General features: G+C 34.9%; 107 protein-coding genes and 1 tRNA gene (2 of these 108 only partly in view). 94 read left to right on the top strand and 14 right to left on the bottom strand.

Annotation, left to right across the window (positions count from 1 at the left end):
- Positions 1-535, top strand: the final stretch of a protein-coding gene (gene recN, locus ACVWNY_RS08700; protein ID WP_454071239.1) for a DNA repair protein RecN. The gene continues 1,136 nt to the left of window position 1, outside the view; 535 of the gene's 1,671 nt are visible here — the last part of the coding sequence; the start codon falls outside the window, past its left edge; its stop codon occupies positions 533-535.
- 42 nt (positions 536-577) lie between these two features.
- On the opposite strand, the gene ACVWNY_RS08695 is transcribed toward recN, so the two are convergent.
- Positions 578-697, bottom strand: coding sequence for a DUF4044 domain-containing protein (locus ACVWNY_RS08695; protein ID WP_218324877.1), 120 nt, complete (start codon positions 695-697; stop codon positions 578-580).
- 224 nt (positions 698-921) lie between these two features.
- Between ACVWNY_RS08695 and ACVWNY_RS08690 the strand changes: the two genes are divergently transcribed.
- The 19 genes from ACVWNY_RS08690 (at position 922) to ACVWNY_RS08600 (ending at position 20,657) form a co-directional block, all read left to right on the top strand.
- Positions 922-1,302 carry a DUF3397 domain-containing protein gene (locus ACVWNY_RS08690; RefSeq protein WP_425514594.1) on the top strand — a complete coding sequence of 127 codons (381 nt, stop codon included), beginning with the start codon at positions 922-924 and terminating at the stop codon, positions 1,300-1,302.
- A gap of 162 nt (positions 1,303-1,464) precedes the next feature.
- Entirely contained in the window at positions 1,465-1,896 is a 432-nt protein-coding gene (gene mraZ / locus ACVWNY_RS08685; protein WP_218324879.1) for a division/cell wall cluster transcriptional repressor MraZ, read from the top strand.
- A gap of 15 nt (positions 1,897-1,911) precedes the next feature.
- Complete coding sequence (gene rsmH, locus ACVWNY_RS08680) at positions 1,912-2,865, top strand: 16S rRNA (cytosine(1402)-N(4))-methyltransferase RsmH (protein ID WP_454071238.1); 954 nt, start codon at positions 1,912-1,914, stop codon at positions 2,863-2,865.
- Between the two features lie 6 nt (positions 2,866-2,871).
- Entirely contained in the window at positions 2,872-3,246 is a 375-nt protein-coding gene (ftsL, locus tag ACVWNY_RS08675; protein ID WP_218324881.1) for a cell division protein FtsL, read from the top strand.
- Positions 3,247-5,445, top strand: a complete 2,199-nt coding sequence (locus ACVWNY_RS08670; RefSeq protein WP_218324882.1) for a penicillin-binding protein — start codon at positions 3,247-3,249, stop codon at positions 5,443-5,445. It begins immediately after the preceding gene.
- A 16-nt stretch (positions 5,446-5,461) separates the two neighbouring features.
- Entirely contained in the window at positions 5,462-6,427 is a 966-nt protein-coding gene (gene mraY / locus ACVWNY_RS08665) for a phospho-N-acetylmuramoyl-pentapeptide-transferase (protein WP_218324883.1), read from the top strand.
- Between the two features lie 12 nt (positions 6,428-6,439).
- Positions 6,440-7,804 carry a UDP-N-acetylmuramoyl-L-alanine--D-glutamate ligase gene (murD, locus tag ACVWNY_RS08660; protein WP_218324884.1) on the top strand — a complete coding sequence of 455 codons (1,365 nt, stop codon included), beginning with the start codon at positions 6,440-6,442 and terminating at the stop codon, positions 7,802-7,804.
- 8 nt (positions 7,805-7,812) lie between these two features.
- Complete coding sequence (gene murG / locus ACVWNY_RS08655) at positions 7,813-8,904, top strand: undecaprenyldiphospho-muramoylpentapeptide beta-N-acetylglucosaminyltransferase (RefSeq protein WP_218324885.1); 1,092 nt, start codon at positions 7,813-7,815, stop codon at positions 8,902-8,904.
- A gap of 3 nt (positions 8,905-8,907) precedes the next feature.
- Positions 8,908-10,107 carry a cell division protein FtsQ/DivIB gene (locus ACVWNY_RS08650; protein ID WP_454071237.1) on the top strand — a complete coding sequence of 400 codons (1,200 nt, stop codon included), beginning with the start codon at positions 8,908-8,910 and terminating at the stop codon, positions 10,105-10,107.
- A gap of 154 nt (positions 10,108-10,261) precedes the next feature.
- Positions 10,262-11,596, top strand: a complete 1,335-nt coding sequence (ftsA, locus tag ACVWNY_RS08645; protein ID WP_218324886.1) for a cell division protein FtsA — start codon at positions 10,262-10,264, stop codon at positions 11,594-11,596.
- A 20-nt stretch (positions 11,597-11,616) separates the two neighbouring features.
- Entirely contained in the window at positions 11,617-12,849 is a 1,233-nt protein-coding gene (gene ftsZ / locus ACVWNY_RS08640) for a cell division protein FtsZ (protein ID WP_218324887.1), read from the top strand.
- Between the two features lie 11 nt (positions 12,850-12,860).
- Positions 12,861-13,538 carry a YggS family pyridoxal phosphate-dependent enzyme gene (locus tag ACVWNY_RS08635; protein ID WP_454071236.1) on the top strand — a complete coding sequence of 226 codons (678 nt, stop codon included), beginning with the start codon at positions 12,861-12,863 and terminating at the stop codon, positions 13,536-13,538.
- A gap of 3 nt (positions 13,539-13,541) precedes the next feature.
- Positions 13,542-14,165, top strand: a complete 624-nt coding sequence (locus ACVWNY_RS08630; RefSeq protein WP_218324889.1) for a cell division protein SepF — start codon at positions 13,542-13,544, stop codon at positions 14,163-14,165.
- A 20-nt stretch (positions 14,166-14,185) separates the two neighbouring features.
- Positions 14,186-14,455, top strand: a complete 270-nt coding sequence (locus tag ACVWNY_RS08625; protein ID WP_343214708.1) for a YggT family protein — start codon at positions 14,186-14,188, stop codon at positions 14,453-14,455.
- Positions 14,456-14,469: 14 nt separating this feature from the next.
- Positions 14,470-15,252 carry a YlmH family RNA-binding protein gene (locus ACVWNY_RS08620; RefSeq protein ID WP_218324891.1) on the top strand — a complete coding sequence of 261 codons (783 nt, stop codon included), beginning with the start codon at positions 14,470-14,472 and terminating at the stop codon, positions 15,250-15,252.
- A gap of 18 nt (positions 15,253-15,270) precedes the next feature.
- Positions 15,271-15,996: a DivIVA domain-containing protein gene (locus tag ACVWNY_RS08615; RefSeq protein ID WP_218324892.1), complete on the top strand. Its 726-nt coding sequence runs from the start codon at positions 15,271-15,273 to the stop codon at positions 15,994-15,996.
- Between the two features lie 239 nt (positions 15,997-16,235).
- Positions 16,236-19,025, top strand: coding sequence for an isoleucine--tRNA ligase (gene ileS / locus ACVWNY_RS08610; protein WP_454071235.1), 2,790 nt, complete (start codon positions 16,236-16,238; stop codon positions 19,023-19,025).
- Positions 19,026-19,122: 97 nt separating this feature from the next.
- Entirely contained in the window at positions 19,123-19,659 is a 537-nt protein-coding gene (locus ACVWNY_RS08605) for a 5-bromo-4-chloroindolyl phosphate hydrolysis family protein (protein ID WP_218324894.1), read from the top strand.
- A gap of 89 nt (positions 19,660-19,748) precedes the next feature.
- Positions 19,749-20,657 (top strand): hypothetical protein, encoded by a 909-nt coding sequence (locus ACVWNY_RS08600; protein ID WP_218324895.1) that lies wholly within the window; start codon positions 19,749-19,751, stop codon positions 20,655-20,657.
- Positions 20,658-20,733: 76 nt separating this feature from the next.
- Here the strand turns inward: ACVWNY_RS08600 and zwf are convergent, their stop codons facing one another.
- Together zwf and ACVWNY_RS08590 are read right to left on the bottom strand one after the other, a co-directional pair.
- Positions 20,734-22,254, bottom strand: coding sequence for a glucose-6-phosphate dehydrogenase (gene zwf, locus ACVWNY_RS08595; protein ID WP_438719758.1), 1,521 nt, complete (start codon positions 22,252-22,254; stop codon positions 20,734-20,736).
- A gap of 13 nt (positions 22,255-22,267) precedes the next feature.
- Positions 22,268-22,915, bottom strand: a complete 648-nt coding sequence (locus tag ACVWNY_RS08590) for a metal-dependent transcriptional regulator (RefSeq protein ID WP_218324897.1) — start codon at positions 22,913-22,915, stop codon at positions 22,268-22,270.
- 206 nt (positions 22,916-23,121) lie between these two features.
- Here ACVWNY_RS08590 and gltB point away from each other — a divergent pair, with 206 nt between their 5' ends.
- Entirely contained in the window at positions 23,122-27,606 is a 4,485-nt protein-coding gene (gene gltB, locus ACVWNY_RS08585; RefSeq protein WP_454071234.1) for a glutamate synthase large subunit, read from the top strand.
- Between the two features lie 2 nt (positions 27,607-27,608).
- A complete protein-coding gene (locus ACVWNY_RS08580) occupies positions 27,609-29,048 on the top strand; it encodes a glutamate synthase subunit beta (RefSeq protein WP_454071233.1) in 1,440 nt (479 codons plus the stop codon).
- Between the two features lie 47 nt (positions 29,049-29,095).
- Here the strand turns inward: ACVWNY_RS08580 and ACVWNY_RS08575 are convergent, their stop codons facing one another.
- Positions 29,096-29,467, bottom strand: coding sequence for a DUF4828 domain-containing protein (locus ACVWNY_RS08575; RefSeq protein ID WP_438719760.1), 372 nt, complete (start codon positions 29,465-29,467; stop codon positions 29,096-29,098).
- A 103-nt stretch (positions 29,468-29,570) separates the two neighbouring features.
- Here ACVWNY_RS08575 and sfsA point away from each other — a divergent pair, with 103 nt between their 5' ends.
- From sfsA to ACVWNY_RS08555, 4 genes are all read left to right on the top strand, one after another.
- Positions 29,571-30,299, top strand: a complete 729-nt coding sequence (gene sfsA, locus ACVWNY_RS08570) for a DNA/RNA nuclease SfsA (protein ID WP_454071232.1) — start codon at positions 29,571-29,573, stop codon at positions 30,297-30,299.
- Positions 30,300-30,315: 16 nt separating this feature from the next.
- The gene (locus tag ACVWNY_RS08565) at positions 30,316-31,314 is read left to right on the top strand and encodes a Gfo/Idh/MocA family protein (RefSeq protein WP_454071231.1); all 999 of its coding nucleotides are present in this window, start codon (positions 30,316-30,318) and stop codon (positions 31,312-31,314) included.
- Between the two features lie 8 nt (positions 31,315-31,322).
- Positions 31,323-32,474 carry a DEAD/DEAH box helicase gene (locus ACVWNY_RS08560; RefSeq protein WP_454071230.1) on the top strand — a complete coding sequence of 384 codons (1,152 nt, stop codon included), beginning with the start codon at positions 31,323-31,325 and terminating at the stop codon, positions 32,472-32,474.
- Positions 32,475-32,526: 52 nt separating this feature from the next.
- A tRNA-Arg gene (locus tag ACVWNY_RS08555) sits at positions 32,527-32,600 on the top strand.
- A 44-nt stretch (positions 32,601-32,644) separates the two neighbouring features.
- Here ACVWNY_RS08555 and ACVWNY_RS08550 read toward each other — a convergent pair.
- Complete coding sequence (locus ACVWNY_RS08550) at positions 32,645-33,187, bottom strand: DUF3267 domain-containing protein (RefSeq protein ID WP_454071229.1); 543 nt, start codon at positions 33,185-33,187, stop codon at positions 32,645-32,647.
- Positions 33,188-33,327: 140 nt separating this feature from the next.
- Between ACVWNY_RS08550 and ACVWNY_RS08545 the strand changes: the two genes are divergently transcribed.
- Entirely contained in the window at positions 33,328-33,699 is a 372-nt protein-coding gene (locus tag ACVWNY_RS08545; RefSeq protein ID WP_454071228.1) for a YxeA family protein, read from the top strand.
- 104 nt (positions 33,700-33,803) lie between these two features.
- Here ACVWNY_RS08545 and ACVWNY_RS08540 read toward each other — a convergent pair whose 3' ends face one another.
- Both ACVWNY_RS08540 and ACVWNY_RS08535 read right to left on the bottom strand, forming a co-directional pair.
- Positions 33,804-35,039, bottom strand: a complete 1,236-nt coding sequence (locus ACVWNY_RS08540; RefSeq protein WP_454071227.1) for an aminopeptidase — start codon at positions 35,037-35,039, stop codon at positions 33,804-33,806.
- A gap of 24 nt (positions 35,040-35,063) precedes the next feature.
- Complete coding sequence (locus tag ACVWNY_RS08535; protein ID WP_438719763.1) at positions 35,064-35,507, bottom strand: flavodoxin; 444 nt, start codon at positions 35,505-35,507, stop codon at positions 35,064-35,066.
- 158 nt (positions 35,508-35,665) lie between these two features.
- Here ACVWNY_RS08535 and map point away from each other — a divergent pair, with 158 nt between their 5' ends.
- The 12 genes from map (at position 35,666) to ACVWNY_RS08475 (ending at position 47,741) form a co-directional block, all read left to right on the top strand.
- Positions 35,666-36,430 carry a type I methionyl aminopeptidase gene (map, locus tag ACVWNY_RS08530; protein ID WP_218324908.1) on the top strand — a complete coding sequence of 255 codons (765 nt, stop codon included), beginning with the start codon at positions 35,666-35,668 and terminating at the stop codon, positions 36,428-36,430.
- A gap of 18 nt (positions 36,431-36,448) precedes the next feature.
- A complete protein-coding gene (locus tag ACVWNY_RS08525) occupies positions 36,449-37,357 on the top strand; it encodes a YihY/virulence factor BrkB family protein (RefSeq protein WP_218324909.1) in 909 nt (302 codons plus the stop codon).
- A gap of 68 nt (positions 37,358-37,425) precedes the next feature.
- Complete coding sequence (locus tag ACVWNY_RS08520) at positions 37,426-38,544, top strand: glycosyltransferase family 4 protein (RefSeq protein ID WP_438719764.1); 1,119 nt, start codon at positions 37,426-37,428, stop codon at positions 38,542-38,544.
- A gap of 14 nt (positions 38,545-38,558) precedes the next feature.
- Positions 38,559-39,353: a glycosyltransferase family protein gene (locus ACVWNY_RS08515; protein WP_218324911.1), complete on the top strand. Its 795-nt coding sequence runs from the start codon at positions 38,559-38,561 to the stop codon at positions 39,351-39,353.
- 12 nt (positions 39,354-39,365) lie between these two features.
- Positions 39,366-40,106, top strand: coding sequence for a glycosyltransferase (locus ACVWNY_RS08510; protein WP_438719765.1), 741 nt, complete (start codon positions 39,366-39,368; stop codon positions 40,104-40,106).
- Between the two features lie 73 nt (positions 40,107-40,179).
- A complete protein-coding gene (rfbA, locus tag ACVWNY_RS08505) occupies positions 40,180-41,049 on the top strand; it encodes a glucose-1-phosphate thymidylyltransferase RfbA (protein ID WP_454071226.1) in 870 nt (289 codons plus the stop codon).
- An 11-nt stretch (positions 41,050-41,060) separates the two neighbouring features.
- A complete protein-coding gene (gene rfbC / locus ACVWNY_RS08500) occupies positions 41,061-41,633 on the top strand; it encodes a dTDP-4-dehydrorhamnose 3,5-epimerase (protein ID WP_218325433.1) in 573 nt (190 codons plus the stop codon).
- A gap of 10 nt (positions 41,634-41,643) precedes the next feature.
- Positions 41,644-42,672, top strand: a complete 1,029-nt coding sequence (rfbB, locus tag ACVWNY_RS08495; protein ID WP_454071225.1) for a dTDP-glucose 4,6-dehydratase — start codon at positions 41,644-41,646, stop codon at positions 42,670-42,672.
- A gap of 59 nt (positions 42,673-42,731) precedes the next feature.
- Positions 42,732-43,580: a dTDP-4-dehydrorhamnose reductase gene (gene rfbD, locus ACVWNY_RS08490; RefSeq protein ID WP_454071224.1), complete on the top strand. Its 849-nt coding sequence runs from the start codon at positions 42,732-42,734 to the stop codon at positions 43,578-43,580.
- 15 nt (positions 43,581-43,595) lie between these two features.
- Positions 43,596-44,480 carry a glycosyltransferase gene (locus ACVWNY_RS08485; RefSeq protein ID WP_218324916.1) on the top strand — a complete coding sequence of 295 codons (885 nt, stop codon included), beginning with the start codon at positions 43,596-43,598 and terminating at the stop codon, positions 44,478-44,480.
- Positions 44,428-46,512 carry a DUF7657 domain-containing protein gene (locus ACVWNY_RS08480; protein ID WP_218324917.1) on the top strand — a complete coding sequence of 695 codons (2,085 nt, stop codon included), beginning with the start codon at positions 44,428-44,430 and terminating at the stop codon, positions 46,510-46,512. Before ACVWNY_RS08485 ends, ACVWNY_RS08480 begins: the two co-directional genes overlap by 53 nt.
- A 14-nt stretch (positions 46,513-46,526) precedes the next feature.
- Positions 46,527-47,741 carry an EpaQ family protein gene (locus ACVWNY_RS08475; protein WP_438719769.1) on the top strand — a complete coding sequence of 405 codons (1,215 nt, stop codon included), beginning with the start codon at positions 46,527-46,529 and terminating at the stop codon, positions 47,739-47,741.
- 40 nt (positions 47,742-47,781) lie between these two features.
- On the opposite strand, the gene ACVWNY_RS08470 is transcribed toward ACVWNY_RS08475, so the two are convergent.
- The gene (locus ACVWNY_RS08470) at positions 47,782-49,140 is read right to left on the bottom strand and encodes a DUF6056 family protein (RefSeq protein ID WP_454071223.1); all 1,359 of its coding nucleotides are present in this window, start codon (positions 49,138-49,140) and stop codon (positions 47,782-47,784) included.
- A 198-nt stretch (positions 49,141-49,338) separates the two neighbouring features.
- Here ACVWNY_RS08470 and ACVWNY_RS08465 point away from each other — a divergent pair, with 198 nt between their 5' ends.
- The 12 genes from ACVWNY_RS08465 to ACVWNY_RS08410 all read left to right on the top strand — a co-directional run bounded on the left by ACVWNY_RS08465 (position 49,339) and on the right by ACVWNY_RS08410 (position 65,408).
- Positions 49,339-50,148, top strand: coding sequence for an ABC transporter permease (locus tag ACVWNY_RS08465; RefSeq protein WP_218324920.1), 810 nt, complete (start codon positions 49,339-49,341; stop codon positions 50,146-50,148).
- Positions 50,149-50,159: 11 nt separating this feature from the next.
- Complete coding sequence (locus ACVWNY_RS08460) at positions 50,160-51,365, top strand: ABC transporter ATP-binding protein (protein WP_218324921.1); 1,206 nt, start codon at positions 50,160-50,162, stop codon at positions 51,363-51,365.
- Complete coding sequence (locus ACVWNY_RS08455) at positions 51,366-54,569, top strand: glycosyltransferase (protein WP_246601394.1); 3,204 nt, start codon at positions 51,366-51,368, stop codon at positions 54,567-54,569.
- Between the two features lie 4 nt (positions 54,570-54,573).
- Positions 54,574-56,718, top strand: a complete 2,145-nt coding sequence (locus ACVWNY_RS08450) for a glycosyltransferase family 2 protein (protein WP_218324922.1) — start codon at positions 54,574-54,576, stop codon at positions 56,716-56,718.
- Positions 56,719-56,854: 136 nt separating this feature from the next.
- Entirely contained in the window at positions 56,855-58,243 is a 1,389-nt protein-coding gene (locus ACVWNY_RS08445; RefSeq protein ID WP_218324923.1) for a sugar transferase, read from the top strand.
- Between the two features lie 13 nt (positions 58,244-58,256).
- Positions 58,257-59,102 carry a glycosyltransferase gene (locus ACVWNY_RS08440; protein ID WP_218324924.1) on the top strand — a complete coding sequence of 282 codons (846 nt, stop codon included), beginning with the start codon at positions 58,257-58,259 and terminating at the stop codon, positions 59,100-59,102.
- Positions 59,092-59,685 (top strand): YveK family protein, encoded by a 594-nt coding sequence (locus ACVWNY_RS08435; RefSeq protein ID WP_454071222.1) that lies wholly within the window; start codon positions 59,092-59,094, stop codon positions 59,683-59,685. Before ACVWNY_RS08440 ends, ACVWNY_RS08435 begins: the two co-directional genes overlap by 11 nt.
- An 8-nt stretch (positions 59,686-59,693) precedes the next feature.
- Positions 59,694-60,911: an EpsG family protein gene (locus ACVWNY_RS08430; protein WP_218324926.1), complete on the top strand. Its 1,218-nt coding sequence runs from the start codon at positions 59,694-59,696 to the stop codon at positions 60,909-60,911.
- Between the two features lie 44 nt (positions 60,912-60,955).
- On the top strand, positions 60,956-61,954 hold the full coding sequence (locus tag ACVWNY_RS08425; RefSeq protein ID WP_218324927.1) for a glycosyltransferase family 2 protein: 999 nt from the start codon (positions 60,956-60,958) through the stop codon (positions 61,952-61,954).
- A gap of 2 nt (positions 61,955-61,956) precedes the next feature.
- Positions 61,957-63,096: a CDP-glycerol glycerophosphotransferase family protein gene (locus tag ACVWNY_RS08420; protein WP_218324928.1), complete on the top strand. Its 1,140-nt coding sequence runs from the start codon at positions 61,957-61,959 to the stop codon at positions 63,094-63,096.
- Between the two features lies 1 nt (position 63,097).
- The gene (locus tag ACVWNY_RS08415) at positions 63,098-64,531 is read left to right on the top strand and encodes an oligosaccharide flippase family protein (protein ID WP_218324929.1); all 1,434 of its coding nucleotides are present in this window, start codon (positions 63,098-63,100) and stop codon (positions 64,529-64,531) included.
- 4 nt (positions 64,532-64,535) lie between these two features.
- Positions 64,536-65,408 carry a beta-1,6-N-acetylglucosaminyltransferase gene (locus ACVWNY_RS08410; protein WP_246601395.1) on the top strand — a complete coding sequence of 291 codons (873 nt, stop codon included), beginning with the start codon at positions 64,536-64,538 and terminating at the stop codon, positions 65,406-65,408.
- Between the two features lie 94 nt (positions 65,409-65,502).
- Here ACVWNY_RS08410 and tagD read toward each other — a convergent pair whose 3' ends face one another.
- Positions 65,503-65,898: a glycerol-3-phosphate cytidylyltransferase gene (gene tagD / locus ACVWNY_RS08405; RefSeq protein ID WP_218324930.1), complete on the bottom strand. Its 396-nt coding sequence runs from the start codon at positions 65,896-65,898 to the stop codon at positions 65,503-65,505.
- A gap of 268 nt (positions 65,899-66,166) precedes the next feature.
- On the opposite strand from tagD, the gene ACVWNY_RS08400 reads away from it, so the two are divergent.
- The 12 genes from ACVWNY_RS08400 to ACVWNY_RS08345 all read left to right on the top strand — a co-directional run bounded on the left by ACVWNY_RS08400 (position 66,167) and on the right by ACVWNY_RS08345 (position 79,406).
- Complete coding sequence (locus tag ACVWNY_RS08400) at positions 66,167-67,120, top strand: NAD-dependent epimerase/dehydratase family protein (RefSeq protein ID WP_246601396.1); 954 nt, start codon at positions 66,167-66,169, stop codon at positions 67,118-67,120.
- A gap of 93 nt (positions 67,121-67,213) precedes the next feature.
- Positions 67,214-68,161 carry a glycosyltransferase family 2 protein gene (locus tag ACVWNY_RS08395; RefSeq protein ID WP_218324931.1) on the top strand — a complete coding sequence of 316 codons (948 nt, stop codon included), beginning with the start codon at positions 67,214-67,216 and terminating at the stop codon, positions 68,159-68,161.
- Positions 68,148-69,332 carry a hypothetical protein gene (locus ACVWNY_RS08390; protein ID WP_218324932.1) on the top strand — a complete coding sequence of 395 codons (1,185 nt, stop codon included), beginning with the start codon at positions 68,148-68,150 and terminating at the stop codon, positions 69,330-69,332. Before ACVWNY_RS08395 ends, ACVWNY_RS08390 begins: the two co-directional genes overlap by 14 nt.
- 402 nt (positions 69,333-69,734) lie before the next feature.
- Positions 69,735-70,982, top strand: a complete 1,248-nt coding sequence (mltG, locus tag ACVWNY_RS08385; RefSeq protein ID WP_425514600.1) for an endolytic transglycosylase MltG — start codon at positions 69,735-69,737, stop codon at positions 70,980-70,982.
- Between the two features lie 98 nt (positions 70,983-71,080).
- Complete coding sequence (gene greA / locus ACVWNY_RS08380; protein WP_218324933.1) at positions 71,081-71,560, top strand: transcription elongation factor GreA; 480 nt, start codon at positions 71,081-71,083, stop codon at positions 71,558-71,560.
- A 115-nt stretch (positions 71,561-71,675) separates the two neighbouring features.
- A complete protein-coding gene (gene liaF / locus ACVWNY_RS08375) occupies positions 71,676-72,398 on the top strand; it encodes a cell wall-active antibiotics response protein LiaF (protein ID WP_218324934.1) in 723 nt (240 codons plus the stop codon).
- A complete protein-coding gene (locus ACVWNY_RS08370; RefSeq protein ID WP_218324935.1) occupies positions 72,395-73,480 on the top strand; it encodes a sensor histidine kinase in 1,086 nt (361 codons plus the stop codon). Before liaF ends, ACVWNY_RS08370 begins: the two co-directional genes overlap by 4 nt.
- Positions 73,455-74,087 (top strand): response regulator transcription factor, encoded by a 633-nt coding sequence (locus ACVWNY_RS08365; protein WP_218324936.1) that lies wholly within the window; start codon positions 73,455-73,457, stop codon positions 74,085-74,087. Before ACVWNY_RS08370 ends, ACVWNY_RS08365 begins: the two co-directional genes overlap by 26 nt.
- A gap of 68 nt (positions 74,088-74,155) precedes the next feature.
- Positions 74,156-74,824 (top strand): potassium channel family protein, encoded by a 669-nt coding sequence (locus tag ACVWNY_RS08360; protein ID WP_218324937.1) that lies wholly within the window; start codon positions 74,156-74,158, stop codon positions 74,822-74,824.
- A gap of 12 nt (positions 74,825-74,836) precedes the next feature.
- Positions 74,837-75,130 (top strand): HesB/YadR/YfhF family protein, encoded by a 294-nt coding sequence (locus ACVWNY_RS08355; protein WP_218324938.1) that lies wholly within the window; start codon positions 74,837-74,839, stop codon positions 75,128-75,130.
- An 11-nt stretch (positions 75,131-75,141) separates the two neighbouring features.
- Positions 75,142-76,071 (top strand): glycosyltransferase family 2 protein, encoded by a 930-nt coding sequence (locus ACVWNY_RS08350; RefSeq protein ID WP_218324939.1) that lies wholly within the window; start codon positions 75,142-75,144, stop codon positions 76,069-76,071.
- A gap of 320 nt (positions 76,072-76,391) precedes the next feature.
- Positions 76,392-79,406: an LTA synthase family protein gene (locus ACVWNY_RS08345; RefSeq protein ID WP_218324940.1), complete on the top strand. Its 3,015-nt coding sequence runs from the start codon at positions 76,392-76,394 to the stop codon at positions 79,404-79,406.
- Between the two features lie 35 nt (positions 79,407-79,441).
- On the opposite strand, the gene ACVWNY_RS08340 is transcribed toward ACVWNY_RS08345, so the two are convergent.
- Together ACVWNY_RS08340 and ACVWNY_RS08335 are read right to left on the bottom strand one after the other, a co-directional pair.
- On the bottom strand, positions 79,442-80,389 hold the full coding sequence (locus ACVWNY_RS08340; protein ID WP_218324941.1) for a phosphoglycerate dehydrogenase: 948 nt from the start codon (positions 80,387-80,389) through the stop codon (positions 79,442-79,444).
- Between the two features lie 69 nt (positions 80,390-80,458).
- Complete coding sequence (locus ACVWNY_RS08335) at positions 80,459-81,277, bottom strand: DUF1189 domain-containing protein (protein ID WP_454071220.1); 819 nt, start codon at positions 81,275-81,277, stop codon at positions 80,459-80,461.
- Positions 81,278-81,425: 148 nt separating this feature from the next.
- On the opposite strand from ACVWNY_RS08335, the gene ACVWNY_RS08330 reads away from it, so the two are divergent.
- The 3 genes from ACVWNY_RS08330 (at position 81,426) to ACVWNY_RS08320 (ending at position 83,876) form a co-directional block, all read left to right on the top strand.
- Positions 81,426-81,893 carry a GtrA family protein gene (locus tag ACVWNY_RS08330; protein ID WP_218324943.1) on the top strand — a complete coding sequence of 156 codons (468 nt, stop codon included), beginning with the start codon at positions 81,426-81,428 and terminating at the stop codon, positions 81,891-81,893.
- Positions 81,894-81,966: 73 nt separating this feature from the next.
- On the top strand, positions 81,967-82,572 hold the full coding sequence (locus tag ACVWNY_RS08325; protein WP_218324944.1) for a superoxide dismutase: 606 nt from the start codon (positions 81,967-81,969) through the stop codon (positions 82,570-82,572).
- Positions 82,573-82,772: 200 nt separating this feature from the next.
- The gene (locus ACVWNY_RS08320) at positions 82,773-83,876 is read left to right on the top strand and encodes an LCP family glycopolymer transferase (protein ID WP_454071219.1); all 1,104 of its coding nucleotides are present in this window, start codon (positions 82,773-82,775) and stop codon (positions 83,874-83,876) included.
- Positions 83,877-83,943: 67 nt separating this feature from the next.
- On the opposite strand, the gene rlmD is transcribed toward ACVWNY_RS08320, so the two are convergent.
- Positions 83,944-85,317, bottom strand: coding sequence for a 23S rRNA (uracil(1939)-C(5))-methyltransferase RlmD (gene rlmD, locus ACVWNY_RS08315; protein ID WP_218324946.1), 1,374 nt, complete (start codon positions 85,315-85,317; stop codon positions 83,944-83,946).
- Positions 85,318-85,405: 88 nt separating this feature from the next.
- Between rlmD and recX the strand changes: the two genes are divergently transcribed.
- From recX to ntdP, 3 genes are all read left to right on the top strand, one after another.
- Positions 85,406-86,209, top strand: a complete 804-nt coding sequence (recX, locus tag ACVWNY_RS08310) for a recombination regulator RecX (protein ID WP_218324947.1) — start codon at positions 85,406-85,408, stop codon at positions 86,207-86,209.
- On the top strand, positions 86,202-87,335 hold the full coding sequence (gene mutY, locus ACVWNY_RS08305; protein ID WP_218324948.1) for an A/G-specific adenine glycosylase: 1,134 nt from the start codon (positions 86,202-86,204) through the stop codon (positions 87,333-87,335). The genes recX and mutY overlap by 8 nt, the downstream gene beginning before the upstream one ends.
- A 96-nt stretch (positions 87,336-87,431) precedes the next feature.
- Positions 87,432-87,965, top strand: a complete 534-nt coding sequence (gene ntdP, locus ACVWNY_RS08300) for a nucleoside tri-diphosphate phosphatase (RefSeq protein WP_218324949.1) — start codon at positions 87,432-87,434, stop codon at positions 87,963-87,965.
- Between the two features lie 36 nt (positions 87,966-88,001).
- Here ntdP and ACVWNY_RS08295 read toward each other — a convergent pair whose 3' ends face one another.
- Positions 88,002-88,436 carry a GNAT family N-acetyltransferase gene (locus tag ACVWNY_RS08295; protein ID WP_218324950.1) on the bottom strand — a complete coding sequence of 145 codons (435 nt, stop codon included), beginning with the start codon at positions 88,434-88,436 and terminating at the stop codon, positions 88,002-88,004.
- A gap of 87 nt (positions 88,437-88,523) precedes the next feature.
- Between ACVWNY_RS08295 and ACVWNY_RS08290 the strand changes: the two genes are divergently transcribed.
- The 4 genes from ACVWNY_RS08290 to ACVWNY_RS08275 all read left to right on the top strand — a co-directional run bounded on the left by ACVWNY_RS08290 (position 88,524) and on the right by ACVWNY_RS08275 (position 94,547).
- Complete coding sequence (locus ACVWNY_RS08290; RefSeq protein WP_218324951.1) at positions 88,524-89,651, top strand: AI-2E family transporter; 1,128 nt, start codon at positions 88,524-88,526, stop codon at positions 89,649-89,651.
- Between the two features lie 97 nt (positions 89,652-89,748).
- The gene (locus ACVWNY_RS08285) at positions 89,749-91,122 is read left to right on the top strand and encodes a hemolysin family protein (protein WP_218324952.1); all 1,374 of its coding nucleotides are present in this window, start codon (positions 89,749-89,751) and stop codon (positions 91,120-91,122) included.
- A gap of 140 nt (positions 91,123-91,262) precedes the next feature.
- Positions 91,263-92,840 carry a peptide chain release factor 3 gene (locus tag ACVWNY_RS08280; protein WP_218324953.1) on the top strand — a complete coding sequence of 526 codons (1,578 nt, stop codon included), beginning with the start codon at positions 91,263-91,265 and terminating at the stop codon, positions 92,838-92,840.
- A 75-nt stretch (positions 92,841-92,915) separates the two neighbouring features.
- Positions 92,916-94,547: a glycosyltransferase family protein gene (locus ACVWNY_RS08275; RefSeq protein ID WP_218324954.1), complete on the top strand. Its 1,632-nt coding sequence runs from the start codon at positions 92,916-92,918 to the stop codon at positions 94,545-94,547.
- A 17-nt stretch (positions 94,548-94,564) separates the two neighbouring features.
- Here the strand turns inward: ACVWNY_RS08275 and ACVWNY_RS08270 are convergent, their stop codons facing one another.
- On the bottom strand, positions 94,565-96,802 hold the full coding sequence (locus ACVWNY_RS08270) for an ATP-dependent Clp protease ATP-binding subunit (RefSeq protein WP_454071854.1): 2,238 nt from the start codon (positions 96,800-96,802) through the stop codon (positions 94,565-94,567).
- A 410-nt stretch (positions 96,803-97,212) separates the two neighbouring features.
- On the opposite strand from ACVWNY_RS08270, the gene ACVWNY_RS08265 reads away from it, so the two are divergent.
- The 21 genes from ACVWNY_RS08265 to ACVWNY_RS08165 all read left to right on the top strand — a co-directional run.
- Positions 97,213-97,479: a phosphocarrier protein HPr gene (locus tag ACVWNY_RS08265; RefSeq protein WP_218324955.1), complete on the top strand. Its 267-nt coding sequence runs from the start codon at positions 97,213-97,215 to the stop codon at positions 97,477-97,479.
- Positions 97,479-99,206, top strand: coding sequence for a phosphoenolpyruvate--protein phosphotransferase (gene ptsP, locus ACVWNY_RS08260; RefSeq protein WP_438719792.1), 1,728 nt, complete (start codon positions 97,479-97,481; stop codon positions 99,204-99,206). The genes ACVWNY_RS08265 and ptsP overlap by 1 nt, the downstream gene beginning before the upstream one ends.
- Before the next feature lie 117 nt (positions 99,207-99,323).
- A complete protein-coding gene (locus tag ACVWNY_RS08255) occupies positions 99,324-100,364 on the top strand; it encodes an LTA glycolipid anchor biosynthesis glycosyltransferase, IagA/BgsA family (protein ID WP_218324957.1) in 1,041 nt (346 codons plus the stop codon).
- Between the two features lie 18 nt (positions 100,365-100,382).
- Positions 100,383-101,612, top strand: coding sequence for a glycosyltransferase family 4 protein (locus ACVWNY_RS08250; protein ID WP_454071218.1), 1,230 nt, complete (start codon positions 100,383-100,385; stop codon positions 101,610-101,612).
- Positions 101,613-101,640: 28 nt separating this feature from the next.
- Complete coding sequence (locus ACVWNY_RS08245) at positions 101,641-102,504, top strand: NAD(P)-dependent oxidoreductase (protein ID WP_218324959.1); 864 nt, start codon at positions 101,641-101,643, stop codon at positions 102,502-102,504.
- Positions 102,505-102,597: 93 nt separating this feature from the next.
- The gene (locus tag ACVWNY_RS08240; RefSeq protein WP_218324960.1) at positions 102,598-102,828 is read left to right on the top strand and encodes a YkuJ family protein; all 231 of its coding nucleotides are present in this window, start codon (positions 102,598-102,600) and stop codon (positions 102,826-102,828) included.
- A gap of 123 nt (positions 102,829-102,951) precedes the next feature.
- Positions 102,952-104,115 (top strand): SAM-dependent methyltransferase, encoded by a 1,164-nt coding sequence (locus ACVWNY_RS08235; protein ID WP_218324961.1) that lies wholly within the window; start codon positions 102,952-102,954, stop codon positions 104,113-104,115.
- 221 nt (positions 104,116-104,336) lie between these two features.
- On the top strand, positions 104,337-104,777 hold the full coding sequence (fabT, locus tag ACVWNY_RS08230) for a fatty acid biosynthesis transcriptional regulator FabT (protein WP_218324962.1): 441 nt from the start codon (positions 104,337-104,339) through the stop codon (positions 104,775-104,777).
- A gap of 2 nt (positions 104,778-104,779) precedes the next feature.
- Positions 104,780-105,739, top strand: coding sequence for a beta-ketoacyl-ACP synthase III (locus ACVWNY_RS08225; protein ID WP_218325439.1), 960 nt, complete (start codon positions 104,780-104,782; stop codon positions 105,737-105,739).
- A gap of 45 nt (positions 105,740-105,784) precedes the next feature.
- The gene (locus ACVWNY_RS08220) at positions 105,785-106,012 is read left to right on the top strand and encodes an acyl carrier protein (protein ID WP_218324963.1); all 228 of its coding nucleotides are present in this window, start codon (positions 105,785-105,787) and stop codon (positions 106,010-106,012) included.
- Positions 106,013-106,066: 54 nt separating this feature from the next.
- Positions 106,067-107,011 (top strand): ACP S-malonyltransferase, encoded by a 945-nt coding sequence (gene fabD / locus ACVWNY_RS08215; protein WP_218324964.1) that lies wholly within the window; start codon positions 106,067-106,069, stop codon positions 107,009-107,011.
- Positions 106,995-107,726: a 3-oxoacyl-[acyl-carrier-protein] reductase gene (gene fabG / locus ACVWNY_RS08210; protein ID WP_454071217.1), complete on the top strand. Its 732-nt coding sequence runs from the start codon at positions 106,995-106,997 to the stop codon at positions 107,724-107,726. Before fabD ends, fabG begins: the two co-directional genes overlap by 17 nt.
- A gap of 16 nt (positions 107,727-107,742) precedes the next feature.
- Positions 107,743-108,969, top strand: coding sequence for a beta-ketoacyl-ACP synthase II (fabF, locus tag ACVWNY_RS08205; protein ID WP_218324966.1), 1,227 nt, complete (start codon positions 107,743-107,745; stop codon positions 108,967-108,969).
- 6 nt (positions 108,970-108,975) lie between these two features.
- Positions 108,976-109,443 carry an acetyl-CoA carboxylase biotin carboxyl carrier protein gene (gene accB / locus ACVWNY_RS08200; protein ID WP_218324967.1) on the top strand — a complete coding sequence of 156 codons (468 nt, stop codon included), beginning with the start codon at positions 108,976-108,978 and terminating at the stop codon, positions 109,441-109,443.
- Between the two features lie 9 nt (positions 109,444-109,452).
- Positions 109,453-109,875: a 3-hydroxyacyl-ACP dehydratase FabZ gene (fabZ, locus tag ACVWNY_RS08195; RefSeq protein WP_218324968.1), complete on the top strand. Its 423-nt coding sequence runs from the start codon at positions 109,453-109,455 to the stop codon at positions 109,873-109,875.
- 6 nt (positions 109,876-109,881) lie between these two features.
- Positions 109,882-111,246: an acetyl-CoA carboxylase biotin carboxylase subunit gene (locus ACVWNY_RS08190; protein ID WP_218324969.1), complete on the top strand. Its 1,365-nt coding sequence runs from the start codon at positions 109,882-109,884 to the stop codon at positions 111,244-111,246.
- 11 nt (positions 111,247-111,257) lie between these two features.
- Positions 111,258-112,136 carry an acetyl-CoA carboxylase, carboxyltransferase subunit beta gene (accD, locus tag ACVWNY_RS08185; protein WP_218324970.1) on the top strand — a complete coding sequence of 293 codons (879 nt, stop codon included), beginning with the start codon at positions 111,258-111,260 and terminating at the stop codon, positions 112,134-112,136.
- Positions 112,129-112,914 carry an acetyl-CoA carboxylase carboxyl transferase subunit alpha gene (locus ACVWNY_RS08180; RefSeq protein ID WP_218324971.1) on the top strand — a complete coding sequence of 262 codons (786 nt, stop codon included), beginning with the start codon at positions 112,129-112,131 and terminating at the stop codon, positions 112,912-112,914. Before accD ends, ACVWNY_RS08180 begins: the two co-directional genes overlap by 8 nt.
- A gap of 142 nt (positions 112,915-113,056) precedes the next feature.
- Positions 113,057-113,878 (top strand): transporter substrate-binding domain-containing protein, encoded by an 822-nt coding sequence (locus ACVWNY_RS08175; RefSeq protein WP_218324972.1) that lies wholly within the window; start codon positions 113,057-113,059, stop codon positions 113,876-113,878.
- Positions 113,879-114,035: 157 nt separating this feature from the next.
- Complete coding sequence (locus ACVWNY_RS08170; protein ID WP_218324973.1) at positions 114,036-114,881, top strand: transporter substrate-binding domain-containing protein; 846 nt, start codon at positions 114,036-114,038, stop codon at positions 114,879-114,881.
- Between the two features lie 11 nt (positions 114,882-114,892).
- Positions 114,893-115,343, top strand: partial view of an amino acid ABC transporter permease gene (locus ACVWNY_RS08165; protein ID WP_218324974.1) — the 5' portion only. The gene runs 239 nt beyond the window's last position; only the first 451 of its 690 coding nucleotides appear in the window; it begins with the start codon at positions 114,893-114,895; its stop codon lies beyond the right edge, outside the window.

The following is a 115,343-nucleotide window of genomic DNA, read 5'->3' as shown; positions in this document are numbered from 1 at the left end:
GGAGATTCAACAGGAATTACAGCAATTGTATATGGAAAATGCTCGATTTAGTGTAGTTTTCTCAACCATCGATTTTCAACAAACTGGTATTGATGCCGTTGAGTTTTACATTACAACTAATTTAGGAGAACCATTAAAGCCTTTAGTAAAAGTTGCATCTGGTGGGGAAATTTCTCGAATTATGTTAGCTTTAAAAACGATCTTCTCAAAAACGCAAGGCTTAACTAGTATTGTATTTGATGAAGTTGATACCGGCGTTTCTGGACGAGTAGGACAAGCTATCGCCGATAAAATTTATCAAATTGGAGAAAATTCGCAAGTACTCTGTATTACTCATCTACCACAAGTGGCTGCACGTGCGGATCAACAATTATTTATTGTAAAAGAAGTTTCTGATGGTCGGACCATTACAAAAGTCGGAGAATTAACAGAGTCTGAAAGAATTGATGAGATTGCTCGAATGTTAGCTGGAACGGAGATTACTGAGTTAGCTTTAGAACATGCGAGAGAATTGTTACAATTAGCAAAAAAATAAAAAAATGGACTGAAAGTCTCTGGAGATTTTCAGTCCATTTTTTTAATTCATTACACTAATTAAACTTCCTAAAACAAGTGAGCCGATCGTGAAGATCAACATCGTCCACACGACAATCTTTGTCACTTTAGAAAATGTACTGGTGGGTTTCTTTGCGTTCACCGTTGTCACCATCCTTATAGTATCTCAACAACATCATACTTGATTATTTTTCAAGATGCAATCGCTCATTTTTGAATAAAACGAATAATAAGAAAATTTTATCCTTTTCAAAGCAAAAAAGGTTTGTTAAATGTTCTTTAAACTAGTATATTTTTATAGAGATGAAACAAATTTGTAATAATTTTAAAGTATAGTGTCAAAGGATGATACTTTTTATAGAAAGGATGTCGTTTGTGAATTCATTTTCACCTATGCTACTTTTGTGGTATATTTTTCCAGTTATTGTTTTTTTTGCTTCAAATTATCTTTATACGACGTTACATTTAAGGGATCGTTTTAATATAAGAATTCCAGATATTACTGTTCCTTTTTTAATTATTGGGATGCACGAAATATCTAAACTGACTTATGGATTATCGATCTTACCATATATTTTATTAACGATTTTATGTATAGGTATTGCGGTGGTGATTTTTCAAGCAATTCGCTATCGAGAAATTTTGTATCGTCGCTTTTTTAAAATGTTTTGGCGCTTAGCATTTTTGGTTTCTTTTTTGATGTATTTTGTGGTGATTATCGCCAGTATCGTTAGTTTTTTTATCTAAAAAGTTTTTAAGAAAACTTTTTATTTTAACTGTTTTTACCTTAACACCAGTTTGGTTAGAAAAGATCAGACAAGTAGAAGTTGATATTTTAGAAAATGTGGTAGATTGTGGGGGATTGTGGTAGACTAAATTCAGATAGTGAGAGATAGAGGAGGAATCCTGATGTTTATGGGGGAATTCCAACACAATATAGATGCTAAAGGACGATTAATTGTCCCTTCAAAACTTCGTGAGCAACTGGGAGAAAAGTTTGTTGTGACTCGGGGAATGGACGGATGTTTATTTGGCTATCCTCTGGCTGAGTGGTCTCAATTAGAAGAAAAACTATCTTCTATGCCGTTATCTAAAAAAGATACACGCTCATTTGTTCGGTTTTTTTATTCCGCTGCTACCGAGTGTGAAATCGATAAACAAGGTCGGATAAATATTCCTACCACTTTAAGAGATCATGCAGAACTTGTAAAAGCCTGTGTGGTTATTGGTGTCGCTAACCGAATAGAAATTTGGAGCGAAGAGAAATGGCGGGAATTTACCGCTGAAACTGAAGAAAATTTTGATGAAATAGCCGAAACAATGATTGATTTTGGTTTTTAGAAAAGAGGCGCGACCATGACAGAATTTCAACATACGACTGTTTTACTACATGAAACAGTGGATGGTTTGGAAATTAAACCAGATGGTATATATGTTGATTGTACTTTGGGAGGCGCTGGACATAGCGAGTACTTGCTAGGCCAACTAGGTCATCAAGGACATTTATACGCTTTTGACCAAGACCAAATTGCAATTGACCATGCAAAGGGTTATTTAGCAAAATACGTTGAGAAAAATCAAGTAACATTTATTAAAGCAAACTTTCGAAATATAATGGAAGAATTAAATAATATCGGTATTATGAAAGTTGACGGCATCTTATATGATTTAGGTGTTTCGTCTCCACAATTAGATGAAGCAGTACGTGGTTTCAGCTATCATCAAGATGCACCTTTGGACATGCGGATGGATCAATCTGCTAGCTTTAGTGCTTATAATGTTGTGAATGAATATTCTTTTCAAGAATTAACAAAAATCTTCTATCGTTACGGGGAAGAAAAATTTTCAAAACAAATTGCTCGATTGATAGAAAAAAAACGAGCGGACGCACCGATTGAAACAACCGGTGAATTAGTTGAGATTATTAAAGAAGCTATTCCAGCGCCAGCTAGAAGAAAAGGCGGTCACCCAGCAAAAAGAGTCTTCCAAGCGATTCGCATTGCAGTGAACGACGAACTAGGGGCTATTGAAGACTCTTTAGAGCAAGCAGTTCAATTAATTAAGGTCGGTGGAAGAGTGAGTGTCATTACTTTTCACTCATTAGAAGATCGAATTGTAAAATCCATCTTCAAAGAATACAGTTCACCTAAAGACTTGCCACCTGGATTGCCAATTGTACCAGATGAATTTCAACCGATATTAAAACTAGTAAATAAAAAACCAATCATCGCATCTGATGAAGAATTAACTGATAATAATCGTGCCAGAAGTGCGAAATTACGGATTGCGGAGAGAATGAGGGAAGGATAAAAGAGGATGGCTGAACCAAAAAAAGCTGAACAACCATTGATTGATAATCTCGAACAAACCAATCAAACACCAGATTCTTTTAAGGTCTTTGTCTCCCCTCTTGATCGTTTAAAAAGAACTAGCCGTTTTGAAAAAATAGCGGCAGTAGGTTTAATTACTTTATTAATCGTTCTTTCTATTGTAATGGTCAATTTAAGAAATGATATCAGCAAGATTCAAAATGATATTACTGAAACGCAAACAGAAATTGACAGCAAACAAAAAACTGCAAACCAATTGGAACAAGAAAAAAATGAACTCTCAAAATCTGATCGTTTAAAGAAAGCTGCTGAAGATGCAGGTTTAACTATTAATGACGATAATTTAAGGAAAGTGAAATAAATGAGCTTTAAACAATTAAAGCGCAAGATCCGCAAAAAGAATTTAACGCCAATGAACAACCGCAAGAAAGTAGGCATTATCTTATTTGCTACGAGTATTGTGTTGTTCTTTTTATTTGCCGTGCGATTGATCTATGTCGTGGCTGGTGGACATGTTGCTGGGACTTCGCTTGAAGAAAAAACCAACGAATTATATAACGGTGAAGAAACTGTGAAAGCAAAACGAGGAACGATTTATGACCGAAATGGTGTGGCGATTGCAGAAGATGCCACATCTTATTCTGTTTATGCGGTTCTTTCTGAAAGCTATGTTTCTAACAATAAAAAGCTTTACGCTCAAGAAAAGAATTTTAACAAATTAGCAACTATCTTACATAATAACTTGGACATAAAAAAGAAAACGGCTGTGGATACACTAGAAAGTGGAATGAACAGTGATGGTTCCAGCAAGTATTACCAAGTTGAATTTGGTTCTAAAGGAAAAAATATTTCAGAAGAACAGAAACAAAATATTGAAGATGCAATGAAAAAAGCTAAAGTCAAAGGCTTGTACTTTTCTGAACATACAGATCGGATGTATCCTAATGGTTCTTTTGCCTCTTATTTTGTTGGCTATGCTTCAACGAATAAAAATGAAAAACTGGTTGGACGTATGGGATTAGAATCTGCTTATAACGATGTCTTAAGTGGAACTGATGGAAAAATCGTCTACGAAAAAGACAGTGCTCAAAGAGCAATTCCTGGTACAGTGGCTGATAAAAAAGAAGCAATTAATGGAGAAGATATTTATACGACGCTGGATGCTGGTTTACAAAGCTATTTAGAAACTTTAATGGATAAAGTCGATAGTGAAACGAATCCGTCTGAAATGTCAGCGATGTTGATGCAAGCAAAAACGGGAGATATCCTGGCGATGTCACAACGACCAACTTTCAATCCAGAAACAAAAGAAGGCTTAGATGACGAAGGAGCATGGCGAAACTTTTTAGTTCAAGATAATTTTGAACCAGGTTCTACCATGAAAATCTTTACTACGGCTGCAGCAGTCAACGAAGGGATTTTTGATCCTGATGAAACCTACACTTCAGGAAAGATTACTATTGGAGATACAACCATCAATGATCACGATTTTGGTGCCAAAGGTGTTTTAACTATGAGACAAGCTTTGTCTTGGTCAAGTAATGTCGGAATGGTTATGCAAGAGCAACGATTAGGAAGTACTTGGATTGATTATCTGAAACAATTTGGCTTTGGTCGTAGTACCTATTCAGGTTTACCAGGTGAAGTCTCAGGCTCTTTACCAACAAGTAATGTGGTCGATCGTGCCATGAGCTCATATGGACAAGCGATTGGCGTAACGAACTTTCAAATGATGCGCGGTTTTACAGCCATTGCAAATGATGGTAAAATGTTACAGCCTCACTACATTTCAAAAGTAGTGAATCCAAATAACAATACAGAAGTAACAACTGAACCAGAAGTAGTTGGGGAACCAATTACTGCAGAAACTGCTCAAACTGTCAGAACATATATGCGAGATGTAATTGAGAGTGAAAATTATGGTTCAGCCTATGGACAATACGAAGTGGGCGATTATAATATTTCTGGTAAAACTGGTACAGCACAAATCGCTGGTAGCAATGGCTATTTAACAGGTACAACGAATTATATTTATTCTATTGCTTTAATGTTGCCTTCTGAGGACCCTGAATACATTTTATATTTAACTATTAAACAACCAGAAAGTTATCCAGCTGATACATTGGGTCAAATAGCAAATCCATTATTAACAAGAGCAATGGATTTCGAGTCAACTGAAAGTTCAGAAACAACTGATGAAAGTGGAAATGAAAGTTCAAAAATAGCGGTTAAAGATTATCGGAATGTTGATCGTGATACAGCTGCTAGTGATGTAAACAAAGCTGGCTTAACAGCAGTAGTGGTTGGAACAGGAGATACGATTAAAAAACAATCTGCTAAAGCTGGAACCAAAATGATGTCAAATGGGCGCTTAATTTTAGCGACGAATGGAAAATTAACCATGCCAGACATTCGTGGATGGTCCAAATCAGATGTGAATAAGCTAGCCAATATTTTAGATATTGATGTAACCTTCAATGGTGAAGGTACCGTAACCAAGCAAAACATTGATCCTTATGAAACAATTGGAAAGAAAAAATTAAGAGTTACTTTAGGATAAGACGGGAGAGAAAAGAATGGATGCCCCACGTTTGTTTATAGTTTTTGTCAGTAGTTTTGCGATTACTGTCGCATGGATGCCCTTGTTGATTGGATATTTTAGAATGAAAAAACAAGGTCAAGAAATCCGTGAAGAAGGCCCTAAATGGCACAATACTAAAGCTGGTACACCTACAATGGGTGGTTTAGGATTTCTGACAGCTGCAGTCATTACTGGCGTGTGGGTGGGGATTTGGCAGGGGATGTTTTCTTCAGCCAATCTCTTCATTCTGTTGTTTGTTTTGTTAGTCTATGGAATCATTGGATTTTTAGATGATTATCTTAAATTAGTTAGAAAACAAAATGAAGGATTAACATCTCGTCAAAAATTTATTGGTCAAGTTGTTGGTGCATTAGTTTTTTACATCGTATATTTGATGGAAGGCTATCCTAATGTATTAAACTTATTTGGGATACAAGTTCCATTAAGTTTATTCTATGGCTTGTTTGTCATTATTTGGCTAGTAGGTTTTTCTAATGCTGTGAATTTAACTGACGGTATCGATGGGCTTGTTTCAGGTCTAGGAACTATTTCCTTTGCTACGTATGCATTAATTGCATGGAAGCAACAGCAGTATGAAGTATTAGTGATGTGTTTAAGTGTGATTGGTGGATTGGTTGGTTTCTTTCCTTATAATAAAAAACCAGCAAAAATCTTTATGGGAGATGTTGGTTCACTAGCTTTAGGTGGGTTATTAGCGGCAATTTCCATTATGCTCCATCAAGAATGGACACTCTTATTCGTAGGAATCATCTATGTTTTTGAGACGGCTAGTGTAATGTTACAAGTGACCTCTTTTAAATTAACCGGGAAACGAATATTTAAAATGTCCCCTTTGCACCATCATTTTGAGATGAGTGGTTGGTCAGAATGGAAAATTGATACTATTTTTTGGATTATCCAATTCATTGCTGCCGCTATCGTATTAGCAATCGTATTGTAGGAGAGGATTAGCATGAAAGAAATTACCAACTATCAAAATCAAAAAGTATTGGTTTTAGGATTAGCTAAAAGTGGACTTAGTGCGGCCAAGTTGTTACATCACTTGGGCGCGCTTGTTACTGTAAATGATGGTAAGCCATTTGAAAGTAATCCGGCTGCGCAAGAATTATTGGAAAATGGCATTCGAGTAATTACAGGTAGCCACCCAATTGAACTGTTGGATGAAGATTTTGCGTTGATGGTCAAAAATCCAGGGATACCTTATAGTAATCCGTTAGTTGAAAAAGCCCAGAGTTTGAATATTCCGATTGTGACTGAAGTTGAATTGGCTTATCAAATTTCGGAGGCTCCAATTATTGGCGTTACTGGTACAAATGGTAAGACAACAACTACTACTATGATTGGTCTATTGTTAAATCAAGATCGAAATAAAGGTAAAGCTTATCTGGCAGGGAATATTGGTTTTCCGGCAAGTGAGGTAGCCCAAAAAGTAGTTGCAAACGATGATATGGTAGTGGAATTATCTAGTTTCCAATTAATGGGGACCCAAGAGTTTAAACCGCACATTGCTGTGATTACAAATATCTATGAAGCTCATTTGGATTATCACGGTACTCGTGAAGAGTACGTTGAAGCAAAATGGAAAATTCAACAGAATATGGGCAGTGAGGACTATCTAGTCATTAACTGGCATACTGAAGAGTTACGCCAGTTGGCTTCAACTACCCAAGCATCGGTTATTCCTTTTTCCGTTGAAGAAAAACTAGAAAATGGCGCTTATTTTGAGGATGGTAAACTATTCTTTTTAGATGAAGAAATTATGTCGGCTGATGAATTAGGTGTACCGGGCCTACACAATATTGAAAATGCTTTGGCTGCAATAGCAGTGGCAAAAATAAAAGGTGTATCAACGGTCAGCATCCAGCAAGCCTTAAGTCATTTTAATGGCGTTCCTCACCGCACGCAGTTTGTTGGGAATATTGCTGGTAGAAAATTTTATAATGATTCGAAAGCAACCAATATTTTAGCGACAGAGATGGCATTAAGTGGTTTTGAAAATCAAAAAGTTGTTTTACTTGCTGGTGGGCTAGATCGCGGTAATAGCTTTGATGAATTAGTTCCAGCATTAAGCAATTTAAAAGCAGTTGTATTATTTGGCGAAACCAAAGACAAAATAGCTGAAGCAGCTAAAAAAGCAAATGTTAAGACAATTATTTTGACGGATAATGTTGAGACTGCAGTTCCACTTGCTTTTGCTGAAAGTTCGGAAGATGATAATATTTTATTGTCACCAGCAAATGCTAGTTGGGACCAATACTCAAGTTTTGAAATTCGTGGCGATAAATTTATGCAGGCTGTCAAACAGTTAGAAAAGTAGGGAAATATATGAGAATACTTGTTACTGGCGGAGGAACTGGTGGTCATATTTATCCGGCCCTGGCCTTTATCAGATACGTTCAAAAGATCCAACCGAATTCTGAATTTTTATATGTCGGTACGCATCAAGGATTGGAAAATAAAATAGTCCCTGAGACAGGGATTTCCTTTAAAACAATTAAAATTCAGGGATTCAAGCGTAGCTTATCGAAGGAGAATTTTAAGACGATCCGTTTGTTTATTGAAAGTATCAAACGATCGAAGGAGATCATTCGCGATTTCCGACCGGACGTAGTAATCGGCACTGGCGGATACGTTTCAGGCTCAGTTGTTTATGCTGCAGCGAGGATGAAAATTCCAACAATTGTGCATGAACAAAATAGTGTACCTGGGATGACAAACAAATTTTTGAGTCGTTTTGCTGATAAAATTGGGATTAGTTTTCCCGACGCAGCCCAGTACTTCCCAAAAGATAAAACAGTCTTAGTGGGAAATCCCCGCGCTCAAGAAGTTGCAACTAGTGGAAAGTCAGAGGCTTTGTCACAGTATGGTTTAATTAGTGACCAACCGACGGTATTAGTATTTGGAGGTAGTCAAGGCGCCCTTAAAATTAATCAAGCAATGATTAGTGCTTTACCGCAATTCGCTACGAAAAATTATCAAGTATTGTATGCATCAGGTGACCGATATTTCGAAGAATTAAGTGAAAAATTTGATCTTAAAACTTTAAACAAGAATGTTTCTTTACAACCTTATATTAAGAACATGACAGATGTGATGGCGAATGTCGATTTGTTAGTGGGAAGAGCAGGTGCGACATCAATTGCTGAGTTTACAGCTTTGGGATTGCCAGCAATTTTAATTCCAAGTCCTTATGTTACAAACGATCATCAAACAAAGAATGCACAAAGTTTAGTGAACGTGGGCGCAGTGAAGATGATCACAGATTCTGAGTTAACTGGCGCCAGTTTATTAACATCAATTGATGAAATCATGGACAATCCAGAAATTAAGAAAAATATGGCAGCTGCCTCTCGAAAAGAAGGTATTCCCGATGCAGCCGAAAGACTATGGCGTTTGGTAAATGAAATCGTAAGATAGGAGGTGAGTATCATCAGTCGAAAGAAAAAAAATGAACAAGAAAATTCTACTGAAGAAGTGAACCCTGAGGAATCTGTGGAAGAAGAAATTAAGACACCCCAATATCCACCTCTGACTCCTTGGCAACAAGCCAATTTAGAATATCTAAAACAAAAAGCGATAGAAGATGGCGTTCCTTTCGTAGATCCTTATGCTATTAAAGAAGAGGAAAATACAGAAGAGGATGAGGCAACAACAGAAACAGAAAAGGATTCTAAAGATTTAGAAGCGGCTGATGATACAACAACTTCAACCGATGATGAACCAGAGGCCACTGATACAGAAATAGTAGACGAAGAACAAGAATCTGATAATGATCAAGATGTCGAAGAAGAAATCCTTGAAAAAGGTCCAGCTAATGGTTCATTTCTAGATCGTTTACCTAATCTTAAACAAATGCGACAGTCTAGATTATATCGTCGTTCTACTCTATTGATCACGATTTTTATGATACCAACTCTCTTTTTATTATATTATATTTCACCACTGAGTTCACTTTCAGGGATTAGTGTGACAGGAAATGAACACATTCCGTCTGAAAAAGTCTTAAGCGACATGAATTTTTCAGTCGGTCAAAATTTGTGGAACCAGTTTTTTAATCGAGATCAATACATAAAACGGTTAAAAAACAACGAAGAGCGAGTACAAAGTGCGAGCGTTTCTTTTAATGGTGTCAATCATTTTAAGGTTCAAGTAAAAGAATTTGAAGAGGTTGCTTACTTAGAAAGAGACAGTCAGTATTTTCCAATCATCAGCAATGGAAAAATTATCGATGATGCTAATGCAAGGGCAGCAGATACCCTCCCTATTTTGAAAAACTTTAAAAGTTCCAAAAGAATTTTAAAAGTGTTAAAACAATATGATGAATTAAACGCTGAGGTTCGAACAGGAATATCGCAAATTGATTACGCACCAAAAAAAGACAATAGTCAATTGTTAGAAATTTACATGAATGACGGCAATAAAGTCATGGTAAATATTCCTCAGATGCAAAATCGGATGCAATACTATCCTCAAATTGCCTCAGATATGGCTGAAGCAGGTATTACAGGAATTGTTGATATGGAAGCTGGGGTTTACGCTTATGCGCCATCAGAGTCCTCAGATGAAAATCCAACTGGAACAACAACGACTGAATCTGCAAATTCAATGGAAAATGAATAAAAATTTCATCAAAATGGTGGAATCTTCTTTTTCATTCCTCTAAAAGTATGTTAAAATTGGTGGCAGTGAATATATTTTCAAATTAGGCGTAGTTTGTCTAAATAAATACTCGAAATTAATAGATGAAAAAATTAAATAGGAGGGAATCCCATTCATGGCAAAAGCAGGAATGTATGTAGGCCTTGATATCGGGACGACATCTGTCAAAGTTGTTGTTGCCGAATACATCGACAGCCAAATGAATATCATTGGTGTAGGAAATGCAAAATCAGAGGGAATTAGTCGTGGAATCATTGTGGATATTGATAAAACAGTCCGCGCAATCCAACGAGCAGTAAAACAGGCCGAGGAAAAAGCCGGGATTCAAATTAAAAGTGTAAGTGTAGGATTACCTGCCAATCTTTTGGAAGTAGAACCTTGCCAAGGGATGATTGCTGTTAATAATGAATCTAAAGAAATCTCAGATGAAGATGTTAGAAATGTTGCGTCAGCTGCGATGGTTCGTTCAATTCCACCGGAAAGACAGATTGTTGCATTGTTACCGCAAGAATTCACAGTAGATGGTTTTGAAGGCATCAAAGATCCTCGAGGGATGATTGGTGTACGTCTGGAAATGTTTGGTTTAGTTTTCACTGGACCAAAAACGATTATTCATAATATAAAAAAATGTGTCGAAAAAGCTGGTTTAATTGTTGCTGAAACGGTTATCACTGCACTAGCTTTAACAGAATCTATTTTATCTGATGGTGAAAAAGATTTTGGTACAATTGTTATCGACATGGGCGGCGGTCAAACAACAACTGCTGTCATGCATGACAAACAACTTAAATATACCCATGTTGATCAAGAAGGTGGCGAATTTGTCACTAAGGATGTTTCTATTGTTTTAAATACATCCTTTAATAATGCCGAAGCATTAAAAATTAATTATGGTGATGCTTACCCAGGTCGCACATCTGAAGACGAAGAATTTCCAGTTGATGTGATTGGCAAAACAGAACCGATCAAAGTTGATGAACGTTACTTATCTGAAGTAATCGAAGCACGAGTGGAACAAATTTTCCGCAAAGCTAAAGATGCATTAGATGAGATTGAAGCATTAGAGTTACCTGGAGGAATTATTCTAACTGGTGGCGCTGCTAGTCTTCCTGGCATTGTCGATTTGGCTGAAGATATTTTTGGTACAAGTGTAAAATTACATGTACCTAATCAAATGGGCTTAAGAAATCCAGTCTTTACAAATGTAATTAGCATTGTAAATTATTCGGCTGAGTTAAATGATGTTTATCATTTAGCAAAACTAGCTGTGACAGGTGAAAGAGTAAATGTAGCACCCCAGCAAGTAACTACTGTTGCTGCTCAAGCACCGGTTTACGATGATTATGAAGTAGCTGATGAGTACCCAGAAGAACCAAAACAACCCAAAAAGAAAAACGATGAAAAAGTGACCGGGAAGATCAAAGATTTCTTCTCAAATATCTTTGATTAATTCGTAGGAGGAATAATAAAATGGAATTCTCTTTAGATAACAATATTAACGAAGGCGCAGTTATTAAAGTTATCGGTGTCGGCGGCGGCGGTGGCAATGCCATCAACCGTATGATCGAAGAAAACGTCAAAGGCGTTGAATTCATCGCGGCAAACACTGATGTTCAAGCTTTAAGAAACTCTAAAGCTGAAACAGTTATTCAATTAGGCCCTAAATACACTCGTGGATTGGGTGCAGGTTCTCAACCAGAAGTAGGACAAAAAGCTGCAGAAGAAAGTGAACAATTAATTTCTGATGCTTTAGAAGGCTCTGATATGGTCTTCATCACCGCTGGTATGGGTGGTGGAACAGGTACTGGAGCGGCACCAATCGTTGCGAGAATTGCTCGTGAACTTGGCGCACTAACAGTCGGTGTAGTCACTCGTCCATTTAGTTTTGAAGGACCAAAACGCGGTCGTTTTGCAGCGGAAGGAATTGCTGCCTTAAAAGAACATGTTGACACATTATTAATCATTTCAAACAATCGCTTACTAGAAGTTGTAGATAAGAAAACTCCAATGTTGGAAGCTTTCCGTGAAGCAGATAATGTTTTACGCCAAGGAGTGCAAGGGATTTCTGATCTAATCACAGCTCCTGGTTATGTTAACTTGGATTTTGCAGATGTGAAAACAATCATGGAAAATCAAGGAACTGCATTAATGGGTATCGGTGTTGCCTCTGGTGAAGAAAGAGTCATTGAAGCGACAAAACGTGCTATTTCTTCTCCATTATTGGAAACATCAATTGATGGAGCTGAACAAGTACTATTGAATATCACTGGTGGTTTGGACATGACTTTATTTGAAGCGCAAGATGCTTCTGATATTGTGACAAGTGCTGCTACTGGCGATGTAAATATTATTTTAGGTACATCAATCAATGAAGATATGGGCGATGAAATCCGAGTAACTGTGATTGCAACAGGCATTGATCCAACAAAAAAAGAACGTAAGACTAGTCGTAGTAACCAACGACCTAGTCAAGTTCAAGCTACATCACAACAAAAAAATGACTTAGATCGTGCTTCCGATAACCAATCAGCTTTCGGTGAATGGGATATCCGAAAAGATGAAACGAATATTCGGCAAAATGTTGCAGATTCACAATTCGATAATGTTGAAAAGAAAGAGTTTGAAACATTTAATCGTGAAGAAGCAAAACCAGAAAAAGACGAAGAATTAGACACACCACCGTTCTTTCGCCGTAGAAAATAGGGGGAGGGCGCATGATCGCTGAAAACTTGCAAAAGATAAAGCAAGAAATTCGTGAGTCGTGTGCTCTTGTTTCTCGTTCGCCAGAAGAAGTCAAGTTGGTGGCAGTGACAAAGAGCGTAGGCTCTGAAGAAGCAGCTGAATTAGTAGATTTAGGTGTATATGATTTAGCTGAAAATCGTGTAGATAAACTATTAGAGAAAAAAGCTGCGTTAGGAGATAACGCAAATATAAAATGGCACCTAATCGGCAATCTTCAAAGACGTAAAGTAAAAAATATAATTAATGAGATTGATTACTTTCACGCTTTAGAGAATGAAAAACTAGCAGAAGAAATAAATAAACGTGCAGAGAAAGTAGTAAAATGTTTCATAGAAATAAATATTTCTGGTGAAGAATCAAAACATGGAATTAAAGCAGAAAATTTGGTCGAATTTGTTGCATTATTAGCTAACTATGAGAAAATTGAAGTAGTTGGGTTAATGACCATGGCTCCACTAGAATCAAGCGAAATTGAAGTTCGCGAAATATTTAGCAAATTAAAAAAATTACAAGAAAAAATTGAACAACAAGAAATCCCTTATGCACCTTGTCATGAATTAAGTATGGGGATGAGCCAAGATTTCCAAATTGCAATTGAATCAGGGACAACTTTTGTCCGAATTGGAACGGCCTTGTTTAGAAAGGATTAGTCGATGGCACTTAGTTTAGCGAGAATTACTGACTTTTTTGGTCTATCAGATGATGAAGAACTTTATGATGAACCAGTCAATCAACCTCAAGCTCCAGTTATGAATCAAAAACCAGTCGTTAATGAAACGCCTCAACCAGTTGAGAATAGACGGGTGGAACCAACTAAACCAGTCGAACAGGCTATGGCAAATAAAGAAAGAATTTCATCAGCAACTAACCAAACAAGAAATAATCAATCAAGAATCAATCGTCCAGCAGCTGTTCAACGACCTGTTGAAAAAGTTGTTGCGATGCCAACAACTAATCAGACTGCGGCAATCAGACGCCGTGAAGAAAGTAATCCAAAAAATAGAATCTCTGTCGTTGAGCCTCGAGCATATTCTGAAGCAATCACGATTGCTAAAAGAATTAGTGGAGGAGAAACGGTCTTGATTAATTTCCAATCTTTGGATGAAGCAAGAGCGCGCCGAGTGGTTGATTTCTTAACTGGCGCTGTTTTCATGATTGATGGTGATATTAAGCGTGTGGGTAATGAAATGTTTTTATGTACACCACAAAATGTTGAAATCGAAAACTCATCGTTGAGTTCAATCGCAAATGATGATATTTTCGGTTTAGAAATGTAGTAGAGGAGTTTTAAATAATGATAATTTTTCTACTAACTATATTGATTCGTTTGGTAGAAGTTTATACCATATTATTAGTAGTATATGCATTAATGTCTTGGTTCCCCGGAGCATACAACACTGGGCTAGGACGATTTTTATCAAGGATTTGTGAACCGTTTTTAAATTTATTTAGAAGGTTACCTTTACAATTTGGAGGAATCGATTTTTCAATTATGGCGGCAGTTATCGTATTAAACTTTGCCGTTAGAATTATCGTTCGAATTGCTAATCAATTATTGTTTTATTAAGGGAGTGAATGGCAGTGAATACAAATGTGTATCAACATTTTAGGCCAGAAGAACGCCCATTTATTGATGAAGTTGGTGATTGGTTGGAACAAGTAGAAAGCCAATATGCGCCATACTTAACCAGTTTTTTAGATCCGCGACAAACATATATTTTAGAAACTTTAATTAAAGAAAATAGTGAATTAAAATATTCATTTTATGGTGGCTATGAAACGGCAGAACGTTTAAGAGCCATGATTTACCCTGAATATTATGAACCAACAATAGATGATTTTGAAATAATGATGGTAGAAGTAAAATATCCAGTGAAATTTACCCAATTATCTCATGGTAAGATTTTGGGGACTTTAATGAGTAGCGGTATTAAACGTGATTATTTTGGTGATATCATTTCCGATGGTGAGCGTTGGCAAGTTTTCTTATCAAAAGAAACAGCTAATTATGTCGAAACCCAAGTTACTAAAATTGGTAAAGTGACTGTTCACTTGGAAGAACGCCCGTACACAGATATTATCTTACCAAAAGATAGTTGGACAGAAGAAACTGATACAACTTCGTCTTTAAGACTTGATACAATCATCTCAACTGTTTATAATATTTCTCGACAACGTTCTAAGCAATTAGTTGAAAGTGGTAAAGTAAAAGTAAACTGGACGGTGAATGAACGACCAGATTATGTATTAGACTTGTTGGATGTTATTTCAGTTCGTGGCTTTGGACGTATTCAAATTCAAGGACTGGAAGGTAAAACTAAAAAAGAAAAAATCCGTTTGCGCTTAGGTGTCTTACGAAAATAAACTGATGAGGTGAAACAGATGGCATTAACACCATTAGATATTCAAAATAAGAGTTTTTCTACTAAAATGCGTGGATATAACCAAGATGAAGTAGATGATTTCTTAGACATGGTGGTTCGCGACTATGAAGAAAGTATCAACAAAAATCGTGAATTGGAAAAGGCATTAAAACATGCTGAAGAAAAACTAGAATACTTTAACGAACTAAAAGAAGCGTTGAATCAAAGTATTGTTGTGGCACAAGATACTGCTGATAAAGTAAAATCATCTGCTAGTAAAGAATCTGAAGTAATGATTACTTCAGCTCAAAACCGTTCAGATGAGTTGTTAGCTAATGCTGAGAAAAAAGCACATCTATTAACAACTACAGCAGAAGAAAAAGCCAAAGAAATTTTATCTGATGCAACCAATCAAGCAAGACAATTGGCTGCTGAAACAAATGATTTGAAAAAAAGCACACGAACTTTCCATCAGCAACTATTATTATTATTGGAAACACAATTGGATCAAGCCAAAAGTGGTGATTGGGATGAGATTTTAAAACCAATGGCGGCTTATGTCGATGATAGTCACGATGTTTTAAAAGCAATTGTGAATGATGAAGCACTTGACAGTACAGAAGAGTTTACGTTAAACTCAGAGCCAGAAGTTTATGATATGCCAGAAGTTGAATATCATGAAGAAGATGACTTAGGTTTAACCATTGATATTCCACAATTAATTTCAGACGAAGAAGATTACTAGAATAGAAAAGCAAAACAATATTCTTTTAGCGAGTCACAGATAGTGAGAGTGTGACAGACCCTATGTTTTGAAAGATCCTCTGGTTAAATTGGCAGAGAAATAAGTAACTGTCAACGGTTCATCTCGTTAGCGATGTTTAAGGAAATCATTGTGATTTCAAATTTGGGTGGTACCACGACCAGTTCGTCCCTTGCGATGAACTGGTCTTTTTTTATATTCTTTTAAGGAGACGATGACTAGTGAAAATGAAAGAAACCTTACAATTAGGAAAAACTGCTTTTCCCATGCGTGGTAATTTACCAAATCGCGAAGGCCAATGGCAAAAAGATTGGGAAGAAGATAAAGTATATGAAGAACGTCAAGCATTAAATGAAGGTAAACCAACTTTTGTCTTACATGATGGCCCGCCATATGCCAATGGCAATATTCATATTGGTCATGCATTAAATAAAATTAGTAAAGATATTATTATTCGTTCAAAATCAATGTCAGGCTTTAGAGCACCTTATGTTCCTGGTTGGGATACTCATGGTTTACCAATCGAGCAAGTTTTAACAAATAAAGGTATTAAACGTAAAGAAATGTCGATGAGTGAATACTTAGAAAAATGTCGTGAATATGCATTATCTCAAGTTGATAAACAACGAACCGACTTTAAACGGTTAGGCGTAGCTGGTGATTGGGATCACCCATACTTAACATTGTCACCAGATTTTGAAGCAGCGGAAATTCGCGTTTTTGGAAAAATGGCCGAAAAAGGCTATATTTACAAAGGATTAAAACCAATCTATTGGTCTCCATCGAGTGAATCTTCTTTAGCTGAAGCGGAAATCGAATATAAGGATGTAAAATCTCCTTCGATTTATGTTGCTTTTAAAGTAAAAGACAGCAAAGGTTTATTAGATGATGATGCTAACTTTATTATTTGGACCACCACACCTTGGACATTGCCTGCTAATTTGGCAATTGCTGTAAATCCTGAATATACTTATGTAGAAGTAGCAGTTGAAGGGAAAAAATTTGTTGTAGCCAAAGATTTATTAGAAACTGTTGGCACCGAACTTGAATGGGAAAATCCAGAAGTTGTAAAAGAATTAAAAGGTTCAGAATTAGAATATATGAAAGCTCAGCATCCATTTTATGATCGTGACTCCTTAGTTATTTTAGGGGATCATGTAACTTTAGATGCGGGGACCGGATTGGTTCATACGGCACCAGGTCATGGTGAAGATGACTATTTTGCTGCTCGTAAATATGACCTTGATGTATTATCACCAGTTGATGATCGTGGGGTATTTACTGATGAAGCGCCTGGATTTGAAGGAATATTTTATGATAAAGCCAATAAGATGATCACTGATTTATTAGCTGAAAAAGGTGCTTTACTCAAATTAGAATTCTTTACTCATAGTTACCCTCATGACTGGCGGACTAAAAAACCAGTAATTTATCGGGCGACACCGCAATGGTTTGCTTCAATTGATAAATTCCGCCAAAATTTATTAGATGAAGTGGAAAAGGTTAACTGGGTCATTCCTTGGGGGAAAACACGTCTATATAATATGGTTCGTGACCGCGGGGATTGGGTAATCTCTCGTCAACGAGCTTGGGGTGTACCGTTACCAATCTTTTATGCAGAGAATGGCGAGCCAATCATCACGCCAGAAACAATTGAACATGTAGCACAATTATTTGAAAAACATGGATCAACAATCTGGTTTGAAAAAGAAGCCAAAGAATTATTACCTGAAGGCTTTACTCATCCAAGTTCTCCAAATGGTGAATTTTCTAAAGAAAAAGATATCATGGATGTTTGGTTTGATTCGGGTTCTTCACATGAGGCTGTACTTCGCCAACGTCCTGAGTTAACCTTCCCAGCTGATATGTATTTAGAAGGTTCTGACCAATACCGTGGCTGGTTTAATTCAAGTATTACCACAAGTGTTGCGATTAATGGTGTGGCACCTTATAAAACAGTCTTGTCACAAGGTTTTGCTTTAGATGGTGAAGGTCGTAAAATGTCTAAATCATTGGGCAATACAATTTTACCAGAAAAAGTAATCAATCAAATGGGTGCGGATATTTTACGCTTGTGGGTAAGCAGTGTTGATTATGAATCCGATGTACGAGTATCAATGGATATTTTAAATCAAGTATCTGAAGTTTATCGTAAAATTCGTAATACGATGCGTTTCCTATTAGCCAATACAACTGATTTTGATCCTAGAAAAAATGGTATTAGCTACGAAGAATTACGCTCAGTTGATAAATACATGATTGTTCGTTTGAATGAAGTGATTAAAAGTGTTCGGGAAGAAGGATATGATAAATATCACTTTATCCACATTTATAAAACAGTGATGAATTTCTTAACGACAGATTTGTCTTCTTTCTACTTGGATTTTGCAAAAGATGTAGTGTACATCCAAGGTGAGGATGATTATGAACGTCGGGCGATGCAAACTGTTTTTTATGAAATTGCGAATTCGGTAACTAAATTATTGACACCAATTATTCCTCATACTGCCGAAGAAATTTGGTCATTCTTGAAAGAAGAAGCAGAGTATGTACAATTGACTGATTTACCAAGCTACCAAGAATATCCTAATCAAACAGAATTGATGGATACTTGGCAAGCCTTTATGGATTTCCGAGAAAAAGTCTTGAAGGCATTGGAAGAAGCACGGAATGCTAAAGTAATTGGTAAATCAATGGAAGCAAAATTAACAATTTATCCAAATGAACAAGTTGCTACTATGTTGAAAGCTGTTGATTCTGATCTTGCTCAGTTATTGATTGTTTCTGAAGACTATTTCAGCGTAGCTAACGGTGAAGTACCAGAAAATGCTATGAAATTTGATGATGTAGCTGTATTAGTGGAAAAAGCAGATGGTGAAGTCTGCGAACGTTGCCGTCAAGTGAGAACAACAGTTGGTGAAGATTCTGAATTATCAACATTATGTCACTCATGTTCAGAAATTGTTCACAAACATTATCCAGAAGCTGTGGCTGAAGGTTTTGAAAATTAACATTTTTAGTCGAGAATTAATTTTCTCGGCTTTTTTTGCATTTAGTTAAAAATAATTGGTATAATCTTGATGAAAAGAGATTATGGGAGTGGAATATATGGGATTTATTGTTGGAATAGTAATTATCGGTTTAGCTATTTGGGGAGGAAATCGATTTTATAGTAGTTATAAAACTAAAAAAGTATTTAATGATCGGCAAAAAAAATACAAAGAGACCCATCAATTATCAGACAAAGATTTAGAATTATTCAAAAAAACAATGGGTGAAATGAAAAATCAAATTCTAGGGATTGAAGAGGCAACAAACAAAAATAAGGATTTAAAAAAGATTGAGAATTCGGAGGCTGGAATAAAATCTGCTAAAGAAATTTTTCAGGAATTAATGGCAGAACCTAATGAGTTAACTAAATATGGTGATTTTATTTATAAAAAATTACCTAGTATGCTAGATGCGTGTATTCGCTTAAATAAAATTGAGGGAACAAAACTGAATTCAAAAGAAATCCGAGAGTCGGTTGATAGTATTTTGGAAACAGTGACGTTTATTTCAGCTAGTATTACCGATGAATATGAAAGGATTGTAAAAGAAGATTCTGAAGAGATTGCTTTGTCGAAAAAAGTGATTGGGAAATAGCCGACAACAAGTTTAATTATTTTCAGAAGTTAACCAAGCTATTGTTATGGATATTAGAGTAAAAAACAAGGAGTAGATAGGGAGATTTTATGGGGAAAAAGAAAAAATTTTTTGATGAATACGATGAGTTGTTTGTTCGTGCTGAGGGCGGAGACAAAAATTCTTTAAAACCGAAAAAGAAGGTAGCTGAGTCAAAACCAAAAATAAAGCCTGCACTAAAACCAAATAAAAAAGCAAAATCAACGAAGAATAGAAAAAAAGTTAGTAATAAATTTAAAACCATAGGAATTGGGATTGTCTGCTTAGTTATTTTCTTGGGGTATTATGGACTGAAAAAAATTGATAGTCCTTTACTTGGTTCAGACACCTCTTTTGAATCAAAGAGTATCAAGCCACTAAAAATTGCAGGTATAAAAGCGACTGAAGAAATCGACTACAGTTTACCGTTGGCAGTTACTGAAGAAGAAAATGGTTTTACTTTTAACCGTGGTTATCAACTTGAAATTAAAGGCGACTGGGATAATGAGGATCCAGAAGGCGACAAAGCTGTTTTGCCATCAAAAGAGGACTACGTTTATTCAAAGGAAGTAGCCAACTTAAAGTTCTATGATGGACGAGACTTTTCTCGCTCTGCTCAAATTGAAATTTCAGGAAATATAACAAAATCATTTTCATCATGGTTAAGTGATCGACGAGATTTCACGAAAGTGTATCCTCAAGAAAAGATTGATGGGATCATGACTGGTTATATTATTGAGTGTGAATATTACGAAAATTCTTCATATGGAAATATTTACCGTTATTTTGTATTCCCAGATGGTACAGGTATTCAAATTAGGACTAGCGTAGGATACGATGTAAAACTTGATCTGACTCCTGATAGTACCTTTTCTGAATTCAAAAAGGTCTTGGCGATCGACTATAAATTTTTGAGTGAAGATTTTGTTTTTAGTAAAATAGCCAATGAGTCAACTGATGTGTCTAATATTGCTGAATAGATATATGTATTTTTTTCAATAGAATAAGAAACAACAAAAGATGAACTGCCCAGGTTTTGGGAAGTTCATCTTTTTTTTAATAATCTAATTTATTTCGTTGTTTATACCATTGTTCTGGTCGCCAAATCCAGTGAGCACCATCAGCTTTCAACAAATCAAAAGCTTCATTTGGTCCCATTGTTCCTGCAGTATAATTAGGGAAACTTGGAATGAAATGTTCCCAAGCTACTCGAATGCGGTCAACAATCTCCCAAGAATTACGAACTTCATCCCAATGAGAAAAGTTTGTTCCATCGCCATGTAATGCATCTAACAATAATTTTTCATACGCTTCAGGACTATTTACTGTGATTTCTTCGCTTTGACGGAAATCTAGTTTTACGGGTTCTGTTGCAAAACCTTGACCGATTTGTTTACCGTTTAACATCAATGAGAAGCCTTCAGTTGGTTGAATGTAAATTGTTAAAACATTTTGCTCAGCCAATTGGACATTGTTGTCACTCTCATTATTAAAGTTAAAAACATTAACTGGTACTTGTTTGAAGACGATATTAATTCGTGTACCTTTTTCAGTCATTCGTTTACCCGTTCTGATATAAAATGGAACACCTGACCAACGGAAATTATCAATTAAGAATTTTCCAGCGACAAATGTTTCTACGTTGGAGTCTGATGCGACATTTGGTTCATCACGGTAAGCAATAAATTCTTTATCATCAAGAGAACCAGCAGCATATTGACCACGAGTGAAATTTTTCATAACTTCTGTCTTATCATATCGTCTGATGGCTTCTAAAACTTTAATTTTTTCTTGGCGAATGCTTTTATCAGAAAAAGAAGTAGGGACTTCCATTGCTAATAAGGCAACCACTTGTAAAATATGGTTTTGGACCATATCTCTTAAAGCACCACTATTTTCATAATAACCACCACGATCTTCTACACCTAAGCTCTCAGCAAAAGTAACTTGGACATTTTCGATGTAGCGATTATTCCAAAGAGATTCAAAAATATTATTGGCAAAACGGATAACTGCAATGTTTTGCACCATTTCTTTACCCAAATAATGATCAATTCTGAAAATATCTTCTTCTGCAAAAGCAGTTGTAATTTGTTCATTCAGAATAGTTGCCGTTTTTAAATCAGAGCCAAAAGGTTTTTCAATTACCAGACGGTTAAATCCAGTGTCTGTTAAGACGGATTGATCTTTTAAATGACTAACAATTGTGCCAAAGAATTGAGGTGACATCGCTAGGTAATATAAACGATTGCCCTTTAATTTATATTTTTCATCTAATGTATTAGATAGTTCACGCAATTCATTGTAGTGAGCAGCATCATTTACATCATGCGATAAATAATAGAAATGACTAGCAAAGGCAAAGGCTTCATCACTGGTAGGATTTAATTCTTGGATGGATTCTTTTACAACTTCTCTATAATAATCATCCGTCCATTCTCTGCGAGCCGTACCAATCACGGCAAAACGATAATCTAAACTACCTTTTTTAAATAAACGAAACAAAGAAGGATATAACTTTCTCTTAGCTAGATCACCGGTTCCCCCAAAAATAGTAAATAGTGCTGTCTGTTCCATAGAATTCCACTCCTTAAAGTTGGTCGACAAAGATAGTTGTAGCAGCTTTGTAGCTAATGGCAACTTCTCTATCTTGATTTTTTAGTGTGATTGGTCCTTCGTAAGCTGCGATATTCGTAATGGTATATCGGTCATGGATTTTAACATTTAATGAAACCAAGTAATCCAATAATTCTTTTTCATCTAAAACCCGAGCAATTTCAATTTCTGTATTGATTGGATAGTCAATCAAAGTTGCGCGTTTTTTTTCATGGATTGCCTCGCCATGTTTCGGAATCATGCCGCCATGGGGACATAATTTTGGATATTTTAGGTAACTATCTAATTTTTCTTCTAACATTTCAGAGGTTACATGTTCTAAAACTTCCGCGTCATCATGCACTTCATTCCATGAAAAAGACAAATGGTCCACTAGAAAAACTTCCCAAAGACGATGTTTGCGGACTAAGGCGCTAGCCTTTTGTAAACCTAGTTCTGTTAGTTGTACACCTTGATAGGGTGAATGGTCAACTAATCCCTCTTTTACCAGTTTTGAAATCATCTCGCTAACTGAAGCACCAGAAATGGCTAAACCAGCGACAATTTTTTTGTTGCTGACTTTCTCAACATCTCCGCCTAATTCTAATATTAATTTTAAATAATCTTCACGATTGGGTGTCATAAGCTAGTCATCCTTTCAAACCTTTAGAATATCATATAAATTCTATCAAAAAAAGGGTTTTATTTCCAAAAATCAGAACTAAAATAGTAATTAAGGTACTTGTCGATTAAAATATTTTACGATCAAGTATTGCCTAAATATTATAAAAAAGGTAGTATATTAAAAAGAAATGAGAATTTTCAAAAAATAATAAGGATTGGTGTCTAATGTTAAGTCAGCAAATTGCTAAAACACAAACCATGTATGATCCATCTTTTGAAAAAGATGCCTGTGGAATGGGTTTTATTGCCCAAATCGAGGGGAAAGCCTCTCATGAATTAGTCGAACACGCATTAACGATGTTGGAACGAATGAACCATCGTGGTGGGACAGGCGCTGAGCCAGATACTGGTGATGGTGCTGGGATCTTGTCAACAATTCCTGACAGATTTTTCCGCAGAGTAGCAAATGATGCTGGCGTATCTCTTCCAAAAATTGGCGATTACGCCGTGGGAATGTTCTTTTTACCTCAAGAGCCTAAACAAAAAGATGGTTTACTACAAGCTCTTGTAAAAGATATTCAAGAAGCTGGTTATCCAGTAATCTGGCAGAGAGATGTCCCTTTTCAGTATGAAAATTGCGGTCCTGGCGCGCAAAAAGTAATGCCTAGCTTTGTGGAAGTCTTCATTAAAAGACCGTTAGATGTTCCTGCAGGACGAATCTTTGAAGATAAATTATACACGATTCGTCGCCAGCTAGAAAAAACTTTTAATCATGATGAATTAGCAATCTGTTCATTATCTGCTAAAACAATCGTTCATAAAGGAATGCTACATGCTTATCAAGTAGGTATTTTTTACAATGATTTAAAAGAAGCTGATTATGAAGCAAGTATAGCAGTCGTTCATTCACGATTTTCAACCAATACTTTTCCCAGCTGGGATCGGGCACAGCCTTTCCGCTTCTTAGCTCATAACGGAGAAATCAATACCTTACGAGGCGCAGAAAATTGGATGAAGAGCCACGGAATAGAAGTATATAATGAAGAAGATTCTGACTCAGCGAAGTTAGAAAACTGTATGGAATATTTGTACCGTAATGGTCGTGATATTCCTCAAGCGTTATTAATGATGGTTCCAGAAGCGTGGTCAAAAGAAGCAAATTTAAGTGAAGAATTAACAGCCTTTAATGAATATAATGCGAGTTTCATGGCACCATGGGATGGTCCAGCTGCTTTATGTTTTACTGATGGAGAAACTGTTGGTGCCTTTTTAGATAGAAATGGTTTAAGACCTTCTCGTTATTTGTTTACTAAAGATGGGTATGTCCAAGTGGCTTCAGAATCTGGCGTAATTGATTTTGAACCTTCAAACATAATTGAAAAAGGTGTTTTAGGACCAGCAAACATGATTCTAGTGGATACCGTTAACGGAAAATTTTTGCGTAACGACGAGATAAAAGCCCACTATGCTGAAAAAAATGATTATAGCACTTGGTTGACAGAAAATCGTTTAGAAATTTCTGATCTTTCGACAGATGAAGTCCCAACAAATCAAATGGATGAAAAAGAATTACAAAGACTGTGGAAATTAAATGGCTACACTGACGATATTATTCGCGGTTTAATTGTGCCGATGGCTGAGAATGGTGAAGAGCCAGTTATTTCAATGGGCTTTGATTCTCCATTAGCCATTTTAAGTGAAAAGCCTCAATCCTTATTTACTTATTTTAAACAACAATTTGCTCAAGTAACAAATCCACCGATTGATGCGATTCGTGAACAACTGGTTATCGGAACTGAAATGTTTCTTGGTTGTGATAGCGATGTGAAAATTGATACAGCTGCAAATTGCCGTAAATTAAAAATTGAAAGTCCCGTTTTATCAACAGAAGATTTCCAAAAAATAACCACTTTAAATGAAGATGGTCAACGAACAGTGATTGTCTCCACCACTTATTCGATTAAGGAAAGTGATCTAGAAGATGCCTTAGATCAAATGTTTAAAAAAGCGGAAGCTGCGGTGGATGATGGTGCTACAATTATTGTGTTAAGTGATCGAGAAACTGCACCAGAAAAAATGGCAATACCGATCTTATTAGCTGTTTCAGGCTTACACAATCATTTAGTTCGGCGTGGTAAAGGATCACAAACAAGTCTAGTTGTCGATGCGGCAGAAGTTAGTGAAGTCCATCATTTTGCTACATTGATTGGTTATGGTGCTTCGGCAGTTCATCCGTATGGGGCTTATGCTACTTTACACGATTTTGATTTAGCACAAAATGCAGAAAAATATCGTAAGGCCTGCGAAAAAGGTATCGTAAAAGTGATGTCTCGGATGGGAATCTCAACGATTGCTGGTTACCATGGCGCACAGTTATTTGAAGCAGTAGGTATTTCACCGTCAGTGACAGATGTTTATTTCACTGGAACAGCTAGCCGTTTGGGTGGCTTATCATTAAATCAAATTGAAGCTGAATATCTAAAACGCCATGAAGCAGCATATGGTGTGAAGCAAGCTGATTTTTTACCTTCTGGCGGATCATTCCAATATAAAGCAGATGGCGAGCATCATTTATACAATCCAACAACAATTTATAATTTCCAAAAAGCAGTTCGTGCAGGAGATTATCAATTATTTAAAGAGTATACGAAAGAAATGGATGATACTAGTATTGAAACACCTACGACATTACGTTCAATGTGGGAATTCAATTCTACTCGTCCAGCCGTAAAATTATCTGAGGTTGAACCAGCGAAAAATATTGTGAAACGTTTTAAAGTTGGTGCGATGTCGTATGGTTCATTAAGTGAAGAAGCCCATAAATGTTTAGCTGAAGCGATGAACGCGATTGGCGCAAAATCAAACAGTGGTGAAGGTGGCGAAAATCGTAATCGTTTTAAACCAACAGCCGATGGTCGCAATTTTAATTCAAAAATTAAACAAGTTGCTTCTGGACGTTTTGGTGTGAATGCAGAATATTTAATGAGTGCCGAAGAATTACAGATAAAAATGGCCCAAGGTGCAAAACCGGGTGAGGGTGGTCAATTACCAGGGAATAAAGTCTTTCCTTGGGTAGCTGAAATCCGCGGATCAACGCCAGGAGTACGTTTAATTTCACCACCACCTCATCACGATATTTATTCAATTGAGGATTTAGCACAGTTGATTCATGATTTAAAAACAATTAATCCTTACGCAAAAATTAATGTGAAATTGGTTTCTAGCACTGGTGTCGGCACAATTGCTACTGGTGTGGTGAAAGCTGGCGCAGATATCGTAGTTATTTCTGGTTATGATGGTGGAACCGGTGCTTCTCCAAGAAATTCTGTTCGTGATGCAGGCCTGCCTTGGGAAATGGGCTTGGCGGAAGCGCATCAGACGTTAGCTATGAATAATTTACGTCAAAGAATGACTTTAGAAACTGATGGCAAGTTGATGACTGGCCGCGATATTGCGATGGCAATTTTGTTAGGAGCAGAAGAATATAGTTTTGCCTCTTTGGCATTGGTTTCAATTGGTTGCGTCATGATGAGGGTTTGTTCATTAAATACTTGTCCTGTCGGGGTGGCTACCCAAAATCCGGCATTACGAAAATTCTTTGTTGGTAAGCCAGAACATGTTATCAATATGATGATGTTTTTAGCAGAAGATTTAAGAGAAATCATGGCAGAATTAGGCTTCAGAAGTATTGATGAAATGATTGGTCATACAGAAGTATTGCAACCACGTTTTGTTGCTAAGGGTAAAGCAAAATCACTTGATTTTTCTCGGATGCTATCGACATCTGTTGGGATTGAACGGAAAGTTGAAGATCCTTTTAAAGAAAAACGTCAATGGAAAGAATTGGATAGCTTTGCAACAGCGGCAATTGAAAATGGTGAGGTTGTTGAAGTTGAACAAGCAATTAATAATGTCAGTCGGACAGTCGGAGCAAGAATGGGTGGCTGGATTGCTGAACGATTTGGTAATTATGAATTAACACCGGGACAATTAAAATATACTTATCATGGCATTGCCGGTCAAAGTTTCGCTTCATTTATTACACAAGGAATGGAGCTGAAATTAATTGGTGAAGCTAATGATTATGTTGCTAAAGGATTGAGTGGAGGACGTTTGATTATTGTTCCACCAGCTGATGCCGGTTATGATGTAGAGCATTCTCAAATCGTTGGAAATGTGGCTTGTTTTGGTGCCAATCGTGGAGAAGCTTTTTTCCGTGGTCGTGCCGGAGAACGTTTCTGTGTTAGAAATTCTGGTGCAAATGTTGTGGTTGAAGGTGTTGGCGAACATGGGTGTGAATATATGACTGGCGGAGTCGCGGTGATATTAGGCTCAACTGGACGTAATTTTGCCGCAGGTATGTCTGGTGGCGTAGCTTACATTTATGATCCAGATAATGTGTTCCCTGGTAAATGTAATATGGAAATGGTGGATTTATACAAATTAGATGAATCTGGCGATGATAGTATCTTAAAAGAAATAATTCAAAATCATTTGGCCTATACTGATTCCTTGAAAGCGGCAGAATTATTAAATGATTGGGATAATCAAAAACAACATTTTGTGAAAGTTTATCCTCGAGAATATCATGAAATGATCGATGTAACAGAACAATTAGCAAAAACAGGCTTAAGTGGTGATGAGTTACTAGAAAAAGCCTTCGTGGAAGTTGTCGGTGAGCAAACAGCACCGGCTGGAAAGGGGCAATAATTATGGCAGATCCATTTGGCTTTTTAAAGTATCCAAGAAAAGATAATCCTTATCGCCCAGTAGATGAACGAATTACTGATTGGGAAGAATTACAAGTCCCTCTTAGCACTGAAGAGCGAAAAGAACAAGCAGCTCGTTGTATGAATTGCGGTATTCCATTTTGTCATACCGGTGTGTTTTATGGCGGTAAACGTGCAGTTTCAGGTTGCCCCAATGATAATTTAATTCCTGAGTGGAATGATTTGGTTTTCCGCGGTGAGTTTAAAAAAGCATTTGAACGTTTAGTAGCAACCAATCCTATTCCAGAAATGACTGGGCGTGTCTGTCCAGCTCCTTGTGAAAAATCTTGTACTGAAGGTTTAAATGGTTCAGGTGTGGCAATTCATGACAATGAACGATTTATTATTGATACCGCTTTTGAAAATGGTTGGGTAGAAGCGACTGGAAAACCAGAAAATCGTACTAATTTTAAAGTGGCTATCGTAGGCTCTGGGCCAGCAGGATTATCAGCGGCTTGGCGTTTAAACCAATTGGGTCATCAAGTGACTGTTTTTGAAAGAAATGATCGACCTGGCGGATTATTAATGTATGGGATTCCTAATATGAAATTGGATAAAGACGTTGTGAATAGACGGATCCAAGTAATGGAAGATTGCGGTATTAAATTTGAGGTAAATACTGAAGTGGGTGTCGACATTAGCCCAGAGGATTTACAAACAGCTTTTGATCGTGTCATTATAACTAGTGGTGCAACAGTTCCTCGAGACTTACCAGCAGACGGTCGTCAATTAAAAGGGATTGAATTTGCTGTAGATTACTTATCAGAAGTGACAAAAGATGTTTTAAAATATGGCAAAGATGCAACCAGTAAAAAATTGGCAGGTAAACACGTAATTGTTATTGGTGGTGGTGATACTGGAAATGACTGTATCGCTTCAGCCATTCGTCAAGGGGCAGCTTCTGTTAAACAATTGGAAATCACCCCCAAATTACCAGCTGAAAGAGTGGATAATAACCCTTGGCCAGAGTATCCAATGACCGATCGAACAGGTTACGGTCAAGAAGAAGCTTTGGCTACAGGAGAAGGTCAATTAACTTATTATGCGACTTCAACTACTGCTTTTATTGGCGCTGAACGCGGTCAAGTCATTGCGATTGAAACAACTGAAGTAGATAATCGATTCCAACCAATTGCTGGTACTGAACAAGTGATGAAAGCAGATTTAGTTTTATTAGCAATGGGCTTTACTGGACCAGAACAACGATTATTAGAAGGTTTTGATGTTCATGAAGTATACGAAGATTATACAACCGATAATGAACGAGTATATGCTGCCGGCGATGCTAAACGAGGGCCAAGCCTAGTTATCTGGGCCATTCGTGAAGGTCGTAAAGCAGCTGAACAAGTAGATCAAATGTTACGCACATTAGTTTATCAATAAAAAAAAGCCGAAACGAAAAGTAAAAATTCGTTTCGGCTTTTTTGCCTTTAGTTTTCTTTTAAGGGTATAATAGGTAAAGTAATGTCATCGGCCTCATCATAAATGGCAGCGGGTTGACCATCATTAGTTGAAATAACGAGGTGGTAGCCTAAAGGATCCTGCATCGCAAATTTTTCCGCAGTTAACTCAATCATTTGATATTTTAAGTCTCGTCCATCAATTTTGATAGAGAAGTCAGGATAAATTGTCAGCTCGTGTTGGGTCTGTTCTTTTGGATTGGAAAATTGCCAAGTGCCGGTATAAGTACCGGAAATATCGCTTAGATTAGGTGCACTTTGCGGTTCTTTTTTCAAAACTTTTTTTCCTAAAAAAATAGCAGCCAAAGAAGCCGAGAGAAATAATGGCCAACGGTTACGCATGTCAGGAACTCCTTTCAAAAATCTTTATCAATACTATACCGTAAAATAAAAAAAATGACCATCAGACTTAAGCAGGAGTTTGTTGTTAAAGGAATGAGAAAGCTTGCAATATTCAAATATTCAATTGGCTTACTTTATTGATCGCCCCAATCGGTTCATTGCTCATTGTCGTTTAATTGAAACTGGAGAAATCGTCGTTGCCCATGTAAAAAATACTGGACGTGGCAAGGAAGTTTTCTTAGTAGATGCACTGGTGGCTTTAAACTATCAACCAGCCGCAACTCGGAAAACTGATTATGACTTAGTTGCGGTAAAGAAAGAGGAAATGTGGATTAATATTGATTCACAAATTCCTAATGCATTAGCAGCTGAAGCGATTTTGAATAGGCAAATAAAATTACCCGGTTTAAAAGGAAATATTACTTTATTAAAACGAGAGTATCGTTACCAACAAAGTAAATTCGATATTTATTTTGAAACTGATCAAGCTGAAAAAGGCTTTGTAGAAGTTAAAGGAATGACCTTGGAAAATCAAGGAATCGGTGCCTTTCCAGATGCACCAACGATACGAGGGCTAAAACATGTCAATGAATTGATACATGCAAAAGTCGCAGGTTACTCCAGTTATCTACTTTTTATTGTCCAATTTCCAAAAGTAACAGTTGCAACAATTCATCGTGAGATGCAGCCGGCATTAGCGGAAACGATGGCTCAAGCACAAGAAAATGGGGTAGTTGTTTTGGCGTATAATTGCCAAGTAAGTCCTGATACAATTGAGGTTGATCACGAGGTTCCATTTAATTTATATCAGAATTTTAATGATCCCAATTAATGAAAGGCGGATGAATATGATTAAACTAGGTATTATTGGTACGAATTGGATTACAGATCAATTTGTAGAGGCAGCTTTGGAATCAAAAAAATATCACTTAAAAGCAGTGTATTCAAGAGAATTAGAAACAGCAAAAAAATTTGGCGAAAAGTATGCTGGAAAGATTGAATATGCTGATGATCTGACCACGTTCTTTAATTTAGCTATTGATACTGTTTATATTGCTTCACCGAATAGTTTGCATTTTCCCCAAGCAAAGCAAGCAGTTTTGGCGGGGAAAAATGTCATTGTCGAAAAGCCCGCTTTTTCCAATCCAACCGAATTTGAAGAATTGGTTCATTTAGCTAATCAAAAGCGCGTCTTCTTTTTTGAAGCAGCAAGAAATATTCATGAAGAATCCTTCAAAGCTATTACTAAACGATTGCCTGATAATGACCACATAATCGGGGCTGATTTAAGTTTTATGAAATACTCTTCTCGCTATGATTTAGTCTTAGCTGGAGAAGAACCAAATATTTTCTCACCTCATTTTTCTGGTGGTGCAGTGATGGATTTGGGTGTTTATCCGATTTATGCAGCTATTGCATGGTTTGGTATGCCGAGAGAAAGTCATTATTTTAGTCAAAAAATTGCTACTGATGTGGATGGAATTGGTTTTGCAATTTTACGTTATGAGACGTTTGATGTATCGATTCGAACTGGAAAAATTAGTGATAGCTATCAAAAATCAGAAATTTATTTGGATGAGGGAACACTGGTCTTAAATGCAATTAATTCAATTAATCAAGCAACTTTCCATCGTCACGATAAATCTGTTGAAGAAATTACGCTCCAATCACTGGAAAATCCAATGATTGAAGAAGCGTTAGATTTTGCCAAAATTATGAATCATCCTAAAGATGTTGAATTGGGTGAATTGTATCAAGAATGGGTTGAACTGGCTCGAAATGTTAACCAAGTATTATACGATTTACGAAAAAGTGCCGGCATCGTCTTTGATGCTGATCAGAAATAGAGGGAATTATGGAATTAAAAGATTTTTTACAAACAAATTGGGAACAAGCTGGTTTTGATCAACCAGTAAAGATTCAAGCAGCTGTGTTTGAACCAATCACAAGTGGTGAAAATATTATTGGCATTGCACCAACTGGTAGCGGAAAAACCTTAGCTTATTTATTGCCGTTAATGAACCAGTTAGAAAATGGCAAAATGGGGCAAGTGTTAATTCTGACTTCATCTCAAGAATTGGCGATGCAAGTTGTCAATGTTGCCCGAGAATGGTTAGTTGGTTCAGGTATGAAAGTCCAAAGCTTAATTGGTGGCGCCAATGTTAAACGTCAGCAAGAAGCGTTGAAGAAAAAACCTGAATTATTGGTTGGGACGCCCGGTCGTGTCTATGAATTAATTCAGAGCCGTAAACTTAAAACCCAAAATTTTAAAACTATCGTCTTTGATGAAGTCGATCAATTATTAACGGGCCAAAGCTTACAATTGATTAAAAATATTCTGAAAGCTAGTGACAACCAAGTGCAACGTCTTTATTTTTCAGCCACGGCACAAGCGGTTGTTGAAGAAATTCAACAGCTTGATGATGAAGTAAAGATTATTGACGTAACCAAAATAGATGATAGTCAAGGTGAAGTTGCTCATTACTTTATTACAACCAATCAACGAAAAAAAGTTGATGTCTTAAGACGTTTATTAAATATGCCTGAATTTTGGGGCTTGATTTTCTTTAATCAAGTCAGTGAGTTAGGCGTTGCTGAAGAAAAATTGTTGTTCCACAAATTACCAATTGCTAGTTTAGCTTCTGATCAATTTAAGACCGCCAGAAAAGATGCTTTGGCGGCTTTTAAAAAACATCAAATAAATGGATTGTTAACTACCGATGTTGGTAGTCGTGGATTGGATATTTCCGGATTAGCAATCGTTGTGAATGCCGATTTTCCAATCACTAAGGAAAGTTATTTACATCGTTCAGGTCGTGTGGGTCGAATGGGTCAAAGCGGCATGGTCATTTCTTTAATCGCTTCCCATGAAGAAAGTGATTTGCGAAAAATAAAAAAACAATTGGGAGTGGACTTCACAGAGGTTTTCGTTCATGGTGGTGGTCTTGTTTTAGAAAGACCTGAAAAAATTGAAAAAACTAAAAAAAAGAAAAAAGGTCAAAAATAATTGTTAACCAACTTGCTTTAATTAGTTGAAATGGCTAAAATAAAAAGCAGTTGTTCTCGTAGCTCAGCAGGATAGAGCAATCGCCTCCTAAGCGATAGGTCGCCGGTTCAATTCCGGCCGAGGACGTAAAAAGAGTTGAATTGAGTGAGAAAACTCAATTCAACTCTTTTTTATTTATAGAAACTAATTCCAATAGGTGTATCTTCAATTAAACTTCCTTTTGGTGCTTTTAAAATCAAAACAATATAATAAAAATCACCGATACAGCCGCTACCATGGATGGTGGCTAAAAATAGAAAGACAAATAAAGATAGCATATTTAAAGCAAAGGCAACTACCAATAAAAGAGAAACAATAATAAATGGAGAGATGGCAATAATAAAAAATTGTTTTCGTGAATAAAAAGAGCCAGGACTGGTAGCATAAGCCATCCCATTTTTAAAACCGAAATTGACTTTTCCTTGTGGCTGAAACATTTTAAAAAACAAACCGTGAATCGCTTCATGGAGGACTAAACAAAGAAAAAGCAACACTAGAGCAAACAAAAGCATCGGAAAAGAAATCTCGCTAGATAGACTTTGTCGTTGACTGATAAAGCTTGTAAGGATCAAAAAAAGTGTACCTATAATAAAAAATAAAAGAATAGAGCCGATATTCAACAGAATAATGGCTTTTTTATTGTTTAATATATCAACTTCTCGATATAACTTCATCCTAAACCTCCAATTTTTTCTTATTACTATAACATAAGTAATCTTTAAAGTGACAAAGCTGTAAGTAAAAATTGAGACTTAAGACGGAATAATTAATGATTCAACTCAGGTAAATTATTCTTATCGGAGGAGGAAAATAAATGAAATTTATTAAAGGTATATTGTCACTGGTCGTTATAATGTTTTTAGTTTGTGTAGGTGGTGTGTTTTTTACTAAAGGAAGTTCAAATGAAGCAGCAGCTATCTTTGACCAATTAAATCCATTAGTTCAAAAAGGAGAAGTTTATGTTAAAACTAAAGCTCCAGATACTGTGAATGAATATGGAACGGCCAGTTATCAACAATTAGCTGCTGACTCAAATGGAAAAACCAGACAGATTTCCTTTAACGGCTTGTCGACACTAAAAGAAAATCGTTATTTAAAATTAACCAACAAAGGCGCTCACGTGGAGACTTATCAAGAAGTCAATCAAGCAGAAGTCCCTGCCGCTGCTTTAGAGCAAATCAATTAAAAAGCTGATCAATGTAAAATTAATTACATTGATCAGCTTTTCTTATTGATAAAAACTAATACCGATTGACTTACTTTGAACAACACTTCCAATATTTTAAATAATTAAGCCCAGTCGCCGTTTCTAAAAATAGGGACCAATGAGCCGTCTTCGCGAATGCCATCAATTGACATTTCTGCCGAGCCAACCATAAAGTCTACATGGGTTTGACTACTATTTAAACCAGCTTGATTTAATTCTTCTTCAGACATTTCAGTACCATCTTTGACACTAAATGGATAAGCAGCACCTAGTGCTAAATGGTTTGAAGCATTTTCATCAAATAAAGTATTGTAGAATGTAATACCAGATTGAGAAATTGGTGACGGATCTGGGACTAAGGCAACCTCGCCTAGAGAATCGGCTCCTTCAATTTCTAGTAACGATTTAAGAACTTCTTCACCACTTTCAGCTGAAAAATCAACAACTTTACCAGCTTTGAAAGTAAATTTCATATTGTTTAAAGTGTTACCAGCATAGCTTAATGGTTTTGTACTAGTAATGTAACCATCAATTCGATTTTTATCTGGAGCGGTAAAGACTTCTTCTGTTGGCATGTTTGCCATAAATTCTTTACCGTCTGCCGCAAACGAACCGGCCCCTTCCCAGATATGATTTTTCGGTAAACCAATCACAATATCCGTTCCTGGTGCTGTGTAGTGAAGGGCAGAGAACTGCTCTTTGTTTAATTTTTCTGCTTGGTTTCGCATTGTTTGGTCGTGTTCTTGCCACGCTGCAACAGGATCGTCACTGTAAATTCGAGTTGTTTTGAAAATTTCATCCCATAATGCATCCACTTGCGCTTCTTGACCCTCAATATTTGGAAAGACTTTTTTTGCCCATGCAGGACTTGCCGCAGCAACAACCGTCCAGCGTAATTTATTCGATTGCGTTGCTTGCATGACTGATTGTAGAGCTTTCCCACGTGCCGCTTGATAAGTTGCGACTCTACTATTATCTACTCCAGCTAACGCATCGGGATCTTGAGAGATAATACTGATACGTGTGACACGTTTTTCGGCAAAATCATCTGCTTCAGCCTTTTTATAATCTGGAATCGTCGCAATTTTTTCAGCACTAGCATGGGTTAAAAATTCTCTCTGGATGGTGTCATCGTTCCATTGAACTTGGACTTCATCGGCACCAAGTGCATAGGCATTTTTTGTGACTAGTCGGGCTAAGGGTGCCTGGTCAACACTAGCATAAACAATCACTGTATCTCCTTTCTGAACATTTACGCCGACTTTTGTAATTAAACGTGCGTATTTTTTTAGCAATTCATCAAAATAAGATAAAACCATTTTTAATTCCTCCAATTTTATAGATTAATTCGCCACTGCGGCAATTTTTTTGGCAAAAGCTTCTAGGTTTTGAATATCTTCTTCTTCGGCGTTTGTATCGACTTTAACAAAATCAGCACCCTTTATTGCACCAGTTTTTTCAAAAGCCTCTTCAAAACGGTTCACACTAGTAGCAAAATTTTCATAAAAAGTATCGCCAGAACCCACGACACCATATATTTTTCCAGTTAAATCTAATTCTTGCAATTCCTCATAAAAGTCTTTCATTTCTTCTGGCAAGTCGCCTTCGCTGTAAGTGTAAGTGGCGACGATACAGATGTCAGCGGATTCAAAGTCTTCGGCCTCGACAGCGCCGACCTCTTCCATTTCAACCTCAATCGCAAGGTCTTCAAGGGTTTCGGCAACAACATCAGCAATTTCTTCAGTATTCCCTGTTAAACTAGCAAAAACAATTTTTGCAACGGTCATATGATAACTTCCTCCTTAAGGAACGATCTATTAAAATTATAGCAAGCAGAAAGGGTGGTGTAAATAAAAGATAACTTTTGTTGTGGGAATTTCTTTCGGTTTGTCCCGCTTTATTGGTTATGTTAAAATGAGACAGTGAAAAAGGAGACGAGACAGTAATGATTACATTAAAATCAGCAAGAGAAATTGAAATGATGGACGAATCGGGCGAAATTTTAGCGGATGTTCATCGTCACTTAAGAAATTTTATTAAACCAGGTATTAGTAGCTGGGATATTGAAGTATTTGTAAAAAAATTTATTGAAGATCGAGGTGCAATTGCTGCTCAGATCGGATTTGAAGGTTATGAATATGCCACTTGTATTAGTATTAATGATGAAATTTGCCATGGATTTCCACGGAAAAAAACTTTAAAAACTGGTGATCTATTAAAAGTTGATATGTGTGTTGAATATAAAGGGGCTATGTCTGATTCATGCTGGTCTTACGTTGTGGGTGAAGCAAATCCTGTGATTCAAAAATTAATGGATGTTACTAAAAAATCTTTGTATTTAGGTATCGAACAAGCTCAAGTTGGTAATCGAATCGGTGATATCGGTCATGCTATTCAAACTTACGCAGAAGGCGAAGGTTTTTCTGTTGTTAGAGATTTTGTTGGTCACGGTATTGGTCCAACGATCCATGAAGAACCAGCGATTCCTCATTATGGCGAAGCTGGGAAAGGTTTGCGCTTAAAAGAAGGTATGGTTATTACAATAGAACCAATGATTAACGTTGGTGAATGGCAAATGAAAATGGATCCGAATGGTTGGACTGCCTATACAAGAGATGGTTCTTGGAGTTGTCAGTATGAGCATACTTTAGCGATTACTAAACAAGGACCAAGAATACTAACTTCTCAAGGAGAAGAAGGTACTTATTAATAATAACGAGGATATAACATGGCGTTAGATGAAAATGAAAAAAAGAATGAGTTGAAAAAATTTATTACTTCTTTCCAAAAGCATGTAGCAGATGCTGAAATAGGCGATCGATCAGTTGTGGTCGCCTATTATTTGTTGCTGTCTTTTTTTCCACTTTTAATTGTGGTAGGCAATTTATTACCTTATTTAAATATCACTCCTAGTACTGTGTTACCTTATTTAAAAGAAGTTATCCCATTGACAATTTATCAGTTTTTACGACCAGCAATCGAAGGTTTGTTGTCTAATAATTCTGGAGGTTTGTTATCTATTTCCGTTATAGCTGCATTATGGTCTTCATCAAAAGGAATTAATGCAATGCAGACAGCCTTGAATCGTGCCTATGGTGTAGAAGATCGTGGGAATTTTGTAATTAGTCGGATTGTTTCTGTCGGAATGGTTGGTATATTGATGATGGCGATTATTGCCGTAGCCTTGTTTTTCAGTGTCGGACAGGTGCTACTAGATTTATTACAACCGCTTTTACAATTTCCAAAAGAGTATATTGAAACCTTCTTGACGTTACGATGGCCAATTACATCATTAGGATTGCTTGTAATTATTAGTGTAATCTACAGTGTCATTCCCAATGCAAAAGTGAGAATTCGCTATACGATTCCAGGAACCATTTTTGCAACCGTTGGATGGCTTATTTTAGCTCAGGGGTTTGGATTATATGCTAGAACTTTTGCCCGCAGTGTTTCTGGGTATCAAATCATTGGGTCCTTCATCGTGTTAATGCTCTGGTTAAATTTAGCTGCAGCAATTGTCATTTTGGGTGGCATCTTAAACGTCACATTTGAAGAACTACACACGGGAAAACAAGTTCAAAAGGGCAGTAATCGTTTTAAGAAGTTTTTAGATTATCTAAAAAATAAAAATAAATAATAGAAACTTCCTTGTATTGACTTATTATTGAGATATAATGATTTTTGAGAAAAAAGGTAGGTGGCAAAATGTTCATTTCATTGGGAATTATTATTCGTTATTTTTTAACTTTTTTAATTGCACTAATACTGACTCCGATTTTTAAAATTATTTCGGTACAGACAGGTATGGTGGATAAACCAAATGCTCGAAGGATTAATAAAGTCCCAATGCCTAGTGGGGGCGGCTTGCCGATTTTTATTACCTTTATGATTTCAACTTTAGTTTTATTTAAAAATTTTATACCAGCGTCCTATATTGTACCGATTTTACTAGGTGGCTTAATTATTGTCATCACTGGACTGTTGGATGACCGCTTTGAATTGTCACCACGGCAAAAAAGTCTGGGCATTTTATTAGCGGCGTTAGTGATTTATTTTGTAGCAGATATTCGTTTTAATTTTTTTACCATACCTATTTTAGGCCATATTAATTTGGGCTGGCTCAGCCTACCCGTCACTATTTTCTGGATATTTGGTATTACTAATGCAGTGAATTTAATTGATGGTTTAGACGGATTGGCATCAGGTGTTTCAATTATTGGTTTGACGACAATTGGTGTCATTGGTTATTTCTTTTTACATGAATCGACAACTTTTATTTCGTTAGCTATATTTTGTTTAGTAGCTAGCATCATAGGTTTTTTTCCTTATAATTTTCATCCTGCAAAGATTTATCTAGGTGATACGGGAGCGCTTTTTTTAGGTTTTATGATTGCTGTTTTATCACTAGAAGGTCTAAAAAATGTTACGTTCATTACTTTGGTTACACCATTAATGATTTTAGGTGTGCCAGTAACCGATACATTTTTTGCAATGGTTCGCAGAAAAGCCAAAAACATGCCAATTTCAGCTGCTGATAAACAGCATTTGCATCATCGCTTATTAGACTTAGGTTTTACACATCGGGGTGCAGTACTGACAATTTATGCAATTGCAGTTCTGTTTTCTTTTACTGCACTTTTGATTAATTATATGAGTGGTGTAGGTACTGTTGTTTTAATTGTTGTGATGGGGTTTGCGATTGCTTTCTTATTGGAACTAATTGGTCTAATCAGTCCTAAATACAGTTTTATTACAAAGACCTTTCATTTTTTTGGTAACAAAGATTATCGTGTAAAAGTCATCAATAAATATTTTAAAAAATAAGCAGAGGAATACAAATGAAGATGTATGACCAACCCTTGGCGACTGTGAGCATCGTCACCCATAACAGTGATAAAATATTTCTAAGTTTAGACTCCTTAATAGAAAAGATGGGCTCTACAAATTTACACATTAAAATTTTCGATAATGGATCTAATGAAGAATACAAAAAAAAATTAAGCAAGTATTTAACCTATCCTTTTATTTCAATTGATTTTTATCCGGAAAACAAAGGCTTTGGCTTTGGGCATAACCGCAATTTGATGACAGAAAATGGTACAGCAATTATTTTTAATCCAGACATTATTATTGAAGAAAATAATCTGTCAGCTTTAGTGGATCTGTTAAAAAGTGAAAAAGAATTAGCTATGGTAGCGCCAAAAATATTGAATCAAGATGGTACTACGCAATATTTAATACGCAATCGTCTCGATGTTTTTGATTTTATGCTACGCTTTATTCCTTTCAAATTTATCAAAAAAATCTTTCAGAGGCGTTTACATCGTTTTGAATGTCGCGATTTGCCTGATGATCATGATAGCTATGTGCGGATGATCTCAGGTAGTTTTATGGTGGTTGATTTAACCAAGTTTCAAGAGGTATCAGGTTTCGATGAGCGTTATTTCATGTATTTTGAAGACAATGATCTATGCCGAAAAATGGAGGCAATGAATTATAAAATATTATATACCCCTCGCTATACTGTCACGCATCTCTATGAAAGAGGAGCTGTCAAAAGTCGGAAATTATTTCGTATTTTTATGTCCTCCATGGGAAAATACTTTGGCAAGTGGGGCTGGAAATTTTTTTAAAGGAGATACCACATGAACAAAAAAGATTTTTCAATTTCTGTTTGTATGGCAACCTATAATGGCATTCACTTTATAGAAGCACAATTAAATAGTATTCTTCCTCAATTAGCCGAAACTGACGAGTTAATTATTTCTGATGATCATTCAACAGATGGTACTTGGGATTATTTAACAAAGCGACAACAAGAAGACACGAGAATTCAGCTTCATTTGAACCCACAAAAAGGATTGACTAAAAATTTTGAGAATGCTATCTCTCGCAGCCAAAATGAACTGATCTTTTTATCTGATCAAGATGATGTTTGGGCAACTGAAAAAGTTGCAGTTACAAAGGAGTACTTCGCAAAAGCACCAGACAAGACAGTCATTATTTCAGATTTAATGATTGTCGATAATGATTTTAACGAGGTAATCAGTAGTTATCAAAAAATGCGTCATACCAAAAATGGCTTTTGGGCAAATCTGATTCGAAGCAGCTATATTGGTGCGGGGATGGCTTTTCGTAAAAGCTTAACCCAATTGATTTTACCAATACCTGCGGATGTCCCAATGCATGACATGTGGATCGGTTTATTAGCAGATAGTCAAAAAGGGGTTCAATTTATTCCAGAAAAATTGGTTTATTATCGTCGCCATGATTTTAATGTTTCTGAAATTAAAACGACAGCGAATAAAAAGCAACAATTTATCTGGCGTTGGCAAGCACTAAAATTAGTTAGACAAAGAATAAGAGAATTTAAAAAAAATCATTAATATATCTGTTTCGATAAGGAAATCGTGTATAATTGCAGAGTATGTATTACAGAAAAAAGTTAGGAGCGTTTCGATGAAAGGAATTATTTTAGCAGGCGGAAGCGGTACACGCTTGTATCCATTAACTAAAGCAACTTCAAAACAACTAATGCCGGTTTATGATAAACCAATGATTTATTATCCAATGTCCACTTTAATGTTAGCAGGAATAAAAGATATTTTGATTATCTCAACGCCACAAGATACACCGAGATTTGAAGATTTATTCGGTGATGGCAATGAATTAGGAATCAATCTTTCATATGCTGTTCAAGAAAGCCCAGATGGTTTGGCACAAGCCTTCATTATTGGTGAAGGGTTCATCGGTGATGACAGTGTTTGTCTAGTTCTAGGAGACAATATTTATTATGGTGATGGCTTATCTAGAATGTTACAACGGTCAGCTGAGCTGACTGAAGGTGCTACTGTTTTTGGTTATCATGTGAACGATCCAGAACGTTTTGGAGTAGTTGAATTTGATGCTGATATGCAGGCAATCTCAATTGAAGAGAAACCTGAAGAACCCAAATCAAATTATGCAGTGACTGGTTTATATTTTTATGACAATGATGTCATAGAAATTGCAAAAAATATTAAACCATCTCCTCGTGGTGAATTAGAAATTACTGATGTGAATAAGGAATATTTAAAACGCAACAAATTATCTGTCGAGGTGATGAGTCGTGGTTTTGCTTGGTTAGATACTGGAACCCATGAATCATTATTAGAGGCATCTACTTTTATTTCAACCATTGAAAAACGACAAAATTTAAAAGTGGCTTGTTTGGAAGAAATTTCTTACCGGATGGGTTATATCAGTCGTGAACAATTAATTAAATTAGCACAACCATTGAAAAAAAATCAGTATGGACAATATATGTTACGTTTAGCAGAAGAGGGTTAATCATGGGAAAAATTAAAGTAACAAAAACTAATTTAACAGACGTTTTAATCGTTGAGCCAGCTGTGTTTGGTGATCATCGTGGTTTCTTTACCGAAAGTTACTCAGCTGAAGATTTCAAAGCAGCAGGTATTGATTTTGATTTTATTCAAGATAATCACTCTTTATCAACAGAAGCAGGTGTGGTTCGCGGATTGCATTTTCAAAAAGGACAATCTGCTCAAACCAAATTAATTCGAGTTGTTACTGGTGCTGTTTTAGATGTGATTGTGGACATTCGTAAAGGGAGTCCAACTTACGGTAAATCAGAAGGGTATATTTTATCTGAACATAATCATCGTCAATTGTTAGTTCCTCGTGGCTTTGCCCATGGATTTGCTACCTTGACGCCGAATGTGAATTTCTTGTATAAATGTGATAATTATTATGATGCAGCAGCCGATGGTGGAATCGCTTTTAATGATCCTGAATTAGGAATTGACTGGCCGATTGATATTGATAAAGCAATCACTTCAGAAAAAGATCAAAAACACCCAACATTGAAAGAATTTGAATCAGAAAATCCTTTCATCTATGGTGAAATTTAAGGAGAAAATTATGAAAAACATTATTGTTACTGGTGGTGCTGGTTTTATTGGCTCAAACTTTGTACATTATGTGGTAAAAAATCATCCAGATGTTCACGTGACTGTTTTGGATAAATTGACTTATGCAGGTAATGAAGCCAATTTGGCTGGCTTACCGAAAGATCGTGTTGAATTAGTTGTTGGTGATATTGCTGACTTTGAGTTGGTAGATCAATTGGTGGCTAAAACTGATGCAGTTGTCCATTACGCAGCGGAATCTCACAATGATAATTCATTAAAAGATCCATTTCCTTTTGTGCAAACCAATTTAATTGGGACGTATGTATTATTAGAAGCTTGCCGGAAATACAATGTTCGCTACCATCACGTATCAACAGATGAAGTTTATGGAGATTTACCATTAAGAGAAGATTTACCAGGACATGGTGAAGGTGAGGGTGAAAAATTCACTGATAAAACGCCATATAATCCATCTAGTCCGTATTCATCAACTAAAGCTGGCTCAGACTTATTAGTACGCGCATGGGTTCGCTCGTTTGGATTACAAGCAACGATTTCAAATTGTTCAAATAATTATGGTCCTTACCAACATATTGAGAAGTTTATTCCTCGTCAAATTACCAATGTTTTAATGGGAATTAAACCCAAACTTTATGGTGAAGGTAAAAATGTTCGTGATTGGATCCATACAAACGACCACTCTTCAGCTGTTTGGACAATCCTGACAAAAGGAGAAATTGGTGAGACTTATTTAATCGGTGCTGATGGCGAAGAGGATAATAAAACAGTGATGGAAATGATTTTGACTGCAATGAGTCAACCAAAAGATGCTTATGATCACGTTACAGATCGTGCGGGACATGATTTACGTTATGCGATTGATTCAACAAAATTAAGAGAAGAATTAGGCTGGCAACCAGAATTTACGAATTTTGAGAGTGGCCTAAAAGATACGATTCAATGGTACACAGACAATAAAGACTGGTGGATTGCAGAAAAAGAAGCTGTTGAAAACAGTTATGCAAAAAATGGTCAATAATAAATGAACGTTTTGCTGAGGGCGGGATTTCCTGCCTTTTTTTGAGAGGAGAATTGAAAATGATTTTAATTACTGGAGGCCATGGCCAATTAGGTACTGAATTAAGAAAATTATTGGATGAAAAAAATGTTGATTACATTTCTACGGATGCTCATGATTTAGATATTACAGACAAAGAGGGCACTTTAAAATATATCAGCGATTTAAAACCTGAATTAATTTATCATTGTGCTGCCTACACAGCAGTGGATAAAGCTGAAGAAGAAGGCAAAGAACTAGATGAAAAAATTAATGTCGAGGGTACCCGTAATGTAGCTGAAGCAGCAAAAGCTGTAGATGCAACATTGGTCTATATTTCAACGGACTACGTTTTTGATGGTAAGAAAAAAGATGGTATGTATAAAGAAGATGATGCCAAAAATCCACTAAGCGAATATGGTCGAACAAAATTATTAGGTGAACAAGCTGTTCAAGAAATTATGGATAAATATTACATTATTCGAACTTCTTGGGTGTTTGGTTTATATGGACACAATTTTATTTTCACCATGCAAAAATTAGCTGAAACCCATGACAAATTAACGGTTGTGAATGATCAATTCGGCCGTCCGACGTGGACTAGAACATTGGCTGAATTCATGCATTTTGTTATTGAAAAACATGCTGATTACGGTGTTTATCATTTATCTAACGAAAATAGCTGTTCATGGTATGAATTTGCGAAAGAAATTTTAAAAGATACTGACGTAGATGTACAACCAGTCACATCGGCAGAATATCCTCAAAAAGCGACTCGTCCACAATATTCTGTTATGGATTTAAGTAAAGCTGAAGCGTTAGGTTTTAAGATTCCGACTTGGCAAGAAGCTCTGTCACAGTTCATTGCTTTAGAAGGAAATAATAAGTAAAAAAGAGGTGAGAAGATGTTTAATATTGTAGTTGTTTTATATGGTGTTACTTATCAAGAATCAACTACGGTTAATAGTTTAAAACATCTTCTCTCAAAAAAATCCTATCCTGAGTTAGCGGAAATTATTTTATTTGATAATAGTCCAAAAACTTATTGTCCTAATGATTTACCGGCTCAATTTACATACATGCATAGCGAAGAGAATGTTGGGCTGGCAAAAGCTTATAATTATGCTCTGAATTTTTCCAAAGATAAAATTGATTGGCTGATAACTTTTGATCAAGATACCGTAGTGACTGCAGAATATTTAGCTTTAATGATTGAAAATCAAAAGCAAGTATCTGATACGATTGTCGCGATAGCTCCAATTATTCAGAATGGAGAGCAACAAATTTCACCGGTAAGCAGTAATACTTTAAGACCATTAAAGGAAAAAAAAATTGCACCAAATCAAATTTATCTTCAAAATATTATGGTAATAAATTCTGGTACGGCAGTTAAAGTGGAATTTTTAAAAGAGATTAATGGTTATAATGAAGAATTTCCTCTAGATTATTTAGATCACTGGTTATCATGGGAAATTTTTGCAGAAGGAAAAGAAATAGAAATTATTGATACCGATTTGCAACATGACTTATCTGTTCTTAATTATCAGCAAGTCTCGCTTGTTCGTTATCAGAGTATTCTTAACGCAGAAACTAAATATTTTTCTAAATATCAAACAAAGCTTGCTAAAACTTATTCCAAGCAGTTATTATTACGTGTAATGAAACATCTAATTAAAGGACGCTTTTCTTTTGCAAAGTTAACATTTCGTTATTTTTTAATTTTTTTGGAGGAAGTCAATGGAAGCAGAAGTACAGCATCGATCGAGACGAAAAAGTCGAAAAAAAAATAAAATCAGAACAAATAACTTTACCAATATTGGTAATATTTTAATTAAAGGACGATTTGTCATTGGTCTATTACTGCTCATTTTGATTGTTTCTTTAAATTTAAATGGTAGTTCCATCAATGAATGGAATAAAATTTTGTCTGAAGATTCCAATGAAAAAACAAGTGATATTATTTTTGGTAAAAGTCGCGGCGCGCGTTCAGATGAATGGATGGTTCAAACACCTTTCTACTTATCTCAGGCGGAAGCGGATTATCCGTTAAATAATGATAATTATGGACTTAGTGGCCAAAATATGGTGATTGCTTATAATTCACCGGTTAAAGATATTACAGCAATTGGTAAACCATTTAACTGGGGCTTCTTTTTTTTAGGAAGGGATAGAGGATTATCATTTTATTGGGGTTTTAAATTAATTGCGCTATTTTTGCTGAGTTTCGAATTATTAATGATTTTAACGAAAAGAAAAAAAGGTCTGTCTGCTTTAGGTAGTTTTATGATCACCTTTGCACCAGCTGTTCAATGGTGGTTTATGCAACATGTAGGCGATTTGGTTTTCTTTACTATAGCAATTATGGTGGCAGTCTATTACTTTTTTGCGCCATGGACCAAACGTTGGCTAAAATTATTAATGGTTCTATTGGGTAGTATTTGTGCTATCGGATTTGTCCTAGTAATTTTTCCAGCGCATCAAGTAATTTTCGCGTATATGTTGATTTTTTGGTTAGTTGCTGTCATTTTACAGTTTAAAAAGGAACTAAGAGATCCAATTTTTATAGCTATCAGTGTAGCTCTTTTTATAACTATCGTTGGTGGTGTACTGCTGTACTTTTATAGCACGTCAAAAGAAGCGTTGGAAGCAACACTTAACACAACATATCCAGGCCACCGTGTTTCTACTGGCGGCAATTTAGATTTCTTCCAATTATTTATGTTTCTAACCAATTGGAAACTCCCTTTCAAAACGATTAATTTCGGAAATCAAGTTGAAGCAGCGCGGTTCTATAATTTATTTTTTGTTGCAATCTTTTTACTACCGATATTTTATCGTAAAAAAAGATTTAGACGGGAAAACTATTTAGGAACCAGTTTAGTTGTTACAGCTCTCTTTATTCTTTTTTGGATATCTGTAGGCTTGCCAAAGGGTTTAGCGGAACTAACTTTGTTGTCATACGTACCGGTCAATCGCGCATTGTTAACTTTTTCTTTTGTATCAATGCTAATAACTTTTTGGTTTATTAGTGTGATTTTAGATAGTCGGCAGTTAAATATTTATCTTCGATCATTGACAGTTCTTTTATTAGTGTTGTTAAGCTTTGCTACAATTTATCCTTCTTATATCAATTGGTATTTAAGTATTCCGGAAATGATTATATCCGTTTTAGTTTTTGGACTCGTTACTTGGTTGATTTTAAGTAAAAATATGAAAGTGTTAGCTCCTATACTAATTGCTGTGACCGTAGCTTCTGGTTTTTTTGTAAACCCAATAGTAAAAGGCACCGATACTATCTATGAGAGTAAATTGGCTAAGGCAATTTTAAAAATTAAACAAGAAGATCCCAATGCTTTGTGGTTATCAGAAGGATCAATTTACAATTTTGTTCCAGCGTTGGGCGTCCACACCTTAAATAGTGTACGCTTTTATCCAGATATGGAAATGTGGGATATCGTGGATTCTAAAGGGAAAAATGAAAAAATTTATAACCGATATGCACATGTTAGTGCGTATCTTACTGCTGAAAAAACTTCTTATAAATTAACCAATCGAGATTCTTTGACAGTTAATATAAATTATAAAACTGTAAAAAAATTGAATGTAAAATATATTGTTAGCCGTCGCTTGTTGGAACAATATGAACCTTTTGGTTTTGCCAAGTTTGAAAAAATGTACGGAGGTTCTAGTAAAAAAAGTTGGAAAGTCTATCGTGTAGTTTTTAATGAAGAAGAGCCTGCAGCACCTGAAACACCACCAGTAAGCAACACTATTCCAGAAATTAACATGAATGAGAATCAATATAACTACTATAGTTATTAAAGTAGGAGCGTTTTATGAGAAATAAATTTACAAAAGAGATGAATACAATTTCAATTGTTCTATTATTTGGAATGATAATCCTGTGTTATTCACTTTGGACTTTTGGTATCCGTAATCAGTTTATGTTTGGATTATATAGTTCGATGCAACAAATCATGTTTATTATGGCCAGTATTGGTATTTTTATCAATCTCGCAAAAATGAAAAGTGTTGATATTATATGGATTTTATTAGCTATTTTTTCAATTGTCTTTTTTGTATTTTTTAATAACTTTAGAGAATCTAATTTCTTCCGAGATACAGCTCTGGCACTGATTATTTTTACAGTTTTAAATGTAAAATATACGGAGTTTGATAAATCAGCGCGAATTTTTTTATTAGGAATTGTTGGTATCTTTTTATTGATTACAGTTTATCGAATATTTACTGAGATACCTGTAACAGAAGGGGTTTCAATCTGGTCTGGAAAAAACAAGCCCCAAGAAATTTGGATCAATACAAATACAATTGGTGCCTCAGTGATGACACAAGTTTTAATTATGGTCCCGTTATTGCATTCTCTGAAAATAAAATGGACGCAAACCATTGTATATTTACTATACGTAATTGGACTATCAAGTCTTTGGGTTGTTCAATCTCAGGCAGCTTTCTTTGCATTAACAGTTTTCGTTTTAGTTGATATCTGCCCAAAAGAGATAATCGTCAAGAAAAAAAATATTTTAAAAGATATTTATACAGGATTTTTAGTTTTGATTTTTCCTGTTTCTCTTTGTTTGGCATATTCAGAAAAAATTGATTTATTTACTGGTAGAGAGGAAATTTGGCAGTCTTTTTATCATAAACTTTTCGAATCTACTGAAAGTTTTTTGGTTGGACCCAAACCATTTGTCTTTATCCGACGTGGTGTAATTCTAGGTCATCATAATAGCTATAATGCCACTTTGGGACAATATGGCCTAATTGGTTTCATTTTGTTAATAAGCTTTATTGTATATAATGTTTGGACGGTTGTTTCCAAAAAAACTTTTTCTAGCTTACAAGCAGGCTTTCTAATCGCATTTTTTAGTGTATTGCTACAATCAACGATGGAAGACGGATTAATGGCTGCTTTTTGGATTCCAGTTACATTTATATTGTTAGGTTTTGCCTTAAAAACAGATAACAAAAAAGGTGATATATCTAGTCTACCTAGGAATAGAGCATCTCGTCGAAATCGCAGAAGAAAATAAAAAAGTTGTACTTTTACATTTTGTAAAAGTACAACTTTTTTTAAATGGTTAAAAATAAGTAACCATAACAAATCATGCCCACTAAAAAAATCATTCCGGTTAAAAAATCATTTGTTTTCTTCGGAAGTTTTAAGGATGCAAACAAGGATAAAGTAACTAAAATAAAAATCCCAAAGGTAAAAATATAGGTGCGAGTCGCCGAGGCCCAAATAGTTGGCGAAAAGCCCATCATCATTCTGGAAGCCAATCCAGCTAACATCAGGATGATGGAGAATCCTCCTTGAATAGTTAGTCTTTGTAAATAAAGTATCGAAATTAAAACAGCCATAAAAGTGATAGCTAAGATGATATCTGCTATCCAAGTTTCAGGATTAGCTAAATTAAAAGCAGTACCATATCCATTGAACAGCGCCAAAATTTTCTTTACAAAAGAAAAATTCCATAGATCATTAAAACTAAAAATAATTGAGACAATTAATGGAATAAATCCCAAAAGACTTATAACTAGCGATTTTTTCTTTAACTTTAGATAATAACCGACTAAGATTGCTAAGAGTATTGTGAATAAAAAAATTGTTATTTGTTTATCAAAAAACAAATGTCTAACAGTTGAAGAGAAGCCTAACTCTAATTTTCTAAATAATGTGAGTTTTTCAAAGTCTGGAAACCAAGTAGCTACTTCCTGCTCATAACGGATATCATTTCCATTTGCTGAGAGCACGTAGAACAAACTTAAAAAGTTAATCACAAAAAAAGGCAACAGTATTTTAATCCGACGTTTCTTTATTAGCAGGTAACCTAAAAAGACTAGGTAAAAACCTAATAATAATGCGCACATTTGCTCCTGATTACAAGCATATAAGGCCGCCAGCCAGCTAATCAAATAAGTTGGTTGATTGACTTTTTCATCGTGTAGATACTTGGCAATTGGGTATAGGGAAACTAGTCCTAAACTGTATACCCACAAATAGTTAGTAGTTGTAGCAATCCAACCAGTTTCATTGAAAAAAGTTAGCGGCATAGTAAAGAATAAACCACCAGAAATTAATATGTCTGATGTTTTAACTGCATTATTTTTTTTCAAAAGAAAGGGTGGTAGGCTGATTGCCAAAAACATGATTATACTATTACAAATTCGCCAAAATATATGGTACTTGACACTTAGAAGCGTGAAGATCTCGATGACAGTTCTGGAACTCCAGGTTTGATAGCGATTGACTAAAAAAGCCAAAATATCACCGTTGAATTTATTCATTAAGGGATCATAGAATAAGAAATCATCGTCACCAAAACCTGTTAACTGAATTTTAAGATTTAAGATAAAGCAAGCAATTAAAAAAGCTGTTAATGTAATAAACAGCCATTGTGGTTTGTTTAAATTTCTTAGTTTTCTTTGCACAGAATCACTCCTTATAGGCAAACAAATTATACCATAAAAAAACTTTTAGCTAACTATTTCTAAAAATTCATTTAAAATGCTTTATTTGTATTAATGGTTTACCTGAGGTTTGCTTGCTTTTGAAGAGGTGTTTCTGTAGAATGGGACTGTTAATCATTGCTAGAAAATAGATAAAAACAGTGAACGAGAGGAAATAAAATGTTTAAAGATGTATTTGATTTTTTCAAGGATATTTATCAAAATCGGGTGTTGCTAAAACAGTTTTCAATGAATGATTTCAAAGCCCGTTATGCAGGTTCGGTATTAGGGATTTTTTGGGCTTTTGCCAATCCATTGGTTATGGTATTGACCTACTGGTTTGTATTTAGTTTTGGATTCAGATCAGGTGACAAGGAAGGATTACCCTTCATTTTGTTTTTAATTTCAGGTTTGGTTCCTTGGTTGTATTTCTCAGAAAATCTTGGAGCAGCAACCAATGTATTTCGTGAATATAGTTATTTAGTAAAAAAGGTAGTGTTTAATATTCGCATCTTACCGACTGTTAAACTAGCTTCGAATATTTTTATCCATGTATTCTTTATTGCTATTACTTTTATTGTAGCAGCGGTTAATGGGATATTTCCGAGCTTACAAAGCATTCAACTGATTTATTACTTGTTTGCTATGATGATGTTCTTGACGGGGTTAACTTGGATTACGTCATCAATTCAACCATTCTTCCCAGATATCAATCAATTTATTGTTGTAATTATGCAGGCTTTAATGTGGGGAACTCCGGTTTTATGGAGTGTGAATGATTTTGCAGGACACCCAACTATTCAATTTATTTTAAGACTAAATCCGATGTTTTATGTCGTCCAAGGCTATCGAGATGCATTTTTTGGTCGGGCATGGTTCTGGGAAAGCCCACAATTAACTATTTATTTCTGGGTAGTGACAATCGTAATGTTATTACTCGGCGCAGTAATCTTTAAACGTTTGAGACCACATTTTTCTGATGTGTTATAAGGAGAAAATTCATGACTGAAGCAGTAATTGAAATTAATCACTTAACGAAAAAATATGATATGTATAAAAAACCGGTGGATCGTCTGAAAGAGGCTTTAAGTATTCGCCATAAGTCTTATCATGAGGTTTTTTATGCTTTAAATGATGTCAATGTTAAAGTCGATCAAGGAGAAATGATTGGTTTTATTGGCGAAAATGGCTCTGGCAAATCAACTATTTTAAAAATTATTACAGGCGTATTGACACCGACAGATGGTGAAATCAATATTAGAGGAAATATCGCCGCTCTTTTAGAATTAGGTTCTGGTTTTAATCAAGAATACACAGGTTATGAAAATATCTTCTTAAATGGGATGGTATTAGGTTATTCCAGAGAAGAAATGGCTGATAAAGTTGATGATATTATTAACTTCGCGGACATTGGTGATCATTTATATCAACCAGTAAAAACTTATTCTTCAGGGATGATGGTCCGCCTTGCGTTTGCAGTAGCTATCAATGTTGACCCAGATATTTTAATTGTTGATGAAGCATTGGCGGTAGGGGATTTAGAATTCCAATTGAAATGTATGGAAAAATTTACTGAATTTCGAAATGCTGGTAAAACAATTCTTTTTGTTTCCCACGATGTGAATGCCGTTCGTCGTTTTTGTGACCGGGTTTATTGGTTAAAAAATGGTGTGGTAGAAGCAGAAGGTGAAACGATGGAAATCACCGAAGAATATGAAAACTTCCTAAAGAAAAAATCTTTGAAAACTGTTGATCGTGACAGCTCCGTGATGGAAGAATTTTCTGCTTACGATATTGTTGAAGTTACCAAAGCTGAACTTTTGGATGGTGAGTTGAATCCGTTAGAAATTATCGAGCAAGATAGTCGTGTTGTAGTAAAGGTTAATTACACAGTTAAAGATGATTCAATCAAGAAACCAGTTCTTGGTGTTGCTATTCGAACGGTTGATAATCAGTATGTTTGTGGGCTGAATACATTATTAGATGAAGAATCGATTCCTTGGGAAAAAGGCGAAAATGTCTTTTATTTAGATTATCAAAAAATGGCCTTACTAGGTGGCGAATATTATTTTGATGTGGCTATCTTTGAAGAAAATGCAACTGTTCCATTGGTTTACAAAACACGCTATTTAACAATGTTCATTACTGGTAAATATGTAGGCGAAGGAATCGTCGTATTAGATCACAAATGGAAGGATAAAATTTAAATGATGAAATATGACTTTGATTTATCGTTGGATCAACATACAAGCGTTGGCAAAATCATTGCTGAAATCAAAAAAGGTAGCAAAGTCTTAGAATTTGGTCCTGGAAATGGTCGAATGACGAATTATTTAGTCAATGAACTAAAATGTGATGTTTCTATTGTAGAATTTGATCCAGTATTATTTGAACATGTAATGAATACGGCGCAAAATGGCTATTTAGGAAATATTGAAGAATATAAATGGGTGGATTATTTCGCTGGTCAAAAGTTTGATTTTATAATTTTTGCTGACGTTTTAGAACATCTAACCAATTCGGAAGAAGCATTGAGAAGATGCCGCGATTTTCTTAGTCGTGAAGGTGAAATATTAGTTACTTTTCCCAATATTACCCACAATTCTGTGTTGATTAATCTTTTTAACGAAAAATTAGATTGGAATCAGTACGGTCTATTAGATCGTACCCATAACAGCTTTTATACCCAAAGTGGTTTTGAGGATTTGTTTTCGCGGATTGATTTACACATTCGCAAAGAAGATTTTACTTATGCCCAAGTAGGCCAAAATGAGATTGAGTCAAACTATGAGGATTTACCTGCAATTATTCGCTATTCATTTAAACAACGTCCGTTTAGTGAAGTTTATCAGTATTTCTACGCTTTAAGGAAAGAACCTGTAGCAGAGCCTGAGAGAACGATTCCGGTAAATTCTAATAATAATACACAAATTCAGTTGGCTTATCGAATTGATGGTAAATATGAGATTGAACCTTACTTAGTAAACCATAAGACCAAAGAAAACTTAGTAACTGAACATCATGCACCAGTTGAAACAGAGCGCTTGCGAATTGTTGTGGGACATTTTCCATCAACTGTTCGAATCTCAGTTGTTTCAAATAATCAGTTGTTGCCAATTAGAAACACCAATGCTGACTGGTATCAAGAAGATTTATTTGTTTTTGATCAGATTGAAGAGGAGCCATTTATTACGGTTTCCGGTCGTCACGTAGCAGATAAAGATTTTACTGTGACAATTGAAGTCTTGAATGAAGAAGAATTTTTACCTATCAATCAACTGATATTCAAAGATCTTGCTGACAATAAAAAAATCGAACGATTATTACGTGCTAAGATGGATTTTTATGACAAGTATCATTATGAATTAAGCAAAATCCCTTTTAAAAACCCAGATGAGTATGGTGATAATGAAGATCCAAACATAAATGACCAAATCAAAATAACGGTGGAGTCCCTTGAAAATAATGAAGTAGATAACGAACTGATTGTTAAAGGTTGGGCCTATAAAATTGCTACGGAAGAACCAGTTGATTTTTTATTGGCAGAAGGTAGCAATGATTTGCACGTAAATCATCTTTATCGTCCGGATGTAAATGAAGTGTTTGATTTGATGGACGATGTAAAATATGGTTTTATTTTAACCATTAAAGATTATCAGATTACTGATAGTTTTAGATTTTTAGCGATCACTAGAGAGAGTCAAGTTTTCCCTATTACTGTCTCGTTACCTGAGAAAAAAGTTGTTTCGACGGCCAGTAGAATTCGCCGTGTCTTAGGAGTGATTAGACGAGAAGGATTGAGCCAAGCTTATAAAAAATTCCAATTGCGTAAACAACAAAGCGCAGATTACGAAGATTGGATGGAAAAAATTGAAATACCTAAGAGAGTAGCTTTGATAGAAGAAGCCAAAAGCTTAGAATTTCAGCCTAAAATATCATTGGTGGTTCCAGTTTATAATGTAGATGAAAAATGGTTACGGGCATGTGTGGGTTCTTTAACAATGCAAATTTATCAAAACTGGGAACTATGTTTAGCCGATGATAATTCACCAAAACCTCATATTAAACCATTATTACAAGAATTGGCAGCAGAAGATGACCGTATTAAGGTAGTTTTCCGATCTGAAAATGGACACATTTCTGAGGCAACTAATTCTGCTTTAGAAGTTGCAACCGGAGAATATATCGGATTTTTAGACAATGATGATATTTTAGCTGATACAGCTTTGTTAGAAGTGGTTAAAGCATTAAATGAAAATCCTGAAATCGAGTTTATTTATACAGATGAAGATAAGTTATCAATGTCAGCTAAACGATTTGATCCATTTTTCAAACCTAACTGGAACGAAACCTTGTTATTAGGGCATAATTATATCACTCATTTTGTGGTGGTGAAAAAAAATGTTATCGATCAAATCGGTGGTTTGAGAACGGAATTTAATGGCAGTCAGGATTACGATTTTGTTTTACGTGCGACTGAAACTGCTAAAGAAATTAAACATATTTCTAGTATGGCTTATCATTGGCGGACGATTGAAACATCAGTTGCGATGGATCCTCAAAGTAAAGAGTATGCTTATGTTGCTGGTCAAAACGCAGTTGCTGCAGCTTTAGAACGTCGTAAAATCAAAGGGAAAGTTAGCATGACTAAAAATTATGGTGCTTATAAAGTTGATTTTACTTATGCTAAAGAACCAAAAGTTTCAATTATTTTTGCTAAGGATTTAACTGATGCAACCGTTATTGAAAAAATGATTGAACTAACAAATTGGGAAAACTTTGAAGTGATTGTACCAACTAAGATAGCTGAAAAAATTGATATAGCTAAGGTTATAGGTGCTGAAAATACTACTAAAGCTGTTGAGCAAGCAACTGGAGAATATTTAGTTTTTCTATCTGCAGATTTATCACCCACACGAGCGAATTGGTTACACGAGGGAATGAACTTTGCTCAATTACCTGATACAGGAATTGTAACCGGAAAAATTATCAGTGACTATGACGCAATCTTAAATATCGGCGTGGTGATTGATCAAAGAAATGAGACTCTCGTTTATGAACAACAGGGCCTATCTAATAAAACGATTGGCAATTATTTTAGACCCACATTGCCACGGGAAATTTATTCTGCGACAGAAGACTGTATTATTATCAGAAAAAGTGATTATTTAGCGGTAAATGGTTTTGATCTTAATTTACCTAAAGAAATAATGGGCGTTGACTTTAGTATTCGAGTTTATCGCGAATTAAATAAAAATATTATTTTCGATCCGTATTTTGAAATGATCGCGGAACAAGATCAACGATTTAATGTTAGAAGAGAAGAATTTCAAAAACTCTCAGAGAAACATTCAGTGGAAAACTTAAAAGATCCTTACATTAATTTTTATCAATTTAACATTGGAGGATAGCTTCGTGACAAAAAACAACTTAACAATTGCAATTGATAATAGTCAGTATCTTCCTGAAACCCAAGAATTTATTGTAACTGGCTGGGCACTTGATACCGGGACAAAAGCAGTACCCAAAATTGAAATTGTAGGTACGGGGATAAACGAGTCAAAGATTACTTATCAAGGACGTCACGATGTGGCTGCATTACACAAGACAAGTGCTACTTTACAAATGGGCTTTCAAATTGTCTTGAAAGTTAATAATCCGGAAGATAAAGTTGTGATTTCGTTTGTTTTGGCAGATCAAATCATAGAAAAAATTTTTATTCCTAACAATCAAATAATTACTCCAGAAAAAATGCCTTCAAAAACCCAGCAGTATTATACAAAAATCCGTAAAGGACTGGGTTATTTAAAGCGTAATGGTTTAAAAAGTACTTTGCGGCGCATTTCATTGGAGCAGGATAAACAAAGTGATGAAACCTATCAAACATGGATTGCTCAAAATGAAAATTGGGACCGTAATTCAATAGAAAAAGAAATTAAGGATTTTTCTTATCAGCCTAAAATTTCTATTTTAATGCCCACTTATAATGTTGAAGAAAAATGGTTGACCAAGTGTATTGAATCAGTAATAGGGCAGTTTTATGGGAACTGGGAACTGTGTATTGCTGATGACCATTCTACTGATGATAGTGTGCGACCACTATTAGAAAAATTTGCGGCTGAAGATGACCGCATCAAACTGTTTTTCCGTCCAGAAAATGGTCATATTTCTCGAGCAACGAATTCTGCTTTAAAAATAGCAACAGGGGAATTCGTAGCACTATTAGATAACGATGATGAGCTAGCGCCAATTGCGTTATATGAAGTTGCAAAGCTTTTAAACCGTCAAACAGATTTGGATCTTATTTATAGTGATGAAGATAAGATCGATATGGAGGGGCGACGATTTGATCCGGCTTTTAAACCAGATTGGTCACCAGATTTATTATTAGGAACAAACTATATTTCCCATTTAGGTGTTTATCGAAAAACAATTATGGATAAAATTGGTGGTTTTAGAGTTGGGTTGGAAGGCTCACAAGATTATGATTTAGTTTTACGGTTTACTGAACAAACGACAGCAGATAAAATTGGACATATTCCCCAAATTTTATATTATTGGCGTATCTTACCGAGCTCTACAGCAGCAGACCAATCGACTAAGAGCTATGCTTTTGATGCCGGATTAACTGCTGTTCAAGATGCAATCCAAAGACGTGGCATTAAAGCAACGGTCACACATGCTGCAGGAAATGGCCTTTATGATGTTAATTACGATATTCTTTCAGAAGATTTGGTCAGTGTAATCATTCCAACAAAAAATGGATATGATGATGTAAAACGCTGTATTGATTCAATTATTGCATTGACGACTTATTCTAATTACGAAATTATTTTAGCGGATAATGGCAGTGATGATCCTAAGATGACTACTTTATATCAAGACTATCAAGAACAACTTGGTGAAAGGTTTGTTGTTGAGGTGATTGATATTCCATTTAATTATTCACGTATTAATAATCTAGCTGCCAAAAAGGCAAAAGGTAAATATTTATTGTTTTTGAATAATGATACAGAGGTTATCACGCCAGAGTGGATGAGTAAAATGGTTTCTTTTGCACAATTTTCGAGAGTGGGTTGTGTTGGAGCGAAGTTATATTATCCTAACCAAACGATTCAGCATGCCGGAGTTGTTTTAGGCTTAGGCGGCGCTGCTGGACATGTACATCATACATTTCCAAGAGGAGATTTTGGTTATTTTGGGAAATTAGAAATTAATGTAAATTATTTAGCTGTTACAGCAGCTTGTATGATGATGCGTGCAAAAGATTTTTCTGAATTAGGTGGTTTTAACGAGGAATTAACCGTTGCCTTTAATGATGTAGATTTATGTTTACGAGAATATGAAGCTGGACATGACAATGTGTGGCTCCATGGTGCTGAATTGTATCATTTTGAATCTCAGTCTCGTGGTTATGAGAATACACCAGAAAAATTGGAGCGTTTCGAAGCAGAAACAGCCTATATGGAAGAAAAATATCATGAATATATTGAAAATGATCCTTACTATAATCCCAATTTGACTCGCCAAGGCGGGAATTTAGCAGTAAGAATTGATTAGTTGAACTCAGAGGATTTTCTCTGGGTTTTTTTGAAGAATGACTTTTTGATTTCTTTAACAATTATGATCAATCCTACTTTTTTCAAGCTAATTATGGTATTATCATAAATGGATTATTTTATCAGTTAGGAGTGTCATGATGAATAATAATGAATGGGGCGGGGCAAGAAGAGCAATCATTATTCTTTTTGATGTGATTTGTTTTAATTTTTCCATTTATTTAAGTTTTTTAATAAAATTTCATGGAAATATTCCAGCACGAAATTTTGAATCCTTTCAGAATTCAGCGATTTTTATTTCCCTTTTTTTTATTGCGTTAAACATTTTATTAGGATCTTATGTTTTTTATAATCGAATTATCAGTGATATTGTTTTTGTAACAGTGATTGGGCAGTTTTTAATGTCATTAGGAATTATGATTATCACTTTTGCAGGTCGCTGGTTTGCCTTTCCAAGGAGTGTAATTCTGTGGTCTTTTTTAATTGGGACAATTTTATTGATTATTTATCGGATCATTGTTTATCGTATTTATTTAAAACTGAGTAAAAATAAACAAGTCTTAATTATAGGCTTTGAAAAAGATGTAGCACCAGCTGTTCAAAATTTTAATTCTCAAAAAAATAATAAACATAAAGTTTATGGTATTGTTGTTGATCATTTTTTTGATCATCTAAAAGAATTAATTGACAATGTCGATATTGTTTATTTAGCTTCTGAAATCAATGAAAGTGAAAAAATAAATATATACCAACTGGTTACGAAAAAAGAAAAAAAACTTTTTTTGAATACCACATTTGAAAATTTAATGACAATTAATTCAAATATTATGAATTTTGAAGATGAAAGTATTATTGAGTCAACAGGTTTTAAAATTCCGACCGAGGATGCATTATTTAAACGTTTGTTTGATATAGTTATCTCAATCGTATTATTAATAATTGCTTCACCTTTTATGCTGTTTACGGCGATTTTAGTCAAAGTAACTTCGCCAGGACCAGTTATTTATAAACAAATTCGAATTACCAAAAATCAAAAAGAGTTTCCAATTTATAAATTCAGGTCAATGACTGCAACAGCAGAAGCGAAATCCGGACCTGTCTTGGCTAAGAGTAATGATGCTAGAGTGACACCAGTCGGTAAATTCATTCGAGCAGTTCGTTTTGATGAACTACCACAATTAGTTAATGTATTAAAAGGTGATATGTCGATTATTGGTCCAAGACCAGAGAGACCTTTCTTTGTTGATCAATTTAATCGAGAAAATCCATATTACTATTTGCGACACAATGTCCGAGCCGGAATCACAGGATATGCGCAAGTATATGGAAAATATGTTTCAGACTATAATAGTAAATTAAGATTTGATTTGTTATATATAAAAAAATATTCTCTTATGTTGGATTTAAAGATTTTACTGCAAACCATTAAAATTCTTTTTGATAAAGTATCATCTCAAGGAATAGAAGAAGCGGCAGTGACAAAATTATGCGATATTGATTTTCCTAAAGAGAGTATTTATTCATAAGGAGCGAAAATTTGTGAAAGTTGCGGAGATTAGTGTATTGATGTCTGTGTATCAGAAAGAAAAGCCTAAATATTTTGCTGCAGCCATCAAAAGTACCTTGGATCAAAGCTTGCTACCGCAAGAATTAGTTCTTGTATTAGACGGACCAATTACAAATGAGTTGCAAACAATAATTGATGCAAATAAAGATAATGGCAAAGTGTTAATTAGAGTTGTTCCTTTGAAAACCAATCAAGGCTTGGGTATTGCTTTAGCAAAAGGGGTTACAGCCTGTCAAAATGAATTGATTGCTCGGATGGATACTGATGATATTATGCGAGAAGACCGTTTAGAAAAACAGTATCAAGCTTTTTTAGATAATAAAAACTTAACTATTGTTGGATCTGATATCGATGAATTTACTGGTGATCCTTCCAACGTCATTGGTAAAAGAGTAGTACCCGAAACAAACAAAGATATTAGACAATTTTCAAAAAAAAGAAATCCTTTTAATCACATGACAGTAATGTTTAAAAAATCTGATGTCTTAGCAGTTGGAAATTATCAAGCTCTAAATGGTTTTGAAGATTATTATTTATGGGTTCGTCTATTAAAAGCGGGTTACCAGGGAATGAATATTAAAGAGTCGTTGGTATACGCTCGTGGTGGAGAAGATATGTACGCTCGGCGTGGCGGGATGAACTATTTTATTTATGGATTGAATGCACGAAAAGTTATTTATCAAAATGGACTAGGAAGTCTAAATGACTACTTTGTATCGATTAGTGCGCATATAGTAACTAGTATTTTACCTAATCGTGTGAGAGGTTTTGTATATAAAAAACTACTAAGACAGCGAGGAAAGCTTAATGAAGATTAAAGTGAATATTACTGGTTATAAAAGATTTCTAAAAAAATATAGTTTATTCATTGTTTTGTCGACTATCATTTGTGGTGCAGCTATTTCAGGAGCTGCTTACTTTTTAACAGGGAGAGAATACGTCTCTGAGTCCCAGTTATTAGTGAACTTGCCTCAAAATGAGGCTACAACAAATGCTGATGCTATCGTTGCAAATGAAGGAATGATCAACACTTACAAGCAAATTATTAAAAGTGATGAATTTTTAGATCTAATTGCAAAAGATAATAAAATAGATACTTCTGATTTAAAAGACAACATTCAAATTGAGCAAGTAGAGAATTCTTATGCATTTAGTGTTAATGTAACAGATAAATCTAGAAAAACTGTGGCGGCATTAAGCAAGCAAATTTCTATCCAATTTAAAAATACAATTAATCAATATGTAGAAGTTGAAAATGTCCAAATTTTATCTTCAAATATAGTGTCCAGTGATAAAAGCCGCTTAATTAATTTACTACGTTTTGCAGCTATTGGATTATTAACTGGATTTTGTTTATCAATGGGATTCGCTTTGATTAAAGAAAATGTCATATTTGAGTAGGCAAAATTATGAGTATAATTTTTTGGTTCTTTTTAGCTCAACCTATCTTAGGAATGTTCTTAGTTCCTAAATTTATTTTCACTGAAAAAAATAAAGTGATAGCTTACGCATTATTATTAGGTGCTTTTTTCGGCTATTTAGCTTATTTTATTGATCCATCTCCAACAATTGATTTGGCTCGTTACTTTGAGAAAATGGAAATGTTATCACATTTTTCTCTAAATAGATTTCTTAATTATTATGATTTGAGTGCACAATTAGACTTATCCAATTGGTTCTTTTTTGGTATTTCAAAATTAAATGATGTAAATTTAATGCCATTGATAGTCATGTTTTTTGTTTATTCTTCGGTGTTTTACATGATTTTAGATAATAGAAAGAGAAATGATGTTAGTAACAAACTTCTTTTTGTTCAAATGTTTATCGTCGTTTCTTTTTTGTCTTTTCCAGGAATTGCTAGTAACATTCGAAACATTTCAGCCTTTGTCTTTTTTATGTTGGGTTTTTATCTAGAAGTGTACCATGAAAAGAATTGGAAAAGAGTTATTTGGTTATATTTAGTGGCAATTTTAATTCATAAAACGGCTGTCATTTTGATTCTTTTGAGAGTACTAGCCTATTTCATTAATAAGTGGAAAAGTAAAAAAATCTTAATCACTATATGTTTAATTTTTCTATTGTGTTCTGTTTCAATTATTGTAGTTTATAAAATTATACATGTATTACCCATAGCGATACCATTTAGTTCTTTAGTTGATAAGGCCTATTCGTATGCAACTGGTTTTGGAAGTACTGATGATTATATGGTTTATATTGAAGGTAGCTTATTCATGCGTCTTCAAAAAATGTTCTTTTTGATTGTTAATCTGTTATTTTTAAGCTTTTTCATCATAACAAAACAATACAAAAAGATTTCTCAATTTTCAAATGAAAATAAAACCAATCAATTTTCAATTTTTATTTTTCTGGTTTTAATACTTACAATTGGAACAATCCCAATTACGTTACCTGTTTATTGGCGTTTTTCTTTGGTTACAGTAATATATTCCTGGTCGTTTATAACTAAAGATATCTTAAAAAGACAGAATTTTTTAATCATCATAATGTGTGTTTGCATTGGGGGGCTTTTATATCAAAGTCTTCTTTTGGCTCAATTTACTGATATAACTCAATTTATATTCCACATTTTTACAAACAATTATTTTTCGATATTTTTCGGTAAATGATTGTTTTACTAAGATACACTATATTTGAAAGCTAGGATGTTTGTATGGAGAAAAAAATCAGCGTCATTGTTCCTGTATTTAACGTGGAGGACTACTTAAAGGCTTGTTTATTATCAATTTCAAATCAAACTGTTCAAAATATTGAAATTATTGTTGTTGATGATGGTGCGACTGATAATAGCGGTGATATTGCTGATCAATATGCTAAAGAAGATCAAAGAGTAAAAGTCCTTCATCAATTAAATGGAGGGCTAAGTGCTGCTAGAAATACAGGATTGGATTACGCTTCCGGCGAATACGTATGCTTTATTGACAGTGATGACTGGATAGAACCTGATTATCTGGAAATATTATTAGAAGCATTATTAAAATTTGAAGCAGATATCGCTGTTTTAAAAATGAAAAAAATTCAAGATTATCATCAAATCACTAACTTAACAGAAAATAAAAATCAATGGGAATTGATGGATCGACAAGTCGCAATGAAAAATTTATTTATGAATAACAAAATTGGTTATTCCTCCAACAATAAATTGTTTAGAAGCGAATTGTTTTTGAATTTAAGATTTCCTGTTGGAAGGTTAATGGAAGACATGGCAACAACTTATCTGTTAATTGACCGTTCTCAACTTGTTGTTGTTAATCAATCTGAGAAGTACCACTATTTTCAAAGTCCTAATAGCATTTTACGAGGAAGTTTCAATCCAAAGAGATTAGAACTATTCGATATTCAAAATGAAATCATCCAATTTATTGATGAAAAATATCCAGATGTGTCAGTTAAAGTTAGAACTAGAACTGTTTACGCGGCTATCAGGATGATTATGGCTATGATTGAAAATCAATATAGCAATCGAAAGAATTTTGACTATGTGCTGGCATTTATTGAAAAATATCAGGATTGTTTAAACGAAGATCCTGATTTTTCTAAGAAGTTAAAGTATTTAGCAAAGTTTATTGCCAATCATCCAAACATGATTTTTTCATTTACTAGAAAGAAAATCATAGGCAATTTTTTATCAAAAATAGAAATGATGAGGTAAAAATGAAAAATATAAAAAAGTTCTTTTTTCGCAATATCTTACCACTTCTTTTTAGGCTATTTCCAATAAAATCTGACACGATTGTTTTTTCAAGTTTTGGAGGTAGAAATTATTCTGGAAACCCCAAAGTAATTTGTGAGAAAATGATTCAACAAGGCATTGATTTAAAGTATGTTTGGCTAATTAAACCTGAAGTAGAAGTGGATCTCCCAAAAGAAATACAGAGAGTGGCATATGATTCTTGGCGAGCAGCGTATTATTTATATACTGCTAAATTTTGGATAGATGATAGCCGAAAGACCATTGCTATAAAAAAAAGAGAGCCACAGATATATTTTCAGACTTGGCATGGTACGCCGCTTAAATTAATAGAATTTGATGCAAAAGATAAATTAAGTAATCATTATTTAAATTACTCTGCTCGTGATAGTGAATCTATTACTTATTTACTTTCGGGAAATCGATATTCCTCTGAAATTTATCCTCGTGCTTTTAAAATCTCTAAAGAAAAAATATTGAATATCGGTACGCCTAGAAACGATCAGTTGGCAATATATCCAAAGAAAGATATTTCTTTTTTTGAAAAAAAACAGTTAAATATTTTATTTGCACCAACTTTTCGCGACAACCTTTCAGAGAATGGAATTCCTCAATTGGAAAAGCTAAATATTCTTGAAATTAAAAAGTACTTTGCTACGCAAAATGTAGATATTATTTTCATGGTTAAATTTCATCCTAATGTAAACCGTAATTTATCAAATGATCAAACTAGTTTGAATTATATGAAAAAAAATCAGTTTAATTTATTACCAGATGGTCAATCATTAGAAGAATTATTTGAAGAAATTGATTTATTAATTACTGACTACTCCTCTATATTTTTTGATTATGCACTTTTAGGAAAGCCATTAATTCTTTTTAATTATGACGAAGCGGAATATAAACAAGAACGGGGTTTCTATTTAACTTTGACTGATTTGCCAGTTCCCACTGCAAAAAACGGTTTAGCATTGATTGATGTTTTTAAAAATCAAAAAGATAAATTAGAATATAGTAGTCAAAGATTACTAGATTTTATTGGCAATTTTGAGACTGGAAAAAGTACTGATTATATTATCGAGTTAATTTTGAAAGAAGTTTAGTATGAAAAAAACTATTAAAGATATTATGTATAATGCGGTCTACCAAGTATTTTTAATTATTTTACCCTTGCTTACAACACCTATTTTAAGTCGTAGAATTGGTTCTGAAGGGCTTGGGATTTACGGATATGTTTTTTCAATTGCCCAGTTTTTAATTACTGTTATTGCAATCGGCATGAGTCCGTTTAGAATAAGGAATATTGCAAAAGTTAAAAATGATCGAGAAAAGCTAACAAGTCAATTTTGGAATTTATACGCTATGCAATTTTTAATTGGCTTGATTTCTATTTTGTTTTATGTAGCGGTTATTTGGATTTTTCAAGTTAAGTATGCTTCTTTGTATTTGATTCAATTGCTCTTTATTATTGGGGTCACACTGGACATATCTTGGTTTTTTCAAGGCATTGAAGAATTTGCTAAGGTTGTTGTTCGTAATACTTTAATTAAAATTACTTCTGTCGTTTTGATTATTTTATTGATTAATAATCAAGAGGACCTTTGGTTATATATATTTATAACTTCAGCAGTTAATTTGGTTGGTAGTTTAGTTTTTTGGGTTGGTATTCATAAAAAAGTTGGAAAAATACAATTTGATCGAAAAATATTTGCGAGCATGTGGAAACCAGGTCTCTTTATTTTAATTCCGCAATTGTTTATGCAAGTCTATACAACTTTGGATAAAACTGTGGTGGGTCAGTTTGTAGATCCAACAGAATTATCATATTACGACCAATCACAAAAAATTGCTCGCATAATTTTGGCCTTGTTAACTTCTGTAACGATTGTCATGTTACCTAAGATGTCAAAAGCACAAGCAGAAGGAGATCGTCAAAAGATTGTCAGATACACCAAAAAATCATTTGATTACACCTTGATTTTTAGTATCATGTTTTTTAATATTATTTTTGCTAATACAATCACTTTTGTCCCTTGGTTCTTTGGCAATGACTTTATTAAAATGACCAGTAATATGTTGTTGGTGTCATTGATCATTATTTTGAGTCCACTTGGTGGAATTTTTTCAAATCAGTTTTCAATTGCAATTGAAAATGATCGTGCCTTTGCTTATCCTTTGATTACAGGTGCATTCATCAGCGTGATAGGGAATGTCTTGATTGTTCCAAAGTATGGAGCGATTGGCGGCACAATTGTACTGGTGTTTGTAGAATTTTCGATTTTTTTGATGAAAGTATTTTTAGTCAGGAAAGAACTAGATTTAAAACTTATTTTTGATAAATCAGTTGTGGTATTTACTGTTATTTCAATTTTTATTTCTTTGATCAGTTTCTTTTTATTACCAAATCACCTAGGACCACCGTTTGTCAATATGGTTTGGAAATCACTGTTAATTTTCTTAGTATACTTGATTGTGGCATGTGTAACATTTCCTGATTTACGACAGCTTTTGGGAAAATTTTTTAAGAGAGGTGCTTAATTAATTGGATGCTTTTTTAATCATGGCCCATGAAAAGCCAGAAAACTTAAAATTATTACTGCAACAACTAGATTATACTGAGCACGCCTTTTTTATTCACATAGATAAAAAAAGTAAGCTAACGAAAGAACTGATTAATTCTTGGAAGATGAAGAGTCCAATTACTTTTGTTGAAAATAGAAATGTTATTTGGGGAGCGTATTCTCAGATTGAGGCGGAGATACTACTTTTAGAAGAGGCGGTAAAAGGAAACTTTAATTATTATCATTTGTTATCAGGGATTGATTTTCCGATAAAAAGTAATGAAGCAATGCAAGCTTTTTTGAAGAAAAATGATGGTAAAGAATTTGTCCAATTCCAAAAAGAAATAATTAACGAGAAAAATTTAAAACGTGTAAAATACTACTATTTTTTACAGGAATATACTGGTAAAAAAAAGAATTTTTTTTGGGCAGTTCAAAAAATCAGCATTATTTTACAAAAAATAATTGCTATTGATCGCACAAAAAAAAGTACGTACTTTAAAGAATTTCAAATGGGTGCTAATTGGTTTTCTATTACAAATGAATTAGCTCATTATGTAGTGCAAAAAAAATCAGAAATTGAACAGACCTTCAAATTTACTCAGAATGGTGATGAGCTATTTTTACAAACGATTATTTTAAATTCACCTTTTCGAAAAAGTTTATATCACTTGGAATTTGATAATTCAACAGATTCCAATTTACGGTATGTATCTTGGGAAAATGATACACCAAAAGTTTTAACCGAAATTGATTTTCAACGATTAAAATCGGGTAACGAATTTTTTGCTAGAAAATTTGATGATCAAATAAGTAAAGCTTTGTTAAATAAAATAAAAAAATTAATAAATTAGACTAAGTACAATCTATAAACTGGTAAATAAAAAATTCTAACGACAAAAATCGTTAGAATTTTTTGTTAGATAAATTTAAGTTACTTTACAAAAGTTACCTATTTAAATCATTTTTGATTTGAGTTGTTGATATTTCAGGTGTTCGTGGTAGGTAAATTACTTTTGCATTCGATTCTTCTTGAACAAAATCAAATTTTCCAGTCCAATCATCGCCCATGACAAAATAATCCACGTGGAATTCATTTACGTCAGAAACCTTTTGTTCCCAATTTTCTTCAGGAATAACTAAGTCAACATAGCGGATGGATTCTAATAATTGTTTTCTCTTCTCATATGAAAAATACGTTTTTTTATGTTTTTCATTCCAATTAAACTCATCAGTCGATAGCCCGACAATTAGATAGTCACCATATTGCTTTGCTCTTTTTAAAAGATTGATGTGTCCATAGTGCAATAAGTCAAATGTTCCATAAGTAATTACTCTTTTCATGTTTTTCTCCCTCGATTAAAGTATAAATGATTGGCTTATACTTTAAATGTCTTATTAAAAAATTCTACTTCAAATGTATATTTAAAACAAATAATTATTATTTATGTTGAAAAAACGTCATTTTAAAATTGATTATATCACTTGGATCAAGCGATAAATCAAATAAAAAATTCAAAAAATGAAAAACGCTGTAATTTATTCCTATCAATTTTAGCATTTATTTGCTAAAATTGATAGGAATTCTTAATGTGAAGAGAGGAAGTTATCGTTGGTTGATAATAAAAAGATTCTGATTACTGGTGGCGCTGGTTTTATAGGCTCCACGTTAGCCAATTTTTTAAATGAAAACAATACTGTAACTGTTATTGATGATCTATCGATGGGTAAAAAAGAGAATATAGATCAAACGATTAATTTCATTGAAGGATCGGTAACAGACCAAAGAGTGATGAAAAATATTCTATCAAAAGAGCAATTTGATTATATATTTCACTTAGCTGCTATTGCTAGTGTCGCTGATTCAGTTGAACGGCCGATTGAAACTCATAAAGTAAATTTTGATAGTGTATTATTATTATTAGAATTGATTAGAGAGTATCAACATAATTTAAAAAGATTGGTTTTTAGTTCATCTGCAGCAGTCTATGGAAACGAGCCAACACTACCTAAAAAGGAAGAATCGATTATTCGTCCGCTGACGCCATATGCGGTTGATAAATTTGCAGCAGAGCAATATGTTTTAAATTACCAACATTTATACAATGTGCCCACAAGTGCGGTTAGATTTTTTAATGTTTACGGTCCAAATCAGAATCCTGATTCGCCTTATAGTGGTGTCATTTCGATTGTAGTTGATTGTTATAAAAAAATGTTGGCAAATGAACCAGCTGAGTTTACATTATTTGGTGATGGACAACAGTCGAGAGATTTTATTTATGTTGATGATGTTGTTCAAGCATTATTATTAGTTGCCGAATCAGCTGAGGCTTTAGGAACACAATTTAATGTTGGTTTAGGCAAAGAAATATCACTAAATAAATTGATTACAGTCATGGATGGGCTATTAAAATTGCAATTACCAGTTAAAAATCTATCAGAACGTGAAGGAGACATTAAAGTTTCGGTTGCTGATAATTCAAAACTAAAAGATTTAGGTTTTAAAGAAAAATACGATGTTCAAACTGGTTTAAAAAAATATTTAACGTACGAAAAACTACTTTAAGTCAGTTAAAAAGCTGGCTTTTTTGATTTAGGGTAGTATTTTTTTGGGGTTTCTTGTATTCTAGATAGTGGTTTTTTAAAAGAGGAGAAGCAGATGAATAAAGATAAAGTAGCCGTTTTAATTCCTTGTTATAATGAAGCATTAACGATAAAAAAAGTAATCAATGATTTTCAGTTAGTATTGCCTGAAGCAGAAATTTACGTTTATGATAATAATTCAACCGATAATACATTCGATATTGCTGTGGTAGAAGGGGTAAATGTGAAAAAAGAACCTCGTCAAGGAAAAGGCAATGTGATTCGCCAAATGTTTTTTGACATTGACGCAGATTATTATTTAATGGTGGATGGAGACGATACTTATCCTGCTGAAGCAAGTCAATTATTATTAGAAGAATTACGATCGGGAAAAGCTGATATGGTTATCGGCGATCGCTTATCAAATGGGACTTATTTTGAAGAAAATAAACGATCATTCCATGATTTTGGCAATAATTTAGTAAAGGGTACTATAAACTTTTTATATAAATCTAAAGTTAGTGATGTGATGACTGGTTATCGTGGCTTCAATCGCATTTTTGTCAAAAGTTTTCCTGTAATGAGTGCAGGTTTTCAAATTGAGACGGAGTTTACGATTCACGCACTAGACAAACGCTTTAAGTTGGTGGAAATTCCAATTGATTATCGTGATCGACCTGAAGGAAGTGAATCAAAATTAAATACCATTACTGATGGTACAAAAGTAATCTTTACTATTTTTAAAATGTGTAAAGATTATAAACCGATGTTTTTCTTTTCAATTTTTGCATCCATTTTTTTTATTTTGGCTTTAATTGTAGGAATTCCAGTCATTATTGAGTTTTTTACAACTGGTTTTATTACAAAATTACCCTCAGCGGTGTTGGCTTCAGGTTTAATGACGTTTGTGTTATTGCTATTAACAACTGGTTTTATTTTAGATACGGTTGTTACAGATGATAAAAAGCAATATGAGTTAAATTTATATAGAGTTTATAATGAGGAAAAAAATGATGAAAAATAAAATGAGAGGAATTATTATATTTGTTGGGTTAATTGCTATTTTTTTTAGTAGCCTTTTGTTAGTATACACTATCCCCAACTCAGCTGTTGAGAAAAACATTGAGAAAAGTAGTGTAGTTTTTGAAGCTGAGGGTAATTATCCGGTTTTAAATTTTGGCGATAAAAGTGCATCGCAACTTGACAATTTTACCGATAGTCTGATGATAAAAGGAGCTTCTAAAGGGAATAAGGGTGTCGTGTATGAGAGTATGGATAATTCGGATTATCCTAGATATTGGCACGGTTATTTAATTTTTCTACGTCCATTGTTAGTATTTTTTAGTTACGGATCAATTCGGCAATTGTATGGTTTGGTTCTCGCTGTCTTGATCGGCTTGAATTGCCTTCTTCTAGCAAAAAAATTGAACATTTTCTTTGCTTTCTCTTTTTTAGTTACACTTTTTATGGCAAGATTTTATACATTCTTTGTTAGTATGCAGTTTTCAAATGTTTTTATTATACTAATGTTGTGCAACATATTCTTGTTAACTAGAAAAGAAAAATATTTTTCAAACTACGGGAACATTTTAATTACTTGTTTAAGTATCGGAATGATCACCAATTTCTTTGACCTATTGACTGTTCCTTTGATTACTTTGGCAGAACCGCTTATTCTGTATTTGTGTCTCAAAAATAAATATATTGCACATACTGACTTTTTTACGAATGCCTTAGAAATTGTCACAAATTCAATAGTATGGATGGTAGGTTATACGGTTACTTGGTTTTCAAAATGGATATTGGCTAGTTTTATTTTGAAAAGAAACATTATCAAAGAATCGCTACATCGGATTTTATTTAGAACTGAAGGTAGTGCTGACTATCCTATTGACCGTGCATTTATGTTGAAAGGTAATACTTCTAACTTTTTTAGCAATTTTAATATAGTAATTTTACTCTTACTAGTTTTAGCTGCAATCATTTATTTCATAAAAACTAAACACATGCCTTTTTCTAAAAAAATGTGGCCGATACTTCTACTGATTGCTTATCCGTATATATGGTATATGATTGTCGTAAACCATTCACAGATTCATTCTTTTTTTACGTATAGATTACAAATCATCTCCGTATTTAGTTTGTTATCCTTTATTTCGATGCAATTTGTCACAGTAAAAAAAATTAGAAGGTAATAAAATTACTAGTTTTCTTTAACTTTTAAATTTCTCGTTTCCCTCCTCCTGACTTTCATGTATAATGGTATCCGTTATAACATGGAGTAAGGAGGAGTTGCTTTGTCTGAGGAAAATAAAAACTCAGGAGAAAGTTCTTTTAAAGATCAGATTATGCGCTCATTAGATGAGAGCCGTAAAAAAAGAGGACAAGATGACGCAACAGATTCAACAAGAAAAGTTTCCTTATCTTCTGATAAAATAAGAGAAAGCCGATTTCGCGGTAGAATTAGCACAGCTAGCAACAAAGAAAATGAAAAAACTGTTCAGAAAATTGAACATTCACCGAGAATCGAAAAAATAAATCATCAGGTTGAAGAGCAAGAGCAGGCTGAAAAACGTTCTACTGATTTTTACGAGAAGATGTTAGAAAAAGCAGAGCAAGAAAAAAGTGACAGGAAAAAGAACCGCAAAAAAGATTTAGAACCTACTGTATTTAGAAAGATTAATCAGAAGTTCGATTCTTTGCAGGAAGAAAACCTACCTAAGAAGCGGTCAGCAAGTGAGGAGAACAATTTGAAGAAAACGAGACGACGCAAAGAAGATCGCGTAGTTCGTAAAATCGTGTATGTATTAACGATTGCAATGTTAATTATCGCTGGAATTGTTGTGATTTCTGGCTACAATTATGTTAGTGCAGGCTTGAAGCCTCTAGATACGAATGATAGTAAGTTGGTCCAAGTTCAAGTACCAAGTGGTTCATCGAATCGTCAAATTGGAGAAATTTTACAGCGAGATGAAGTTATTCGAAGTGGTCTAATTTTTAACTTCTATACAAAATTTAAAAACTTAACCAATTTTCAATCAGGTTATTATCATTTTTCAGCTGATATGAGCTTAGATAAGATTAGTAAAGAGTTGCAGCAAGGTGGTAGTGCTGAACCGTTAGATGATGCCACTAAGCTGACAATTCCGGAAGGTTACGATGTGGATCAGATTGGTACCTTGATCGCGAAGAAATCTGATTTCAAAAAAGATGATTTCATTAGTTTAATGCAAGATCAAGATTTCTTCTCTGAATTAGAGGCTGCTTATCCAAATCTTTTAACAGATGCTGGAACGGCTACGGATGTTCGTTATCGTTTGGAAGGCTATTTATTCCCAGCGACGTATAATGTTCACAGCGATACAACATTGAAAGACTTAGTCTATCAAATGGTTGATGCGACGAATAATATTTTAAGCCCATATTATAGCCAAATTACTGAAAAAGGCTTAAATGTTCAAGAAGTAATGACTCTAGCATCGTTAGTGGAAAAAGAAGGGGTAACTGAGTCTGATCGTAAGAACATCGCTCAAGTCTTCTTTAACCGAATTGATGCCGGTATGGCCTTACAGTCAGATATTTCAATTCTTTATGCTCTTGGTGAGCACAAAGAAAATGTGACTTACAAAGATACTGAAGTGGATTCACCGTATAACTTGTATGTAAACTTAGGCTATGGTCCAGGACCATTTGATAATCCAAGTGAGCAAGCAATTCAGGCAGTCTTAAATCCGACAGCAAATGATTACTATTATTTTGTTGCAGATACTTCAACCGGTAAAGTTTATTACGCTGAAACGTATGACGAACATTTGGCTTTAGTAGAAAAATATGTAAATAACTAAGAAACAATTTACAACTGAAGAATAACGTGGTAATCTTTTGAGGATTATACTTCAAAAGATTACCTTTTTGTAATTTTTTGTATGAAGGAGATTTTTAAATGGTAGAAAAAACATACCCGATGACTCATGAGGGAAAAGCAAAGTTAGAAGAAGAGTTAGAACAATTAAAGACTGTGAAACGTGGAGAAATTATCGAACGAATTAAAATTGCTAGAAGTTTCGGTGATTTATCGGAAAACTCCGAATATGAATCTGCTAAAGATGAACAAGCATTTGTTGAAGGACGTATCAATACATTAGAGAATATGATTCGTTTTGCTGAAATTATCGATAATGATAACGTTGATAACGATGTCATCTCTATCGGAAAAACAGTGACATTCATTGAATTACCCGATGGCGATGAAGAACAATATACCATCGTTGGGAAAGCAGAAGCTAATCCATTAACAGGTAAAATTTCAAACGACTCACCGATTGCTCAAGCATTAATTGGTAAAAAAGTTGGTGACAGTGTTGCTATTAGTACGCCTGGTGGCGATATGCAAGTGAAGATTGAAAAAGTAGAACAAATTTAAGCTGAGGCATTTGCCTTAGCTTTATTTTTTGGCTGATATCCTTCTTAGGTCCCATAGTAATTTTAAATTTTTAACAGTAATATATAATTAAGAAACTTTCAGAAAGGATGATTGGGTGAAAAATCCTTGGCGCTTCTTTTTATTGATAGAAGCATTATTAGCGATTCTTCTACTTTGGCAATTAGCATCAAATACCGCTGTTTTAGTGATGTTTATTTTTGGTGTTTTAAATATTTATTGGGCTTTAAGAAAAAATCGCAAGCGACGATTCCAACTAATTTTGGGATCGGTTATTTTAGCTTTATGTTTAGTCAATTCACCAGCTACTTGGGCAATGTTGATATTTGGTGTATCTTTTATTTTCTTAAAAGGGGCAGAAATTGCTGGTGTTAATTTTTCTAGTTATTTTTCAAAAAATAAAAAAGCCATCATAATGGTTGAAGCTGTTGAGCCCACCGGTCATCATGGAGAAAAGAAGAAACAAAATTGGATGGGCAGCGAAAGAATCGGCAATGAAATATTTGAATGGGATGATATTAACCTGTCCGTATTTGCTGGTGATACCATTATTGATTTAGGAAATACATTATTACCAAAAGAAGACAATGTAGTTCTGATTCGAAAAGGCTTTGGGCGAACACGTATCATAGTGCCAGATGGAGTCGGAATTATGTTAGAACATGCAAGTATTTACGGAAAAATTGAATTTGATCACGAGGAAACATTACTTAAGAATGAATCGATTAAAATTTATAGTGAAGACTATGATCAAACACCTCGTCGCTTAAAATTAGTCACCAACACATTATTTGGAGATGTTGAGGTGATACGTGCATGACAGGAAAATATGGTAAGCTACAACTTGCCTTTTATTCTGGATTAACGACTTTTTTGATTATTATTACGACTCTTTTTCTATATATGTATGCAATTGGTCGTAAGCAACTAATTGCCCAATTGTTTTCAGCTAGAATTTTCTATTTACCTATTTTCTTTCACCTAATAGTTATTTCGCTGACAGCAGGAATTGTAGTGTACGGGATTATTACTTTTATCCAAAAAAGGCAGATTGGTCGCGTTGCAGAAAAACTGGAACGATTAGCATCAGGAGATTATGACCATCCTTTATTAGATCGACAGTTGGGACAAAGTCATGAATTAGAAAATATTAATCAGGATATAAAAACTTTACAAAAAAAATTAGTATCAGTCAGTCGTGAGCTACAGCAATTAAGTAGTCAGCCACAACTATTTGATGGTTTGACAAAAGAAAAAATTCTGGAAGAAGAACGGCATCGTTTGGCCCGAGAATTACACGATTCCGTATCGCAACAGCTTTTTGCAGCGATGATGATGCTGTCTGCACTAAATGAACAAGCGCAAGTTGCTAAAGAATTAGAAATTTACAAAAAACCGCTAGCGACTGTGGTAGATATTATCAATGCTGCTCAATCTGAAATGCGGGCATTATTGTTACATTTACGACCAGTAAATCTTGAAGGCAAAAGCTTAAAACAAGGTATTGAGCAATTATTGAGAGAATTACAAACGAAGATTTCAATTAAATTAAATTGGAATATTGAAGATTTGAAAGTCACCTCAGGGATAGAAGATCAGATTTTCAGAGTAGTCCAAGAAATTTTGTCTAATACATTACGTCATGCCAAAGCCAGCGAGTTAGAAGTCTATTTGAAAATTGTCGGACCAACTTTAATTTTACGGGTTGTTGATGATGGAGTAGGTTTTGACCCTGAAGACGATCATGCTGGAAGCTATGGATTAAGAAATATTCGTGAACGAATAGCAAGTATTGGTGGTTCTACCAAAATTATAAGTTTTAAAGATCAAGGAACCAGTGTTGAAATAAAAGTACCGATTGTGAAGGAGGCAGAAGATGATACGAGTGTTGTTAGTGGATGATCATGAGATGGTGCGCTTAGGAGTGTCTTCATACTTATCGATTCAAAATGATATTGAAGTTGTTGGTGAAGCTGAAAATGGGGAAGATGGCTATCTTAAAGCCATGGATTTGAAACCTGATGTAATTTTAATGGATTTAGTGATGGAAGTGATGGATGGAATTGAATCCACTAAGAAGATTCTGGCTGATTGGCCAGAAGCCAAGATATTAATTGTGACTAGTTTCATTGATGATGAAAAAGTTTATCCTGCAATTGAAGCTGGCGCATCTGGCTATTTATTAAAAACTTCAACAGCTCATGAAATTGCAGATGCAATCCGAGCAACTTTTCAAGGTGAACGAGTTTTAGAACCAGAAGTGACAACTAAAATGATGGAACAAATGTCCAATCGCAATCGACGCTTTTTACATCAAGAATTAACGAACCGCGAAGAAGAAATTCTAATGCTTATTTCTCAAGGGATGAGCAATCAAGAAATCGCAGATGAATTGTTTATTACTCTCAAGACAGTTAAAACCCACGTTTCAAATATTTTAGCAAAGTTAGAAGTCGAAGATCGAACACAAGCAGCCATTTATGCTTTTAAACATGGGTTGATAAAATAGAGAGTTCTCTATTTTATCGACTCTTTCTTTTTGTTATACTAAGTAAAGCATAAAGGAGACTAACAAACATGAAACGTAGTTTTGCAATTGTAGGTTTGGGCCGTTTTGGTGGCAGTATTTGTCGGACCTTGGTAGAATCAGGGCAAGAAGTCCTAGCTATTGATAACAATGAAGATCGAGTAAATGAATATATGAACATTGCTACACACGCTGTTGTAGCTAATGCACAGGATGAAATGACGTTGCGGTCGTTAGGTATTCGCAATTTTGATTATGTCATTGTGGCGATTGGTGAAGATATTCAAGCAAGTATCTTAGTTACTTTGATGGTTAAAGAAATGGGTGTACCAACAGTTTTAGCAAAAGCACAGAACGAATACCATGCGCGAGTCTTAGAAAAAATTGGTGCGGATCGGGTCGTCCATCCAGAAAGAGATATGGGGAATCGAATTGCCCATAATTTGGTATCTCGAAATATTTTGGATTATTTGGAGTTGTCAGATGAATATTCTTTGGCTGAGATCGTGGTAACCAATCGTAAATTCTATGGGAAAACCATCCAGGAATTGGATTTTCGCCAACGCTTTGATTTAAATATAGTTGCAATTAGACGAGTTGGAAAGAAAGAGCCGATTGTTACACCAACAGCTGATGAAGTTGTTTTACAAGACGATCATCTTGTTGTAATAGGTAAGGACGTTAGCATTGATTATTTAGATGAAAAAATGAATGGATAGGAGTTCTTACAAATGAAATTAACAATTACACCGAAAGCTTTAAATTGGTTCAAATCAGAAATTGAAGTAGCAGATGGTCAAGGTATTAGATTTTTTGGTAAAGTATACGGAAGTACACAAGTTCATGAAGGTTTTTCGGTTGGAATGTCTGTGGACACACCAGAAAATATTTTAGCTGAGACAACAGAAGACGGATTACTATTTTTTGCCGATGAAGCAGATGAATGGTTTTTTAAAGGCTATGACTTAGTAGTTGACTATGATGAAAAATTAGATGAACCGAAATATGAGTTCAACGAAGCATAAAGGGTGAGAACATGATATCAGTAATTATTCCTTGTTTTAATGAAGAGGAAGCGATTCCTCTTTTTTTTGCGGAGATGGAAAAAATAAAATCACAAACAGGTCATTCGATTGAGTATATATTTGTCAATGATGGCTCTAAGGATCATACGCTTTTAGTTATGCGTAATTTGGCCCGCAAATATGAGTATGTTCGCTATCTGTCTTTTTCTAGAAATTTTGGGAAAGAAGCTGCTTTATATGCCGGCTTACAAAATGCGCAGGGTGATTTAGTGACTGTGATGGATGTGGATTTACAAGATCCTCCAGAATTATTGCCTGAAATGGTGAAAATGATTGAATCATCTGATATAGATTGTGTTGGTACTCGGAGAGGTGATCGAAGTGGAGAACCGCCGATTCGCAGTTTTTTTGCTAAGAAGTTTTATCAGCTGATTAATAAAATAAGCGATACTGAAATGGTCGATGGTGCTAGAGACTATCGCTTAATGACACGGCAGATGGTAACTGCTGTTTTAGAATTAACTGAATACAATCGTTTTTCTAAAGGATTATTTAGCTGGGTGGGTTTCAAAACGGAATATCTGTCATTTGAAAATAGAGAACGCTCGGCTGGCGAAACTACTTGGTCTTTTTGGAAATTATTTAACTATTCAATTGATGGCATTGTCAATTTTTCAGATGCTCCTTTAAACATTGCTTCATTTGTGGGTGCATTTTCCTGCTTTGTTTCAATTATCGCGATGATTTTTATTGTAGTAAGAGCAGTTTTATACGGTGATCCGACTGCAGGATGGCCTTCGATGGTGTCAATCTTTTTATTTATTGGTGGCTTACAATTGCTTTGCTTGGGAATTATCGGCAAGTATATCGGGAAAATATTTTTGGAAACAAAAAAACGCCCCGTCTATATCGTAAAGGAAACAGAAAAAGACTTGAATTAATTGGATATTTCGTGAAATAAATAATGAGTAAAGCACTTATACTCGTCAGAGTGTGTATCTATTACTTAGTCGTTGCCGTTTTGTTTGAGCTATCAAGTTTATATTTTATACAAACATTTTTCTATCCAATGTAACAGTAGAAATTATTGAGTTAATATTCAAGTAACTAGTACAACTGGACTAATTAGGTTCGGTTGTTTTTTTGCTTTTTAAACTATTATTAAAGTTTTTCTGACCTGTCATTATTGGCTTAAGATATGTTATAGTATAACCTGATTTAATTGCAAAATTTATAAATTGATTTGGAGTTTTAGACTGAGATGATAGAAAAAAAAGTTCGGAAATATCCTTTTATAACAATATTAATTGCCAGCTTATTTATGGTGTTACAGCGAGTTTTGACTTCGGCTACGGTCATTCCGAGTTTTAGTGGAAATCCTGATCGCTTTTATCTTTATCAAACAATTTATTGTATCTTTTTTATTGGTTTAAATTTAATCCCACTTTATTTTGGCTACTATCAGAAAAAAATCCGTAAAACTTCTTTGGTTCATCGATTAAGTCGTTATTTATTACTTTATATAGTAATGGCTTTATCCTCAAATTTATTTTTCATGGCGTTAAGAGGGTCATTTGACATTAAAAACTATTGGATGATTTTATTTCCCATTAGTCAAAATTATTTTCAATACGCGGTAGCGTGTGTCTTATTATTGCTGGCCTTACCTTACTTAGTTGATTATTTAGATAAAATAAACGAAACGTTATTCAAACGCGGGATGATCGTTGCGACAATTGCCTTGATTGGTCTACCTACTTTATTTAGTAATGATTTATGGAACTTTGGTCTTCGCGGTGAAAATATTTTATGGTTACTTTATCTCGTTATTTTAGGCTATACGTTTCAACGCTTTGATATAATTAAAAAAATAAATCATCCGAAACGTCATTTGTTTTTTAGCTTGGCTGCGATGATTGGTTCTGTTTTTCTGATGGCACAAGTCTCCTTGGCGGTCCATAATGACGGCTCAAGTGCTACGAGATTTGTGGTACCTTATTCCATTTTTGCGATGTATTATACTATAAGTTTATTTGTTAATTTAGAGAAATGGCAAAATAAATCTCAGCATTTTTTTGTTTCTGGGAGATTATTGGCTACGTTCCTGATTGCAATACAAGTTGTTATCAATTGGCGTTTAACTACTTTTAGCGTGGCGACTTATTATCGTGATGCAATGCCTCATTTAAAAATGATGTGGGTTTGGGCTATTTGTTTGTTTACTTTGATGTATTTAACAGCTGTATTAGTTTTTACTATAGCTGGTTATTACTTACAAGGAACACGCCCATTTATATTTTTAGAACAAAAGTTAAGCTTTAGTTCTTTGGCACAGCTAAAAGCCAAAGCTGAAAAATTGATTCATTGGATCGGCGGAAAAAAACGTTTACTATATGTGGTTGGCTTCTTTTATTTGTTTACGATTGGTCAGATGTTTTTACTATCTGGTAACCAGATTGCTGTAAGTGTTTCTAATACAGTCAACGCCTATTTTTATATTCTTTTTCATCGGCAATCAGCAATCCTTTTAAATGTACTTGTTATTGTCCTTTTCTTCTTATTACTTTTTTACGTGACCAATCGTTATTGGTATTCGTTTATTTTTACAATTTTAGCCGATTTGCTAATTACCATCTCTAATTTTCTTAAAATGTCTTTAAGAGAAGAGCCGATTTTACCTTCTGACATGACGATGATTAGTGGCATGAATGAAATTTTAAATTATGTCAATCCGGTTATTATAGTAGCGGCTATCATAATATTAATTGCTTTTGCCTATTCAGCAATCCGCTTAGAACGGCGGGCTAAAAAGATGTACCGCATTAAATTCGGTTGGAAAAATAAACTTATAAAAATAGGTTTGATTTTATTATTCTTTGGCAGTCTTGGTTTTGTAAATCACAAAGATTCGCCGTCGTATCTATTATTTAATTTTTTCAGAATTAATCGTTACTTTTATAATCAAAAATTAGGGGCCCAAATTAACGGTCCGATTCTTCAATTTTTAAATAATGTTGATACGACCGTCATGGATGAACCTGAAGGATATTCAAAAGAAAAAATTGAGGAAATTATGGCGAAATACAATGGCGAGGCAAATCAAATTAACCAAGAAAGACAAAATTGGGCGAATAATCAAACAGTTATTTTTAATTTAAGTGAAAGTTTTAGTGATCCGGCAAGGGTGCCAAATATTGAAGTAGATGGTAATCCAATCAAATATATTTTGAATATGAAGAAGAAAACCACCAGTGGTTTGATGCTGTCAAATGGATACGGTGGGGGAACTGCTAATATGGAATGGGCCTCACTGACAAGTTTAGATATTAGTAATTTATCGCCCACTTTACCGACACCGTATACACAATTAGTTGAAAAACAAAAGAGTGCGCCCAATATTACTAATTTATTTGATGAAAGTGTTGCAATTCATCCTTACGTGGCAACTCTGTATAATCGAATTGGCGTTTATCAAAAATTTGGTTTTGATAAATTTTATTACGAAGGTGCTACTGAAAATAAACTTAAATTCATGGAGACGATCGATAATAGCCCTTACGTTTCCGATGAATCAGCTTATAAAGACACGTTAGAAGTCTTGAATGGTAATCTTTCAACTTCACAATTTATTCAGTTGTCTACCATGCAAAATCATATGCCGTATGAGCAAGATTATTATGAAGCCAATGATTATTCTTTCATTGGGCCAGCTGTGATTGATAGCCGTAAAAATGAGTTAAATACTTATATGCAAGGAATCCATTACACTGATGAAGCAGTCAAAGGATTTATTAAAGCAATTGATCAAATTCAAAAACCAATTACTTTCGTTTTTTATGGCGATCATTTGCCATCGCTTTATAGTGGAAATAATATGGCAACTTACGGTTTAGAACAACACGAAACTGATTTCTTTATTTACAATAACAAATATAGTCGTGAACAAAATAAGAAATTAGCAAATAAAATTGTATCACCGTATAATTTCTCTGCTCTAGCTTTAGAGCAAGCAGGGATAAAAGTGACGCCTTATTATGCTTTGATCACTGAGCTAACTAATCAAGTGTTGCCTTCAACAACAGATCCAGCCGCCAGCGTTTCAAACAACTATAACGGTGAGAAAGTTTTTATTACCAAGAATAATAAAATTTTAGCAGAAAAAGATTTGTCTAAAAAACAACGAGATATTTTAAGGGATTACACCCTGATTGAATATGATTTAACTGCCGGTAATCAATACAGTGCTGCTTGGGCAGAACAAAAAGTTAATCAATAAAAAATGGTTCACTCTGCATGAGAGTGAACCATTTTTTAATATCCTTTTTTCAAACTGACTTGGTTTTTAGCTAAACTACCATCTTTAACAAAGCTGGTTAGGTTTGGCAAGAAAATCTGCATTAACTTTGTTTGAAAATGTTTTGTTAAGCCTGAAATGTGAGGAGTAATTAAAAGATTATCTAATTCCCATAAAGGGCTATCTGCTGGCAACGGTTCTGCTTCAAAAACATCTAAAGCGGCAAAAGCAATGGTCTTATTTTGTAGAGTTTCTGTGAGTTCACGTGTATGAACAGTATCACCACGGCCAACATTTATAAAAATTGCTGAAGGTTTCATTTGACTAAATAAATCGTTATTAAAGATATGGAAAGTATCATCTGTGCCTGGTAAAATTCCAACCACAATATCCATTGTTTGTATAATTTTCGCAAGATTTTTCATGGAATACGTTTCGATAAAGCCATCCACGGTATGTCCTGTTGTATTAATTCCAAAAGGATTGACTCCTAAACTGACTACTGATTTTGCTAACTTTTCTCCAATATGTCCGGTACCGATCACTAGCATGTTCTTTCCAGATAGTTGATCGTAATGAATATCATCAGTATCCCAAGTGTGAGCAAGCTGATTTTTCTGAGCGGTATTTAAGCCACGATAATAGGAAAGAATTACTCCAATCACGTGTTCAGAGATTGAAATACTATGAAGACCGCTGGCATTGGTTAAAAGAATACCTTTCTTCTCAAACTCTTTCAGTGGTAAATAGTCTACACCGGCTGAAATAGCTTGAACCCACTTCAACGGTGAAAGTGCTAATAGTTGTTGTTCATTCTTTTTATCCCAACCAACCGAGATTTCAACAAATTCTAAGTCTTCATCTATTAAAGTTGTTTTGACACGATATTCAGTTGCACTAGCTTTAATTTTTTCAATAAACTCTGCTCGATAGTTTCCTTGGATAAAAATTATTGGTTTTGTCATTTCACTATCACCTCGAAGAATATTGTACCAGAGAAACATCAAAAAAACTCCTCACAAAATTGTAAGGAGTTAGGCACCAGGTAATTTAACGTTAGGAAAGCCTCTGCTAGCAGTAAAGAAGATAAACATACTAATAATTGTAATCAATAAGCTATAGTCAAACTGTGGCTGAAAAAATAAAATAATCATCGACAAGACGGTAGGGATTGCCGCACAAAAGATAATTGTCTTAAAACAATCTAAGAAACCAACACTTTTGAGACGCATCCGCGCAAAGATCCAAGCAGCAAACGAAATAAACACAATGGTCACAGCTAGGCTAATCAAAGTAGGATAAATACCGGCAACCAGCATCAAAATTGGTAACCAGCCAGGTAAATTGACATTTTGAATGGCTGATTTTAATTTTTGGCTAGTTAAACCTTTAAAAGGTTGCTGATTATAAGAAAATTTTAAAACGTTGTCACCTAAAACAGAGGTGCTGATACCACCATAATCTGGTAAAGCCAAAATCGCTTCTTTTTTTAGTAAACCAATACTAAAATAATTTCCGACTAAATCATTTTTGACATCTTTTTCACTACGAGAACCATCAGGATCAAAAGTAAAAATAATTGAGTTTGTTTGGTAAATAAAGCCATTTGCATCATTGTCAGCAGCTTTAATCTCTCCATCACTGATAGTAAAATCAGGAATTCGTTCGACTATCTTTAAGCTGTCGGCTTTGATTTCTTTTAAAACATCGATTGCTTGAAAGACGCTAGGGATTGCCAATAACACACTGAGTACTAGTAAATAAATAATTGCCTTCCAAAAAGGGGTATCTTTAGCACCTTTTAAATCTGAAAAATGAAAAAAACTGCCTTTAATTAATTGACGAAAAGTCATTTTATCGCTCCATTTCTATATTCAATCAATATTGTAGCGAAGTCATAGTTAAATCACAAGCTAAAAAGATAAGATTTATCAAATGGAATTGACCATTTATAATGATTTGAGGTAAGGTACAAAGGAATAAAATAAAAAGGTGAAGAAAATGAAAATTTATCAGAAGTTTAAAACATATTTAGAAGAAAAAAAATTATGGGAAGTATTTATTTATTTGTTTTTCGGTGGCTTGGCTACTTTAGTCAATATTGTAACTTTTCAAGTTGCACAACAAGGTTTTGATTTAAGTTGGACCGTTTCTAATACTATCTCTTGGGTCTGTTCGGTATTATTTGCATTTGTCACTAATAAGTTATGGGTATTTCATTCAAAAACGGAGAGTTTTACTGCACTGACTTGGGAATTTGCTAAATTTATTTTGGCAAGATTGCTTTCTTTTGCCATGGACATGGCTTGTATGTTTCTATTTATCGATATCTTGTCCACTGGGAATCTGATTGCAAAAATCGTGACCCAAGTAGTAGTAGTAGTAGCAAATTACTTTTTTAGCAAGCTATTTATATTCAAAAAAGTGGAGATTATTGAAGACGAGAAACCGAATTCATCACCGCGTTAAGCATATCTTTTGAAGATATTTGCTAAGTTAGGTACAATAATTATTGTAATGATATTAAAGGAGGAAACTTAACATGGCTTATACTTTACCAGAATTACCTTACGGATACGATGCATTGGAACCTTATATTGATGTAGAAACAATGCATTTACATCATGACAAACACCACAATACTTATGTGACAAACTTAAACGCAGCAATTGAGAAATATCCAGAATTAGGCGAACAATCAATTGAAGATTTGGTTGCAAACTTAAATGAAGTACCTGAAGATATTCGAACTGCTGTACGTAATAATGGTGGTGGACACGTAAACCACAGTTTCTTCTGGAAAATTTTAGCACCAAATGCTGGTGGGCAACCAACTGGTGAAATCAAAGATGCAATTGAAGCTTATGGTGGATTTGAAAAATTAAAAGAAGATTTTAAAGTAGCAGCAACTGGCCGCTTCGGTTCTGGCTGGGCATGGGTTGTAGTAAAAGATGGCAAATTAGCAATCACTTCTACAGCAAACCAAGATTCGCCATTAACAGATGGTTTAATACCAGTTATTGGTTTAGATGTTTGGGAACATGCTTATTACTTGAAATATAAAAATGTACGTCCAGACTATATCGCAGCTTTCTGGGAATTAGTAAACTGGGATCAAGCAAACAAAAACTTAGCAGCAGCTAAATAATATATTCATCTTAAAGAGACTGATTTTTAATCGGTCTCTTTTTTTGGTTGAAGTTTGTGATATAATGAATTTTGTCTGGTTTTTCTATGAGGAAATTTCTTTAAGTTTTATTTATATCAAACAGACGCATTTGATAATTGATTGAATCGTTAGAAAGATTGTGAGAAAATAAACCGACAAATCGTTGGATGAGGTGTATTATGAAGCTTTGGAAAAAAATTGTGGTAACACTGATTTTATTAATAAATGTAGCTGCTGGTGCAGGAACTTATTACTTCGCTAAAGTTACTAGTGATGCTAGTAGCGCAGTCAACAGCATTCGAAAGACAATTGACCGTGATAGTGATAATTCAACTGCGGATATAAATAATAATGAACCATTCTCAATTTTATTGATGGGAACAGATACTGGTGACTTAGGTCGGACAGAACAAGGGCGATCAGACAGTATGATGGTGGTCACATTAAATCCAGAACAGAAAAAATCAACGATAGTTAGTCTAGAACGTGATATTTTAACTGAAATCGTCGGTTACGGCGGGGAAGATAAATTAAACGCAGCTTATGCATACGGCGGAACAAAAATGGCGATGGACACAATTGAAAATTTATTGGACATCCCTTTAGATCATTATGTTGTCATCAATATGAAAGGTCTGAAAGATTTAGTTGATGCTGTTGGCGGAATCACAGTTAATAATAAGTACGATTTTGAATTAGATGGTATCTCATTAACTGCAGGAAAACATACTTTGAATGGTGAGCAAGCTTTAGCCTTTGCTCGTTACCGCTATGAAGATCCTGATGGCGATATTGGTCGACAAAAACGTCAACGCCAAGTTGTAACCAAAATTCTAAGAAAAGTAATGTCGATGGATGGAGTCAGCAATTACCGCAAAATTTTAAAAGCTGTTCAAAAAAATGCTGAAACTGATTTAACTTGGGATGAAATGTTAGATATTGGCACCAACTACTTACCAGCTTTTGAAAATATTGAACAAAAACAATTACAAGGAACCAACCAAATTATTAATGAAATTTATTACCAAATTTTAGGCACCTCTGAATTATTAGATGTTCAAAATACTCTGAAAGAACAACTAGGTATTCAAACATCAGATACATTACCGAATTTAGAAGATTCTGATCAGTCCCAACTATTTAATAATGATGGTGGCACGGCTACAAGTGATACTTATTCAGATTCATATGGTACGGATAATGGTTATGATTCTAGCTATGTTGATCCAAACTACGTTGATCCGAATACACAGTATGATCCGAATTACGGAACCGGCTATTAAAATATTTTAAAAAATATAGTGACCTTCGAAAGTTAGATTTTTAGCTAACTTCCGAAGGTCACTCTTTTTATTTTTTAGTTAATTTCACAACTACTTCACAACGAGCAGTCTGGGGGAACATATCGACAGATTGTAAATAATTCACCTGATATGTTTTAGCCAGTATCACCAAATCTCTTGCTAAGGTTGAAACATTGCAAGATACGTAAACCAATTGTGGACTTGGTTGTTTTACTAAGGCTTGCAATAATTTTTGATCCAATCCAGTTCGTGGCGGATCGACAACAATTGCATCAGGCGAAAAACCTTCTGCTAACCATTTTGGTAATAAATCTTCCGCTGTACCTACTTCATAACGAGTATTTTTTAGACCTAAAGCTTCAGCATTTTTTTTCGCATCATCAATAGCTTGAGCAATAGTGTCCATCCCACGAACTTCCTTCACTCGGTCTGCTAACGATAATCCAATTGTGCCCACACCACAATAAGCATCGACGACTTTTTGTTGCGGGGTTAGTTCTAGTGCTTTCAAAGCCTCTTGATATAAAACTTTTGTTTGAAAAGGATTTAATTGGAAGAAGGCTCGTGGAGAAAGTTCAAAAGCGACTTGATTAATTTTTTCATCAATTACACTTTTTCCCCATAAATGAATGGTTTCATCTCCCATAATCACAGAAGTTTTTTTGTCTTGAATATTTTGCATGATGGAAACTACTTCTGGTAAACGTTGATTGATTTCACGAATCAATGGATTAATTTTCGGTAGTTTTTTAGTTTTTGAAATAAAAACAATTTGAACCTCACCAGTTTCAATTCCAATGCGAACCATAATAGTTCGTAAAATTCCCGCGTTTTTCTTTTCATCGTAAATGGGGAAATCATATTTAGTTAATAACTGAGTGACGACATTCATAACTTTTTGAGTTGTTGGCTCTTGGACTAAGCAATCTGTGATTGGCACCAGTTCATGAGACTCTGCTTGATACAATCCAGCTTCAACTTTTTTTAATTGTTGATTATAGCGTAACTGAAATTGTGCCTTGTTACGATAGTGCCAAGGTTCTTCCATACCAATGGTGTCTTTTAGTAGATACTTTTGATAATTTGCTGGTTTATATTTTTCTAAAGCTTGGGCCAACAAATCTTTTTTATAGACTAATTGCTGTTGATAGGCTAAATGCTGAATTTGGCAGCCACCACAAGTTTCGTAGACAGGACAAGGTGGTGTAATTCGATGCTTACTAGCTTCATTTACTGTGACTAATTCTGCTTCTGCAAAGCGAGGTGTAGCTTTAGTAACTTTGGCAATTATTTTTTCACCAGGTAAGGCGCCAGTCACAAAAACAATCATTTTCTTGTAATAAGCGATGCCTTCACCGTTAATTCCCAGTCGTTTTATCTTTAAATTTAAAGTTTGATTTTTCGTTAATTGAACAGCCATAATCTGCCCCTTTCTGGCTATTATTTTAGCATATTTTTCAGAATAAAAATTTTTTATGTTAAAATGAATCTTTGAATGGGGGATTTACATGTTAACCATTGTGAAAGTTAGTAAAGGACGAGGAAACTATTATAATATTGAAGTTTCCAACGGAGAAAAAGTTCGCGTATCAGAAGATACATTAATCGATTTTCGTTTGTTAAAGGATCAGGAAATTGATCAGGAGACGCTAACAGAAATAAAAAATGCTAGTCGTCAGGATATCGGTTTTCAATTGGCGCTAAATTACTTAAGTTATCAATTGCGGACCGAAATGGAGATCCGTAAATACTTGAAAGATAATGAGATCCCAAAAGAAGACCGCCATTTAATTGTGCAGCGATTAGTTGAAATGAATTTATTAGATGATGAGAATTTCGCTGAAAGTTATGTTCGAACTCAGATGCGTCTAGGTGATAAAGGACCCAAAATTTTAGCCCAAAAACTGAAACAAAAGGGTATTTCCAATCAATTAGTAGAAACAACACTGGCTAAGATTAGTTTATCTGATCAGCAAGATTTAGCTTTACAAGTTGCTAATAAAGCCTTAAAAAAATATCGAGGGAAAAGCAGTCGAGAAACCACGACTAAAATATTTCAATATTTACTGCAAAAGGGTTTTAGTGGGGACGTGATTGATTTTGCGATTGCTGAACTTGATTTTAGTGATGTCATAGAACAAGAGTCAGAAGCATTAATCAATCAAGGTGAAAAACTTTGGCGTAGTAATCAGCGGTTTGAATTAAGTAAAAGAAAACAAAAAGTGAAACAAAGCCTATATCAAAAAGGATTTCAATTAGATCAAATTGATACCTTTATTCGAGAAAAAGAGGACGCCGAAACTAGTGAATAAAAATATAGAAAATTGGGATGCCAAAAAAATTGCTAACTTTCAAAAAGATTTTTTGGCTTGGTATGATGACAATAAAAGAAATTTACCTTGGCGTTTTAATACTGATCCTTATAGAATTTGGATTTCAGAAATCATGTTGCAGCAAACCCGGGTTGATACGGTAATTGATTATTTTTATCGATTTATGGAAACATTTCCGACGATTGAGGATTTGGCTAATGCACCAGAAGATAAATTATTAAAAATCTGGGAAGGTTTAGGTTATTATTCTCGAGCTAGAAATATTCAAACAGCTGCCAAACAAATTATGACTGAATTTCACGGTGAATTTCCTAAAACGGTAGAGGAAATTGGAGGTTTAAAAGGAATAGGACCTTATACTACCGGTGCAATTGGGAGTATCGCCTTTGATTTACCTGAGCCAGCAGTTGATGGTAATGTGATGCGGGTGGTTAGTCGATTATTTCTAATTGAAGATGATATTGCTAAAGCCAGTAGCCGAAAAATTTTTGATGTAGCGATGCGTAAAATTATTAGTCATGAGCATCCAGGAGATTTTAACCAAGCAATGATGGATTTAGGTTCTAGTATTTGTACACCGACAAATCCCGATTGTGATAATTGTCCAATTCAACAATACTGTCTCGCCTATCAAGAAAATCGGCAAACAGAATTTCCAATTAAATCTAAAAAGGCCAAACCAAAGGATTCATATTTTGTCGCTGGTGCAATCGAAAATGGGCGAGGAGAATTTTTACTTGAAAAAAGAGCTGAGACTGGCTTGTTAGCAAACATGTGGACTTTTCCAATGGAAGAAATTTCGCAAGAAAAATTCGCTCAGTTAAAGATTAATTTCTCTGAAGAACAGTTAGATTTATTTGAGGTAGCGGAAGACACAGCCAATTTTCTAGTTGATTATCCAGTTGTCTGGCAAAAAAAAGTAGTAGGGGAAGTGAAGCATATTTTCACTCATCTACGGTGGCACATTTTAGTTTTTTACGGAAGAAATACGACAGATGTTTCAGGAACTTGGGTAAAATCAAACGATTTTGATGATTTTGTCTTTCCTAAACCCCAGCAAAAAATGGTTGATTTACTAGAAAACGTTTTACTTAGAAAAGATTAGTAGGCAAGCTCTTGATTTATTGCTATAATAATTTCGATGTCGGTGTGATAACACCCAAACAAATGCAAAGGTTTCTTTGCTGAGGGAAGGGTAGCTATGAAGATTCCAAAAGAAGGAGAGTTTATAACCATCAAAAGTTATAAACACGACGGCAGTTTGCATCGAACGTGGCGCGATACCATGGTATTAAAGACAAGTGAGTGTTCAATTATCGGCCTAAATGACCACACGTTAGTGACAGAGTCAGATGGGCGTAGATGGGTCACTCGAGAACCAGCGATTGTTTATTTTCACCAAAAATACTGGTTCAATATTATAGCAATGATCAGAGAGAAGGGCGTATCCTATTATTGTAATCTAGCTTCACCTTATTTATTAGATGAAGAAGCTTTGAAGTACATTGACTATGACTTAGATGTCAAAGTGTTTCCTGATGGGGAAAAACGTCTATTAGACGTTGATGAGTACGAAGCTCATAGTAGACAAATGCATTACTCGAAAGAAATTGATTTTATTTTGAAAGAGAATGTTAAGATTCTTGTCGATTGGATTAATAATGAAAAAGGTCCATTTTCTGACGGCTATATTGATATTTGGTATGACCGCTACCAGCAATTGTCGCGGAAATAAAATTAAAACGTTGAGGCAGATGCCCCAACGTTTTTTTTATATATCTTTTCTCATGTGTATATGGTCAAGGTTTGCATCTAAAAAGATATCTCCATAGCTTTGATAACCACGTTTTTCATAAAAGCCTTCTGCAGTTAACTGGGCACTTAACTCAATCGTGGTGAATTCCTGCTCTTTAGCAAATCTTTCGACTTCATCAATTAACTTTTCTCCTAAATGCTGTCCTCGATAATTTGGTAAAACAGCCATTCTTTGTAATTTTGCAATGGTTTCTTCTAAGGGAAGTAAACGAACAGTCGCAATTGGCTGCCCATCTGCTAAATATAAAACAAAATGGATACTGTAAGCTTCATCTTTATCGACTTCAAAATCCAAAGGAACATTCTGCTCATCTACAAAAACTTCATGACGGATGCGTAAAGCGTCCAAATAAATATCGCTCATCGTATCTCTGGTAATTAAAATTTTCATATTTTTCTTCCTTTCACACTCTGACGCTAAAATAATTTGCGCAACTGTTGTATACTATAAACTAAATTCTAAGAAAGGAGTAGATAAATGTTTGAAAAAGTAAAAAGTTCAAAATTAATGTTTTGGTCCTTAGAAATTTTAATCATTGCTTGTTTGATTTTTATTTCTAGTAAAATTGATTTCATTTTCCAACCGATTGGCACTTTTTTTACTACTTTATTTGCGCCATTATTAATTGCCGGATTTTTATATTATTTATTAAATCCTCTGGTGCATTTGTTAAACCGTATAGGTTTGAACCGGACCTTATCTGTTGTTTTGATTTTGTTATTGTTGGTAGGTTTGATCGTTTTAATTATTTTAAGCATTATCCCTAGCTTGGTTACGCAGATTATTTCATTAACGTCGAGCATACCTTCATTTATGAATGATATGCAAAATTGGTTGCGAGAAACTGCCGATCAAGCATCAAAATATCCGCTATATAAAGAACTAAAGATTGATCAATACATTAATAATTTAGATGTATCATACGGTACCATTATACAGCAGTTCTTAGAAGGTCTGACTAGCGGTTTGGGATCGGTGATTGGAAAAATTACTTCAATTGTAATTTTGGCGATTACAGTGCCGTTTGTTTTATTTTATATGTTAAAAGATGGTCACCGGTTAGTCCCCAGTATTTCTCGCGTTTTCCCAGAAAATCAACGAGAAAATATCAGTAATCTTTTAGGAGAGTTAAATAAAACTTTGTCTAGCTATATTAGTGGACAAGCCATCGAGTGTTTATTCGTGGCTACTTTTACCTTTTTAGGCTATTTGTTAATTGGTGTGGATTATGCTTTCTTATTTGGTGTAGTTGCTGGCTTAACCAATTTAATTCCCTATCTAGGACCTTATTTAGGCTTAGCACCAGCGCTAGTTTATACGTTCTTCTCAGGTAGCCCGACTACCGCTTTACTATGTATTTTAGTAGTATTAGTGGTTCAGCAGGTTGATGGGAATGTGATTTACCCTAATGTTATTGGTAAAACTTTAAATATTCATCCGTTAACAATTATTATTATCTTGTTAGTTGCTGGAAATTTATCTGGTGTTTTGGGTGTATTTTTAGGAGTACCAGTTTACGCGATTTTAAGAACCATCGCTGTCTTTTTTATTCGAATTTTCAAAGAGAGTCGTCAAGAGCAAAGAGAACAAGAGTTTTTAAATTAATCGAGATTTAATTGCATAAAAATAAGCGATATGATACGATTTATCTGTGGCCTTGTGCCACTTTTTTTACACTTTATTTTAAGGAGCGAATGCAATTATGAACGCTGACCCCGATAGTCAGTCGATAATCTTGGAGATTGCTTTATTGGTAGTCTTAACCTTGATTAATGGATTTTTAGCTGCGGCTGAAATCGCTGTTGTTTCTGTTAATAAAAACCGTGTAGAGCAAAAAGCCGAAGAAGGCAATAAGAAATCACAAAAATTATTACAGATTATCCGAGACCCTAATAACTTTTTATCTACGATTCAAGTTGGTATTACCTTAGTAAATATCTTATCTGGGGCATCTCTAGCTGAAAGCTTGACGAGATCTTTGACACCTGTTTTAGGTGGCACAACAGTTGCCCGAACAGTTTCCTATGTGATTGTCATGGTTTTTCTAACTTATGTCTCAATCGTATTTGGAGAACTTTATCCAAAACGAATTGCTATGACTAAGACAGAGGAAGTAGCTCAATTTACTTCAGTTGTAGTAAGAAAATTAGGGATTATCACGAAGCCGTTTGTTTGGTTATTAACTGCTTCAACCAATTTATTGGCGAAAATCACGCCGATGACTTTTGATGATGAAGATACGAAAATGACTCGTGATGAGATGCGCTACATGTTAGAAACAGAGGGCGTCTTAGATTCCGATGAAATTGAAATGCTTCAAGGGGTATTTGACTTAGATACAAAGGTTGCCCGTGAAGTTATGGTTCCACGAACAGATGCATTTATGATTGATATCAATGATCCCGTTGGTGAAAATATTGATGAGATTTTAAATGAAAGCTACTCACGTATCCCTGTTTACGATGATGATCGGGATAAGATAATCGGTGTAATTCATACGAAAACAATTTTAAAGGCAGCCCGTCAAGTTGGTTTTGATAATGTCAACTTACAAAAAATTCTGCAAGAACCATTATTTGTTCCAGAAACAATCTTTATCGATGATTTATTATATGAGTTGAAAAAGACTCAAAATCAAATGTCTATCCTACTTGATGAATATGGTGGCATGGTGGGATTAGTGACTTTAGAAGACCTATTGGAAGAAATCGTTGGTGAAATCGATGATGAGTCTGATGAGGTTGAAAAACTTTACGAAAAAATTGATGAGAATGAATACTTCATTAACGGAAAAATGTTAATCGATGATTTTAACGAAGTTTTCGATACTACTTTACACATGAGCGATGTCGATACGATGGCAGGTTATTTAATTACTGCCTTAGGAACAATTCCTGATGAAGGAGAAAAGTTGTCATTTGATGTTGATAACGTTACTTTGATTTCTGAAGAGATGGAAGGATCACGAATCATGACATTAAAAGCTATTTTTCATCCTGAATTAGCCGAAGTCGAGCCTGAAGAAGATCGTCGTCATTTCAGTAAAGAGTTTGAAGAAGATGAACCAAGAAGATAAAGTAAAAGAAACAAAGTCTCAGACTTTGTTTCTTTTTTTGGGCTTTTACTAAAAAGCTATCATTCAACTTTCCTTAGTTATGTTAATCATGCTATACTAATTGGGTTGAAATTTTAGTCAAATGAATGGAGTAAAAATATATGAACAATCCTAATTTAGTCGAAGAAGTCGATCGTCGTCGTACCTTTGCGATTATTTCCCATCCGGATGCCGGGAAAACGACAATCACGGAACAATTATTATTATTTGGTGGAGCGATTCGCCAAGCTGGAACAGTTAAAGGTAAAAAAACGGGCAATTTTGCCAAATCTGACTGGATGGATATTGAAAAACAACGGGGAATTTCTGTAACCAGTTCGGTAATGCAATTAGATTACGATGGAAAACGAGTAAATATATTAGATACTCCTGGACATGAAGATTTCTCTGAAGATACTTATCGGACATTGATGGCTGTCGATAGTGCCGTGATGGTAATCGATAGCGCTAAAGGGATAGAAGCCCAAACTAAAAAATTATTCCAAGTTGTTAAGCGGCGTGGTATTCCAATTTTTACCTTTATTAATAAATTAGACCGAGATGGTCGGGAACCTTTAGAATTATTGGAAGAATTAGAAGAATTATTACAAATTGAGTCTTATCCTATGAATTGGCCAATTGGTATGGGAAAAGGTTTAGAAGGCTTGTATGATATCTACAATGAACGAATTGAATTCTACCGTCCTGAACGTTATGAAGGAGAAAAATATATTACTTTAACTGATGGAGAAATTGCTGGCGATCATCCACTAAAAGAGCAATCAATCTATGAAGATGTTTTAGGTGAAGTAGAATTAGTCAAAGAAGCTGGTGATCAGTTCGATCCAGAAAAAATTGCAAAAGGTGATCAAACGCCCGTTTTCTTTGGCTCAGCTTTAACCAATTTCGGTGTTCAGACATTTTTAGAAACTTTTGTTAATTTAGCTCCTAAACCATATGCCCATAAAACAGAAGACGGAGAAGCTGTTTCTCCTTATGAAGAAGAACTTTCAGGTTTTGTTTTTAAAATTCAAGCCAATATGAATCCGAATCATCGTGACCGGATTGCTTTTGTCCGAATTTGCTCAGGGACTTTCGAACGAGGCATGGATGTCACGTTAAATCGGACTGGGAAAAAAATGAAATTAAGTAATGTGACACAATTTATGGCAGATGCTCGGGAAAATGTTGAGGAAGCTGTAGCAGGTGATATTATTGGTGTCTATGATACAGGTAATTATCAAATAGGTGATACCATTTATGAAGGTAAGTTGAAAGTTCAGTATGAAGAATTACCTTCTTTTACGCCAGAATTATTTATGAAAGTTACCGCCAAAAATGTCATGAAACAAAAATCATTTCATAAAGGTATTTATCAGCTGGTGCAAGAAGGTGCCATTCAGTTGTATAAAACATATTTAACGGATGAATATATTATTGGTGCTGTTGGACAATTACAGTTTGAAGTTTTTCAGCATCGGATGTTAAATGAGTACAATGCTGAAGTTGTTATGACGCCGATGGGACATAAAATTGCCCGTTGGATTGATCCAGAGCAGCTAGACGAACGAATGAGTTCTAGTCGAAACATCTTAGCTAAAGATCGTTTTGATCAGCCACTGTTTTTATTCGAGAATCAATTTGCGATGCGTTGGTTTTCAGATAAGTACCCTGAGGTTGAATTGAAGAGTCTAATGTAATAAAATAAAAAATTATCAGTAAGTTTAAAGCTTTACTGGTAATTTTTTTATTCTTGGTAAAACAAGGAGGAAGCAATGAAGAAAAAAATAACGATCATGTTTATTTTCTTATTTTTTAGCATGATTTATGTGGCACCTTTATTTATTAGGTCTGGTCTGGTTCATTATAATAATCAAGATGCATATTTTCATTTAGCACGAATTGATGGTTTGGCTACCGTTTGGAAAAGTCCCATCAATTTTATTAGTTTTCACCAAATTGGCTCAGATGTAAATCAGTTTTACCCGTGGCTACTGATTTACCCCGCTTATATTTTTAAAGTTATCACTGGGAGTACTATTTTAGGATATAAGTTATATATTTTATTGGTGACTTTCTTTACTATGCTGATTGCTTATTATTCCATGAAATCAATCAAAAATAATGGGAAGACAGCTTTAATTTTTAGCCTAATTTATACTTTTTCTAGTTACCACAGTACTGATTTATTTTATCGAGGCTCATTAGGTGAATTTCTAGCAATGACTTTTTTGCCGTTAGTATTAGCAGGAGCCTATCAAGTCTATTATGGCGATGAAAAACGGTGGAAATTGTTAATGATTGGCATGAGCTTATTGGTCTACAGTCATGTATTGTCAGTTTTTATGGTAGGGATATTGTTGTTTTTATTTGCCATTTTTAGCTTTTATTTTTGGGATAAAAAAATTTTGCGACTATTAGCCATTGCAAAAGCTGCTTTAGGAACCGGCTTACTTTCTCTAGGTTTTGTAATCCCGATGCTGCAGCAAAATGCCTGGCAAGAAATTTATTCTCCAACTACTAATTTAATTAATGGCATTAACTTGTCGGAATTATTGAAAAATACTATGTTGAATAACATAAATGGTTATAGTATTGGTGCGGTACTTTTTTTTGGAATTTTAATTACCTTTTATAATTATAAAAAATTAACTAAAGTAGACTTAGCAATTTACATAAGCGGGATTATTTTATTTTTATTTGTGTCTAATTTATTTCCTTGGCATTTTATCTCAACGACACTGTTAGTCAGAATTCAATTTGCCTGGCGCTTAAGTACTTTTGCAACATTGTTTCTTGCCTATGGCTTAAGTGTTGGCTTAACACCAAATAAGAAAATTGAGTTGCCATTCTTTATTTCATTAATAGTATTAGTGGTTGGCTTGAATACTTTTTCTGTATACAATATATACAAATCACCGAGTGTGTATAATTTAGCGGCCGAAGCAAGCGATGAGCGAGTTATTTTAACTGATGAAATTTCGGGAATTTGGAAAAATCAAATGTTTTTTGATTATGTCAGTGTGGCTGCTCAAGAAAATAGCAGTTTGGTTATACCTTATGCTTTTGTTTTAAATAAAGAGCAGATTCATCCAGAGGTAAAAAACCATGGAGATTATGTGACGATTAGTTATGATAATCAAGAAGGAGCTGGACAATTAGAAACGCCTTTTTTAAAATACTTAGGTCAGCAAGCAACTCTAAATGGAAAAAAAGTCGCTACAGAAATTTCTTCTTTTGGGACAACCGGTCTAGCTATTGTAAAAGGACAAAATGAAATTACGATCCAGTATCATTATACGAATGTTGCCATCTTTTCAGCTTTTATTAGTTTTATGACTCTTATAGGTTTTATCTCGTGGGAAATATTTTTAATTTATCAACGAAAAAAAGATGATGGTCGCTAGGCCATCATCTTTTTTGGTTATTCTTCTTTTGTCGCAGTATCTTCTTTAGCCAAACGTTCTGGTTTAGAAGTAATCACGATCCGATCATCCTTATCAAGTTTTGCTTTTAATTCATGAATTGTTGGATGATCTAAATAAAACTCGGCAATCCCGTCTTCGATATTTTCTTGTATTGTCCGACGCAATGGACGTGCACCCATTGCAGGATCGTATCCTAATTCAACCAATTTTTCTTTGACATTTTTCGGTACATCAATCGTAATTTTTTGTGGTGCCAACATTGCGTTGACATCATCTAGCATTAAGGAAACAATTTCCATTAGGCCTTCTTTAGATAGAGTACCAAATTCTACAATCGCATCAAAACGGTTTAAGAATTCTGGTGCAAAGAAATTGTTTAATTGTCCTAAGACTGAGCGAGTGACGCCATCTTTAGCAGCACCAAAACCAACGTTAGCTTCGATTTTACCAGTTCCGGCATTACTTGTCATAATAATGATTGTATCTTTGAAGCTGACAGTTCGACCTTGAGAGTCAGTCAAACGACCATCATCTAAGATTTGTAAAAACATGTGAAGTACATCTGGATGTGCTTTTTCAATTTCATCTAATAAAATTAAGCTATATGGATGACGACGTACTTGTTCAGTTAATTGACCGGCTTCTTCGTAACCAACATAGCCTGGAGGAGAACCGATTAATTTAGAGACACTGTGTTTTTCCATATATTCACTCATGTCAAAGCGAATCATTGATTCATCAGAACCAAACAATTCTTTCGCTAATTGACGAGCTAATTCAGTTTTACCAACACCGGTTGGTCCAACAAATAGGAATGAACCGATTGGACGATTTTTCTTATTTAAACCGACCCGGTTACGACGAATCGCTTTCGCCACCTTATCAATTGCTTCATCTTGACCAATGACATGTTTTTTCAAATCATCAGATAAGTTTTTCAACTGTAGTTGTTCTTTTTCCTTTAGTTCGCCAACAGGAATACCAGTACTTTTTTCGATAATTTCTTCCATGTCTTTTTCAGTAATGACAGGAGTTTCTTCGTCGGTTAATTGTTTTTCTTTCATTTTTTGTAATTTATCGATTTGGTCACGATAATAAGCAGCCTTTTCAAAATCTTCTTGTTGAGAAGCATATTTCTTTTGTTCTTCAGCTTCAGCTAGTTTTTTATCGATCGTTTTTGGATCAACCAATTGAATAGTTAAATTTTTCTTTGAACCAGTTTCGTCTAACAAATCAATAGCTTTATCTGGTAAAAATCGATCTTGCACGTAGCGATTTGAAAGTTCAGCTGCAGCAACAATTGAATCATCTGTATATTTCACATGATGATAATCTTCATAGCGAGGTTGTAAACCTTTCAAGATTTCAATCGTTTCTTCAACAGAAGGTTCTTCCACTCGAACAGGTTGCATCCGACGTTCTAATGCCGCATCTTTTTCAATAATACGGTATTCATTTAAGGTAGTTGCGCCAACCATTTGTAATTCGCCACGAGCTAAGGCTGGTTTCAAGATATTTCCTGCATCCATATTGCCATCTCCGGCAGCACCAGCGCCAACAATTTCATGAACTTCATCAATAAATAAGATGATATTTTCAGCAGAGCGAATTTCTTCGATTAATTTTTGCATCCGTTCTTCGAATTGTCCGCGAATACCAGTACCTTGAACTAATGAAGCCACATCTAAACGAATGACTTCTTTGTCCATTAGTTTTTGAGGAACGTCACCGTCAACAATTTTTTGTGCTAAACCTTCAACTACAGCTGTTTTACCAACCCCAGGTTCACCAATTAAAACTGGATTATTTTTTGTCCGTCGATTTAAAATTTCAATCACACGTTGAATTTCATCATCACGGCCTACAACCGGATCGATGTCACCATCACGTGCTTGTTTTGTAATGTTAATACCATATTCATCTAGTAGTCCACCGCCACCATTACGAGGGGGTTGATTGTTCAATCCATTTCCGCCACCAAATTGTGTTGGTGGTGTTTGATCAGGTTGACCTTGTCTACCTTGGTTCATTTGGTTAGACATATTACGGAATAAATCATCTAAACTACCAAATCCAAAAGGATCATTTTGGGCCATTTGCGGAGCACCTCCACTTGCTTGATTTTTTAATTTTTGATAACAACTTTGGCAATAATCTAGTTGCTTATTTTGTCCATTGACGTTTGCATATAAATGAATTGTTGCCTCGTTTATATGACAGTTTTGGCAAAGCATCGCATTCACCCTTTCAGTATTTTCTTTTATTTTACAACTAGCAAGGGCGTACGTAAAAAGATACGCTGTAAAAGTTGCGGCCATAAGTTTGACTTTCACTGACCTTGAGTTTATTATACTGACTTTAAATTTAAAATCAAGGGTTTTGCTCAAAAAATTAGCACTTGGATCAAAAGAGTGCTAAATAGCATATTTATAAATTTTTATGAATGATTAAAAAGAAACAATAATTATTTTTTTGCCGCAAGCCGAAAAGAAAGGGGATACATTAATTTGAATTTATTTAATTAAAATTGTTGTATCAAAATTCAAAAAATGGTAATCTAATGAAATGAAGGGCTAAGGCTAAAGGTGTTTTAAAAGCCCTAACATAAATTTTACTTTCTTAATTATAAAGGAGAATGGTCAAGATGGAAAAACAAGATTTTCACGTAGTAGCTGAAACAGGTATTCACGCGCGCCCTGCAACATTATTGGTGCAAGCAGCAAGTAAATTCAACTCAGATATTAATTTAGAGTATAAAGGTAAATCTGTTAACCTTAAATCAATCATGGGCGTAATGTCTCTTGGTGTTGGTCAAGGCTCTGATGTTACTATCTCTGCTGAAGGTGCTGACGAAAAAGAAGCAATCGAAGCGATCGTAGAAACTATGAAGAAAGAAGGACTATCTGAATAATGGTTGAAATGCTAAAAGGTATTGCCGCTAGTGACGGAGTTGCCGTTGCGAAAGCTTACTTGCTAGTACAACCGGATTTGTCTTTTAAAAAGAATAATATTGAAGATGTGGCTGCCGAAGAAAAGCGTTTAGATGACGCTTTGGCAGCTTCTTCTGCAGAATTACAAAAAATTCGGGATAAAGCAGCAAAAAGCTTAGGTGAAGAAGAAGCACAAGTATTTGATGCACATTTAATGGTATTATCTGATCCAGAAATGATCGGACAAATTAAACAACACATTACTGATAATAAAATCAATGCAGAAAGTAGCTTGAAAGAAGTTACTGATATGTATATTGGTATGTTTGAGGCAATGGATGATAACGCTTATATGCAAGAACGGGCAGCCGATATTCGTGACGTTGCTAAACGTGTCTTAGCACATTTAATGGGTGTAACATTACCAGATCCGTCAATGATTGATGAAGAGGTTGTCGTTGTGGCTCATGACTTGACTCCAAGTGATACAGCCCAATTAGACAAAAACTTTGTAAAAGCTTTCGTTACTGATATTGGCGGTCGTACTTCACATTCTGCAATTATGGCTCGTTCTTTAGAAATTCCTGCTATCGTGGGAACTAAAGAAATTACTGCCAAAGTTAAAGAAGGCGATCAGTTAGCGGTTAATGGTATCGCTGGTGAAGTTATTGTTAATCCAACCGAAGACCAAGCCAATGATTTTATCAAAGTTGGCGAAGCCTATGCTGCTCAAAAAGCAGAATGGGAAAAATTAAAAGATGCTGAAACAGTTACGGCTGATGGTAAGCATTTTGAATTAGCTGCAAATATTGGTACGCCAAAAGATTTAGCAGGTGTTCACGCTAATGGCGCTGAAGCTATTGGTCTATACCGTACAGAATTCTTATACATGGATGCACCAGATTTTCCAACTGAAGAAGATCAATTTGAAGCTTACAAAGCAGTTATTGAAGGTATGGATGGAAAACCTGTCGTTGTTCGGACTATGGACATTGGTGGAGATAAAGAACTTCCTTATTTGAAATTACCGCATGAAATGAATCCTTTCTTAGGTTACCGGGCATTACGAATTAGTTTATCTGAACTAGGTGATGGTATGTTCCGTACACAATTACGGGCATTATTACGCGCTTCTGTTTTTGGAAACTTACGGATTATGTTCCCAATGGTAGCTACTTTGAAAGAATTTAGAGCAGCTAAGAAAATTTATGAAGAAGAAAAAGCTAAATTGATTTCAGAAGACGTAAAAGTTTCTGATACAATCCAAGTAGGGATTATGATTGAAATTCCTGCGGCAGCTGTTTTAGCAGATAAATTTGCTAAAGAAGTTGATTTCTTCAGTGTTGGTACCAACGATTTAATTCAATATACAATGGCTGCAGACCGTATGAACGAACAAGTTTCATACTTATATCAACCATACAACCCATCAATTCTACGTTTGCTTAAAAATGTTATTGATGCAGCACATGCTGAAGGTAAATGGGCCGGTATGTGTGGTGAGATGGCTGGCGATCAAACAGCTGTGCCGATTTTAATGGGTATGGGTCTGGATGAGTTCTCAATGAGTGCCACTTCTATCTTAAAAACACGTAGCTTAATGAAACGTTTAACAACAACAGACATGCAAGAACTTGCTGAAAAAGCATTAAATGATTGCGATACAATGGAAGAAGTTGTTGACTTAGTAAATCAATACGTAAAATAATCATCTAAAGAGTATTGTCTGAAAAAGACAATGCTCTTTTTTTTTGAATTCAGTCTCTGGTTGGAGCGTATAAAAATCTGGCTATGGTATAATGGGTTTTGATTACAGGAGGTTACCATGAAAATATTATTATATTTTGAAGGCCAAAATGTCATTGGGAAATCTGGGATCGGTCGAGCTGAGGCCCATCAAAAAAGAGCATTACAATCAGTCGGAATTGATTTTACTACGAATCCTAAAGCGGAAGATTATGATATCTTACACGTGAACACCTATGGACCGAAGAGTTATCAATTAGTGAAAAAGGCAAAGAAAAATGGCAAGAAAATTATTTATCATGCCCATTCAACAGAAGAAGATTTTCGTAATTCTTTTGTAGGATCTAATCAAATGGCACCGCTATTTAAAAAATGGCTGGTATCTTTATATCAAGAAAGTGATTTTATTATTACGCCAACATCATACTCGCGAAAGTTATTGAAAAATTATGGGTTAAAACAACCAATTGCAGCAATTTCAAATGGGATTGACCTACGAAAGTATTACCCTGATGAACGAAAAAGAACGCTCTTTCGTGATCACTTCAAATTAACGGCTAGTGACAAAGTAATTATTTGTGTTGGCTTGTTTTTTGAACGAAAAGGAATTATTGATTTTGTAGAAATCGCAAAGAACATGCCAGATTATACTTTTATTTGGTTTGGTCATGTTCCAATGGCATCAATTCCCCATAAAATTCGTAAAATCGTGAAGAAAGATCATCCTGAAAATGTCATTTTCCCTGGGTATATCAACGGTGATATTATAGAAGGGGCCTATTCTGCGGCTGATTTATTTTTCTTTCCTTCTTATGAAGAAACAGAAGGTATTGTTGTCTTAGAAGCTTTAGCTAGTCAGCAACAAATTTTAGTCAGAGACATACCAGTCTATGAAGGCTGGCTGAAAAATGGTTATAATTGTTACATGGGTCATAATAACCAAGAGTTTCAAGAGTTAATCAGGAAAATTACCGAGAAAAAATTACCGAATGTAAGTTTAGCAGGATTTAGGACTGCCCAAACAAAAAGTATTAATGAGATTGGTAAAGAATTGCAAACCGTCTATCAATCAGTACTGGATCTACCTTATAACCATGAAATTTATCGACGGATTATGTGATAGCTTGGAGGAAGAAGTGTGAGAATTGGATTTTTTACAGATACTTATTTTCCGCAAGTCAGCGGAGTATCAACATCTATTCGAACGTTGAAAATCGAATTAGAAAAATTAGGTCATGAGGTTTACATATTCACGACGACTGATCCCGATGCTTTGGAATTGGAAAAAGATATCGTGCGTATGCCAAGTGTCCCTTTTGTCTCATTTAAGGATCGCAGAATAGTTGTTCGAGGAATGTGGTTTGCTTATCAAGTGGCCAAAGATTTACAATTGGATTTAATTCATACCCATACAGAATTTGGGGCTGGCTTTTTAGGAAAAATGGTGGCTAATCGTTTAGAGATTCCAGTGATTCATACTTATCACACTATGTATGAGGATTATTTACATTATATTGCCAATGGAAAAGTTGTTCGACCAGGTGCAGTTAAATATTTTATTGGCCGCTTTGTTAACCATTCAACCGGAGTCGTGTGTCCCAGTGAACGGGTGGTAAATACCTTGAAACGTTACGATGTGAATATCCCGATGAAGGTGATTCCGACTGGGATTGATATAAAACAATATCTGCGGCCAGATATTACTAAGGAAATGACCGATCAGTTACGCTTAGATTTAGGAATTTCATCTGATGAAATAATGGCGTTGTCATTGAGCCGTATTTCATATGAGAAAAACATCCAAGTGATTGTCAAACAGTTTCCTGAAGTACTTGAAGCTTTACCAAATGTTCGATTGGTAATTGTGGGAAAGGGTCCTTATCGTAAAGATTTGGAAGAAATGGCTGAAGATTTAAACATTTCGAAATCAGTTGTTTTTACAGGGGAAGTTCCCCATGAAAATGTTTCGCTCTATTATCATGCAGCGGATTATTTTGTAAGTGCATCAACGTCTGAAACACAAGGACTAACATATGCAGAAGCGATTGCATCCGGTTTGCAATGTTGTGTGGAAGGCAATGAGTATCTCAATCAATTATTTGATAAACCTTCCTTAGGTGTTACTTATAAAAATGATCAAGATTTTGCTAAAACATTTATTGAATATGTTCAGAGTAATATTTCTATGAATACGTCAGATCGGGCACAGAAGTTAAAAGAGATTTCAGCTGAAAAATTCGGTGAAGATATGCAAGATTTTTACCAAGAAATGCTTGTTCATTATCAACTTGAAACAGAAAATAAAACAGCACCTGTAGAAAAGGTAAGAATGAAATTAACTTCATTGAAAAATTCTAATAGCAAGTAAAAAAAATAGAAACATGGAGGAAGTTAAGATGAAAATTGGATTTATCGGCACTGGTGTCATGGGACAATCAATTGTTAAACATTTTTTAGCAGCAGGACATGAGGTAGCGGTATATAACCGGACAAAGAGCAAAACAGATGAATTAGTCGCTAAGGGAGCTGTTTGGCAAGATACACCAGCAAAAGCTACTGAAAGTAGTGAGGTAGTTTTTTCAATGGTTGGCTATCCAAGTGACGTTGAAGAGATTTATTACGGCGATAATGGTGTCTTTAGTGTAACTGTGAGAGATAAAGTTTTAGTTGATTTAACCACTTCTTCGCCCAGTTTAGCTGAGAAAATTTATCAAACTGCTAAAGAAGCTGGCGCTGAAAGTTTAGATGCACCAGTTTCTGGTGGCGACTTAGGGGCACAAAATGCCACCTTAACAATCATGGTTGGCGGCGACCAAGCAACCTTCGATAAAGTAGTACCATTATTTGATATCATGGGTAAAAGTTATTCTCTTCACGGTAGTGCTGGCTTGGGTCAACATACTAAAATGGCCAATCAAATTATGATTGCTGGAACAATGACTGGTATGACGGAGATGTTAGTCTATGCTGATAAAGTGGGATTAGATTTAAATAGTGTGATTGAGACTTTAGGCGGTGGCGCAGCATCAAATTGGTCATTGGCAAATTATGGTCCCAGAATTTTAAAACAAGATTATTCACCGGGCTTTTTTGTTAAACATTTTATTAAAGACTTGAAAATTGCTTTGGATGAAGCCAAAAAAATGAATTTAGATCTACCGGCCACTGAACTAGCTACTGAACTTTACGAAAAATTAGCAGCTGATGGTTTTGAAAATTTAGGTACACAAAGCTTAATCAAACTATGGTGGAAAGACTGAACAAATAAATTGAAATAAATTGTCGAAAATCAATGCATAAATTAGATGGATTTGATACAATATACAAGAATTAATTGGAAAGGGGGCATCTAGATGAAACATTCACAATTAGTTGCCATTATTAAGCGTTTGGAAGCAATGACAGAGTCAACTGACAGCGAAGTACAAGTAAGACGTTTTGAAAAAGAAGGCGTTGAAAAATGTACTGTAACATATGATAGTTCAACCGAAACTTTCGAATTAACAGAATCTGACAGTAAGCAATCTTACCAATTTGATAATATCGATATCGTTGCGATGGAGATTTACGATTTGATTCAATAGTTTAGGAACAAGCCTGAAAATATGGCTTGTTTTTTTTGTAAAAATTTCCCGGAAATTCGCTGCAAAATATTTGTAAAATTTTTCATTTCCAGTCATTATATATATAGTAATGGAGGGAAAAAAATGTTAGAAAAAGAAGTATATAATCAATTATTTAAACCATCATTTTCAGAAAAAACCGAAGTTACCTTTTGGGACGGTTCAGTAAAAGAATATGGTAACAATGACGGTGAAACAGTTTTTAAAATTAAATTTAATGAAAAAATTCCAGTTAAAGATTTAACTAACAATGCTTCGCTTGCGCTAGGTGAAGCCTATATGAGTAAGAAAATCGAAGTTGAAGGTAACATACAAGCTTTAATTTACGATGTCTATAAGCAAGCCAATGGTTTTTTTGCAAATAAAAATTTTAAAAAATGGTTACCAAAAGAAAAGCATACAAAGAAACAAAGTAAAGAAGATATTCACAGTCATTATGATTTAGGCAATCAGTTTTATGAGCTGTGGTTAGATCCAACAATGACTTATTCATGTGCTTATTTTGAAACACCGCAAGATACCTTAGAGCAAGCACAAATAAATAAAGTTCATCACATCCTAAATAAATTACATGCCAATCCTGGTGAAACACTATTGGATATTGGCTGTGGCTGGGGTACGCTTATTTTAATTGCTGCTAAAGAGTACGGTTTAAAATCAACGGGAATCACTTTAAGTGAAGAACAGTATGACCATATTCAAAAAATTATAAAAGACGAAAAATTAGAAAATCAAGTCTCTGTTTATTTGATGGATTACCGCGATATGACAGATAAATTTGATCATATTACTAGTGTAGGTATGTTTGAACATGTCGGTAGTGAAAACTTAGGTGAATATTTTACTAAAGTAAATGATTGCTTGAAGCCTGAAGGAACAGCACTTATTCATGGAATTAGCCGTCAACAAGGCGGCGCAAAAAATGCATGGATTAACAAATATATTTTTCCAGGCGGATACATTCCAGGTGTGACTGAGATCGTTGGGCACATTACAGAAAATGATTTGCAATTAATTGACTTAGAAAGTTTACGCCGAGATTATCAATTAACTTTAGAACACTGGACTGAAAATTTCCATCAAGTTAAAGATAAAATCGTTGCTAAAAGTGATGAAAGTTTTTACCGCATGTGGGATTTATACTTGCAGGCTTGTGCAGCATCATTCCAATCAAGTAACATTGATGTGGATCAGTATTTATTAGTTCATGCTAATAATAATTCGATTCCAATGCATCGTAACGTATAAAATTTATAAAAAGTGACGTAAGTTAAAAGACTTGCGTCACTCTTTTTTTTGGTTAAAATTAACTTGGATATCAAAGTAATTAATACAGCTGATACGTGTGTGAAGTTGCTTCCATTAAGATTTTAAATAAATTTTAAAGAAATAACCTTGCATTCACAAATGATTTAAGATATAGTTTGAGAGTCAAATGATTTGATAATCAAACTAATTAGGTGAGGGTCATGGAACATAACTGGGAAGAATTAAATACCTACTTGGTTTCAATCTTTAATGACGTTTTGTCGATTGAAGAAAATGAACTAAAAAAATCACAGTTTAGTGATTTGACGATTACTGAAATGCATACGCTTGATGCGATTGGCATGTATAAGAAGAAAACAACTACTGAAGTTGCAAAAGAGTTATTAGTGACGGTAGGAACTTTGACCACGTCGATCAATCGTTTAGTAAAAAAAGGTTATGTTGATCGGATCCGTAGTGAAGATGATCGTCGGGTAGTAAAATTAGCATTAACAAAAAAAGGGAAGCTAGTCTTTCGAGTTCATCAGCATTTTCATCGTGAAATGGTGAAACGGGCGATTAAAGATTTAAATGATGACGAACAAGAAGTATTCTTACGAGCTTTAATAAATTTATACAGTTACTTAGAGGAAATCAAATGAGTATGAACCAATATGGGAAAATTACCGCAACCGCACGTTATTTACCAGATAAAGTTGTAACCAATGATGACTTAACTAGTTTTATGGAAACTTCTGATGAATGGATCGCCAGTCGAACTGGTATCAGACAACGCCATATTGCGGTTGAAGAAAATACGTCAGATTTATGTTTAAAAGTTGCTGAAAAATTAATTGCTCAGGCTGCTATATCGGCTGAAGAAATTGATTTTATTATCGTTGCTACGATGTCGCCAGATTATACATGTCCTTCGGTAGCTTGTATGGTTCAAGGACAACTAGGTGCTCATAATGCAATGGCATTTGATATTAGCGCAGCTTGTTCTGGTTTTGTCTATGCTTTGACAACTGCCGAGAAATTTATTCAAGGCGGGATGCAAAAAGGCTTAATTATTGGCGGCGAAAAAATTTCAAAATTGCTTGATTGGAATGATCGTGGTACATCGGTATTATTCGGTGATGGTGCAGCAGGAGTTTTATTAGAAGCAAGTTCTGAACCAGGCATTTTAAAAATGTCGCTGGAAGCTGACGGACAAAGAGCACAAAGCTTGACCTCTGGTTATCACAATAGTCAGAATGTTTTTGAAATGGAAGAAAAAGATAGTTATTTACAAATGGATGGTCGCGGTATTTGGAATTTTGCAATGAATGATGTGACGAAAAGTTTGAAAAAATTTATTGCTGATGAACCAACGGTGGATTATTATTTATTCCATCAAGCAAACAAACGAATCATCGAAAAAATGGCGCGAAAATTAAAAGAACCAATTGAAAAATTTCCTATGAATCTAATGAATTATGGCAATACATCAGCTGCTAGCATTCCAATTTTATTAGATGAATTAGTTGAACAACAAGTCCTTCAATTAGGAGGCAACCAAACTGTGTGTCTAACTGGTTATGGCGGCGGCTTAACGTGGGGTAACCTACTTGTCCAGCTGTAATGAGTTAAAAATATTAAAATTAAAAATTAAGTGGAGGAACTTATAATGACATTTGAAAAAATCCAAGGAATTATTGTTGAAGAACTAGGGGTAGAAGCAGACGAAGTGAAATTAGAAACAAATATCCAAGAAGACTTAGAAGCAGATAGCTTAGATTTATTCCAAATCATCAATGAAATCGAAGACGAATTTGACGTGAAAATCGAAACAGAAGACGGAATTGCTACTGTAAAAGATTTAGTTGAATACGTTGAAAAGCAACAAACTGCATAATCAATAAAATTTTAGGCTAGGCTTAGGCCTGGTCTTTTTTTCTAGGAGATTAATATGAAAACTGCTTTTTTATTTAGTGGCCAAGGGGCACAATATGTCGGCATGGGTCAAGAATTATACAATCAAGAGCAAATTGTAAAAGATACCTTCACTGAAGCGAGTGATTTACTAGGTTTTTCAGTCGCTGATTTATGCTTTACGGAAAATGAGCAATTAAATGAAACAAAATATACACAACCCGCAATTTTAACTGTTAGCACTGCTTTTTTACGTTTATTGAAGTCAAAAGGCTTTACAGCAGATGCTACTGCAGGTTTAAGTTTAGGAGAATATACGGCCTTAGTTGCTAGTGGAGCGTTAGATTTTTCTGATGCGGTAAAACTTGTTCATAAGCGTGGTCAATATATGGCAGAAGCAGCGCCAACCGGAAGTGGAAAAATGGTCGCTGTGATGAATACGCCAGCTGAAACAATTGAAAAATGTTGTAAAGAAGCTAGTGAATTTGGGATTGTCACACCAGCAAACTATAATACACCACAACAGATCGTTATTGGTGGCGAAGTTGCAGCAGTTGAAAAGGCCGAAGAATTATTAACTGCAGCAGGGGCTAAGAGAATGATTCCATTAAATGTGAGTGGTCCTTTTCACACCGCTTTGTTAGCATCGGCGAGTGATCGATTGGCGGAAGAATTAAAAACTATTACATTTAAAGAAATGGACATTCCAGTCATTTCTAATACGACTGCTGAAATCATGCAGCAGGATCAGATTAAAGCACTATTAACTAAGCAAGTAATGTCACCTGTCCGTTTTAGCGACAGTATTGTGACTTTAAAAAATATGGGTATTGAACAAATGGTGGAGATTGGTCCAGGTAAAACCTTAACTGGCTTTATCAAAAAGATTGATCGTGCCATTGCCACAAGCCGAGTAGAGGATTCTAAAACTTTAGAACAAACCATCACATTTTTAGGAGGGTCAAATGGAGCTAACCAATAAAGTTGTTTTAGTAACTGGTAGTAGTCGAGGCATCGGTTGGAGTGTTGCTGAAGCATTTGCTAAGAAAGGTGCCAACATTGCTTTAAATAGCCGTAGCCAAATGGCACCAGAAAAGATTCAGGCAATTGAAGCACTTGGGGTAAAATGTATTTCAGTGACTGGCGACATTGCTTCTTACGAAGATGCAACTGCTATGATAAAGGAAACTGAAGAACAATTAGGCTCAGTCGATGTACTAGTTAATAATGCTGGGATAACCAACGATAAATTATTATTGCGCATGAAGCCAGAAGAATTTGCAGCTTGTATTGATGTGAATTTAAAAGGTACGTACAATATGACGCAACAAGTTTTAAAGAAAATGATGAAAAAGCGTGAAGGGGTCATTATTAATATGGCCAGTGTAGTTGGTTTAATCGGGAATGGTGGTCAGAGCAACTATGCAGCAAGTAAAGCTGGCGTAATTGGTTTCACTAAATCTGTTGCTCGCGAAGTTGCCCCTCGAGGTATCACTTGTAACGCGATTGCACCGGGATTTATTGTGACTGATATGAGTAATGAATTAAGTGATGCAGTTAAAGAACAAACCATCACCCAAATTCCATTACAACGTTTTGGAGATAGTCAAGATGTCGCTGATGCAGCTGTCTTTTTAGCAGAAAGTCCTTATATCACTGGACAAGTGCTAAATATTGACGGCGGAATGGTAATGTAAGAAAGGATTGAACAAAATGAATCGAGTAGTTATTACAGGTTTTGGTGTCACTTCTCCAATTGGAAATGACGAAGAAACATTTTTAAATAGTTTGAAAACAGCAAATAACGGAATTGGTCCAATTACTTCTTTTGATGCTGAAGAAACTGGTGTTACTTTAGCTGGTGAGGTTAAAGATTTTCCATTAGAAAAATATTTCGTCAAAAAAGATACGAAACGGATGGAAAAATATTCACTTTATGCAATTTACGCAACACTAGAAGCGATGGCTATGAGTGGTATCAATACGGAAGAAGAAAACATGGAACGTTTTGGTGTCTTAATTGGTTCAGGAATTGGTGGCTTGGGAACGACACAAGACCAGGTAATCAAAATGGATCACAAAGGCCCAGCTCGAGTGTCACCAATGTTTGTTCCTTTAGCAATTGTCAATATGGCTGCCGGAAATGTGGCTTTAAGAATTGGTGCAAAAGGAATTTGTTATAGCCCAGTTAGTGCTTGTGCTAGTGGGACGCATTCAATCGGTGAAGCTTTCCGCAATATTAAACACGGTTACTCAGATGTGATTGTGGCCGGTGGAGCCGAATCTTGTATTAATGAAATCGGAATTGCGGGCTTTGCAGCTTTAACGGCTTTAAGTACGGCCACTGATCCAGATCAAGCATCAATTCCTTTTGATAAAAAACGGACAGGTTTTGTGATGGGTGAAGGTGCTGGAGTCTTAGTCTTAGAATCTTTAGAACATGCTCAAGCACGTGGAGCCAATATTTTAGGCGAAGTTGTTGGTTACGGTGCTACTTGCGATGCATATCATATGACTTCACCATCACCAGATGGTAATGGGGCAGCTAGAGCAATTACAGAAGCAATTACAGAAGCTGGTATTTCTCCAACGGATGTTGATTATGTAAATGCTCATGGAACAAGTACACAAGCTAATGAAAAAGCAGAGAGTAAAGCAATTGTAGCAGCTTTATCAAAAGATACTTATGTTAGCTCAACAAAATCAATGACTGGTCATTTATTAGGTGGAGCTGGCGGGGTCGAAGCGGTAGCAACATTAATGGCTTTACAGCATCAATTTATTCCACCAACTGCTAACGTTACTGAATTAGACGAAGAAGTGGAAGCAAATATTGTTGTAAACGAAGCTAAAGATGCGAAGGTAAACTACGCAGTCAGTAATTCACTGGGCTTTGGTGGTCACAACGCAGTGATTTGCTTGAAGCGTTGGGAGGATTAGAAGTTAATGGATATCCAAGGTGTAAAAGATTTAATGAATCAATTTGATCAATCTTCACTAACTGAATTTGACTTACGTGAAGGCAATTTTGAATTGTACATGAATAAAAATAAAACGAGCCGTCAAGTGCAAACAACCAACAATGAAGTAGCCACAGAAGGACCAACATCTGTGACCCCATCAGTTGTCGAAACAACCGAAACCATTGTTGAAACGGTTGAAACAACAGTACCAAAAACTGGCGATATTATTTCTTCCCCAATTGTTGGGGTGGTGTATTTAAAACCGGCACCAGATCAATCAGCCTTTAAAGACTTAGGTGATACTGTCAAAAAAGGCGAAACCATCTGCATTATTGAGGCGATGAAATTATTAAATGAAATCACTTCTGAATTTGATGGTACAATTACCGAAATTTTAGTCGAAAACGAAGAAGTTGTTGAATATGGTCAACCACTCTTCAGAATTAGTTAGGAGAAAATTATGCTTACAATCGAAGAAATTAAAGAAATTATTCCTCATCGCTACCCTATGTTATTAATCGATCGGGTGGAAGAATTAGAAGCTGGAAAAAGTATTAAAGCCAAGAAAAATGTTTCTATGAACGAACCATTTTTCCAAGGTCATTTCCCTCATGAACCAGTAATGCCAGGGGTGTTAATTATTGAAGCAATGGCGCAAGCTGGCGCAGTTGCTTTGCTTTCTTTGGAAGATTTCAAAGGCAAAACTGCTTACTTTGGCGGTATTGATAAAGCAAAATTTAGAAGAAAAGTTACACCAGGAGATACATTAATCTTAGAAGTAGAACTAACAAAGGTAAAAGCCAATGCTGGAATGGGCAAAGGAATCGCATATGTTGACGGTAAAAAAGTCGCAGAAGCGGAATTAACCTTTATGATTGGATAGGTGTCTATGTTTTCAAAAATTTTAATTGCTAACCGTGGCGAAATTGCGGTTCGTATTATTCGCGCTTGTCGTGAACTAGGAATTCAAACAGTCGCAGTTTATTCTGAAGCAGATCGAGAAGCGTTGCATACAGAAATGGCTGATGAAGCTATTTGTATTGGTCCAGCGCGATCGACTGACTCCTATTTAAATATGCAAAGTATCTTAAGTGCTGCTATTGTGACAAACGCTGAAGCGATTCATCCAGGCTTTGGTTTTTTATCAGAAAATAGTTTGTTTGCAACTATGTGTCATGAATGTAATATTAAATTTATTGGTCCATCGGAAAAAACAATTGACGCGATGGGAAATAAAATACATGCCCGTCAATTGATGCAAGCAGCAAAAGTGCCAGTTATTCCTGGAAGTGACGGAGCAATCTCAACCTTGGCAGAAGCAGAAAAAATTGCTGATGAAATCGGCTATCCTGTGATGTTAAAAGCTGCTGCTGGTGGCGGCGGTAAAGGTATTCGAAAAGTTCAAACTAAAGATGAGCTAGAAAAGTTGTTTATGGCTGCTAAAGCCGAAGCAAAAGCGGCTTTTGGTGACGACTCGATGTATTTGGAAAAAATTATTTTTCCTGCCCGTCATATTGAAGTTCAGATATTAGGTGATTCTTTTGGTCATGTTATTCATTTAGGAGAACGTGATTGTTCTTTACAGCGAAATAATCAAAAGGTTTTAGAAGAAGCGCCTTCAATTGTATTAGACCAAAAAACCCGTGATGAAATCGGCGGGATTGCTGTTAGAGCTGGGGAAGCTGTAAATTATGAGAGTGCGGGAACCATTGAATTTTTAAGAGATATGGATGGGCAGTTTTATTTCATGGAAATGAATACGCGAATCCAAGTCGAGCATCCAATTACAGAAATGATTACGGGAATTGATATTGTTAAAGAGCAAATTAAAATTTCCAGTGGTGAACCTTTAGAAATTCAACAAGCAGAAGTTACTTTCAGTGGACATGCGATTGAATGCCGGATCAATGCGGAAAATCCTGCTTTTAACTTTGCGCCATCACCAGGAACAATAAAGACTTTATTATTGCCAAGTGGTGGTTTAGGTTTACGAGTAGATTCAGCGATGTATAGTGGGGTGACAATTCCTCCATTTTATGATTCAATGATTGCAAAAGTAATTGTCCATGGGGAAAATCGTTTTGAAGCATTAATGAAAATGCAACGGGCACTGGGAGAATTTGTTTCGGAAGGTGTTATTACCAATGTTGATTTTCAAATGGACTTAATTAGTCACCCCAACGTTCTTGCGGGAGACTATGATACAAGTTTTTTACAAAATAAATTTTTACCGGAGTGGCAAGAAAGCGAGTAGGAGGCAGTTAAGTGGGTTTATTTAATAAGAAGAAAAATTATATTCGAATTAATCCTAATCGCTATACCAATAGCCAAGAGATTGCAAAACCGGCTGTACCAGACAATATGTGGGCAAAATGTCCTAGTTGTAAACGAACATTGTATACAAAGGAAATCGGTGCTGAAAAAGTTTGTCCTCATTGTGGCTATAATTTTCGCATTAGTGCCTGGGAACGTTTGGCGTTAACCATTGATGAAAAAAGTTTAGAAGAATGGGATACTGGAATTATTGAAAAGAATCCGATTGATTTCCCAGATTATCCCGAAAAAATTGCTGAGACTAAGAAAAAAACAGGTTTAGATGAAGCTGTTTTGACTGGGAAAGCAACAATCGAAGGCACAGCTTTTGCTATTGGTGTAATGGATACTAATTTTATTATGGGTAGCATGGGGACTGTTGTTGGAGAAAAAATTACCCGTCTATTTGAGCGGGCCACCAAAGAAAAATTAGCTGTCGTTTTATTTACAGCTTCAGGCGGCGCGCGGATGCAAGAAGGTATTTTTTCTTTAATGCAGATGGCTAAAATCAGTGCAGCAGTTAAACGCCATAGTAATACTGGTTTGTTATATATCACAGTCTTGACTGATCCGACTACCGGTGGTGTAACAGCAAGTTTTGCAATGGATGGCGACATTATTTTAGCAGAGCCTCAAAGTCAAATTGGTTTTGCTGGACGGCGGGTAATCGAACAAACGATTCGACAGAAATTACCAGATGATTTTCAAAAAGCTGAATTTTTATTGGCCCATGGTTTTATTGATCAAATTGTCCCACGAACTGAATTGAAGTCTCGCTTAAAAAGCTTATTAGAACTTCATCAACAGGAAAGTTGGTGCCAAAATGAGTAAATCTGCAGGCGAAATTGTTAAATTAGCTCGTCATCAGGATCGCATTACCAGTCTAGAATTATTTGACCAAATTTTTACTGATTTTGAAGAATTTCATGGAGATCGTCGCTTTGGAGATGATCCGGCAATAGTCGGTGGTGTCGCTTACTTAGCTGGGAAACCAGTCACAGTAATTGGCGTTCAAAAAGGAAAAAATCTAAATGAAAATATGGCCCGAAATTTTGGTCAACCTAGTCCTGAAGGGTATCGAAAAGCATTACGCTTGATGCAACAGGCTGAAAAGTTTAAACGACCTGTTCTCTGTTTTGTGAATACACCTGGCGCATTTTGCGGTGTTGAAGCGGAAGAAAGAGGAGAAGGGGAAGCGATTGCGGCCAACTTATTATCAATGGCTGATTTAAAAGTGCCAATTATTTCATTGGTATTTGGTGAAGGCGGTAGCGGTGGCGCATTAGCTTTGGCATTGGCCGATGAAGTTTGGATGATGGAACACAGCATTTATGCCGTCCTTTCCCCAGAAGGGTTTGCATCTATTCTTTGGAAGGATGGCAAACGAGCGGATGAGGCTGCTGAGTTAATGAAAATCACAGCTCCAGAGCTTTTAGAGTTAGGTGTCATCGATAAAGTTATTCCTGAAACCTTTAAAGGTGAAAGATTAGCTGAAGAGAAAATTTCTCGAATGATTCAAAAAGCTTTGATTGAAAAACTAACAGAATTAACGCAACTTTCTATCAGTACTTTACTAGAAAGACGTTATGAAAAATTTCGTAAATTCTAACAGTCTCTTTATCGAGACTGTTTTTTTATACGCATATTAGAGATTAAAATAAATAATTATTCAATTTTATCTACATTTTGTGAAATTTTATGCTATAATCTTTTTATCTTAAAAAATGAAGGATAATAATGGAGGAAGTAAGATGAAAAAAAGTTTAGCGATTTTATTTATGGGATTAAGTATTTTTGGTTTAGCAGCATGTGGCTCAAGTGGTGAAAGTGGTGGCGACGGCGATCAATTATCACAAATTAAAGAAGATGGTGTCATCAAAGTAGCTACGTCACCTGACTATGCACCATTTGGCTTCCACACTGAGATTGACGGGAAAGATGAAATTGTGGGTGCAGACATTGACTTGATGGAAGCAATAGCTAAAAAAATGGATGTTAAAGTTAAATGGCTGGATATGAGTTTTAATAATGTACTAGCAGCTACTAAAGAAGGAAAAGCAGATGTGGCAATTTCAGCAATTTCAGTCACTGACGAGCGGGAAAAGAGTTTCGACTTCACAGATACTTATTATACTTCTCCACAAGCAGTAGTCATTAGAAAAGCTGATGCAGATAAATATACTGGCACAGATAGTTTTGAAGGAAAACAAGTTGGTGCACAAAAAGGGACAATTCAAGAAAACGTTGTGAAAGAACAGTTAACTGGATCCACATTAGTGGCAATTGAAAAATTACCAAATATTTTTGTGGAATTAAAGAATGGTTCATTGGACGGTCTAGTTACAGAAAAGACAGTTGCACAATCATATGTGGATCAAAATCCTGATTTGATGATTGCCGATATTGCTTTAGAAAGCATGAAAGAAGATTCCTTTTCGATTGCTGTACCTAAAGGAAATGAAGATTTAGTAAAGGAATTAAATAAATCCATTAAAGAATTACAAGATGATGGGCAAGTGGATGAAATGGTAGCAAAAGCGCAAGAATTAGCAAAAAAGGCAACGAACGAATAAAATAAATATACATTTAAAGCTGAATATAATAGATATTATTCAGTAATTAGTGAGAATAATTCAATAATTATACAACTTAATGCTTTTCTTTTGAAATTTTCATGCTATAATAAGTGCATTGAAAAAAAGAAGCTTTAAATTTTTAGGAGGAATTAGGATGAAAAAAATTACCGGCATCGCCATTGGTTTATTGGCATTAGTAACACTAGCTGCTTGTGGCAGCAGCAACGATAGTGGCACAGATAGTTCAGGAAGCAACAACACATCAAGTGAAGTAACATTAGATTCTATTAAAAAAGCGGGTGTTTTAAAAGTAGCAACTTCAGCAGACTTCGCACCTTTTGAGTTCCATACAATGGTTGACGGCAAGGACCAAATCGTTGGAGCAGATATTGATATGGTTAATGCAATTGCTGATGAACTTGGTGTAAAAACCCAAGTTTCAGATATGAGCTTTAATACAGTTTTAGCTTCTGTCAAAGAAGGAAAAGCAGATATCGCTGTTTCAGGGATTTCGGCAACTGCTGAAAGACAAAAACAGTTTGACTTTACAGATAACTACTACAATCCACCACAAGTAATTATTATCAACAAGAAAAATCAAGATACTTTAAACAGTATTGCAGCTTTTGACGGAAAACAAGTTGGCGCACAAAAAGGCTCAACCCAAGAAGATATTGTGAAAGATCAATTATCTGGCGCCAAATTAGTTTCTATCGATAAAGTACCAAGCATGATCGTTGAATTAAATCAAGGATCTTTAGATGGTATGGTAGTTGAACAAACCATTGCTGAATCTTATGTTGAACAAAATTCTGATTTAATGATTGCCAACGTAGAATTAAAAACAGATGATGACAATGCCTTTTCAATCGCTTTACCAAAAGGTAGCACTGAATTAAAAGATGAGTTAAATAAAATTATTGCGAAATTAATCAGCGAAGGAAAAATTGATGAATACGTAAAAGCGAACAATCAAGTCGCTGAATCAACAGAAGAATAGAGGTTAGGTCATTGGATTTTTCGTTTTTACATCAGTATTTAGGTTACTTTCTTTCAGGAGCCAGTATTACAATTGTCTTATCAATGTGTACTGTGGTTTTAGGGACATTGATTGGTCTTGTGATGGCTTTAATGAAATTAGCAAAAACAAAACCTTTAAATTGGCTAGCTAATATTTATATTGAGATTTTTCGTGGGACACCAATGTTGCTGCAAATCATGATTGGTTTCTTAGTCTTACAAGGGTTATTTCCTTCAAGAGATCTATCAGTAGGTGTGTTAACCGTTGATTTAGGTCGCTTGATTCCAGGTATGTTGGTTTTATCTTTAAACTCAGGTGCCTATGTGGCTGAAATTATTCGTGGCGGTATTATTGCCGTGAATTATGGTCAATCAGAAGCAGCCTATTCACTAGGTTTAAGACCAGCGCAAACGATGCGTTATGTGATTTTGCCACAGGCAT

It is taken from the genome of Enterococcus sp. JNUCC 77 (assembly GCF_054819945.1).
This window is presented reverse-complemented; position numbering and strand designations above follow the sequence as displayed.

Coding starts and splice junctions, on each gene's coding strand:
- ACVWNY_RS08690 (WP_425514594.1), top strand. CDS start 922: ATGTCGTTTGTGAATTCATTTTCACCTATGCTACTTTTGTGGTATATT.
- mraZ (WP_218324879.1), top strand. CDS start 1,465: ATGTTTATGGGGGAATTCCAACACAATATAGATGCTAAAGGACGATTA.
- rsmH (WP_454071238.1), top strand. CDS start 1,912: ATGACAGAATTTCAACATACGACTGTTTTACTACATGAAACAGTGGAT.
- ftsL (WP_218324881.1), top strand. CDS start 2,872: ATGGCTGAACCAAAAAAAGCTGAACAACCATTGATTGATAATCTCGAA.
- ACVWNY_RS08670 (WP_218324882.1), top strand. CDS start 3,247: ATGAGCTTTAAACAATTAAAGCGCAAGATCCGCAAAAAGAATTTAACG.
- mraY (WP_218324883.1), top strand. CDS start 5,462: ATGGATGCCCCACGTTTGTTTATAGTTTTTGTCAGTAGTTTTGCGATT.
- murD (WP_218324884.1), top strand. CDS start 6,440: ATGAAAGAAATTACCAACTATCAAAATCAAAAAGTATTGGTTTTAGGA.
- murG (WP_218324885.1), top strand. CDS start 7,813: ATGAGAATACTTGTTACTGGCGGAGGAACTGGTGGTCATATTTATCCG.
- ftsA (WP_218324886.1), top strand. CDS start 10,262: ATGGCAAAAGCAGGAATGTATGTAGGCCTTGATATCGGGACGACATCT.
- ftsZ (WP_218324887.1), top strand. CDS start 11,617: ATGGAATTCTCTTTAGATAACAATATTAACGAAGGCGCAGTTATTAAA.
- ACVWNY_RS08635 (WP_454071236.1), top strand. CDS start 12,861: ATGATCGCTGAAAACTTGCAAAAGATAAAGCAAGAAATTCGTGAGTCG.
- ACVWNY_RS08630 (WP_218324889.1), top strand. CDS start 13,542: ATGGCACTTAGTTTAGCGAGAATTACTGACTTTTTTGGTCTATCAGAT.
- ACVWNY_RS08615 (WP_218324892.1), top strand. CDS start 15,271: ATGGCATTAACACCATTAGATATTCAAAATAAGAGTTTTTCTACTAAA.
- ACVWNY_RS08605 (WP_218324894.1), top strand. CDS start 19,123: ATGGGATTTATTGTTGGAATAGTAATTATCGGTTTAGCTATTTGGGGA.
- ACVWNY_RS08600 (WP_218324895.1), top strand. CDS start 19,749: ATGGGGAAAAAGAAAAAATTTTTTGATGAATACGATGAGTTGTTTGTT.
- zwf (WP_438719758.1), bottom strand. CDS start 22,254: ATGGAACAGACAGCACTATTTACTATTTTTGGGGGAACCGGTGATCTA.
- ACVWNY_RS08590 (WP_218324897.1), bottom strand. CDS start 22,915: ATGACACCCAATCGTGAAGATTATTTAAAATTAATATTAGAATTAGGC.
- gltB (WP_454071234.1), top strand. CDS start 23,122: ATGTTAAGTCAGCAAATTGCTAAAACACAAACCATGTATGATCCATCT.
- ACVWNY_RS08580 (WP_454071233.1), top strand. CDS start 27,609: ATGGCAGATCCATTTGGCTTTTTAAAGTATCCAAGAAAAGATAATCCT.
- ACVWNY_RS08575 (WP_438719760.1), bottom strand. CDS start 29,467: ATGCGTAACCGTTGGCCATTATTTCTCTCGGCTTCTTTGGCTGCTATT.
- ACVWNY_RS08565 (WP_454071231.1), top strand. CDS start 30,316: ATGATTAAACTAGGTATTATTGGTACGAATTGGATTACAGATCAATTT.
- ACVWNY_RS08560 (WP_454071230.1), top strand. CDS start 31,323: ATGGAATTAAAAGATTTTTTACAAACAAATTGGGAACAAGCTGGTTTT.
- ACVWNY_RS08550 (WP_454071229.1), bottom strand. CDS start 33,187: ATGAAGTTATATCGAGAAGTTGATATATTAAACAATAAAAAAGCCATT.
- ACVWNY_RS08545 (WP_454071228.1), top strand. CDS start 33,328: ATGAAATTTATTAAAGGTATATTGTCACTGGTCGTTATAATGTTTTTA.
- ACVWNY_RS08540 (WP_454071227.1), bottom strand. CDS start 35,039: ATGGTTTTATCTTATTTTGATGAATTGCTAAAAAAATACGCACGTTTA.
- ACVWNY_RS08535 (WP_438719763.1), bottom strand. CDS start 35,507: ATGACCGTTGCAAAAATTGTTTTTGCTAGTTTAACAGGGAATACTGAA.
- map (WP_218324908.1), top strand. CDS start 35,666: ATGATTACATTAAAATCAGCAAGAGAAATTGAAATGATGGACGAATCG.
- ACVWNY_RS08525 (WP_218324909.1), top strand. CDS start 36,449: ATGGCGTTAGATGAAAATGAAAAAAAGAATGAGTTGAAAAAATTTATT.
- ACVWNY_RS08520 (WP_438719764.1), top strand. CDS start 37,426: ATGTTCATTTCATTGGGAATTATTATTCGTTATTTTTTAACTTTTTTA.
- ACVWNY_RS08515 (WP_218324911.1), top strand. CDS start 38,559: ATGAAGATGTATGACCAACCCTTGGCGACTGTGAGCATCGTCACCCAT.
- ACVWNY_RS08510 (WP_438719765.1), top strand. CDS start 39,366: ATGAACAAAAAAGATTTTTCAATTTCTGTTTGTATGGCAACCTATAAT.
- rfbA (WP_454071226.1), top strand. CDS start 40,180: ATGAAAGGAATTATTTTAGCAGGCGGAAGCGGTACACGCTTGTATCCA.
- rfbB (WP_454071225.1), top strand. CDS start 41,644: ATGAAAAACATTATTGTTACTGGTGGTGCTGGTTTTATTGGCTCAAAC.
- rfbD (WP_454071224.1), top strand. CDS start 42,732: ATGATTTTAATTACTGGAGGCCATGGCCAATTAGGTACTGAATTAAGA.
- ACVWNY_RS08485 (WP_218324916.1), top strand. CDS start 43,596: ATGTTTAATATTGTAGTTGTTTTATATGGTGTTACTTATCAAGAATCA.
- ACVWNY_RS08480 (WP_218324917.1), top strand. CDS start 44,428: ATGGAAGCAGAAGTACAGCATCGATCGAGACGAAAAAGTCGAAAAAAA.
- ACVWNY_RS08475 (WP_438719769.1), top strand. CDS start 46,527: ATGAGAAATAAATTTACAAAAGAGATGAATACAATTTCAATTGTTCTA.
- ACVWNY_RS08465 (WP_218324920.1), top strand. CDS start 49,339: ATGTTTAAAGATGTATTTGATTTTTTCAAGGATATTTATCAAAATCGG.
- ACVWNY_RS08460 (WP_218324921.1), top strand. CDS start 50,160: ATGACTGAAGCAGTAATTGAAATTAATCACTTAACGAAAAAATATGAT.
- ACVWNY_RS08455 (WP_246601394.1), top strand. CDS start 51,366: ATGATGAAATATGACTTTGATTTATCGTTGGATCAACATACAAGCGTT.
- ACVWNY_RS08445 (WP_218324923.1), top strand. CDS start 56,855: ATGATGAATAATAATGAATGGGGCGGGGCAAGAAGAGCAATCATTATT.
- ACVWNY_RS08435 (WP_454071222.1), top strand. CDS start 59,092: ATGAAGATTAAAGTGAATATTACTGGTTATAAAAGATTTCTAAAAAAA.
- ACVWNY_RS08430 (WP_218324926.1), top strand. CDS start 59,694: ATGAGTATAATTTTTTGGTTCTTTTTAGCTCAACCTATCTTAGGAATG.
- ACVWNY_RS08425 (WP_218324927.1), top strand. CDS start 60,956: ATGGAGAAAAAAATCAGCGTCATTGTTCCTGTATTTAACGTGGAGGAC.
- ACVWNY_RS08420 (WP_218324928.1), top strand. CDS start 61,957: ATGAAAAATATAAAAAAGTTCTTTTTTCGCAATATCTTACCACTTCTT.
- ACVWNY_RS08415 (WP_218324929.1), top strand. CDS start 63,098: ATGAAAAAAACTATTAAAGATATTATGTATAATGCGGTCTACCAAGTA.
- tagD (WP_218324930.1), bottom strand. CDS start 65,898: ATGAAAAGAGTAATTACTTATGGAACATTTGACTTATTGCACTATGGA.
- ACVWNY_RS08395 (WP_218324931.1), top strand. CDS start 67,214: ATGAATAAAGATAAAGTAGCCGTTTTAATTCCTTGTTATAATGAAGCA.
- ACVWNY_RS08390 (WP_218324932.1), top strand. CDS start 68,148: ATGATGAAAAATAAAATGAGAGGAATTATTATATTTGTTGGGTTAATT.
- mltG (WP_425514600.1), top strand. CDS start 69,735: ATGTTAGAAAAAGCAGAGCAAGAAAAAAGTGACAGGAAAAAGAACCGC.
- greA (WP_218324933.1), top strand. CDS start 71,081: ATGGTAGAAAAAACATACCCGATGACTCATGAGGGAAAAGCAAAGTTA.
- ACVWNY_RS08370 (WP_218324935.1), top strand. CDS start 72,395: ATGACAGGAAAATATGGTAAGCTACAACTTGCCTTTTATTCTGGATTA.
- ACVWNY_RS08365 (WP_218324936.1), top strand. CDS start 73,455: ATGATACGAGTGTTGTTAGTGGATGATCATGAGATGGTGCGCTTAGGA.
- ACVWNY_RS08360 (WP_218324937.1), top strand. CDS start 74,156: ATGAAACGTAGTTTTGCAATTGTAGGTTTGGGCCGTTTTGGTGGCAGT.
- ACVWNY_RS08355 (WP_218324938.1), top strand. CDS start 74,837: ATGAAATTAACAATTACACCGAAAGCTTTAAATTGGTTCAAATCAGAA.
- ACVWNY_RS08350 (WP_218324939.1), top strand. CDS start 75,142: ATGATATCAGTAATTATTCCTTGTTTTAATGAAGAGGAAGCGATTCCT.
- ACVWNY_RS08345 (WP_218324940.1), top strand. CDS start 76,392: ATGATAGAAAAAAAAGTTCGGAAATATCCTTTTATAACAATATTAATT.
- ACVWNY_RS08340 (WP_218324941.1), bottom strand. CDS start 80,389: ATGACAAAACCAATAATTTTTATCCAAGGAAACTATCGAGCAGAGTTT.
- ACVWNY_RS08335 (WP_454071220.1), bottom strand. CDS start 81,277: ATGACTTTTCGTCAATTAATTAAAGGCAGTTTTTTTCATTTTTCAGAT.
- ACVWNY_RS08330 (WP_218324943.1), top strand. CDS start 81,426: ATGAAAATTTATCAGAAGTTTAAAACATATTTAGAAGAAAAAAAATTA.
- ACVWNY_RS08325 (WP_218324944.1), top strand. CDS start 81,967: ATGGCTTATACTTTACCAGAATTACCTTACGGATACGATGCATTGGAA.
- ACVWNY_RS08320 (WP_454071219.1), top strand. CDS start 82,773: ATGAAGCTTTGGAAAAAAATTGTGGTAACACTGATTTTATTAATAAAT.
- rlmD (WP_218324946.1), bottom strand. CDS start 85,317: ATGGCTGTTCAATTAACGAAAAATCAAACTTTAAATTTAAAGATAAAA.
- recX (WP_218324947.1), top strand. CDS start 85,406: ATGTTAACCATTGTGAAAGTTAGTAAAGGACGAGGAAACTATTATAAT.
- ntdP (WP_218324949.1), top strand. CDS start 87,432: ATGAAGATTCCAAAAGAAGGAGAGTTTATAACCATCAAAAGTTATAAA.
- ACVWNY_RS08295 (WP_218324950.1), bottom strand. CDS start 88,436: ATGAAAATTTTAATTACCAGAGATACGATGAGCGATATTTATTTGGAC.
- ACVWNY_RS08290 (WP_218324951.1), top strand. CDS start 88,524: ATGTTTGAAAAAGTAAAAAGTTCAAAATTAATGTTTTGGTCCTTAGAA.
- ACVWNY_RS08285 (WP_218324952.1), top strand. CDS start 89,749: ATGAACGCTGACCCCGATAGTCAGTCGATAATCTTGGAGATTGCTTTA.
- ACVWNY_RS08280 (WP_218324953.1), top strand. CDS start 91,263: ATGAACAATCCTAATTTAGTCGAAGAAGTCGATCGTCGTCGTACCTTT.
- ACVWNY_RS08275 (WP_218324954.1), top strand. CDS start 92,916: ATGAAGAAAAAAATAACGATCATGTTTATTTTCTTATTTTTTAGCATG.
- ACVWNY_RS08270 (WP_454071854.1), bottom strand. CDS start 96,802: ATGCTTTGCCAAAACTGTCATATAAACGAGGCAACAATTCATTTATAT.
- ACVWNY_RS08265 (WP_218324955.1), top strand. CDS start 97,213: ATGGAAAAACAAGATTTTCACGTAGTAGCTGAAACAGGTATTCACGCG.
- ptsP (WP_438719792.1), top strand. CDS start 97,479: ATGGTTGAAATGCTAAAAGGTATTGCCGCTAGTGACGGAGTTGCCGTT.
- ACVWNY_RS08255 (WP_218324957.1), top strand. CDS start 99,324: ATGAAAATATTATTATATTTTGAAGGCCAAAATGTCATTGGGAAATCT.
- ACVWNY_RS08245 (WP_218324959.1), top strand. CDS start 101,641: ATGAAAATTGGATTTATCGGCACTGGTGTCATGGGACAATCAATTGTT.
- ACVWNY_RS08240 (WP_218324960.1), top strand. CDS start 102,598: ATGAAACATTCACAATTAGTTGCCATTATTAAGCGTTTGGAAGCAATG.
- ACVWNY_RS08235 (WP_218324961.1), top strand. CDS start 102,952: ATGTTAGAAAAAGAAGTATATAATCAATTATTTAAACCATCATTTTCA.
- fabT (WP_218324962.1), top strand. CDS start 104,337: ATGGAACATAACTGGGAAGAATTAAATACCTACTTGGTTTCAATCTTT.
- ACVWNY_RS08225 (WP_218325439.1), top strand. CDS start 104,780: ATGAACCAATATGGGAAAATTACCGCAACCGCACGTTATTTACCAGAT.
- ACVWNY_RS08220 (WP_218324963.1), top strand. CDS start 105,785: ATGACATTTGAAAAAATCCAAGGAATTATTGTTGAAGAACTAGGGGTA.
- fabD (WP_218324964.1), top strand. CDS start 106,067: ATGAAAACTGCTTTTTTATTTAGTGGCCAAGGGGCACAATATGTCGGC.
- fabG (WP_454071217.1), top strand. CDS start 106,995: ATGGAGCTAACCAATAAAGTTGTTTTAGTAACTGGTAGTAGTCGAGGC.
- fabF (WP_218324966.1), top strand. CDS start 107,743: ATGAATCGAGTAGTTATTACAGGTTTTGGTGTCACTTCTCCAATTGGA.
- accB (WP_218324967.1), top strand. CDS start 108,976: ATGGATATCCAAGGTGTAAAAGATTTAATGAATCAATTTGATCAATCT.
- fabZ (WP_218324968.1), top strand. CDS start 109,453: ATGCTTACAATCGAAGAAATTAAAGAAATTATTCCTCATCGCTACCCT.
- ACVWNY_RS08190 (WP_218324969.1), top strand. CDS start 109,882: ATGTTTTCAAAAATTTTAATTGCTAACCGTGGCGAAATTGCGGTTCGT.
- ACVWNY_RS08180 (WP_218324971.1), top strand. CDS start 112,129: ATGAGTAAATCTGCAGGCGAAATTGTTAAATTAGCTCGTCATCAGGAT.
- ACVWNY_RS08175 (WP_218324972.1), top strand. CDS start 113,057: ATGAAAAAAAGTTTAGCGATTTTATTTATGGGATTAAGTATTTTTGGT.
- ACVWNY_RS08170 (WP_218324973.1), top strand. CDS start 114,036: ATGAAAAAAATTACCGGCATCGCCATTGGTTTATTGGCATTAGTAACA.